General features: G+C 41.2%; 107 protein-coding genes, 1 tRNA gene and 1 riboswitch (1 of these 109 running past the window's edge). Of the genes, 68 read left to right on the top strand and 40 right to left on the bottom strand.

Going from position 1 to position 115343, the window contains the following annotated elements; translation table 11 throughout:
• Positions 1–1218, bottom strand: partial view of a glycerol-3-phosphate 1-O-acyltransferase PlsB gene (gene plsB / locus MTF67_RS15950; RefSeq protein WP_248520071.1) — the start only. The gene continues 1221 nt to the left of window position 1, outside the view; only the first 1218 of its 2439 coding nucleotides appear in the window; it begins with the start codon at positions 1216–1218; the stop codon falls past the left edge of the window.
• Positions 1219–1637: 419 nt separating this feature from the next.
• Between plsB and rpsJ the strand changes: the two genes are divergently transcribed.
• The 12 genes from rpsJ to MTF67_RS15890 all read left to right on the top strand — a co-directional run bounded on the left by rpsJ (position 1638) and on the right by MTF67_RS15890 (position 7535).
• On the top strand, positions 1638–1949 hold the full coding sequence (gene rpsJ / locus MTF67_RS15945; RefSeq protein WP_002957900.1) for a 30S ribosomal protein S10: 312 nt from the start codon (positions 1638–1640) through the stop codon (positions 1947–1949).
• A 27-nt stretch (positions 1950–1976) separates the two neighbouring features.
• Positions 1977–2612, top strand: coding sequence for a 50S ribosomal protein L3 (gene rplC / locus MTF67_RS15940; RefSeq protein WP_006791361.1), 636 nt, complete (start codon positions 1977–1979; stop codon positions 2610–2612).
• Positions 2613–2629: 17 nt separating this feature from the next.
• A complete protein-coding gene (gene rplD, locus MTF67_RS15935) occupies positions 2630–3235 on the top strand; it encodes a 50S ribosomal protein L4 (protein WP_006791360.1) in 606 nt (201 codons plus the stop codon).
• Positions 3232–3534, top strand: coding sequence for a 50S ribosomal protein L23 (gene rplW / locus MTF67_RS15930; protein ID WP_006791359.1), 303 nt, complete (start codon positions 3232–3234; stop codon positions 3532–3534). Before rplD ends, rplW begins: the two co-directional genes overlap by 4 nt.
• Positions 3535–3549: 15 nt before the next feature.
• The gene (gene rplB, locus MTF67_RS15925) at positions 3550–4374 is read left to right on the top strand and encodes a 50S ribosomal protein L2 (protein WP_006791358.1); all 825 of its coding nucleotides are present in this window, start codon (positions 3550–3552) and stop codon (positions 4372–4374) included.
• 15 nt (positions 4375–4389) lie between these two features.
• Positions 4390–4668 (top strand): 30S ribosomal protein S19, encoded by a 279-nt coding sequence (gene rpsS / locus MTF67_RS15920; RefSeq protein ID WP_004588689.1) that lies wholly within the window; start codon positions 4390–4392, stop codon positions 4666–4668.
• 13 nt (positions 4669–4681) lie between these two features.
• On the top strand, positions 4682–5014 hold the full coding sequence (gene rplV / locus MTF67_RS15915; RefSeq protein WP_006791357.1) for a 50S ribosomal protein L22: 333 nt from the start codon (positions 4682–4684) through the stop codon (positions 5012–5014).
• Between the two features lie 11 nt (positions 5015–5025).
• Positions 5026–5727 (top strand): 30S ribosomal protein S3, encoded by a 702-nt coding sequence (rpsC, locus tag MTF67_RS15910; RefSeq protein WP_006791356.1) that lies wholly within the window; start codon positions 5026–5028, stop codon positions 5725–5727.
• 12 nt (positions 5728–5739) lie between these two features.
• The gene (gene rplP, locus MTF67_RS15905) at positions 5740–6153 is read left to right on the top strand and encodes a 50S ribosomal protein L16 (protein ID WP_002957890.1); all 414 of its coding nucleotides are present in this window, start codon (positions 5740–5742) and stop codon (positions 6151–6153) included.
• Positions 6153–6344: a 50S ribosomal protein L29 gene (rpmC, locus tag MTF67_RS15900; protein WP_004588692.1), complete on the top strand. Its 192-nt coding sequence runs from the start codon at positions 6153–6155 to the stop codon at positions 6342–6344. The genes rplP and rpmC overlap by 1 nt, the downstream gene beginning before the upstream one ends.
• Positions 6344–6601, top strand: coding sequence for a 30S ribosomal protein S17 (gene rpsQ, locus MTF67_RS15895; RefSeq protein ID WP_006791355.1), 258 nt, complete (start codon positions 6344–6346; stop codon positions 6599–6601). The genes rpmC and rpsQ overlap by 1 nt, the downstream gene beginning before the upstream one ends.
• 172 nt (positions 6602–6773) lie before the next feature.
• Positions 6774–7535 (top strand): hypothetical protein, encoded by a 762-nt coding sequence (locus MTF67_RS15890; RefSeq protein WP_248520070.1) that lies wholly within the window; start codon positions 6774–6776, stop codon positions 7533–7535.
• Between the two features lie 5 nt (positions 7536–7540).
• Here the strand turns inward: MTF67_RS15890 and MTF67_RS15885 are convergent, their stop codons facing one another.
• On the bottom strand, positions 7541–8086 hold the full coding sequence (locus MTF67_RS15885; RefSeq protein WP_248520069.1) for a helix-turn-helix transcriptional regulator: 546 nt from the start codon (positions 8084–8086) through the stop codon (positions 7541–7543).
• 185 nt (positions 8087–8271) lie between these two features.
• Between MTF67_RS15885 and MTF67_RS15880 the strand changes: the two genes are divergently transcribed.
• A complete protein-coding gene (locus tag MTF67_RS15880) occupies positions 8272–8736 on the top strand; it encodes a hypothetical protein (RefSeq protein ID WP_248520068.1) in 465 nt (154 codons plus the stop codon).
• A 27-nt stretch (positions 8737–8763) separates the two neighbouring features.
• On the opposite strand, the gene MTF67_RS15875 is transcribed toward MTF67_RS15880, so the two are convergent.
• Positions 8764–10380 (bottom strand): endonuclease, encoded by a 1617-nt coding sequence (locus MTF67_RS15875; RefSeq protein ID WP_248520067.1) that lies wholly within the window; start codon positions 10378–10380, stop codon positions 8764–8766.
• A gap of 303 nt (positions 10381–10683) precedes the next feature.
• Between MTF67_RS15875 and MTF67_RS15870 the strand changes: the two genes are divergently transcribed.
• The 4 genes from MTF67_RS15870 to MTF67_RS15855 all read left to right on the top strand — a co-directional run bounded on the left by MTF67_RS15870 (position 10684) and on the right by MTF67_RS15855 (position 15720).
• Complete coding sequence (locus MTF67_RS15870) at positions 10684–12498, top strand: assimilatory sulfite reductase (NADPH) flavoprotein subunit (protein WP_248520066.1); 1815 nt, start codon at positions 10684–10686, stop codon at positions 12496–12498.
• Positions 12499–12558: 60 nt separating this feature from the next.
• Positions 12559–14256, top strand: a complete 1698-nt coding sequence (gene cysI / locus MTF67_RS15865; protein ID WP_248520065.1) for an assimilatory sulfite reductase (NADPH) hemoprotein subunit — start codon at positions 12559–12561, stop codon at positions 14254–14256.
• 42 nt (positions 14257–14298) lie between these two features.
• On the top strand, positions 14299–15039 hold the full coding sequence (locus tag MTF67_RS15860; protein ID WP_006791348.1) for a phosphoadenylyl-sulfate reductase: 741 nt from the start codon (positions 14299–14301) through the stop codon (positions 15037–15039).
• A gap of 138 nt (positions 15040–15177) precedes the next feature.
• Positions 15178–15720: a DUF4124 domain-containing protein gene (locus MTF67_RS15855; protein ID WP_248520064.1), complete on the top strand. Its 543-nt coding sequence runs from the start codon at positions 15178–15180 to the stop codon at positions 15718–15720.
• Positions 15721–15723: 3 nt separating this feature from the next.
• Here the strand turns inward: MTF67_RS15855 and MTF67_RS15850 are convergent, their stop codons facing one another.
• The 4 genes from MTF67_RS15850 to MTF67_RS15835 form a co-directional block, all read right to left on the bottom strand.
• On the bottom strand, positions 15724–15969 hold the full coding sequence (locus MTF67_RS15850) for a hypothetical protein (protein WP_248520063.1): 246 nt from the start codon (positions 15967–15969) through the stop codon (positions 15724–15726).
• Positions 15970–16103: 134 nt separating this feature from the next.
• A complete protein-coding gene (gene acnA / locus MTF67_RS15845; RefSeq protein ID WP_248520062.1) occupies positions 16104–18848 on the bottom strand; it encodes an aconitate hydratase AcnA in 2745 nt (914 codons plus the stop codon).
• 200 nt (positions 18849–19048) lie between these two features.
• Positions 19049–19477: a hypothetical protein gene (locus tag MTF67_RS15840; RefSeq protein WP_248520061.1), complete on the bottom strand. Its 429-nt coding sequence runs from the start codon at positions 19475–19477 to the stop codon at positions 19049–19051.
• A 94-nt stretch (positions 19478–19571) separates the two neighbouring features.
• The gene (locus MTF67_RS15835) at positions 19572–19955 is read right to left on the bottom strand and encodes an RNA-binding S4 domain-containing protein (RefSeq protein WP_010557651.1); all 384 of its coding nucleotides are present in this window, start codon (positions 19953–19955) and stop codon (positions 19572–19574) included.
• A gap of 228 nt (positions 19956–20183) precedes the next feature.
• On the opposite strand from MTF67_RS15835, the gene MTF67_RS15830 reads away from it, so the two are divergent.
• Together MTF67_RS15830 and MTF67_RS15825 are read left to right on the top strand one after the other, a co-directional pair.
• Positions 20184–20471, top strand: coding sequence for a hypothetical protein (locus tag MTF67_RS15830; RefSeq protein WP_006791341.1), 288 nt, complete (start codon positions 20184–20186; stop codon positions 20469–20471).
• Between the two features lie 55 nt (positions 20472–20526).
• Complete coding sequence (locus MTF67_RS15825) at positions 20527–21192, top strand: hypothetical protein (RefSeq protein ID WP_248520060.1); 666 nt, start codon at positions 20527–20529, stop codon at positions 21190–21192.
• 1 nt (position 21193) lies between these two features.
• Here the strand turns inward: MTF67_RS15825 and MTF67_RS15820 are convergent, their stop codons facing one another.
• From MTF67_RS15820 to glnA, 5 genes are all read right to left on the bottom strand, one after another.
• Entirely contained in the window at positions 21194–21652 is a 459-nt protein-coding gene (locus tag MTF67_RS15820) for a cyclic nucleotide-binding domain-containing protein (protein ID WP_006791339.1), read from the bottom strand.
• A 26-nt stretch (positions 21653–21678) separates the two neighbouring features.
• A complete protein-coding gene (ntrC, locus tag MTF67_RS15815) occupies positions 21679–23064 on the bottom strand; it encodes a nitrogen regulation protein NR(I) (RefSeq protein ID WP_008126997.1) in 1386 nt (461 codons plus the stop codon).
• Positions 23065–23078: 14 nt separating this feature from the next.
• Positions 23079–24149 (bottom strand): nitrogen regulation protein NR(II), encoded by a 1071-nt coding sequence (glnL, locus tag MTF67_RS15810; protein ID WP_006791337.1) that lies wholly within the window; start codon positions 24147–24149, stop codon positions 23079–23081.
• Between the two features lie 83 nt (positions 24150–24232).
• On the bottom strand, positions 24233–24754 hold the full coding sequence (locus MTF67_RS15805) for a DUF4124 domain-containing protein (protein WP_348983495.1): 522 nt from the start codon (positions 24752–24754) through the stop codon (positions 24233–24235).
• A 114-nt stretch (positions 24755–24868) separates the two neighbouring features.
• Positions 24869–26275: a glutamate--ammonia ligase gene (gene glnA / locus MTF67_RS15800; protein ID WP_006791335.1), complete on the bottom strand. Its 1407-nt coding sequence runs from the start codon at positions 26273–26275 to the stop codon at positions 24869–24871.
• A 506-nt stretch (positions 26276–26781) separates the two neighbouring features.
• Here glnA and typA point away from each other — a divergent pair.
• Entirely contained in the window at positions 26782–28602 is a 1821-nt protein-coding gene (gene typA, locus MTF67_RS15795; RefSeq protein WP_006791334.1) for a translational GTPase TypA, read from the top strand.
• A 298-nt stretch (positions 28603–28900) separates the two neighbouring features.
• Here typA and MTF67_RS15790 read toward each other — a convergent pair whose 3' ends face one another.
• The 4 genes from MTF67_RS15790 to MTF67_RS15775 form a co-directional block, all read right to left on the bottom strand.
• Positions 28901–29629 carry a CBM9 family sugar-binding protein gene (locus MTF67_RS15790; protein ID WP_248520059.1) on the bottom strand — a complete coding sequence of 243 codons (729 nt, stop codon included), beginning with the start codon at positions 29627–29629 and terminating at the stop codon, positions 28901–28903.
• Positions 29630–29701: 72 nt separating this feature from the next.
• Entirely contained in the window at positions 29702–30127 is a 426-nt protein-coding gene (locus tag MTF67_RS15785; protein WP_039038301.1) for a BLUF domain-containing protein, read from the bottom strand.
• An 88-nt stretch (positions 30128–30215) separates the two neighbouring features.
• A complete protein-coding gene (locus MTF67_RS15780; RefSeq protein ID WP_248520058.1) occupies positions 30216–31304 on the bottom strand; it encodes an MBL fold metallo-hydrolase in 1089 nt (362 codons plus the stop codon).
• A 142-nt stretch (positions 31305–31446) separates the two neighbouring features.
• Complete coding sequence (locus MTF67_RS15775) at positions 31447–32100, bottom strand: DUF2959 domain-containing protein (RefSeq protein WP_006791329.1); 654 nt, start codon at positions 32098–32100, stop codon at positions 31447–31449.
• A gap of 85 nt (positions 32101–32185) precedes the next feature.
• Between MTF67_RS15775 and MTF67_RS15770 the strand changes: the two genes are divergently transcribed.
• On the top strand, positions 32186–33088 hold the full coding sequence (locus MTF67_RS15770) for a virulence factor BrkB family protein (RefSeq protein WP_008127015.1): 903 nt from the start codon (positions 32186–32188) through the stop codon (positions 33086–33088).
• On the top strand, positions 33089–33526 hold the full coding sequence (gene dtd / locus MTF67_RS15765; RefSeq protein WP_248520057.1) for a D-aminoacyl-tRNA deacylase: 438 nt from the start codon (positions 33089–33091) through the stop codon (positions 33524–33526).
• On the opposite strand, the gene MTF67_RS15760 is transcribed toward dtd, so the two are convergent.
• Positions 33510–34235, bottom strand: a complete 726-nt coding sequence (locus tag MTF67_RS15760; RefSeq protein ID WP_248520056.1) for an SAM-dependent methyltransferase — start codon at positions 34233–34235, stop codon at positions 33510–33512. The genes dtd and MTF67_RS15760 overlap by 17 nt on opposite strands.
• Before the next feature lie 171 nt (positions 34236–34406).
• Here MTF67_RS15760 and MTF67_RS15755 point away from each other — a divergent pair, with 171 nt between their 5' ends.
• Positions 34407–35315, top strand: a complete 909-nt coding sequence (locus tag MTF67_RS15755) for a bifunctional GNAT family N-acetyltransferase/hotdog fold thioesterase (protein WP_248520055.1) — start codon at positions 34407–34409, stop codon at positions 35313–35315.
• A gap of 53 nt (positions 35316–35368) precedes the next feature.
• On the opposite strand, the gene MTF67_RS15750 is transcribed toward MTF67_RS15755, so the two are convergent.
• The 5 genes from MTF67_RS15750 to dapA all read right to left on the bottom strand — a co-directional run bounded on the left by MTF67_RS15750 (position 35369) and on the right by dapA (position 40579).
• Positions 35369–36403 (bottom strand): phospholipase A, encoded by a 1035-nt coding sequence (locus MTF67_RS15750; protein ID WP_248520054.1) that lies wholly within the window; start codon positions 36401–36403, stop codon positions 35369–35371.
• 203 nt (positions 36404–36606) lie between these two features.
• Complete coding sequence (locus MTF67_RS15745) at positions 36607–37728, bottom strand: succinylglutamate desuccinylase/aspartoacylase family protein (RefSeq protein WP_248520053.1); 1122 nt, start codon at positions 37726–37728, stop codon at positions 36607–36609.
• Between the two features lie 5 nt (positions 37729–37733).
• Positions 37734–38939, bottom strand: coding sequence for a PLP-dependent decarboxylase (locus MTF67_RS15740; protein ID WP_248520052.1), 1206 nt, complete (start codon positions 38937–38939; stop codon positions 37734–37736).
• The gene (locus MTF67_RS15735) at positions 38939–39679 is read right to left on the bottom strand and encodes a 2,3,4,5-tetrahydropyridine-2,6-dicarboxylate N-succinyltransferase (RefSeq protein ID WP_006791320.1); all 741 of its coding nucleotides are present in this window, start codon (positions 39677–39679) and stop codon (positions 38939–38941) included. Before MTF67_RS15735 ends, MTF67_RS15740 begins: the two co-directional genes overlap by 1 nt.
• A gap of 15 nt (positions 39680–39694) precedes the next feature.
• The gene (gene dapA / locus MTF67_RS15730; RefSeq protein ID WP_203985383.1) at positions 39695–40579 is read right to left on the bottom strand and encodes a 4-hydroxy-tetrahydrodipicolinate synthase; all 885 of its coding nucleotides are present in this window, start codon (positions 40577–40579) and stop codon (positions 39695–39697) included.
• 128 nt (positions 40580–40707) lie between these two features.
• A riboswitch (Lysine riboswitch) is annotated at positions 40708–40904 on the bottom strand.
• A 191-nt stretch (positions 40905–41095) separates the two neighbouring features.
• Between dapA and MTF67_RS15725 the strand changes: the two genes are divergently transcribed.
• The 6 genes from MTF67_RS15725 to MTF67_RS15700 all read left to right on the top strand — a co-directional run bounded on the left by MTF67_RS15725 (position 41096) and on the right by MTF67_RS15700 (position 49622).
• Positions 41096–41800, top strand: coding sequence for a DNA-3-methyladenine glycosylase I (locus MTF67_RS15725; RefSeq protein WP_006791318.1), 705 nt, complete (start codon positions 41096–41098; stop codon positions 41798–41800).
• A 2-nt stretch (positions 41801–41802) separates the two neighbouring features.
• The gene (locus tag MTF67_RS15720; protein WP_248520051.1) at positions 41803–43212 is read left to right on the top strand and encodes a protein adenylyltransferase SelO family protein; all 1410 of its coding nucleotides are present in this window, start codon (positions 41803–41805) and stop codon (positions 43210–43212) included.
• Between the two features lie 389 nt (positions 43213–43601).
• Positions 43602–44657, top strand: coding sequence for an OmpA family protein (locus tag MTF67_RS15715; protein WP_248520050.1), 1056 nt, complete (start codon positions 43602–43604; stop codon positions 44655–44657).
• Between the two features lie 290 nt (positions 44658–44947).
• Entirely contained in the window at positions 44948–47545 is a 2598-nt protein-coding gene (gene acnB, locus MTF67_RS15710) for a bifunctional aconitate hydratase 2/2-methylisocitrate dehydratase (RefSeq protein ID WP_006791315.1), read from the top strand.
• 199 nt (positions 47546–47744) lie between these two features.
• Positions 47745–48377 (top strand): 2OG-Fe dioxygenase family protein, encoded by a 633-nt coding sequence (locus MTF67_RS15705; RefSeq protein ID WP_006791313.1) that lies wholly within the window; start codon positions 47745–47747, stop codon positions 48375–48377.
• Between the two features lie 9 nt (positions 48378–48386).
• Positions 48387–49622 carry a cysteine desulfurase-like protein gene (locus MTF67_RS15700; protein WP_248520049.1) on the top strand — a complete coding sequence of 412 codons (1236 nt, stop codon included), beginning with the start codon at positions 48387–48389 and terminating at the stop codon, positions 49620–49622.
• A gap of 61 nt (positions 49623–49683) precedes the next feature.
• Here the strand turns inward: MTF67_RS15700 and MTF67_RS15695 are convergent, their stop codons facing one another.
• Positions 49684–50388 carry a 2OG-Fe(II) oxygenase gene (locus MTF67_RS15695; protein WP_006791311.1) on the bottom strand — a complete coding sequence of 235 codons (705 nt, stop codon included), beginning with the start codon at positions 50386–50388 and terminating at the stop codon, positions 49684–49686.
• A 33-nt stretch (positions 50389–50421) separates the two neighbouring features.
• Here MTF67_RS15695 and MTF67_RS15690 point away from each other — a divergent pair, with 33 nt between their 5' ends.
• The 7 genes from MTF67_RS15690 to MTF67_RS15660 all read left to right on the top strand — a co-directional run bounded on the left by MTF67_RS15690 (position 50422) and on the right by MTF67_RS15660 (position 61410).
• The gene (locus MTF67_RS15690; protein WP_138740548.1) at positions 50422–50811 is read left to right on the top strand and encodes a thioesterase family protein; all 390 of its coding nucleotides are present in this window, start codon (positions 50422–50424) and stop codon (positions 50809–50811) included.
• Positions 50812–51036: 225 nt separating this feature from the next.
• Positions 51037–52002 carry an aldose epimerase family protein gene (locus MTF67_RS15685; protein WP_248520074.1) on the top strand — a complete coding sequence of 322 codons (966 nt, stop codon included), beginning with the start codon at positions 51037–51039 and terminating at the stop codon, positions 52000–52002.
• 213 nt (positions 52003–52215) lie between these two features.
• Complete coding sequence (locus MTF67_RS15680; RefSeq protein ID WP_039038316.1) at positions 52216–54960, top strand: TonB-dependent receptor; 2745 nt, start codon at positions 52216–52218, stop codon at positions 54958–54960.
• A 193-nt stretch (positions 54961–55153) separates the two neighbouring features.
• Positions 55154–56680, top strand: coding sequence for a tryptophan halogenase family protein (locus MTF67_RS15675; protein WP_006791306.1), 1527 nt, complete (start codon positions 55154–55156; stop codon positions 56678–56680).
• Between the two features lie 12 nt (positions 56681–56692).
• On the top strand, positions 56693–57454 hold the full coding sequence (locus MTF67_RS15670) for a SapC family protein (protein WP_248520048.1): 762 nt from the start codon (positions 56693–56695) through the stop codon (positions 57452–57454).
• A gap of 51 nt (positions 57455–57505) precedes the next feature.
• Positions 57506–58972: an SLC5 family protein gene (locus tag MTF67_RS15665; protein ID WP_006791304.1), complete on the top strand. Its 1467-nt coding sequence runs from the start codon at positions 57506–57508 to the stop codon at positions 58970–58972.
• A 305-nt stretch (positions 58973–59277) separates the two neighbouring features.
• A complete protein-coding gene (locus MTF67_RS15660; protein ID WP_248520047.1) occupies positions 59278–61410 on the top strand; it encodes an alpha-galactosidase in 2133 nt (710 codons plus the stop codon).
• Between the two features lie 61 nt (positions 61411–61471).
• Here the strand turns inward: MTF67_RS15660 and MTF67_RS15655 are convergent, their stop codons facing one another.
• On the bottom strand, positions 61472–62173 hold the full coding sequence (locus tag MTF67_RS15655) for a FadR/GntR family transcriptional regulator (protein WP_006791302.1): 702 nt from the start codon (positions 62171–62173) through the stop codon (positions 61472–61474).
• Positions 62174–62370: 197 nt separating this feature from the next.
• Between MTF67_RS15655 and MTF67_RS15650 the strand changes: the two genes are divergently transcribed.
• Together MTF67_RS15650 and MTF67_RS15645 are read left to right on the top strand one after the other, a co-directional pair.
• On the top strand, positions 62371–63129 hold the full coding sequence (locus tag MTF67_RS15650) for an SDR family NAD(P)-dependent oxidoreductase (RefSeq protein ID WP_010557676.1): 759 nt from the start codon (positions 62371–62373) through the stop codon (positions 63127–63129).
• 3 nt (positions 63130–63132) lie between these two features.
• Positions 63133–64077, top strand: a complete 945-nt coding sequence (locus tag MTF67_RS15645; protein WP_010557677.1) for a 2-dehydro-3-deoxygalactonokinase — start codon at positions 63133–63135, stop codon at positions 64075–64077.
• Positions 64078–64156: 79 nt separating this feature from the next.
• On the opposite strand, the gene glpD is transcribed toward MTF67_RS15645, so the two are convergent.
• The 7 genes from glpD to galE form a co-directional block, all read right to left on the bottom strand.
• Positions 64157–65644: a glycerol-3-phosphate dehydrogenase gene (gene glpD / locus MTF67_RS15640; protein WP_248520046.1), complete on the bottom strand. Its 1488-nt coding sequence runs from the start codon at positions 65642–65644 to the stop codon at positions 64157–64159.
• Between the two features lie 203 nt (positions 65645–65847).
• Positions 65848–67350 carry a glycerol kinase GlpK gene (glpK, locus tag MTF67_RS15635; protein ID WP_248520045.1) on the bottom strand — a complete coding sequence of 501 codons (1503 nt, stop codon included), beginning with the start codon at positions 67348–67350 and terminating at the stop codon, positions 65848–65850.
• 205 nt (positions 67351–67555) lie between these two features.
• Positions 67556–68884: a dienelactone hydrolase family protein gene (locus tag MTF67_RS15630; protein ID WP_248520044.1), complete on the bottom strand. Its 1329-nt coding sequence runs from the start codon at positions 68882–68884 to the stop codon at positions 67556–67558.
• Positions 68885–68911: 27 nt separating this feature from the next.
• The gene (locus tag MTF67_RS15625; protein WP_248520043.1) at positions 68912–69913 is read right to left on the bottom strand and encodes a Gfo/Idh/MocA family oxidoreductase; all 1002 of its coding nucleotides are present in this window, start codon (positions 69911–69913) and stop codon (positions 68912–68914) included.
• Positions 69914–69927: 14 nt separating this feature from the next.
• The gene (gene galK / locus MTF67_RS15620) at positions 69928–71076 is read right to left on the bottom strand and encodes a galactokinase (RefSeq protein ID WP_248520042.1); all 1149 of its coding nucleotides are present in this window, start codon (positions 71074–71076) and stop codon (positions 69928–69930) included.
• Positions 71066–72130, bottom strand: coding sequence for a UDP-glucose--hexose-1-phosphate uridylyltransferase (locus MTF67_RS15615; protein WP_058430005.1), 1065 nt, complete (start codon positions 72128–72130; stop codon positions 71066–71068). The genes galK and MTF67_RS15615 overlap by 11 nt, the downstream gene beginning before the upstream one ends.
• A gap of 1 nt (position 72131) precedes the next feature.
• Complete coding sequence (galE, locus tag MTF67_RS15610) at positions 72132–73145, bottom strand: UDP-glucose 4-epimerase GalE (protein WP_248520041.1); 1014 nt, start codon at positions 73143–73145, stop codon at positions 72132–72134.
• A gap of 251 nt (positions 73146–73396) precedes the next feature.
• Between galE and MTF67_RS15605 the strand changes: the two genes are divergently transcribed.
• Positions 73397–74206 carry an SDR family NAD(P)-dependent oxidoreductase gene (locus MTF67_RS15605; RefSeq protein WP_248520040.1) on the top strand — a complete coding sequence of 270 codons (810 nt, stop codon included), beginning with the start codon at positions 73397–73399 and terminating at the stop codon, positions 74204–74206.
• Positions 74207–74336: 130 nt separating this feature from the next.
• On the opposite strand, the gene MTF67_RS15600 is transcribed toward MTF67_RS15605, so the two are convergent.
• Positions 74337–74579, bottom strand: coding sequence for a YdcH family protein (locus tag MTF67_RS15600; RefSeq protein ID WP_248520039.1), 243 nt, complete (start codon positions 74577–74579; stop codon positions 74337–74339).
• Between the two features lie 243 nt (positions 74580–74822).
• On the opposite strand from MTF67_RS15600, the gene MTF67_RS15595 reads away from it, so the two are divergent.
• The 8 genes from MTF67_RS15595 (at position 74823) to speD (ending at position 82664) form a co-directional block, all read left to right on the top strand.
• Positions 74823–75404, top strand: a complete 582-nt coding sequence (locus tag MTF67_RS15595; RefSeq protein ID WP_010557686.1) for an aminodeoxychorismate/anthranilate synthase component II — start codon at positions 74823–74825, stop codon at positions 75402–75404.
• 46 nt (positions 75405–75450) lie between these two features.
• On the top strand, positions 75451–76614 hold the full coding sequence (locus tag MTF67_RS15590) for an HDOD domain-containing protein (RefSeq protein WP_006791289.1): 1164 nt from the start codon (positions 75451–75453) through the stop codon (positions 76612–76614).
• Positions 76615–76990: 376 nt separating this feature from the next.
• The gene (locus tag MTF67_RS15585; protein ID WP_006791288.1) at positions 76991–78196 is read left to right on the top strand and encodes an aspartate aminotransferase family protein; all 1206 of its coding nucleotides are present in this window, start codon (positions 76991–76993) and stop codon (positions 78194–78196) included.
• An 85-nt stretch (positions 78197–78281) separates the two neighbouring features.
• Positions 78282–79298 carry an arginine N-succinyltransferase gene (astA, locus tag MTF67_RS15580; protein ID WP_010557689.1) on the top strand — a complete coding sequence of 339 codons (1017 nt, stop codon included), beginning with the start codon at positions 78282–78284 and terminating at the stop codon, positions 79296–79298.
• Between the two features lie 15 nt (positions 79299–79313).
• Positions 79314–80783, top strand: a complete 1470-nt coding sequence (astD, locus tag MTF67_RS15575; protein ID WP_039038331.1) for a succinylglutamate-semialdehyde dehydrogenase — start codon at positions 79314–79316, stop codon at positions 80781–80783.
• 129 nt (positions 80784–80912) lie between these two features.
• Positions 80913–81260 (top strand): DUF3802 family protein, encoded by a 348-nt coding sequence (locus MTF67_RS15570; RefSeq protein ID WP_006791285.1) that lies wholly within the window; start codon positions 80913–80915, stop codon positions 81258–81260.
• 89 nt (positions 81261–81349) lie between these two features.
• Entirely contained in the window at positions 81350–81763 is a 414-nt protein-coding gene (locus MTF67_RS15565; RefSeq protein ID WP_006791284.1) for an OsmC family protein, read from the top strand.
• An 88-nt stretch (positions 81764–81851) separates the two neighbouring features.
• Positions 81852–82664 carry an adenosylmethionine decarboxylase gene (gene speD, locus MTF67_RS15560; protein ID WP_006791283.1) on the top strand — a complete coding sequence of 271 codons (813 nt, stop codon included), beginning with the start codon at positions 81852–81854 and terminating at the stop codon, positions 82662–82664.
• Positions 82665–82759: 95 nt separating this feature from the next.
• On the opposite strand, the gene MTF67_RS15555 is transcribed toward speD, so the two are convergent.
• Both MTF67_RS15555 and MTF67_RS15550 read right to left on the bottom strand, forming a co-directional pair.
• Entirely contained in the window at positions 82760–84103 is a 1344-nt protein-coding gene (locus MTF67_RS15555; protein ID WP_248520038.1) for a M24 family metallopeptidase, read from the bottom strand.
• 128 nt (positions 84104–84231) lie between these two features.
• Positions 84232–85515 (bottom strand): aromatic amino acid transport family protein, encoded by a 1284-nt coding sequence (locus MTF67_RS15550; protein ID WP_248520037.1) that lies wholly within the window; start codon positions 85513–85515, stop codon positions 84232–84234.
• 371 nt (positions 85516–85886) lie between these two features.
• Here MTF67_RS15550 and MTF67_RS15545 point away from each other — a divergent pair, with 371 nt between their 5' ends.
• The 6 genes from MTF67_RS15545 to MTF67_RS15520 all read left to right on the top strand — a co-directional run bounded on the left by MTF67_RS15545 (position 85887) and on the right by MTF67_RS15520 (position 90301).
• Positions 85887–86675 (top strand): trypsin-like serine protease, encoded by a 789-nt coding sequence (locus MTF67_RS15545; protein WP_248520036.1) that lies wholly within the window; start codon positions 85887–85889, stop codon positions 86673–86675.
• A 94-nt stretch (positions 86676–86769) separates the two neighbouring features.
• On the top strand, positions 86770–87168 hold the full coding sequence (locus MTF67_RS15540; protein WP_248520035.1) for a hypothetical protein: 399 nt from the start codon (positions 86770–86772) through the stop codon (positions 87166–87168).
• Positions 87169–87273: 105 nt separating this feature from the next.
• The gene (locus MTF67_RS15535) at positions 87274–87636 is read left to right on the top strand and encodes a hypothetical protein (RefSeq protein WP_006791278.1); all 363 of its coding nucleotides are present in this window, start codon (positions 87274–87276) and stop codon (positions 87634–87636) included.
• A 168-nt stretch (positions 87637–87804) separates the two neighbouring features.
• On the top strand, positions 87805–88602 hold the full coding sequence (locus MTF67_RS15530; RefSeq protein WP_006791277.1) for an alpha/beta hydrolase: 798 nt from the start codon (positions 87805–87807) through the stop codon (positions 88600–88602).
• Positions 88603–89381: 779 nt separating this feature from the next.
• Entirely contained in the window at positions 89382–89663 is a 282-nt protein-coding gene (locus tag MTF67_RS15525; protein ID WP_248520034.1) for a hypothetical protein, read from the top strand.
• Between the two features lie 341 nt (positions 89664–90004).
• Positions 90005–90301 carry a hypothetical protein gene (locus tag MTF67_RS15520; protein WP_248520033.1) on the top strand — a complete coding sequence of 99 codons (297 nt, stop codon included), beginning with the start codon at positions 90005–90007 and terminating at the stop codon, positions 90299–90301.
• 103 nt (positions 90302–90404) lie between these two features.
• Here the strand turns inward: MTF67_RS15520 and cysQ are convergent, their stop codons facing one another.
• From cysQ to cysG, 6 genes are read right to left on the bottom strand one after another with little or no spacing between them, the layout of a single operon-like run.
• Entirely contained in the window at positions 90405–91175 is a 771-nt protein-coding gene (gene cysQ, locus MTF67_RS15515; protein WP_248520032.1) for a 3'(2'),5'-bisphosphate nucleotidase CysQ, read from the bottom strand.
• A 5-nt stretch (positions 91176–91180) separates the two neighbouring features.
• The gene (gene cysC, locus MTF67_RS15510; RefSeq protein WP_008127182.1) at positions 91181–91777 is read right to left on the bottom strand and encodes an adenylyl-sulfate kinase; all 597 of its coding nucleotides are present in this window, start codon (positions 91775–91777) and stop codon (positions 91181–91183) included.
• A gap of 33 nt (positions 91778–91810) precedes the next feature.
• Positions 91811–93535, bottom strand: a complete 1725-nt coding sequence (locus MTF67_RS15505) for an SLC13 family permease (RefSeq protein ID WP_248520031.1) — start codon at positions 93533–93535, stop codon at positions 91811–91813.
• A gap of 31 nt (positions 93536–93566) precedes the next feature.
• Entirely contained in the window at positions 93567–94991 is a 1425-nt protein-coding gene (gene cysN / locus MTF67_RS15500; RefSeq protein WP_008127185.1) for a sulfate adenylyltransferase subunit CysN, read from the bottom strand.
• Entirely contained in the window at positions 94991–95890 is a 900-nt protein-coding gene (gene cysD, locus MTF67_RS15495) for a sulfate adenylyltransferase subunit CysD (RefSeq protein ID WP_006791269.1), read from the bottom strand. The genes cysN and cysD overlap by 1 nt, the downstream gene beginning before the upstream one ends.
• A gap of 51 nt (positions 95891–95941) precedes the next feature.
• Positions 95942–97366: a siroheme synthase CysG gene (gene cysG, locus MTF67_RS15490; protein ID WP_248520030.1), complete on the bottom strand. Its 1425-nt coding sequence runs from the start codon at positions 97364–97366 to the stop codon at positions 95942–95944.
• Between the two features lie 277 nt (positions 97367–97643).
• Between cysG and deoC the strand changes: the two genes are divergently transcribed.
• From deoC to MTF67_RS15415, 15 genes are all read left to right on the top strand, one after another.
• Positions 97644–98384: a deoxyribose-phosphate aldolase gene (deoC, locus tag MTF67_RS15485; RefSeq protein WP_248520029.1), complete on the top strand. Its 741-nt coding sequence runs from the start codon at positions 97644–97646 to the stop codon at positions 98382–98384.
• Between the two features lie 10 nt (positions 98385–98394).
• Positions 98395–99243, top strand: a complete 849-nt coding sequence (locus MTF67_RS15480; protein WP_039038343.1) for an SPFH domain-containing protein — start codon at positions 98395–98397, stop codon at positions 99241–99243.
• A 106-nt stretch (positions 99244–99349) separates the two neighbouring features.
• Positions 99350–99426 (top strand) — tRNA-Trp (locus MTF67_RS15475).
• Between the two features lie 132 nt (positions 99427–99558).
• On the top strand, positions 99559–99936 hold the full coding sequence (secE, locus tag MTF67_RS15470) for a preprotein translocase subunit SecE (RefSeq protein WP_006791265.1): 378 nt from the start codon (positions 99559–99561) through the stop codon (positions 99934–99936).
• Positions 99937–99940: 4 nt separating this feature from the next.
• Complete coding sequence (gene nusG / locus MTF67_RS15465) at positions 99941–100498, top strand: transcription termination/antitermination protein NusG (RefSeq protein ID WP_006791264.1); 558 nt, start codon at positions 99941–99943, stop codon at positions 100496–100498.
• Positions 100499–100712: 214 nt separating this feature from the next.
• Positions 100713–101141: a 50S ribosomal protein L11 gene (gene rplK, locus MTF67_RS15460; protein WP_002958879.1), complete on the top strand. Its 429-nt coding sequence runs from the start codon at positions 100713–100715 to the stop codon at positions 101139–101141.
• Between the two features lie 3 nt (positions 101142–101144).
• The gene (gene rplA, locus MTF67_RS15455) at positions 101145–101849 is read left to right on the top strand and encodes a 50S ribosomal protein L1 (RefSeq protein WP_006791263.1); all 705 of its coding nucleotides are present in this window, start codon (positions 101145–101147) and stop codon (positions 101847–101849) included.
• 320 nt (positions 101850–102169) lie between these two features.
• The gene (gene rplJ, locus MTF67_RS15450; RefSeq protein ID WP_006791262.1) at positions 102170–102664 is read left to right on the top strand and encodes a 50S ribosomal protein L10; all 495 of its coding nucleotides are present in this window, start codon (positions 102170–102172) and stop codon (positions 102662–102664) included.
• Between the two features lie 73 nt (positions 102665–102737).
• Positions 102738–103100, top strand: a complete 363-nt coding sequence (rplL, locus tag MTF67_RS15445) for a 50S ribosomal protein L7/L12 (protein WP_006791261.1) — start codon at positions 102738–102740, stop codon at positions 103098–103100.
• 270 nt (positions 103101–103370) lie between these two features.
• Complete coding sequence (rpoB, locus tag MTF67_RS15440; protein ID WP_006791260.1) at positions 103371–107396, top strand: DNA-directed RNA polymerase subunit beta; 4026 nt, start codon at positions 103371–103373, stop codon at positions 107394–107396.
• A gap of 104 nt (positions 107397–107500) precedes the next feature.
• Positions 107501–111676 (top strand): DNA-directed RNA polymerase subunit beta', encoded by a 4176-nt coding sequence (gene rpoC / locus MTF67_RS15435; protein ID WP_006791259.1) that lies wholly within the window; start codon positions 107501–107503, stop codon positions 111674–111676.
• Between the two features lie 194 nt (positions 111677–111870).
• Positions 111871–112245, top strand: coding sequence for a 30S ribosomal protein S12 (rpsL, locus tag MTF67_RS15430; protein ID WP_002958885.1), 375 nt, complete (start codon positions 111871–111873; stop codon positions 112243–112245).
• Between the two features lie 97 nt (positions 112246–112342).
• Positions 112343–112813 carry a 30S ribosomal protein S7 gene (gene rpsG / locus MTF67_RS15425; RefSeq protein WP_004588211.1) on the top strand — a complete coding sequence of 157 codons (471 nt, stop codon included), beginning with the start codon at positions 112343–112345 and terminating at the stop codon, positions 112811–112813.
• 27 nt (positions 112814–112840) lie between these two features.
• Positions 112841–114955, top strand: a complete 2115-nt coding sequence (gene fusA / locus MTF67_RS15420) for an elongation factor G (protein ID WP_006791258.1) — start codon at positions 112841–112843, stop codon at positions 114953–114955.
• Positions 114956–115017: 62 nt separating this feature from the next.
• Positions 115018–115343: GTP-binding protein (locus tag MTF67_RS15415; protein ID WP_235374063.1), on the top strand; the 326-nt coding region annotated here is incomplete at its 3' end.

The raw sequence follows: 115343 nt of genomic DNA, 5'->3' as shown, positions 1-115343 counted from the left end.
TGCAAGCATACCTGTTTTGGGCGGTAACAAACGCCCTGTACGGCTACGCCCGCCTTCTGTGTAAAACTTAACTGAGTAACCTTTAATAAATAACTGACTCAAATATTCTTTAAAAATAGCTGAGTACAGTTTATTGCCTGCAAACGAGCGGCGAATAAAAAATGCACCCGAGCGGCGAAATATGCCACCGGCAGGAAAAAAGTTAAGGTTAACACCTGCGGCTATATGCGGTGGCACCAAACCTAAATGGTAAATAGAGTAAGTAAGAAGCAAGTAGTCCATATGGCTGCGATGACAAGGCATGTAAATAATTTCATGGCCTTTATTAGTTAGTTCATGCAATTGCTCTGTGTGTTTTATGTGTATGCCGTTGTATAGCTTATTCCAAAGCCATGTTAAAAAGCGATCAGCAACGCGTATCATTGCTTCAGAATAGTTTGCGGCTATTTCATCAAGTAGCTTAAGCGCATTTTGACGCGCCTCGGTTTGGCTAATATTTTTAGCTTTTGCTTCATCCTGAATGGCTTTTTTTATTGTTGGTGAAGCAAGAAGAGAGTTAAACAATTGCTCGCGCGATGGCATTTTTGGGCCTGTGGCTGCCAGTTTTTGACGCTTAAAGTGAACCCGGGCAACACGTAGTAATTTTTGTGGTAGCTCATTTACATCAGCTTTTTCATTTACAATAAGTGATAAGTCGAGTGGTTGGCTAAAGCGAATAAAGTTGTCGCGACCAGAAAACAACACAACAAAAAACTTTCTAAACCAGCTTGGTGTAACCGAATGCGTTATTAAAGTACGTAATCCTGGTTTTTCTTTACCTGGATCGCGTCCCCATAAAATAGTTGCAGGTATCACTTGTACATTTTTTTGGCCACTATTTATAAGGTGATCAATTATTTGTTTGCCTTGTGCTAGTGCATTGGTTGGTTTTGCTGTATCGCCAAATAAAGGTGGGGGATTTTTAATACCAATAAATCGCTCTAAATGTTCATCACCTAATATTTGCTCTTCAGTAGGACTAGGTAAGCCGTGTTTTTTACAAGCATGAGCCAGCGCCGCAAGATCAAAACGAGAATTTAAACGCACTATATAAAATGTAGGGTAATCATGATTTAAATCGTACTGTTTAATAGGGTTTTCTGGGAGGACTTTGCTTTTAACAAATAAGCGACTAAATCCAGCAGATAAAACGTTTAAACAATAATTAAAAATACGCATCGACTCACCATATTGAGGGTGTTAAAAAGCAAAATTAGCGTGATAGGATACCATATTATCTAAAAAATCGCTTCTTTACGAAATGAGATTAGTTAATGCAGCTATTGACCCGCATTGAAAAATTTAGTTCCAGTATAGTCACATAATATAAGCTGGCACTTATTTAGACGAATTAATCATTGATACTTTGTTTTGAATTAGTTGTTGCATTTATCACCAATACCTCTATAATACGCAGGCTTTCAAAATTCCCCCGGGAACTTGGAAGGATAAATTAAGCTTGGATTTCAAGCTAATAAACAGGAGTTCCGATTTGGAACTCAACGTAGATATAATCAAACAGCCGACATCTTAATAATTAAGATTGTTTCGGTCGTTTTTTTATGCTCTTTTAAATGCTCTTTATATTGAGGTTAAGAATGTCAAATCAACGCATTCGTATTCGCCTAAAAGCTTTTGACCACCGTTTGATTGACCAATCAACGGCAGAAATCGTGGAAACTGCGAAACGCACTGGCGCACAAGTACGTGGTCCAATCCCACTACCTACACGCTTTGAACGTTTTACTGTACTTACTTCACCGCACGTAAACAAAGATGCGCGTGATCAGTACGAAATCCGCACCCATAAACGTCTGATAGACATCGTAGAACCAACTGACAAGACTGTTGACGCGCTTATGCGTTTAGATCTTGCTGCTGGTGTTGATGTTCAAATCAGCCTGGGTTAATCGGAAGATTAGAGAGGTTTTAGGAAAATGGCATTAGGTCTAGTCGGTCGTAAAGTGGGTATGACACGAATCTTCACTGAAGATGGTGTATCTATCCCTGTGACAGTTATTGAAGCGACACCTAACCGCATTGCTCAGATCAAATCTGACGCAACAGACGGTTATAACGCGCTTCAAGTAACCGCAGGCACTAAAAAAGCAAGTCGTGTAAACAAAGCTTCAGCGGGTCACTTCGCTAAAGCTGGCGTTGAAGCGGGTCGCGGTCTGTGGGAATTCCGCCTTAACGGTGGTGAAGGCGATTTTGAAGTAGGCGCAGAGCTTACTGTTGAGTTATTCAACGAAATCAACAAGGTTGACGTAACCGGTACTTCTAAAGGTAAAGGTTTCCAAGGTGGTGTTAAGCGCTGGAATTTCAGCATGCAAGACGCTACACATGGTAACTCTCTATCTCACCGTGCTCCTGGTTCAATCGGTCAAAACCAATCACCTGGTAAGGTGTTTAAAGGTAAGAAAATGGCCGGTCATATGGGTGCTGAGCGTGTAACGACTCAAAACTTAGAACTAGTTCGCGTTGACGCTGAGCGTAACTTGCTTTTAGTGAAAGGTGCAGTACCTGGATCTATCGGCGGTGACGTTATCGTTAAACCAGCTGTTAAAGCATAAGTCCTGGAGATTTAGTGATGGAATTAGCAATCAAAGACGCTTCTGGCGCTCTTGAAGTTTCTGAAGCTACTTTTGGACGTGAGTTTAACGAAGCATTAGTACACCAAGTAGTTGTTGCTTACGCAGCAGGTGCTCGTCAAGGTACTCGTGCTCAGAAGACACGTTCTGAAGTAAGCGGTGGTGGTAAAAAACCATGGGCTCAAAAAGGTACTGGCCGTGCACGTGCTGGTACAATCCGTAGTCCAATTTGGCGTTCAGGTGGCGTTAGCTTCGCAGCTAAACCACAAGACCACAGCCAAAAAGTAAACCGTAAAATGTACCGTGGTGCGATCAAAAGCATCCTATCTGAACTAGTTCGTCAAGAGCGTTTAATCGTTGTTGAAAGTTTTGGTCTTGAAGCACCAAAAACTAAAGATCTAGTAGCTAAGCTAAAAGAGCTTGAGCTTAAAGATGTACTTATCGTGACTGAAGAAGTAGATGAAAATCTTTTCTTATCAGCACGTAACCTTTATAAGGTTGACACGCGTGATGTAGCTGGTATCGATCCTGTAAGCTTAATTGCTTTCGACAAGGTACTTATTACAGCCGCTGCTGTTAAGCAACTTGAGGAGGCGCTAGCATGATCCGTGAAGAACGTCTTTTAAAAGTGATCCTTGCTCCACACATCTCTGAAAAAAGCACAATTGCTGCTGAAGAAAACAACACAATTGTTTTCAAAGTAGTAAATGACGCAACTAAAGCTGAAATTAAAGCAGCAGTTGAGAAGCTTTTTGAAGTAGAAGTAACGGGTGTTCGCACACTTAACGTTAAGGGTAAAACAAAACGTACTGGCATGCGTTTCGGTCGTCGTAGCGACTGGAAGAAAGCTTACGTTACTCTTAAAGAAGGCAGCGAGCTAGACTTTGTCGGCGGCGCCGAGTAATAAGGGGATAGAATTATGGCACTTCAAAAGTGTAAGCCTACTTCTGCGGGTCGTCGTCACCTAGTTAAAGTGGTTAACTCTGATTTACATAAGGGTAAGCCATACGCACCACTTTTAGAGAAAAACTCTAAATCAGGTGGTCGTAATAACAATGGTCGTATTACGGTTCGTCATATCGGTGGTGGTCATAAACATCATTACCGTTTAATCGATTTTAAACGTACTAAAGATGGCATTCCAGCTACTGTTGAACGTTTAGAATACGATCCAAATCGTAGCGCAAACATCGCTCTTGTATTATATGCAGACGGTGAGCGTCGTTACATTATCGCACCTAAAGGCTTAAAAGCTGGTGATGCAATCCAGTCTGGTGTTGATGCACCAATCAAAGCTGGTAATGCACTACCAATGCGTAATATGCCTGTAGGTTCGACTGTTCACAACGTAGAATTAAAACCAGGTAAAGGTGCACAAATCGCACGTTCTGCTGGTGCTTACGTTCAAATTCTTGCACGTGATGGTCAGTATGTAACATTACGTCTTCGTTCAGGCGAAGTACGTAAAGTTGAAGCTGATTGTCGTGCTACACTTGGTGAAGTTGGCAATGCTGAGCATATGCTTCGTTCACTTGGTAAAGCAGGTGCAAACCGCTGGCGTGGTATTCGTCCGACAGTTCGTGGTGTTGCCATGAACCCGGTTGATCACCCACACGGTGGTGGTGAAGGTCGTACTTCTGGTGGTCGTCATCCTGTGTCTCCATGGGGTAAGCCGACTAAGGGTGCGAAGACGCGTAAGAACAAGCGTACGGATAAATTTATAGTACGTCGTCGTACTAAGTAATATTGAGGAATAGCCATGCCACGCTCTCTCAAGAAGGGTCCTTTTATAGACCTACACTTGCTGAAGAAGGTAGAGAAAGCTTTGGAAAGCGGTGAGAAAAAGCCAATTAAAACTTGGAGCCGTCGTTCAATGATCATACCTAACATGATCGGATTGACCATTGCTGTCCATAATGGTCGCCAGCACGTACCAGTTTTCGTTTCTGACGAAATGATCGGTCACAAACTAGGTGAATTTGCACCAACTCGCACTTACCGCGGCCATGCTGCGGATAAGAAAGCGAAGAAACGTTAAGAGGGGAAGATAAATGCAAGCATTAGCTAAACATAAATTCGCCTCTGGTTCGGCGCAAAAAGCACGTCTAGTTGCAGATCAGATCCGCGGGTTACCTGTCGATCGCGCACTAGAAATCCTGGCGTACAGCCCGAAAAAAGCGGCTGTATTAGTTAAGAAAGTACTTGAGTCTGCTATTGCTAACGCAGAGCATAACGAAGGTGCTGACATTGATGAGCTTCGTGTAACTACGATCTTTGTGGACGATGGTCCTACAATGAAACGTATTATGCCTCGTGCTAAAGGACGCGCAGACCGCATCCTTAAGCGTACAAGCCATATCACTGTTATGGTTTCAGATAGCTAGGAGTATAAGTAATGGGACAAAAAGTTCATCCTACTGGTATTCGCCTAGGTATATCTAAACCTTGGGTTTCTACCTGGTACGCGAGTTCTAAAGATTTCTCTGATCAGCTTTTTGGCGATCACAAAGTTCGTGCATTCCTTACAAAGGAATTAAAAACAGCTTCTGTGTCTAAAATCGTTATTGAGCGTCCAGCAAAATCAATCCGCGTAACAATCCACACGGCTCGTCCGGGTGTTGTTATCGGTAAAAAAGGCGAAGACGTAGAAAAATTACGTCAAGCAGTAACTAAAATCGCTGGTGTACCTGCTCAGATTAATATCTCTGAAGTACGTAAGCCAGAACTTGATGCACAACTAGTAGCAGACGGCATTGCCTCTCAACTAGAGCGTCGTGTTATGTTCCGTCGCGCTATGAAGCGTTCGGTACAAAATGCAATGCGCATCGGTTCAAAAGGGATTAAAGTTGAAGTTAGCGGTCGTCTTGGCGGCGCAGAAATCGCACGTTCAGAATGGTATCGTGAAGGTCGTGTACCTCTACATACTCTTCGTGCTGATATCGACTACGCAACTTCTGAAGCCTTAACCACTTATGGTATCATTGGTGTTAAAGTTTGGATCTTCAAAGGCGAAGTTATTGGTGGTTTACCACTAGTACAAGAGCAAGAGAAGCCAGCTAAACGCGCACCAAAGAAAGCCAAGAAAAGTGCTAAGTAGAGGTAGCGAGTAATGTTACAGCCAAAACGTACAAAATTCCGTAAAATGCACAAAGGCCGCAACCGCGGTTTAGCGCAAAACGGTAACAAAGTAAGCTTCGGTACTTTCGGATTGAAAGCTACTGGCCGTGGCCGCATGACTGCTCGTCAAATCGAAGCAGCTCGTCGTGCTATGACGCGTCACGTGAAACGTCAAGGTAAAATCTGGATCCGTGTCTTCCCTGACAAACCGATTACAGAAAAACCTCTTGAAGTTCGTATGGGTAAAGGTAAAGGTTCTGTTGAATATTGGGTTGCTGAAATTCAGCCTGGTAAAGTACTTTACGAAATGGAAGGTGTTTCTGAAGAGCTTGCTCGTGAAGCATTCGACCTTGCAGCTCGTAAACTGCCATTCAAAACAACTTTCGTAACTCGGACGGTAATGTGATGAAAGCAAGCGAACTAAAAGACAAAAGCGTAGAAGAGCTTAATGCTGAACTTCTAGGACTTCTTCGTGAGCAGTTTAACCTGCGCATGCAAGCAAGCACTGGTCAGTTAGCTCAGACACACACGCTAAGAACAGTACGTCGCGATATCGCGCGTGTAAAAACAATTATTAACCAGAAGGCAGGTCAATAATGAGCGATAAAATTCGTACTCTTCAAGGCCGTGTAGTTAGCGACAAGATGGAAAAATCTTTCACTATCGCAATCGCACGTTACGTGAAGCACCCAATCTATGGGAAATTCATTAAACGTACAACTAAGCTACACGTACATGACGAAAACAACACAGCAAAAGCGGGTGACGTAGTTACTATCCGTGAATGTGCACCAATTTCTAAGAATAAATCTTGGACTTTAGTAGACGTTGTTTCTAGTCCAAAACAAGCTTAATTTTTAATTAAGTTAGTTTTGTAAAAAAGCCCCGGCATTAGCTGGGGCTTTTTGTATTTAGTACTGTAGTAAAGCACCTTATTGATAATTTTTAGACCGACAATGCACCTTTGCAAATGAACTAAACCTGCCCAGTTATACTCATAAAGTAAACTGTTCACAGGGAGTTGATGTGTTGAAAGGTAACTATAAAGCGTGGGGTATATCAATTGGTTTTCATATTGTTGTTATTTATTTGGTTTCGAGGCAAACGATTGAGATAGCACAGCCATACGCAGGCAAAGTGATAAAAGCGTATGTAATGGTGGACCTTACAACATTACCCAGTAATACAAAAAGTAAACAGCCGAATGCTTCATTCCCTGAAAATGATACCGCGCTTGATGCAGGTGAGTTAACACCTAAGCCGATTAAAGGGCATGACTTTAAGGGCGCTCAGCGATTAAAATTAAATTTACCAGAGAATGCCACTGAGACAAGTAAAAGCATTGCCATAAGTACTGATAGAAAAAAGCATAATTTAAATAAAGCCGCGATTGAGCCTATAAAAAATAAGGTTAATTCAAAAGCTCAGCAGCAGCCATTTAAAAAAATTGATCCGTACGCACCAATAACTCCGTTTTCAATGTCCAGTAATGATATTGTATCCTTTGATTTCCCGCAGATAGCAACTTTGCCAAAGAGCAAAAATCACCAACACATAACGGTTCCAATTGAGCATTCTAGTGATTTCAAATCAGCGGTATTGTGGCAAAGCGCAGATGGTAGTCAGCGGGTGGAAATGTACAAAGGTATGTGCTACAAGATTGATTTTAATGGCGTTATGGGTAAAGTAGGCTTACCAACGGGATCGCCAAGGCCATGTAAAGATAACGATCGTATTCTATATAATAAAATAATGGATAAGTGGAATACTAAAAAGCCCATTAAGTAGTGTGTTTAAACTTTATTTAGAGGCTTAATTAATAAATACTTTTTAGAAAAAGCGGCAACGACAACAGATAGCAAAATACAAAGCGTGGAGCCTACAATTAAAAAGCGGTTTTCAATCCGGCTAACTTGCCTCTCACCTAAAATTTGGTAAATAACATCACCTTCAATATATCGCTCGCCTTGGTAGTGCTGACTGACGTTGAACGCTACAAAGTCGCCTAATTTGGCCTGATAAGTAAAGTAAGTCTCTGGGTAGAAAATTTCATAGGTTGCGCATAACCACATTACGAGACCAGTAATAAGCATAATTAAACTTACAAACAGCCTTTTTTTAATCTGTGTGCTTTGTAATGTTTTTGATGGTAAATACTTATCTAAACACGTTTTTCCATAGCAAAGTTCGAGCTTTTCAATTACCTCAGCGGACGGAATAAATTGTCCATTTTCAAGCTTAGATAAGTAAGATTGTTGAATACCAATCTCGCGTGCTGCAAATGCTTGCGTCCATTTTTTATTTGCTCTTAATTGCTTTAGTTCAATTCCTAGCGACAAGTTTCTTCCTTACCTTGTTTAATGCTCATCTATTTATTATCGCTAAAAATGGTGTGTTTAAATAGCCCAATAAGCAATATTCATTACTATGAATTAAAAGAATATTATGAATATTAATAAGTTAAGTTTTAATAGGTGATAAATTGGTTATGCTAGGCAGACTAAATAATAAAGGAGTATAACGAATGAAAATGTACTTTTATAAAGCGGTAATGGGGATTACTTTTGGGTTTTTATCCTCAGCGTGTATTGCAGAGCCAGTATTTGCGATTAAAGCCACTATTTACAAGCTAGAGAGTAAAATAACAATAGATAGCAAAATAGATGAAACATTAAAAAATTTACAACCGATTCACCAACCTCAGTTATTAGCTAACTTAAATAAAAGCGCATTAATAGAAATAGGCGGCGGTGAACAGCTAACAGCACTTGAGGTAAAAACAAATGAACAAGGAAGTTTTTATAATGCGAGCATGAAGCTCAAAGAAAAAGTAGATAGCGATTGGCAGTCTATTACGTCTTTCATGCCTAATATTCCCAATGGGCAAACTGTATATTTTAGCCGCTCATTTACAGACAGCGTATGGGTGATTAAATTAACGGGAAAGCGCTATGAGTCTATTGCACTTGGTCAGGCGAGTTTTAAATAGCCTCAGCCTTGGCTGAGGCTATATTTTCTACCAAATCATTTCTACAAATTCAGGGTAGTCGATAAACGGATTACGGTTACCTTGAAATTCAAATGCTGCTTGGTTTCGATCTATTTCCATTTGGCTAACAGGGTCTGCGTTATGCCAGTTGATTAACATAGCAACAACCCAGCTTTCAAATACCTGCGAACTGGTGCCGTTAAGAACCGCATTACTTGCAGTGGTATTATTTTGCCACGTCCCAATCACATTTTCATAGCGTGTAGCCATGTAAAAATAGGCACGGGCAAAGTCACCTTTAAACTCATCAATGGGTTCAAACACTGTGCCCGTGTAATTAATGGCGCTACTTGCAGAGCCTAACTTACTGCCATTAGTTGATGTAAACGTGGCGCTTGCCACTTCACCAAACGGAAAGTTGCTGCGTTTAGAGTTTACATAGCCATCGGTTGCATAAATATGATGAACATCTGAGTTCATAGGCTCATTAGTACCGCCAAACCAACTTTTAGGGAACGAATGTTCGCGGTTGTAACAACCACCTTCGCCACTGTAATTGCCACATTGATCGCTAACGGCTGTGTATGTGTAGCTATCGTTGCCATTTGGCTTTTCACTGTACATATCTAAAATACTATTATCGTTTTCAAAGTATGTATCGCGAGCCGATGAATCATAAAAGTTCCATATTGCAGAGTACCCCTGCGAACTATGATTATTAATGATGTTATAAAGCTCAGTTTTTAATGCGTAACCGGTTAGGCCTTGTGTTGTAACATAATAACCTGTTGGTGTTGTGGGGGTACCACCAGAGCCACCGCCAAGCGAAAATGAAGTACTTTCAGCGTTGCTGAAGCTTGCGCCACTTGCCAGGGTTGAACCACCACTAGTGAGTGCATAATTACCACTACCAAAACTACAACAGATACCATCACCGTAGCTGTCGTTAATAGTAAAGGTATAGGCGCCATCAGCTAAACACAGTGCTTCGTTATATTGTGTATTGGACGCATAGCCACTACCGCTTGCAACCGTGCTACCTTGGTTATTATTAATAGCCCAGCTTGTTTCGCTACCATAATTATCTGTCGTCAGACTAAAAGAGAGACTATTGCCCGAGCAACTCCCAGAGCTACTGTCGTTACTTGTAGGTAGAAAGTTATCTACATAGACAAGTTCATTGCCATCAAAGCCACTAACATCATAAAAGCGCAGGCCAACATTAATGGTTTTATTGCTACTTGCTGTATAGCTGTGGCTAATTGTTTGCCATTGATTAGTTTGCGTATTATTGGAGTAGCCTTGGTAACCATCTACGAATAAACGGGCTTTAATTTTTCCTTCTGTGTGGTAAACATCAGTTGAAAATGCATAGGTTTTTCCTGCTTCTACCGTTATTTGTTGTAATAAATCGGTGTTAGCCTGAGAGCCCGTGGTTACATTAACTGCTGCTGCACTGTTACCTGTTTTAACAATATTTGTTGAGCGCGATAGGCTAATACCGCTATCTATTGTGCTCCACGCGTCAGGTGTATTGCCTGACCATTGCTCAAAACTGCCATTTTCTACATTTGCCATTACCGGAAGTGTGCCAAGTAATAAGGCTGTTCCGAATAGTTTATTTTTATATGTCCCGTGTGACATGATTGTTCCTATTTTTATAATGAGTGAATAATATACATTACTTTGTTTAGGTTACAAAATTGTTAATTTAAAATTTAATAAAAAGCAATAATCGCTCTTTAATCTGTTTTTTTAGGTGTTTTTTAAAATTAATAACTAAATGGAATATCAAAGCAGATTCTATTCTTTTTTGATAAGTCGATAGCCCGTTATCCTGCACAGTAAGAAAACCTCAGCAAACTTATATCGGCTGAGGAAAAACTCATTTTTAACAATACACGGTGTGTGTTGTGCTTAATTTTCAGGGTTATGGGGAATCGATTCATGTTGTTAGGTCAACTAAATGCTGCGGCAAGCCCGCTATCGCAAGAGCAAGTTCAAAAGCTGCAAGGTTTAGTGGCTGAGCTTAATCCAATACAACAAGCGTGGGTAAGTGGTTACTTAGCAGCTAATGCAAATGCTTCAGCAGTTGGTATGCCTACGGCTGGCACATCAGTAACGGGCGATGCAGCAGTATTAACTATTTTATATGGCTCACAAACGGGTAATGCAAAAGGTGTTGCAACCCAAATGAAAGAGCAAGCTGAATCGCGTGGTTTATCAGCCAAATTAGTGAGTATGTCTGATTACAAACCAACGGCCCTGAAAAAAGAAAAGTTTTTAACCGTTGTTGTATCGACTTACGGTGAAGGTGAACCGCCTGAAGATGGCGAAACGTTGCACGCATTTTTAGCCACTAAAAAGGCCCCTAAACTCGACGGTGTTAAAATAGCTGTCATTGGTCTAGGCGATTCTAGCTATGAGTTTTTCTGCCAAACAGCAAAAGATTTTGAAGAGCGTTTAAATAAGTTAGGCGCTGAGTCAGTTTACCAACGCGCTGATTTAGATGTTGATTACGAAGAAGAAGCTGCAACATGGATTCAAGGCGCACTAGATGCATTTGAACCAGATTTAAAAGCGCAACAGGGTAACGTAGGTGGACAAGCCGCGGTTATGCCTTTTGGTGCACCAACGCCTGCAGCTAGCCAGTACACAAAGCAAAATCCATTTGAAGCCGAATTATTAGCAGTTCAAAAAATTACCGGGCGTGATTCAACAAAAGATGTACGCCATGTAGAAATTTCGCTTGAAGGCTCTGATATCACTTACACACCGGGTGACTCACTGGGTGTATATTTTTTAAATGATGAGGCGTTAGTTGATGAAGCGCTAGAACTTACCCAAATTGATGGTTCTAGTCGCGTTAAAGTTGCGAATGAAGAATTGAGCGTGCGTGATGCGCTTATCGAAAAATTAGAGCTAACGCAGTCATATCCGGGTTTTGTTGAAAAATACGCAACAGCAACAGGCACACCTGAGCTCTTAAAGCTTGTAGAAGATAAAGCTGCAATGCGTGCTTACATTGAGCCACGCCAAATATTTGATGTTATTCGTCAAAATCCAGCAAAACTAGATGCACAAACATTAGTTGATTGCTTACGTAAGCTTCAGGCTCGTTTATATTCTATAGCGTCTAGCCAAAGCGAAGTTGAAGACGAAGTGCATTTAACTGTTGGACTTGTTGAGTTTGATACTTTTGACAGCGAGCACTTAGGTGGTTGTTCTGGTTATTTAGCGCGTCGTGCTGAAGAAGGCTGCAAAGTAAAAGTATTTAGCGAACATAACGACAACTTCCGTTTACCGGCTAACGATGAAACACCTATTATCATGGTGGGTCCGGGTACTGGTATTGCGCCATTCCGCGCATTTTTACAAGAGCGTGACTCGCGAGAAGCACAAGGTAAAAACTGGCTGTTTTTTGGTAACCCACATTTTACTCAAGACTTTTTATACCAAGTAGAAATTCAAGGTTATTTAAAGTCAGGTTTACTTAATAAAGTAGATGTTGCATTTAGCCGTGACCAAGCCGAAAAAATCTATGTACAAGATAAGCTTCGCAAAAACTCAAAAGACATTTTTGAGTGGTTAGAAGCTGGCGCTCACTTTTATGTATGTGGAGACGCAAACCGCATGGCAAAAGATGTACATCAAGCATTGGTTGATATCATTAAAGAAAATACGGGTAAAAATGATGAAGACGCAGAGCAATATTTAAAAGACCTGCGTAGCGCAAACCGCTATCAGAAAGACGTGTATTAATCACGTTTCTTATTTTATTAACAGCTAACAGCCGTCACTGTAACAAATTTAGGATTTAAAATGAGCGAACAAGATAAAAACGTAAAGCTTTCTGATAACGAGCGTTTGAAAAGAGAAAGTAACTTTTTACGAGGCACTATAGAGCAAGACTTAAAAGATGAAATTACCGGTGGTTTTACAGCCGATAACTTCCAACTTATACGTTTTCACGGTATGTATCAGCAAGATGATCGCGATATACGCCCAGAGCGTGCAAAGCAAAAGTTAGAGCCGCTGCATAACGTAATGCTACGTGCGCGTATGCCTGGCGGTATTATTAAGCCAGAGCAGTGGTTAGCAATCGATAAGTTTGCTGATGATAAAACCAGCTACGGCAGCATTCGTTTAACTACGCGTCAAACGTTTCAGTTCCATGGTGTATTAAAGCCAAATATTAAAGGCATGCACCAAATGCTAAATAGCGTGGGCATTGACTCTATTGCTACCGCAGGTGATGTAAACCGTAATGTGCTGTGTACTACTAACCCTGTTGAGTCTGAGCTACACCAAGAAGCGTATGAGTGGGCTGCAAAAATTTCAGAGCATTTATTACCAAAAACAAAAGCGTATGCTGAAATTTGGTTAAACGGCGAAAAAGCAGAAACGACAGAAGAACCTATTTTAGGGTCTAACTATTTACCACGTAAGTTTAAAACCACGGTTACTATTCCGCCTAACAACGAAGTCGATGTGCATGCGAATGACTTGAACTTTGTTGCTATTGCTGAAGACGGTAAGCTTGTCGGCTTTAACGTACTTGTAGGTGGTGGCCTTGCTATGACCCACGGTGATACGGCTACGTATCCGCGTAAAGCTGACGACTTTGGTTTTATTGCCCTAGAAGATACCTTAAAAATTGCTGAGCACGTTGTATCAGTGCAGCGCGATTGGGGTAACCGTTCTAACCGTAAAAATGCAAAAACTAAATACACACTAGATCGTGTTGGGTTTGACGTATTTAAAGCAGAAGTAGAAAAACGTGCCGGTGTAAGCTTTGCACCAAGCCGCCCTTATGAGTTTACTCACCGTGGCGATCGTATCGGTTGGGTAGAAGGCATTGATGGCAAGCACCACCTTACGCTATTTATACAAAGCGGCCGTATTTTAGATTACCCAGATAAGCCACTTAAAACAGGGTGTCGTAAAATTGCAGAAGTGCACCAAGGTGATATGCGTATGACGGCAAACCAAAACTTAATTATTGCCGGTGTACCTGTAGATCAAAAAGCAGTGATTGAAGAAATTGCTCGTAACCATGGTTTGATTGACGACGGTGACACAGAGCAACGTAAAAACTCAATGGCGTGTGTGGCATTACCTACATGCCCGCTTGCAATGGCCGAAGCTGAGCGTTACTTACCAAGCTTAATTGAAAAAACTGAAGCTTTACTCGCTAAACACGGAATACCAGACGATAGCATTATTATGCGCGTTGTAGGTTGTCCTAATGGTTGTGGCCGCGCAATGCTTGCAGAAGCAGGGCTGGTAGGTAAAGGGCCTGGTAAATACAACGTTTACTTAGGCGGTAATTTAGAAGGTACACGCATTCCTAAACTGTACCTTGAAAACGTAGGTGAAGATGTTTACCTAGAGGCGTTTGATAAGCTAATTGGCCAGTGGGCAAGTGAGCGAAACGACGGTGAATGTTTTGGTGACTTTGTAATTCGCAAAGGCATTGTTGCTGAAGTAAAAGTATCAGTAACCGATTTTCACGCATAATTAGATACCAGCGCTTGGCGCTGGTGAGGCTTGGAATTTTCCATGAGTGAATTTAAAAATATATTACAGCTAGATAAACAAAGCCAAGCGGCTATGTTAGCTGATGCTAATGGTGTATTAGCAAATATGAGCGCAGAGCAACGTGTTGCGTGGGCGCTTGAAAATTTACCCGATACCGCGTTTCTATCGTCAAGCTTTGGGATTCAAGCTGCGGTGATGTTGCATTTAATGACAACCCAACGCCCAGACATTCCTGTTGTATTAACAGACACTGGTTATTTGTTCCCTGAGACGTACCAGTTTATTGAGCAAATGAGCGAGCGTTTGTCACTTAATTTAAAAGTGTACAAGGCGCAGCTGAGCCCAGCATGGCAAGAAGCTAAGTTTGGAAAGTTATGGGAGCAAGGTGAGGACGGTATTAAGCAATATAATCAGCTTAATAAAGTTGAGCCAATGACTCGCGCTTTAAAAGAAATTGAAGCGGGTACCTGGTTTAGTGGTTTACGTCGCGATCAATCTTCTACTCGTGCAGATAAGCAGTTTGTAGAAATAAGCCGTGGCACGGTAAAAGTGTACCCGATTATTGAATGGTCAAACCGCGATGTATATCAATACCTAACTAAGCATGACTTACCTTATCACCCATTATGGGAGCAAGGGTATGTGTCAATGGGCGATGTACACACTACGCGCAAACTAGAGCCGGGCATGACTGAAGAAGAAACCCGCTTTTTTGGTTTAAACCGTGAATGCGGTCTTCATATGGATGGTGATGGTATTTAGTACCTTAACGCTTTATTTAACCGCAATTAAACGCAGCTTAGGCTGCGTTTTTTATTATCTAAATTTAGATAATAAAATTGCCAGTGAGTGCTTTATTCACTAATATTATATTAAAGGAACAAACAAAGCAGGAACGCTATGAAATACTTTACCTATTTAGCAATATCAGTGATGGTAATTGCTGTCATATCACTATTTTATTTAAAAAAGCCAGACGGCCAAACTTGGCTTTCAGGTTCAACTATCAGCAAAGAAACCCAGCAAATTAAAGAGCAAATGGTTGCGTTATCAACCAATACGCTAAATCAAGCTGTAAAAGGCATTCACGAGGCTGGCGATAAAGTGACGAGTAGTATTTCAAGCGATAGCTCAACGATTACGTCTTCAAGTACTATTTATAAGTGGCAAGATGAAACAGGTCAATGGCATTATTCAGATAGCCCTAACCCTCATGGTAAAAGCATAGAGTTAACCCTCAACCCTGAGGATATAACCGTGATTGGTGCAGAAGATACTTCTATTTTAAACTTAGAGTCTAGTACTAATGAGATGTCAGCTAATACGCAAACCCCTTCAATATTAAATCCTGAATCGATTAAAAAGCTGTTTGAAGATGCAGAAAACATCGAAAAAAAATTAGAAAAACGTAACAAAGAAATTAATAATTTAAGTGTACTTTAAGCGCTATTCATTAGTATTAGAGTGGGTATAACGTTTTTCAGCTTCCATTAGTAAAATGGTTAAATATATTTTGGTGGGTAGTGACAATAGTATACCCACAGCGATGCAAGCTGCGGATGCAATAATGCCGTTAATACCAAATTGCTCACTAAACCCATTAGATATGATAAGTGTATGGCCTGTAACTATAAGGCATAAGCCAAGTACAATAGATGTTTTAAGTACTCTAATAATAGTGACATGCGACATAATGCCTCCACTGGTTATGGTGCCAGTGTAATAGGCTATGTGTTTTGTATATTGATGCAGCGCAATAATAAGGCAGTTATAAAAAAGGCCTCATGGTTGTAACCATAAGGCCTATGAGTCATTCACTACGCAGCTTAGTTAAGCATGTTACGCAGTACATATTGTAAAATACCGCCATGCTTGTAGTAATCCCACTCTTTAGGAGTATCAATACGTACATCGGCTTTTACGCTTGTTTTTTTGCCTTCGGCATTAGTTGCTATCAGTGTAATCTCGTCGGTTTTATCGTAAAGACCTTGAATATCAAACTCTTCTTGGCCAGTTAAACCATGCGACTCATAGCTTTCACCCTCTTTAAATTGTAATGGCAGTACACCCATCCCAATTAAGTTAGAGCGGTGAATACGTTCATAGCTTTGTGCAAAAACAGCTTTCACGCCTAGCAACAACGAACCTTTTGCAGCCCAATCGCGTGACGAGCCAGTACCATATTCTTTTCCGGCTAAAATAATAAGCGGTGTATCATTTTTTTGATATGCCATAGCCGCATCGTAAATACTTTCTAAGCTATTGTCTGGTTGCGTGCGTGTTACCCCGCCTTCTGTGCCCGGTGCTAACAAGTTTTTAAGTCGTACGTTAGCAAAGGTGCCACGCATCATTACTTCATGGTTACCTCGGCGAGAGCCGTAAGAATTAAACTGTGCTTTTTCTACATTGTGCTCTTGTAGATAAAGACCAGCAGGTGCATCCGCTTTAATCGCGCCTGCAGGAGAGATGTGATCGGTTGTTACCGAGTCTCCTAGCTTGGCTAAACAGCGAGCCTTTTCAATGGTAGGAATACCCGGTGGCTCTACGGTCATGCCATCAAAAAATGGTGCTTTTTTAATATAGGTAGATGCGTCGTTCCAATCATACAACTTGCCGTCAGGTATTTGAATTTTTTGCCAGCGGCTATCACCTTCATAAACATTGGCGTAGCTTGTTGCAAACATTTCTTTGGTAACCGTTTCTTTTACTAAGTCGCTAACCTCTTTCACACTTGGCCAAATGTTTTTAAGGTAAATATCGTTACCGTTTTCATCTTGTGCAAGGGGCTCGTTATAAACATCTATGTCTGTTCTACCTGCAATTGCATAGGCAACAACCAAAGGAGGAGAAGCTAAAAAGTTCATTTTAACATCTTGGTGTATACGCCCTTCAAAATTACGATTGCCCGATAAGATAGAGCTGACTACCAGCTTGTGTTTTTGAATAGCTTGTGAAATTTCATCAGCCAGCGGTCCTGAGTTGCCTATACACGTAGTACAACCGTAACCTACTAAATTAAAACCTAGGCTTTCTAAGTCGTCCATTAACCCCGCTTTCTCTAAGTAGTCGGTAACTACTTTTGAGCCAGGCGCGAGTGATGTTTTAACCCAAGGTTTAACGTTAATACCTAGTTGTTTTGCTTTTTTAGCCACAAGGCCTGCGGCTAAAATAACACTTGGATTAGACGTGTTGGTACAGCTTGTTATAGCTGCAATAACGCATGCACCGTCGTTAAGTTCAAACTCTTGGCCTTTGTAGTTAACTTTTGCCGCCCCCATAAATTGTGCTTCGTTTACAGGTTCATCAGGGTTGGTTGTTGGGCCTTCGCTTTCAATACGCGATTGCTCGTCATCACTTTTATCGCGATGTGCTATACGCTCTTCTTGAAAACCTTTTAGGTGCTGAGAGATTTCCTCGCCGGCTTTGTTAAGCGCTATTCTATCTTGTGGGCGTTTTGGGCCTGCAAGGCTTGGTACAACATCATCGAGCTTCAGTTCTAGTGTGTCGGTATAGCGAGCTTCGTCGCCATCGTTACGCCACAAGCCTTGGTGTTTTGCATAATCTTCAATAAGCTTTAGTTGGTCTTCATCACGGTTGGTAAGACGTAAATAATTAATCGTTTCGTCATCAATTGGAAAAATACCACACGTAGCACCATATTCAGGTGCCATGTTAGCAATGGTTGCTCTATCTGCAAGGGGGAGATCTGCAAGGCCATCGCCATAAAATTCTACAAATTTACCCACCACGCCGTGGTTACGCAAAATTTCAGTTACCGTGAGCACTAAATCAGTTGCTGTTGTGCCTTCTGGTAATCGGCCATTAAGCTTCATGCCAACTACCTGTGGAATCAATAAGCTAATTGGCTGGCCAAGCATTGCAGCTTCAGCCTCAATGCCGCCTACACCCCAGCCAAGTACGCCTAAGCCATTAATCATGGTTGTGTGCGAGTCAGTACCAACCAGTGTATCGGGGTAGGCAAACTTTTTACCATTGCTATCTTCGTTAAAAACAACGCGAGCAAGGTATTCTAAATTAACTTGGTGAACAATGCCGGTTGCGGGTGGTACCACTTTTAAATTATCAAATGCCGTTTGGCCCCAGCGTAAAAATTCGTATCGTTCTTTGTTGCGGTCGTATTCAAGTTTCGCATTTAAATCAAAGGCACCATCATTTCCATAGCCGTCAACTTGTACTGAATGGTCTATTACGAGTTCGGCCGGTGACAGTGGGTTTATTTTTGCAGGATCTCCGCCGAGCTTTTCCATTGCATCTCGCATTGCAGCTAAATCAACAATGGCAGGTACGCCAGTAAAATCTTGCATTACTACTCGTGCAGGGGTAAATGCAACTTCAGATGATGGTTTTGCTTTTGGGTCCCAATTTAATAGCGCATTAATGTCTTGTTCTTTGATGTTTTCGCCGTCTTCGTTGCGCAGCAAATTTTCTAGCAAGACTTTTAAGGAGAAGGGGAGTCGTTTTGCTTTGTCGCCAAGCCCTTTCAGAGAATGAATATTATATTGCTCACCATTAATTGTGAGCTCATGTTGGGTATCGAAACTATTTTTCATTATTTTGCCCCTTCTTAACTAATTAAATTTTTTTAAAAGTAACCTCTGTAATTAAACATTTGCAAAGTGCATACCATGATAAACGAGTATTAAATAGCTGCATTTATGTGCAGCTGTAATAGGAAGTAAGGTATTAAATTATGAGTATAATAAACCATCTATACCAACTAAAAAGCACGTTGTTCAGCTGGCCTATTCAGTTAGTTTAGCCAGCCTTGTTGTTTCCCTTTTATACTTAAATAAATAAGCGCTAAGGCAATAAAAACTACCATAAGTGGCATTACAACCGAGCTGATTCCTAGCAAGGCAACGCTATCAATTATAAAAAAGTTGTAGTATTGCTGTATGATTATCGCGCCGAGCGATAAAGCAAAAGTAGGTGTTGCCAGCGATTTTTTAGCTAGTAAAAAAATGCAGCCTAAAGCACCACCAAAAACGGCAACGGCGAAAGCAATGGTGGCCCATATTGGGGTGTTTGAATATGCAGCTTGTTGATCTAATGGTAGTTTACTGATCATATCTGGGCTTGTCATTATGTGCATAATGAATGCTATAACGCCTAATAAATTCCATATAAGAGCAGCCCAAGCGACAGGTTTAAACCAGTTTTTAGGTGTGTGAGATGACATGTGTAACCTTGTTTTTTATTATTATTAACAAGGTTATTAAAGAGTAAAAAAGCCAACTATACAAGTTGGCTTTTTTATAATGCGATTCGTAAGCTTACCCAAATGAAATAGGACGACGCCCTGTTTTTTCATCTACCTTTGGCTTTTTAGTGCGCTTACGTTTACTTTTTGCTGGTTGGCTTTCAGGTGGTGTAATGTTTTGTTTGGGTTCAACCGGTGTTTGTTCACTTGGCCTTTGTGCTGGGGTTGCATCTTCACTCAGGGAGAGTTGAAAGAGCTCGCCATCAAATTCCAGTACATCACCACTGTATAATTTTTTCCGCTTTATTGTACAAATTTCATGGTTAACACCCACATAGCCTTCGGCGATTAGGTTTTTAGCTTGGCCGCCACCTTCAACTAAATTAAGTACTTTTAATAATTTACAGAGCTCTATCGGCTCTTCTTCTAGTTCGATTTCTATGTATTCTTCGTTCATTGTTACTCTCGGTGGAGGCTTGCATAGGCTGTAGTATAAAGGCATAGGGCCAATTATGCACCAAACCAAATCACTCAAAGTTACGTATTAGTTATTTTTTAAAAAATGACTCACTTTAAAAAAACTGAAGTATTTATTAGTTAAGCTCCGGCGAGCCATGTTTGTAAGTGGCTTACTAATTGCTATAGCTGTGTCGAATTTAGAATACATAGAATCATGGAGTAAAAAATGGGCGTAAGATTAGCAATGAGAAAAGAGCTAATGGGCTTAAATCATTCAGACATGTTAACTGCCGATGACGTTAGGGAACACCTTAGTAAATCAATAAAAAAGCACGACCAAAAACCTGAACGCGGGTTTTCGGTTATTTCAAAATTTAACGATACACACAGCCAGTTACTCAGTGGCAACACTAACAAAAAAAGCGTTTTGGAATTTGAACGTCACCGCTTATTCAAAGAAGTATTATATACGCGTAAAAGTGTAGATGCTTGGTTAGATAACCAAACAAATTAAGTTGCGATAAAGCAATACCTCTAATAGACTACAAGTGTAATCAAATGAGGTGACTATGAAAAAAGGATTTTTAATTTGTGTATTGGCATGTATGTTAGTTGCATGCCAGCAACCCACCGTTTATGTTTTTAGTGAAAACTTGCAAGATGAACAACGTAATCAGCTCGATGCGGCGTTAAAAGCACAAATTCTTCCCTATGAATATGTGACGTTAGAAATCCCATCAGATTTTGGTGAAGCAACGTTGCTTTTATCAAGCGATAAAATTTATTCCAAAGAGACAGAACAACTTGCGTCCATAATGCAAGCGCTCGGGTATGAGCCACACGTTAGTTATACAAGTCGCTCAAACCATTTTTATGGTGATGGCAATATAGGTTTTTATTTAAAAAATACAGCTGAAAATGCTTCTTTTGTAATGCCTAAACAGTTACGAACAACTCAATGCAGTGAAGATAGGTACAATGATTTAATCGTTACCTTTACCAAAGAATACGCTGATTTTACTTTACCCAGTGGTGCAGTTGTGAGGTTGGGTTGGGAGTTTTTATATGGTTACGTTGTCATTTATTACAAAAATTATTCGCAAACTTATAGTCACTCGCAGCCACTTATAAATACTCCCTTTGGCGATAAGCCATCAGATACTTACACGTTTACAGCCCATGTTAATAATCCTAGCTGGCTCGATTGCTCATTGCAGGTTGTTTATATGGACTGAGCTAACCGTGATTTTCTATATAGTCACTGAGCTTAGTTATTCGTTCACTCATACCTTCAATAATACGGTCTTTAATTTTTTCTCGAATGACATTGGGTAACTGAGTGAGTGCTTCGGGAGTGATGGCAAGGACAATGGTGTCGGTTTTAGCGCGAGCACTTGTACTGCGCTCTCTGTTATTTATAAATGCGCCTTCACCTATAAATTCGCCAGGCTCTATTGTGCCCAGTTCAAGTAAGTGATTATGCTTAAATACTAAAAGTGCGCCGCTAAGTACAATATACAATCGTTTATCGTTATCGAACTGTTTAAACAAAAATTGGTGCTGGCCAACTAAATACAATAGGCCATATGATTCTAATAAAATTTGGCGCTCGTTAAGCGTAAATTCCTTAAAAAAATGTAGCCTGTTAATTATTTCCATTTGTTTGAACAATGGAATGTGTTCGATTAATTTCATTCGATATCAAAATTTAATGCACATTGTTAGCTAATATTGCGCTCTTTTAATTTTCGGGTCAATGTATTGCGACCCCAGCCTATTTTTATGGCGGCATCTTGTTTGTGACCCGAACAATTAGCAAGTGCTGTTTTAATTAAGCGTGTTTCTAGTTGTGCCTGTATGTCTGGCCAAATATTTTCTTTACCTTGTTTTAGTTCATTATTAAGCCATTGCTGAAAAGCATCCAGCCAATCACCTTCTTCTTGTATTGGTGTTACTTCAATAATTTCAGGGGGCAAATCTTGCTCTGTAACAAGCTCGCCTGGTGCCATAACCGTTAACCAGCGACAGGTGTTTTCAAGTTGGCGAACATTACCTGGCCAGTTAAATAAACGAAGTTGCTCGGTGGCTTTAGGGCTCAATACTTTGCTTTCTACTTGCAGATCTTTAGCGCTTTTATGTAAAAAGTGTTGCGCTAAGCGTTCTATATCTTCGGTGCGTTCACGTAAAGCAGGTAAACGAAGGCGTACTACATTTAAGCGATGAAATAAATCGTCCCTAAACTTACCTTGTTTAACTAAGTCTTCTAAGTTTTGATGTGTTGCGGCAATAATGCGTACATCAACTTTTATACTTTGATGACCACCAACACGGTAAAACTCTCCGTCGGCAAGTACACGAAGTAAGCGTGTTTGCACATCTAAAGGCATATCGCCAATTTCATCTAAAAATAAAGTGCCGCCATTGGCTTGTTCAAATCGACCTTTTCGCACGGTATCGGCACCGGTGAACGCGCCTTTTTCATGGCCAAACAGCTCAGACTCAACTAATTCTTTAGGTATAGCAGCCATATTAAGTGCAATAAATTGGTTTTCTTTACGCGGGCTGTGATTGTGAAGTGCACTTGCAACGAGCTCTTTACCTGTGCCCGACTCACCATTAATCAAAACACTCATGCTAGATGCTGAAAGTTTACCTATTGCTCTAAAGACCTCTTGCATAGCGGGTGCTTCACCAATGATGTGAGCACTTTTAGGGGGTGTTTGCTTACGTTTGGTTTTTTTTGTGGAATTTGCTCTAAATGCGCTTTCAACAAGTGCAACGGCTTCATTTAAATCGAATGGTTTAGCTAAGTACTCAAATGCCCCTTTTTGAAAGGCGTTCACTGCCGAATCTAGGTCTGAGTGCGCAGTCATTATTATTACTGGCAAGCCAGGGTTTTGTTCTGCGATGAGTTCAAGTAGGGCCATGCCATCCATACCGGGCATTTTCACATCCGATACTAAAACAGTAGGTTGACTAAACTTCAATGCATTAAGTACATCTTGCGCGTTGGCAAAGCTTTCTACATTAAAACCAGAGCGTTCAAGTGCTTTTTCAAGTACAAAACGAATTGATGCATCATCATCTACAAGCCAAACTGTTTTCATGGCAACTCCAAACATTAATCTGCAAAGGGCAGATAGATATTAAATTCAGTATGTCCAGGCCAGCTATCACATTCAATATAGCCATCGTGCTGATCAATGAGCGTCTGTGCAATCGAGAGTCCAAGCCCTGAGCCACCTTCTTTGTTGGTGATCATAGGGTAGAACAAGGTTTCACGTATGCTGTGATCTATGCCTGGTCCGTTATCAGATATTTGGATCAACAAGGCTTTTTTAGGTGCCTTACCTGGACGACGGTGTTGATGATTAATACGCGTTTTTATTTTTATCTCACCACCCTCAGTAAGCGCCTGCTGAGCATTACGAACAATATTTAAAACCACTTGTTGTATTTTACTCTGATCAATAAACACATTAGGGATACTAGGATCGTAATCTTTTTTTAATTCGATATTTGAACAATTATCGAGTGTGCTTAACTTCACTACCGACTCTAACGCTTGGTGTATATTAACGTAAGATTTTTGTGGCAGTTGATTAGGCCCTAAAAGTCTATCTACTAGTTCACGTAATCTGTCTGCTTGCTCAATGATGAGCTCAGCGCATTGATTTCTTTCTTGCTGATCAACCTCATATTGCAATAATTGCGCCGCTCCGCGAATTCCACCTAAAGGATTTTTAATTTCGTGTGCCAAGCCTCTTATTAAGTTACGTGCTGCTTGGTATTGATGCATTTGATTTGAAGCTTGATCGTGCTTTATTTCATCGTCCGTTTGACGACATTCTAATAAAATATACGCAGTACCTTTAAAGTTAATTCGCCTTGAATTAACACTTACTTTGGCATGGCGAGAATCGCTAAAGACTACGTCAGCTCTGTGTTGTTGGCAATCAACGCCATCAATTAATGAAAACTGCGCGATGCGTTTTAAGTCAATTGAATGGTAATTAAAAAGGGTATCAAAGGGCTGTTCGAGTAAGCGTTTAGTGGCAAGCCCAAGTAACTCACTGGTACTGGTATTGGCATAAAAAACGGTAAAATTTTTATCGAGAAGCATAACTGCCGTTGTTTGATTTTGCCATATGGCATCAAGCAATTCGGGGCTAAAATTTTCGTTATTAATCATGTTTGCACCATTTTAGTGCGCAGGTGTTTACAGGCCAGGTTTTATCTTAAATGAGCTGCTGCGCTTAAGTATTAAGTTTCGCTTTAATTGCTATGGACTTTGCCTTTTCTGCGCATATTAAATATACGTGGCTCGCTCACAGCGATAATTTGGCTTTTCTCGTTAAACAGTCTTAGTTGAAGCATATGTTCACCGGCTTCAACATCAGCAATTGCAAATACTGAGTTATTTATTGCAGGGCCGTTTGCTTCTCCATTAACAAGCAATTGAATGGTATAGCCTGCTTTAAAGCTCGGCATTACGCGGCTGGTGACGTATATTGTGCCGGTATTTTCATGAATGGTTTGATTGTGCTCAGGTGACGTAATGGCAATACCAAACCCTGTTTTTTTAGTATGGGATTGGCTGCTGAGAGTCGCTATATCTTTAGCGGGCATAGTTAAGCTCTGGCTAGAGAGTTTTACCTCTGTAGCACCTTTACGCGGTGTATCTGAAAACACTAAAACGCCGTTTTGATCTTTCCAAGCGTAAATTCTTTTTTCACCCGCATAACCATAATTACTTAATCCTAAAGTAATCATTAGCAATAAAATCTTACTATTCACACTGCTACCCTGCAATTTTTATGATTGCTTAACTTTAGTGGAGTTTGATTTAATTTACCATTAAAAAAGCCCGCTAAGCGGGCTTGAGAACACACATTCTTTTACAGTGTCAAATTAACAGCTGTAGTACATTTCGAACTCAACTGGGTGAGTTGTCATGTTAAGTTTTTCAACTTCTTGACCTTTAAGTGCAATGTAAGCATCGATTAGGTCGTCAGTGAAAACACCACCTTGAGTTAAGAACTCGCGGTCAGCACTTAATGCATCTAGTGCTTCACCAAGTGAAGATGCAACTTGTGGAATTTCTGCTGCTTCTTCTGCTGGTAAGTCGTATAAATCTTTATCCATTGCATCGCCAGGGTGGATCTTGTTTTTGATACCGTCAAGGCCAGCCATAAGCATTGCTGAGAAAGCAAGGTATGGGTTAGCTGTTGGATCTGGGAAGCGTACTTCGATACGACGACCTTTCGCAGATGGTACCACTGGAATACGGATTGAAGCAGAACGGTTACGTGCAGAGTATGCAAGCATTACAGGTGCTTCAAAGCCAGGTACTAAACGTTTGTACGAGTTAGTTGATGCGTTAGCAAATGCGTTAATAGCTTTAGCATGCTTGATAATACCGCCAATGTAATAAAGCGCTTCTTCAGAAAGACCGCCGTATTTATCGCCAGCAAACAAGTTAACACCGTCTTTAGCTAAAGACTGGTGACAGTGCATACCAGAACCGTTATCACCAACAATTGGCTTAGGCATGAATGTAGCTGTTTTTCCGTATAAATGAGCCATGTTATGAATAACATATTTCATTTCTTGGATTTCATCTGCTTTTAAAACCATACTGTTAAAACGCGTAGCAATTTCGTTTTGGCCTGCTGTTGCTACTTCGTGGTGATGTGCTTCTACTACTTGACCTAGTTCTTCAAGTACTAAACAGGTAGCTGAACGCCAATCTTGTGAAGAATCAACAGGTGAACAAGGGAAGTAACCGCCTTTAACACCTGGACGGTGACCAGTGTTACCGCCTTCATAATCTTTATCTGAGTTCCATGCTGCTTCTACAGCGTCAACTTTGTACATTGAACCAGACATGTCTGATTTGTATTTAACATCGTCAAAAAGGAAGAACTCTGGCTCTGGGCCAAATAATACAGTATCAGCAATACCTGTAGAGCGCATGTAATCTTCAGCACGTTTAGCAACTGAACGCGGGTCGCGCTCGTAACCTTGAAGTGTAGAAGGCTCTACAACGTCACAACGTACGATTAATGTTGTTTCTTCAGTGAAAGGGTCAAGTTTTACTGATTCAGCAACAGGCATTAAAACCATGTCTGATTCGTTTATGCCTTTCCAACCAGCAATTGAAGAACCGTCGAACATTTTACCGTCTTCGAAAAAATCTTCATCAACTTGGTGATGAGGAATAGATACATGTTGCTCTTTACCCTTTGTATCAGTAAAGCGTAAATCAATGAACTTAACGTCATTTTCTTTAATAAAATCTAAAACCGATTGTGACATGTGTCCTCCAACTATTGGGTTTTATTATTGCTGCATAATTGCTTTGTGATTTATTAAGCTGATTTTGTGCCATTTTTATAACTCTATGTTTATAGGTTAAAAAAACTTAGTTGCTACAATGTGGGGCATAAAATAGCACCACTATGGTGCATTTAAATTCCACTTTGGTGCAGGCTATGTGCACTACAATTTGTTGTTAATTTAATCCCTCGAAATCAGCATAACCTAAATGTAAAAGAGTGCCAAAAATATCGTATAAATACTGAAAACTGCATTTTTGAAAAAATAATGGCAATTTATTTCATATAATTGTCATATATAAAACAGATACTTAGTAAAAGTATTGAGAAAGTTTTGAAAATTGTATTGGATAAACTTTCATCCATGTCATTAATGAGGGATAATATGCGCCCTTTTAAATCCTATGCTTGGACATCTCGTGAAAACGCAGATGAGTGCGTAGATCTTGCAGGATCATTGAGAATTTAATTTCTCTGAGTAAATATATGAGCATCGAACAGTTAAGAAATATAGCGATTATCGCGCACGTTGACCACGGTAAAACAACTCTGGTTGACAAACTACTTGAGCAATCAGGTACATTAGAAACACGCGGCGGTAACGAAGAGCGCGTGATGGACTCAAACGACATTGAGAAAGAACGTGGTATTACCATTTTAGCTAAAAACACAGCTATCTCTTGGAATGACTACCACATCAATATCGTAGATACCCCGGGACACGCCGATTTCGGTGGTGAAGTTGAACGCGTACTTTCGATGGCTGACTCAGTATTATTACTTGTTGATGCTCAAGAAGGTCCAATGCCACAAACGCGTTTCGTAACGCAAAAGGCATTCGCGCAAGGCTTAAAGCCAATCGTCGTTATCAATAAAATTGATAAGCCAGGTGCACGCCCAGATTGGGTTATGGATCAAATCTTTGATTTATTCGATAACCTTGGTGCAACTGATGAACAGTTAGACTTTAAAGTAATCTACGCATCAGCTATCAACGGCTGGGCAACATTAGATTTAGACGAGCCATCAGACAACATGGAACCTATGTTCAAGATGATCGTTGACGAAGTATCACCACCGGATGCAGATCCTGAAGGTGATTTCCAAATGCAAATCTCTCAGCTTGATTACAACTCGTATAAAGGTGTAATTGGTATTGGTCGTATCAAACGTGGTTCTGTTGCGACTAACCAACAAGTTACAGTTATTGGCGCTGACGGCACGACTCGTAACGGTAAAATTGGTTCAGTACAAAGCTACTTAGGCCTTGAGCGTATCGACACTGATAAAGCTTATGCTGGTAACATCGTTACTGTAACAGGTTTAGGCGAGCTTAAGATTTCAGATACGCTTTGTTGTCCTAACAATGTTGAAGCATTACCACCACTAAGTGTTGATGAGCCTACAGTTACAATGACGTTCTCTGTAAATAACTCTCCGTTCTGTGGTAAAGAAGGTAAGTTTGTAACATCACGTAATATTCGTGAGCGTTTAGACAAAGAATTAGTACACAACGTAGCACTTCGTGTTGCAGATACTGATAACCCAGATAGCTTCCGCGTATCAGGTCGTGGCGAATTACACCTAGGTATCTTAATCGAGAACATGCGTCGTGAAGGTTATGAGCTTGCTGTATCTCGTCCAGAAGTAATCTTACGTACTGTTGATGGCGTGTTAGAAGAACCGTATGAAACACTAACTATTGACTGTGAAGAAGAGCACCAAGGTTCTATCATGGAGCAAATTGGTCTTCGTAAGGGTGAACTTACTGACATGGCACCAGATGGTAAAGGCCGTATGCGTATGGACTTTATGATCCCAAGCCGTGGCTTAATCGGTTTCCAAACTGAGTTCATGACATTAACGTCTGGTTCTGGCTTACTTTACCATACGTTCGATCACTACGGTCCGCACAAAGGTGGCGAGCTAGGTGTTCGTAAGAACGGCGTAATGATTGCAAACGCAACAGGTAAAGCACTTACTAACGCATTATTTAACTTACAAGAGCGCGGCCGTTTATTCATCGGTCACGGTGTTGAAGTTTATGAAGGTATGGTTATCGGTATTCATAGCCGTGATAACGACCTTACAGTTAACGCACTTAAAGGTAAGCAACTTACTAACGTTCGTGCATCTGGTACAGATGAAGCACAAACATTGACACCACATCTGAACTATTCACTTGAGCAAGCGCTTGAGTTTATTGCTGATGATGAGTTAGTAGAAGTTACACCTGAGAACATTCGTATTCGTAAGCGTCATTTAACTGAAAATGAGCGTAAACGTGCGGGTCGTGCTCCTAAGTAATAATCTATTAATTTAGAAAAATGATTTCAAAAGCCGCTGTATTGAAAAATACAGCGGCTTTTTTGTTTTTAAAGCAAGAGAAGCTTTCAGTTTTTAGTTATCAATATTGAGCTCTAAAAGCGCAGCGCCTCTCATCCTCTTTGTGAAAAATATGCTTAAAAAATATTTGCACAAAGAGAAGAGAATGAGAAGTAAAAGAGCAAGCGCTAAAATAACTGACAGTTCAAAGCCTCTATTTTGTTGGTTGGTTTTTTGTTGTGTTTCGCTGCGCTTAAGCCAATCTACTCGATAACTTACATCACTTTTTTGGTAGTAAGGTGATTTTGCCAAATACATCTGCGTCTATAAATCCTCGGTTTCTGTCACCGTTAACTGGCTGTACTTCGTGTGATCCCATAAAATGCTCGCGTGTTTCACTGCCATCGTTATCGCAATAGGCGAGCATAAAACCAATAATTTGTTTTTCTGTTAATTTAAGCGGTGTATTTTTTGCGTCTTGCTGATAATCATTCGGGTAGAGTTTTATCGCAACTTCCCAAGTAATGTTATAGGGCGCAGTGGTATTGCGTTTCCAGTTGCTAACTAAGTGGTTGGTATACAAGTGCGCTTTTTTATCAGGGCCGTAATCGGCAGCTTGGTTATCAAGGCCAATATGGTACGCTAAAGCGGTGTGGTTAAATTGGTGAATCCCGCCCGATGCATCGCTATCTATAAATATTTCAAGGGCATCGTCATCCCAATATTTATAGGTAGGGTCTGGGTGTGTATCTATTAAAACATCATCTACAATATCGGCTTGTAGGTATAAGAATTTCTCATCCCACAACAAGCGATAGCGGCCTTTAAAATCGGCATCGTTTGAAGGCAATGTACCATCCATTAAATGTGGCATATCGTGCCAAGCAGCCTTATCCCATGCGCTTTCAGATACGCCGTCAATATTAATAGGGGTTGACGTATATTTAACGTCAGCAGCCATTATTTGGCTGCTGATCACTAAGCTCGTGGCTAACAGTACTTTTTTCATTAATTGTTCCATTAATTAAAGTTGGCTTAGCTTGGCTTAAGTTAACAATAAAAACAATAATACATGTGAATTTTAACTAATAGCACCTGTAATGCTGCCTTTTAACGCTAGCATTAATAAGTGGGCGCTTTCGCCAGACATTTTAAATGGATTAAAATCAACAGAGCCTGAAAATTTCAGATTCAGTGATTGGGTTACTCTAGATTGTGGAACATAACCCATAGACCACTTTTCAAATTCTCTTTCTGGAATTTGGGTATAGTTAAGCATAATTACATTGTGGTGACGTTTGTCGTTTAATATTTGTTGATAGGTATTATTTACTGCGGTTCTGGAGCCTTCAAGGCACTGTAAAAAGTATTCGTTACTAAAGCAAAGCATGCCGGTAACATGTGTTTTTACATTATAGGTACGAGCACTTTGTAAAATACTTTCTATATCTTTTGGGCCAAAGCCGTCTGAAATTTTGCTTGCGTAAATTAGTCGTACTAGAAACATAATAACCCCACATTGCTTAGTTAATTAAAGATAGTTCAGCTAGAGGGTTATTACGAATTATGTTGATGTATTTCAGCTGGTGGGCAATTTAAAATTTAATACTTTCACCTTCATTTAAAATATAAAGCGGCACGGGTGATTTCATTGTTTCATGCATGTGTAATAAACGTAGTAAAGCCGAATGACTACTTCGGTCGCCCATTTTCCATGATGAGTTACCGTACCCCCACGGTATCATGACTTTACAGTTAAGCTCGTGTGCGGCCTTAAGAGCATCTTCTGGGGTTGTATGGACATAACGATACCACTTGGGATTATCTTCGCTGTAGTAAGAGGCTATCGGCATTAAGCACACATCAATATCGCCATACTTTTGCTGAATATCGCTAAAGTGTTTGGAGTAGCCGGTGTCGCCTGCAAAAAATAAGGTGCTGCCATTTTGTTCAAGTAGCCAGCCATTCCATAAGTCTTTATCGTTGTCTTCGTAAATAAAGGGTACTAATACACGGCTGCTAAAGTGATGCGCTGGTAGTGCATGAATGGTTAAATCATCAATTTTAGTTTTTGCATACCACGCCATTTCGCTAATATTAAGTCCTGCGTTTGGAAAGTTATCTGCCATGCCTAATGGTGCTAAGTAGCGAGGTTGATTACCTATTTCTTCTATGTCTGATTTATTAAAATGATCGTAATGAATATGCGAATACATAATGGCATCTAGGTTTTTAAGTTCGCTTTGAGTAAGCCAATCACCAGGTTGTCTATAAAACCCAGAGGCAAGCTTAAATGCTAAATCAACGGGTGAGTCAAACTGCTCTTTTACGGGGTCGAACACTACATGCTGTCCATTTGGTGTTTGGATCATAAAGCCAGCATGTCCTAACCAGCGTATATTAAAGCCAAGGTTTAACCGTGGCTTTAATTGCTCAGCATTAAATGTGCAATTTTCAGCAGTGGTTTCGCATATTACATTCGGGTGTTGTGGGTAGCAGTCAGCCTCACAGGTAACCGGATAGGTTTTATCGCCCGCATAAAGGTTGTGATAACGCCCTTCACGCTCACCTGATTTATGAATTGGCGTTATGCTGTCTTGCCCAGCAATTACATTTACAGTGTTTGCGCTGCAGGCGGCTAAAAAGCTTGAGGTAATAAGTAAGCACAGAGTATGTAATTTCATTTCGACTGTTGTTATTGTTTTAAAGAAGTTTAAGCTTATCAAAAGCTATTTATTAAACAATGTGTTAATCGTAACAAAAAATAATCACAAAAAAGCCCGTTAAAATTAACAGGCTTTTAGAGCTGTTATAAAAATAGCATTATTAGGCTTTGTTCATTTGCTCAATAAACTTATTTGAATCGGCGATTGACTTGTTCATGTCGTTCATCAGTATCTGAATGTCGCGTTTAAGGTTAGTAAATTCACCTTTTATAGCAGCAACTGCCTGTGCATTTAAATTATGCTTTAAGTACAAAACGTTATCTTTTAGTGATGATAGTACTGGTTCCATTTTACTTTCAGCACTGCGCATAGAACGAAGAAGCTGATCAAATTGGCGCTTAGTGGCATTAAGTTTTTTACTGCTTTCTCGTTTTAACGAAGCGCTTTTGTACTGTTCTAATTCATCGCTCCACTCGTCAAACAAGGCTTCAGCAACATCTTCTACTTTATTGATATTGGTAGTAACGTCGTCTGCGGCTTTAAGGCTTGATTCGTAATCGTCATTTAGTTGATTGTAAGCATCTTGGAGCTCACCGCCATCAAAATTAATTAGTGTAGTTAAACGCTCAAGCGCTGACTGAAACTCTTCTTGAGATTCTTCTTGTGACTCTTTGGTTTCTTCTACGCGGTCAATAAGAATGTCACGTTTGTGAACACCTACTTTTTCCATTGCAGAATAGTAAGCTGATTGACACCCAGATAATGCTAACGTTAGGGCAAGTATTGATGCGCTTAACAGTGTTTGTTTTTTCATTTGATTCCCTATTTACGTGTAAGTGCTGTAAATTCCGGTGCTGATTGTTATGATAATCAAAACTCGATAAGCACAAGTCAATTGTATGAATGATAAGCTCTCCCATTACAAACAGCAAGTTAAGTCCTTTATGCGCCAGCAACCCGGTTGGTGGATGCAATATATTAATCGTTGTATAGACGATCAAATTACAGTCAATGCTGGTTACCTTGCTTATGTAACGTTACTTTCATTAATACCGCTTATCGCTGTAGGGGTTGCAATATTTTCAGCGTTTCCGGGGTTTGAATCGACTCGTATGGAAATAGAAAGCTTTTTGTTTACTAACTTTGTACCGACCTCTACGGATGTGATCAGAGAGCATATTAGCTCCTTTGCCGGTAACGCCAATCAAATGACTGCAGTGGGTATAGGTTTTTTAGCCGCTGTTGCCTTACTTTTAATACGTAATGTAGATGCAACACTTAATCGTATTTGGCGTATTAAGAAAAAGCGCCCAATGATGATTTCATTTGCAGTGTATTGGATGGTATTGAGTTTAGGCCCCGTATTACTGGGGGCAAGTATTGGTGTAACTTCATACATTGTGTCGTTAGTATCGTTTGCTGATCAAGGTATTCCAGGGTTTAGTGGATTTTTATTAAAATTACTTCCCTATGGAATTTCGATGATGGGCTTCATCATGCTTTATACCTTAGTGCCAAATACACGCGTATCGTTTAGAGCCGCTGTGCCAGGGGCATTGTTTGCTGCACTTTTATTTGAGCTAACAAAAAAAGGATTTGCACTTTATATTAGCCACTTTCCTTCATATGAGGTTATTTACGGTGCGGTAGCAACAATTCCTATTTTATTTGTGTGGGTGTATTTAGCGTGGGTAGTTGTACTTTTGGGCGCCGAATTTACGGCGTGTATTAGCCCAAATGATATTGAGGATACCCCAGAAATAGAACTGGAAGAAGAACCTAAATCAAAGGATATAAGTTAAATGCAAGGGCTAATACAGCGCGTAAAACACGCAAAGGTAGAAGTTAACAACCAGGTAATTGGGCAAATAGAGCAAGGTATTTTACTTTTGTTAGGTGTTGAAAAGGCAGACGATAAAGGGGCAGCTGATAAGCTTTTACATAAAGTCAGTAATTACCGAATTTTTACCGACGAAAACGATAAAATGAATCTAAGTTTAAAGGACATGGGTGGTGAATTATTAGTTGTTTCGCAATTTACGTTAGCCGCAAATACTAAAAAAGGGATGCGTCCGAGCTTTTCATCGGCAGCGACCCCAAGCCAAGCTAATGCGCTTTACGAGTACTTTGTTGCTCAAGCTAAAGCGCAAGGTATTAGAGTCGCCACCGGTGAATTTGGTGCTGATATGCAAGTGAGTTTATGTAACGATGGACCGGTTACGTTTAACTTATCTGTTTAGGGTGTTGTTTACTAATGACCACTATATGGTTAACGTAACCTGAAATTTTATGAGGGTATACTGTATAACCAAATACATCGAATAATAGCTTTTGGAGCTGTTTTAGCTGTGAGTTATGTTGCGATAAAAAGTTAATAAATAGTTTGCCGGTAGTGTTAAGTGCAGCGTGAATTTTTTCATAAAATGCGTGCTCAAATAAAAATCGTGGCGCATCTATCTGGCAGAATAAATCTAATATAACCCAATCTATATTACGCGCTGAAGTAAGTACCACCTGTGCATCATCGCATAGTAAATTTTCGTTACTGCTTGATGCAAAAAACTGCGAATAACATGCCAATATGCCTGCATTTTTTTCAACTGACGTTATATTTACTTGAGGGTGTTGCTTAAGTAAATAGTTACGAATAGCCCCACCGCCCAATCCAAGTTCAAGCACGCTATTAGGTGGTGGCAGTGTTTGCCATTGCGCTGCTAAATATTGCAAATGAGGAAACAACAGAGTTCGTGGATTATTGACGTCGATAATGGACTGCAATGTATTGTTTATTAATAGCCAGCGTAAATTATCATGCTCGCGAACTTGAATGTGATCGCCATTTACGTTTTGCCAATAAAGTAGCGTTCCTTCATTTTGGCTGTTTTCAATAAAATGACTGTTAATTAGGCCTGTTGAGGCATCAATGTATGTGGTCATGTTATTTAGCATAAACCAGCTTTAGTAAAGCGCAATGGGATCTGTCATTAATTTTTTACGTATTTTAAAGCTTCACCAAAGTCGTATTTGCAGTTTTGTTAAGATGGAGTATGGTATTTGCCATCAACAGGTTGAGGCCTTTTTAAATTTTTACATGCGGCTTTTACAGTAACAGGAGTAAGTATGTTTCAGGTAAGTACCCCACAAAGTAGCGAAGATTGGCAAGCTTATTATCAATTACGCTGGCAGGTTTTACGCGCTCCTTGGGGGGAACCAAGAGGTTCTGAACAAGATGACTTAGAACAAGACGCTGAACACCGCTTTATAAAAAATAAAGAGGGTGACGTATTAGGTGTGGCTCGATTACATTTTAATAACCACGAGCAAGCTCAGGTTCGTTATATGGCTGTGGCTGAAGGTAACCGAAATCAGCATATTGGTAGTCGCCTGTTACACGATTTAGAAAAAATAGCGTGGACACAAAATGCCGATGAACTGGTGTTATTTGCACGTGAGCGGGCGCTTGAGTTTTATAAGCGTCATGGGTACGAATTAAAAGAAAAAGCGCACTTGGCGTATGGTGATGTACAGCACTATAAAATGGTTAAGCAAAAACCGAGTGAGCCGGGTTGGTTCCGCCATCCAAATTGGACTCAAGTACTGCAAAATATCTGGCGAGAATCAATTCCTATTAGTGATGCAATGGGCATTAAAGTAGAAAGTTACACCGATTGGCAATTTACAACCAGCGCTGATTTAGACGCTAATTTAAATTTACATAACACCATGTTTGCTGGTTCTATTTATAGTTTAGCCACATTAACTGGCTGGGGCGCAACGTATTTGGCGCTCAAAGAAGCGGGACTTGAAGGTAGCATAGTTTTAGCCGATGCGAGTATTAAGTACTTGAAACCACTCAATACAGATCCGCGCGGTTGTGTAGATTTACAAGCGTGTAAAGGCAAATTAAGCGATTTAGAAGCCGATGGTAAAACAAGTTATGTGGTACCGGTAATCATTTATGATGGTGACAACGTAGTTGCTGAGTTTGAAGGTGTGTTTGCCGTAAAAAAAATAACGAGTAATTTTTAATTAAAAAAGCCAAGCACTTGATAATTAATGCTTGGCTTTTTTATAAGCTGATTTTACAACAAATCAGTTAATAATATACCCACACCAATACGCTCAACGTCAGCGTTATAATCTATTAGGCTTTCACCGTAGCCGTTAAAGTATTGCGCGTAGCCACGAACGCGGCCCCACAAAGGAAATGACCAATCAAGCTGAAGTGCACCACGATTGTCTGAATTTAAGTTATTACGAGTCATAAAGCTAAATTCATGATCGTGATATCGATATGCACCGCTAAATTCAAAGTACCCCATGTATTTGTAAATATCAGGGTTATCATCCCCTTTTGCATCTAGCAGGTTTTCTTTTTCGTCTTCAGCTATGCGATACCAAGGTTTAAAGCTAAAAACAAAGCCTCGGTTTTCCCATATGAAGTCGGCGTAAATACGGTTCCACGAGCGCGAATTTGGTTGGCTTCGACCATTTGACTGGTGTGAAATACCTAACACAATAGCCATTTCATCGCCCCAAAGTACGTTTTCTGGATCCAGGTAATTTATCCAAAAAATTTCAGGCTCATAGTTGGTTTCACGAAATGGCGATGAAATCTCTGAGTTATAAATTTGCCAATACGATTGCAGCGTAAAACCAAAATACAAGGCTTGGTCTTCGTCAGAAAATTCGTCAAACAAGGGAACCTTGATTGAAAGTTGATATTTTGCTTCTAAGTTATCGAGCGTATCACCGTCTTGTTCATCGGTGAGCTCATCAAAACGGTCGAAAGGACGATCGTTAGGATGCGATACGTATGATAATGGCAATATGTAATTACGTTTGTGGGGTGTGATTACATTACGATTTTTTTTACCAACCTCTTCACGTGCTTGGCGTTTATCGAGTGCGGTCAGTTGTTTGTTTTCTTCCAGTGCAGAACATTTTTTACGAAGCTCATCGAGTGTTTGCTTGCCATCGCCCCCAATCACTTCATTCAAAATACATTGCTTAACGAGTTCTATACTGCTGTCTTGCTCGTTTTTTTGTACTTCTTCTTGCGCAAATGCTGCGGTACTTAGTAAAGCTGAAAGGGTGATCCAGTGGCGCCAGCTCATTGTAATTCCTTGTGAGTATTGGGTAGGTTGTGATTTATTTTATTATAACGCTTTTTACATTAGGTACAGTGAACTTTTACTGAACTGTTTACATTACGTTAAAGGCGGTACTAACAGATCAAAAGAAAAGCGGCCAAAGCCGCTTTATCTAATGTACATTAACTTAGGAGTTTAATGTACTCTCACGCAATGAGAAGGGTGAGCTATAGCTCAAATACGTTTGTAAAAAATTTATACAACTCAGTGCCTTGATTAACGCTTGCTGAGGCAAAGTGCAAAATAGCGATAGCATCGCAATCAAGAGACAGCGTTTGTAATGGTTGTTCACTTAGGTAGCGTTCCATACGTAAAATATGTGCGATGGGCTCGCCTGCTTTAATATGACCACCAAGTGGTGCTATATATTCAACCATGCCGCCAATAGGGGCGTAATAGGCAAAGTAGTCATCTAGGTTACACGCATAGCGAGTTATATTAGCTGGTTTATGCGGTGCATCTACTAATACGTTCTTATGATTTAGGTAGCATAATATGCTCTTTGCATCGTTGAATGCTTCTTTTAAATCTATTTTTTCTTGGCTTCCTAGCTCAACTGTAAAGGCTTCTACCTGCACGTTGAATGATCGCCCTTGCGCGCTAAGTGCATCACTTAAGTGCCACCATGGGCAAAAGCTAGCTTCATCCATAGCGCCATCAAAGTCGCTTGGGATCAGCAGTATATGTTCAATATTAAAATAACGAGCACTGTCGGTTGCATAGGTTGGGCAATATAAATGCTTACTTGAAATAGGGCCTGTGTGTAAATCGAGTACTATGTCGGCTTGGTGCGCAAGCTTTTGCAGGTTAAGCGCAATGCGTTTACCGGTATTGAGTAAATAAGCTGGGCCGTTAAGTTTGGCATCTATTTCATCAAGCAGGGCTTTTTTAAAATTACTTTTTAAAGCTGCATCGTCGTACTGGCTATGCTCGTGTGCAAACTGGGTAACTAAATCACTATTGTAGTGATACATACGGTTCCAGTTAGTGCCCGTAATAGGGTCGAATCGGCCAAGGGTAAACTCCCCTGATTTTTGATTGCAACCAATAGGGTTAGCATATGGTACTAAGGTAATGTCGCCTTTTAAATTGAGCTGTTTTAACTGCTCTAGCAGCTGAAAAATAACCGCGTTACCTTGTACCTCGGCGCCATGCATATTGGCTTGAATATACACGCTTGGCCCGCTGCCATCGCCTTTTAAGCGATACACCGGAATAGTTAGGGGTAAGCCGTTTGCTACTTCCCCTACTACAATGTTTTCTTGGCTAATGGGTGTTGTTATGCTCATGTTTATTACCTTAAGTAGTGACTGGCATCTTCTGCTTGGCGCACACACGTGAGCTCGCCATTTTGTAACACATATTCTGCGGCTAGTTCATGGCATAAAAAGTAGGGCATGCTTTCGGTAAAACCATAGGCGCCACATTGGCTAAACACCAGCCAGTCTTGCTCTTTTAAATCGCTTGGTAGGGGGTGCTCGCCTAAGCAATCAAGGGCAGTACATAATGGGCCATATAGGCTCATCGCTTGTTCTGGCGCCGTTGATTCGCGCAATAACGCCGCAGGAAAATCTTGGCTTGTAACAGCAGGACGCAATAAGTGGTTAATACCACCGGTTAAAATAACTTGCTGTTGGCCGTAGTTTTGTTTGCACTCTATTACGGGGTTAGCATAATGACCGCATTCGCCTACAGCGTAACGACCAAGCTCCATCCAAAGCTCGTCTACACCCGCCTCTTTTTTAATTTTAGCAAGCGCGGCTATAAGGCCATCCCATTCAAGTATTGTCTCGTTTTGTGTATAAGGAATGCCTAAACCGCCGCCTAAATCGAGAATTTTAAGGTTTATATTTAAGTTATTAGCCAAGATGGTCAGCGGTGCAATCATTTGCGACCACAGCTCGCTTAGCTTTTGCGTGCTAAGCATGTTGCCCCACTGAAAAATATGCAGGCCATCAAAATTAAGTGCTGGGTAATCGCCAGTATTGAGCGCTTGCCATTCATCGCAGCCAAGCCCAAACGGAGTTAGGCTGTCGCCGCCTAGTGGGTTTTTTTCACCTTCAGGCCAGCGTAGTTGCACACGCAATAAAACTTGCAGCTGCGTATTTTGCAGCTGCGCTTGTTGGTTTAACCAACGCACTTGATTGAGGCTTTCGGCAACAAAAATACGTACGCCGCGCTCAATAAAGTGTTTAATTTGTTTAGGGCTCTTTGCAGGCCCTGTGTTGAGCACGCGCTGCGAACTAATACCTTGTGCAAGGACTTGTTCAAGTTCACCTTTACTTGCTACGTCAAAGTTAAAGCTTGCACTATCTAAGCTTTGAATAATCTTAGAAAGCGGGTTCGCTTTTACTGCATACCAAAGTTTTACATCGGTTTGCGCAACTAAGTGCGCAAGGTGTGCGTTTAGTTTATCTAGGTCGTAAACAAAAAAAGGTGTATCAAGTTGCTGTGTAAGCGTATTAACAGCGGTTTTGATTGGCGTGCTCAAAAAGCTCATTATCGTAAAACCTCTTCTAGTAATAATGATGCATCGCTTTGTTCGTCGCGGTATTTAACAATTAACGCACACGACATGCTTAAGCCTTGCTCTCGTGCCCATTCGTTAGATGCCGGGCGAGAGCCAGGTATTACAATTGCGTATTCTGGAATTGGCTCGCCTTTATCTAGCTGGCGCTCGTTTACGCAGTCGTACACCGGAATGGTTGCAGATAAGCGCACGCCTGGTGCAAGTACAGCGCCTTTTTTAACGACTACGCCTTCAACAATGACACAACCTGCGCCAATAAACGCATCGTCCTCAACCACAACTGGGCTTGCACCAATTGGCTCAAGTACACCGCCAAGTTGAACGGCTGCGCTCAAATGTACGTTTTTACCTACTTGTGCACACGAGCCCACTAACGCGTGGCTATCAACCATAGTGCCTTCGTCGATGTATGCGCCAATATTTACGTACGCTGGTGGCATAATAATAGTGCCTTTAGCTACGTAGGCACCACGACGAACGCTTGAACCACCTGGTACCATACGCACGCCGTCGTCAGTGCTAAACTCTTGCGGTGCAAGGTTGTGCTTGTCAACAAACCCGCCTGCAAACTCGGTGTTAGTGCCATTTTTAAAGGCTTCTAAAATGCCTTGTTTTACTTCTACGTTAGCTTCCCATTGACCGCTTTCGTTTTGTGATGCTGCGCGTACTGCGCCCGATTCTAAATTATTAAGTAGTTCTAACCAGCTCATTATAAAAACCTGTATTTAATGCCAAGATAAAATGGTGTCGTTTGCAGTGGTAATGCAATCGGTTTGCGTTAACTCAAGATGCGTTAAAGGCGGGCGCAGCAACGGGCTACTTAAGCGGCCTTGTTGGTGCATTAGCACTTTAACGGGAATAGGGTTTGCTACAGCAAATAGGCTATCAATAGCGCGAGTCCACTGAGCAAATAAATTGGGGTGTTGGCCACTTAAGCTGCGTTTTACAAATTCGTGTGTTTGCAAAGGCCACGCGTTTGCCGCAACCGATACTAAGCCTTTTGCACCTGCTTGGGCAAAGTAGGGCATAAGTGCATCGTCGCCACTGTATAGCGCTAAATTAGGCGCGGCTTGTCGGTATGCTTCAAATTGGGTGATGTTGCCACTGGCTTCTTTCAAAGCCCACAGTTTTGGGTGCGCTTTTAAGTTTTCAATGGTTTCGATAGGAATGCTTACACCGCTGCGCCCAGGTACGTTGTATAACATACACGGATGCGCGCTTTCGTTTAATAAGCTTTCGTACCAATGTGTTTGACCTACAGCCCCTGGTTTTGCATAAAGAGGCGAGCCTAATAAGTAGCTGTGAATAGGTAATTGGTTACAGTAGCTAACCCATTCTTTTTGTTGGGCCAAGTTACTACCACCAACAGCAACCATAAGCGGTACACTGGGTTTTAATTGGCACACATGCTCAACAATGCCTTGCTGCTCATTAAGCGTAAGGGCTAAGCCTTCACCTGTGCTACCGAGCAGTAAAATACCGTTGTGTGCTGCTTCTTGTTCGCTAACAAGTGTTGTGAGCGTGTCGTAGTCAACATTACCTTGTTGATCAAACGGCGTAACAAGCGCTGTCCACAGTGCGTAGTCGTCTAAATTGAAATTATTGATCATCTCTTACGAACCTATAAGGTGTTCGAGATATTAAAGGGGCTGTATGATGTGAGCCGCATTAACGTCGTTCGAACAGTATTCGAAGAGCGAATGGGCTTAAAATAATAGGGCGCACGGCCTTATTATTTAAGACCAGAAGCTCTCCACCAAACTAATAAGCTGTTTTAAAACAGCTATTGGTGACAGTCGCTAGGATTCAACCTAGTCGCCCGAAGTAATTGCTTCGCAAAAGCGTTTACCTCTCGGCGGTATTCCCCTGACGTATGCTCACTGGAGTTTGCGCTCCTAACATACGCTACCTGAATAACGCACCTCTTCTAGCCCTTTGTATTTTGTTTAACCGCAAAAGGTTTAACAAAATACAATTTAAATAGGGTAATTGCGGCGATTAAAACATTTTAGCCGTCTAGGTGTCAAGTTGCAGGATAAAGATTAGTTCATCGAAAATGTGGGTGGTTACGTATTGGCTGCTTTTCTCGTAAACTAACCCTATGAGCAGCGAGGTATTTAATAAGTATGGAAAAATTTAGCGATATTTATAAGCGAGCAGTAGAGCGAAAAGGCTCTGAAAAAATGCTTAAGTTATTACTCGCAAAACCCTTATCTAAAAAAGCATTAAGCACGTTAAGTGACGACGATTGGCTTGAAGAATTTACCCGAAAAGTTTTTCAAAGTGGTTTTTACTGGTCGGTAATAAACAGCAAATGGCCGGGCTTTAGAGAGGTTTTTTGGGAATTCAGCGTTGATAAGCTATTAATGATGCCGCCCGATATGCTCGAGCAAAAAGCGAGTGATGAGCGTATTATTCGTAATTATAAAAAAGTGAAAACAATTCCTGAAAATGCCTACATGATCCACGAAATAGCACAGGAATATGGCAGTTTTAGCAAGTTTATTGCCCAGTGGCCAACAGATAATATTATTGGTTTATGGGCGCATTTAAAAAAACACGGTGCCCGATTAGGCGGTAATACAGGCCCTTATGCCTTAAGAGCACTTGGCAAAGACACTTTTTTACTTTCGCGAGATGTAGAGAGTTACCTAAGGGCACATAAAATTATTGATGGTGGGCTGCAAACTAAAAAATCACTCACTGCTGCGCAGGCATTTTTTAACGAAATGCAAAAGCAAAGTGGTTTAAGTATGCAAGAGCTAAGTTTAATTGTGGCCTATGGTGTGGGTGACAATCGCGTAGGTATACGTCAACAGTCAGGAAATTAACCATGAAACTAGTGCCGAGATACACAGACATAGCAGATAATTTCGCAATAGAAGATCAACCATCAAGCGTTGCAGCTCCGCAACTGCTTTTGTGGAACGAAGCGTTAGCAAAGCAGTTTAATATAGGTGTTGAGCCGCAGCTGCGCCCTAGTACCTTTGCAGGCAATGAATCACAGCAAATAAAGTCGGTAGCGCTTGGTTATTCTGGGCACCAGTTTGGTCACTTTTCGCCGCGTTTGGGTGATGGGCGAGCGCATTTGCTTGGTGCTATAAATGACGATAAAAACCAGCTGTGGGACATTCAGTTAAAGGGCTCAGGCGTTACCCCGTATTCTAGAGGTGGCGATGGGCGATGTGCATTAGGCCCTGCTATTCGTGAATACGTAATGAGTGAAGCTATGCACGCATTAGGTATTCCCACTACTCGTTGTTTGGCTGTGGTTGGTACCGGCGAAGCGGTTTACCGTAATCCGCCTCAACCAGGGGCTGTTGTTACTCGCCTAGCAAGCAGCCATATTCGTGTTGGCTCGTTTCAATACTTAGCAACCCAAGGCGATGCTGAGGGATTAAAAAAATTAGCTGATTTAGCAATTAAACGCCATTACCCTGAAATAACGAGTAAAGGCCCTGAGCGGTATATCGCTTTTTTGACAGCAGTCATTAGCAATCAAGTGAACTTGATTATTAATTGGATGCGCGTTGGGTTTGTTCATGGCGTTATGAACACCGATAACACGCTCGTAAGTGGCGAAACTATAGATTATGGCCCGTGTGCAATGATGGATAGCTTTGATTTTGACACCGTATTTAGCTCTATAGACAAGCAAGGCCGCTACTCTTTTGGTAATCAGCCAAATATGGCGAGTTGGAATTGTGCTCGCTTAGCTGAAAGCCTTATCCCATTAATTAGCGATGATGAAGAAAAAGCAGTGTCATTACTTACTCCAGTTATACATCATTTTTCAGAGCAATTTAATACTCAATTTACAGTAATGTGGAGCAAAAAATTAGGCCTGGCTGGTGCAAAAGAGGGCGACAAAGATCTTGTTTCTGAGCTACTAACATTATTGCAAGCACATCATCTTGATTACACCAATACTTTTGATGCACTGACGGAGTTTGTGAATGGCAATGCAACTATTCCAAAAGAATTAATTGAGTGGGCGAATAAGTGGCAAAGCCGAACAAGTAACGATAGCTACAAAACCATGCGAGCAGCCAATCCACGTATAATTCCGCGAAATCATATAATTGAAACAATATTAGCTGAATATAATGAGCTTGGTTCAAGTAAACTGATGAGCCGTTTTGTAAAAGTAGCTAATAAACCGTACCTGTTCAGCGATGATATGGCCGAATTTCAAGAGGTACCGTCAAATGATACCGACTATAAAACTTTTTGTGGTACTTAAGTGTTGTAAAATAAGATAAGTTAATGATTATAAATAACGATATTTTAGCACAGAGATGTTCATTGATTGAGCAAAGCAAATTCCGGTGTTACTATCTAAACATAAAGATAAGTTAGTTTCATTGTGAGCAAGAACAATTGATTGAGTTGTCTTTGTGTCTTCTGCAGATTATCGATTTATATGATCAACTAGTTGGTTTCTAGCTAGGTAAAGTTTTAAATTTCACCTAAACTGATTTGTTGGATATCGTTATATCGCATTGAAAAAAATTATAAACTTTATTTTTCGTTAAGTATTGATTAACAAAAGTTGAGTTAGTCTGTATAAAACTTAGTGAGCTAGTACTTAATTAGCCACAATTTATTAGTTGTTAAAATGGGAAGAAAACAATGAAATTAAAATCACTAACTATTGCAATTGCGTTAGCTGCAACTAGCGTATCTACTTTTGCTGCTGACAAGCAAGAAGGTTTCTACATTGGCGCATTTGGCGACTACTACGATGCGTCTTGGGAAAATATGAGCGCACAGGCTGGTCTTGACGTAAACGAGTCGACTGGCTTTGGTCTTGAAGCGGGTTACCGCTTCAGCGATTTTTGGAGTGCTCGTTTAGAGTATGCAGATCTTGATTTCAATGCATTCGACAAAGCCGCTGGTAACCGTAACAACATCGACGGTAGCCGTTTTGGTATTGATGCGCTTTACCATTTAGATGGCGGTCCTTTCTACGGTTTAGTTGGTATTAAATCAATGGACGTTGTTGATGACAACACGTTCTTAAATGCAGGTGTTGGTTACAGACACTTCATTACTGACAACTTATTCGCTAACGTTGAAACTGCTGTATACCAAGGTATTGATAAAGGTTACACAGATGTTGGCGCTAAATTAGGTATTAACTATTTCTTTGGACAAAACACTATGCCTGCTGAGCCGGTACAGCCTGCGCCAGAGGTTGTTGAAGTTATGGTTGAGCCAGCAGACAGCGACAATGACAACATTTTAGATGCTGATGACAAGTGTCCTAATACACCAATGACAGATGCTGTTGATGGTACTGGTTGTACTCTATATGAAGATAAAGAAGTAACTGTAAGCTTATTAGTTACGTTCCCTAACGACAAAGCTGCTGTATCACAGCGTTACTTAGACGACATCGATCAAGTTGCATCTTTCTTAAAAGATTATCCAGATACAACCGTGCTTTTAGAAGGTCACACTTCATCAGTAGGTAAAGCGACTTACAACAAAATGCTATCTAAAAAGCGTGCTGATTCGGTAGCTAAGCAACTGATAGCTGACGGTATTGCATCTGACCGCATTACTACGGTAGGTTTAGGTGAAGAGCGCCTTAAAAATGAAGCTAACACAGCCGCTGCACACGCAGAAAACCGTCGTGTTGAAGCGCACATCAAAACAATCAAAACAGTAAAAGTTTTACGTTAATAGATTATTTTGATTATAAAACCCAGCTTATGCTGGGTTTTTTTATGGCCGCCATTTATGCTGCCTACCTAAATAATAATGATTATTACTTAACAAGTATTCATGGAAATAGAATTTCCCTTAACTACTATTCATAGTGTTTATAGTCGGTATAATCAGTTGTGTAACTGGATGGATTTTCATCTATCTATAAAAGCTTTATAATTACGCGTTAGAATACTATAAGTATTGGGTAACAAGTGCGCATGAAGCGCTACCGAATACTTTCACGTCACCAAGAGGGCAATATTGTGCTACAAGAATATCGTAAACACGTAGAAGAACGTGCCGCGTTAGGTATCGTACCAGCGCCATTAGATGCTCAGCAAACTGCTGATCTTATTGAATTAATAAAAAACCCACCGGCAGGTGAAGAAGAATTCATTTTAGATTTATTAATCAATCGTGTACCACCAGGTGTTGATGACGCTGCTTACATCAAAGCAGGCTTCCTAGCCGCTGTTGCTAAAGGTGAAGCGACTACTTCTCTTATCTCTAAAGAAAAAGCAGCTGAATTATTAGGAACAATGCTAGGCGGATACAATATCGCGCCAATGATTGACCTACTTGATGACGAATCATTAGCGCCAATCGTAGTAAAAGGCCTTTCAAACACATTACTTATGTTTGATGCTTTCTACGACGTAGAAGAAAAAGCCAAAGCAGGCAATGCGTTTGCTAAGCAAATTATCGAATCTTGGGCTGCAGCTGAATGGTTTACAAATAAGCCAGCAGTAGCTGAAAAAATCTCTGTTACTGTATTTAAAGTAACGGGTGAAACAAACACCGATGACTTATCACCTGCACCAGATGCATGGTCACGTCCTGATATCCCACTTCATGCTTTGGCAATGCTAAAAAATGAGCGTGATGGCATAAACCCAGATAAAGCAGGTGAAGTAGGTCCTATCGTTCAGCTTGAAGAACTAAAAACTAAAGGCTTACCACTTGCTTATGTAGGTGACGTTGTAGGTACTGGTTCTTCTCGTAAGTCAGCTACTAACTCTGTGCTTTGGTTTATGGGTGATGATATCCCATTTGTACCAAATAAACGTGTTGGTGGTGTATGTTTAGGTAACAAAATTGCACCTATCTTCTTTAACACAATGGAAGATTCTGGCGCATTACCAATCGAGTTAAATGTTGACGAGTTCAACATGGGTGATCAAATTGATATTTACCCATACGAAGGTGTTGTTAAACGCCATGGTACTGATGATGTTATCTCTACTTTCGAACTTAAGTCTGACGTAATCCTTGATGAAGTTCGTGCTGGTGGTCGTATTCCACTTATCATTGGTCGTGGTTTAACAGACAAAGCACGTACATCTCTAGGTTTAGGTGCTACCGATGTATTTAAAGTACCAGCAGTGACTGAAGAGTCAGACAAAGGCTTTACACTAGCGCAAAAAATGGTTGGTAAAGCATGTAACGTAGCCGGTATTCGCCCAGGCCAATACTGTGAGCCTAAAATGACTACTGTAGGTTCGCAAGATACTACTGGTCCTATGACACGTGATGAGCTTAAAGACTTAGCATGTTTAGGTTTCTCTGCAGATTTAACAATGCAGTCATTCTGTCATACCTCTGCTTACCCTAAACCAATTGACGTAAACACGCACCACACGCTTCCTGATTTCATCATGAACCGCGGTGGCGTTTCACTTCGTCCAGGTGACGGTGTAATTCACTCGTGGCTAAACCGTATGTTATTACCAGATACTGTAGGTACTGGTGGTGATTCACATACACGTTTCCCATTAGGTATTTCATTCCCAGCGGGTTCTGGTGCAGTAGCATTCGCAGCAGCAACAGGTGTTATGCCACTTGATATGCCTGAGTCTATTTTGGTTCGCTTTAAAGGTGAAATGCAGCCAGGTATCACATTACGTGATCTTGTTCATGCAATCCCTTACTACGGTATCAAAGAAGGCTTATTAACAGTTGAGAAGAAAGGTAAAATCAACGAATTCTCTGGCCGTGTACTAGAAATTGAAGGCGTTGAGCACTTAACTGTTGAGCAAGCGTTTGAGTTATCAGATGCATCAGCAGAACGTTCAGCGGCAGGTTGTACTGTTAAGCTTTCTAAAGAGTCTATCTCTGAGTACCTTGAGTCTAACATTGTTATGCTTAAGTGGATGATTTCTGAAGGTTACGGCGATGTTCGTACAATCGAGCGTCGTATTACTGCAATGCAAGATTGGTTGGCTAACCCAGAACTTATGGAAGCTGACGCGGATGCAGAATACAAGCACGTACTTGAAATCGACCTAGCTGATATTAAAGAGCCGGTACTTTGTGCTCCGAATGACCCAGATGATGCGCGTTTACTATCTGACGTTACAGGCGAGAAAATCGATGAAGTATTTATCGGTTCTTGTATGACTAATATTGGTCACTTCCGTGCCGCAGGTAAATTATTAGATGGCTTTACTGGTCGTATTCCAACACAGCTTTGGGTTGCTCCACCAACGAAGATGGATAAAGACCAACTTACAGACGAAGGTTACTACGGTATCTTTGGTCGTGTTGGTGCACGTATTGAAACTCCAGGGTGTTCACTGTGTATGGGTAACCAAGCACGCGTTGCAGATAAAGCAACAGTTGTTTCTACCTCAACACGTAACTTCCCTAACCGTTTAGGTACAGGCGCAAACGTATTCTTAGCATCAGCAGAACTTGCTGCAGTGGCGGCAATTTTAGGTAAATTACCTACTCCGGCTGAGTACCAGGAATATGCAGCGAAAATCAATGCAACGGCAGCAGATACTTACCGTTACTTGAACTTCCACCGTATGCCTCAGTACACTAAAAAAGCAGACAACGTAATTATTCAGCAAGCTGTTTAATTTATAGAGTTTGAATAAAAAACCCGCTTCGGCGGGTTTTTTATTGTTTAAATATAATTTAGATTATTCATGCTTTAATAGCCTTATACTGAATTAAAATTAAGTATTTTTCACATTTAAGTTGGATAATAAAGCAATAATTCCTCGCTACATGCATTAAAATCTCTTTTAATATTCTCATTATTTTAGGCGAGATTTCATGACTGCATTAAACAACCAGAATTTACTGCAACTTCGTTTTATTAACCAAGCAAATATTGATTTGGTTAAGCCTTCTTTTGATAACCTACCTGCAAATCCATATGCAGATGGCGAATTTCGTAAGCGTCGTTATTCAGTAATTAAATTTCAAGATGGTGAGCTAAAATTGCAAGCTGCCAAAGCATTTGTTCAAGACGATTCGATTAATACGTTTCAAGGTAACGTTGAACGTACTTACGAAAATTTAGAGCAAAGCCTACTTGAATCAGATGGCATGAAAAGTATTGTCAGTGAGTTTTGCCAGCTTACCGGTATTGATGAAGATCGCGATATTGAAATACATCAATTTAGAATGTTAGCCATTGATAGCGATACGCCAGCAGCGCCTGAAGGCGTGCATCAAGATGGTTTTGATCATGTATGTATATGCGGTGTTTCGCACGAAAACTTAGAAGGTGGCGAGTTACTTGTATACGAAAACAAACAAGCTGAGCCATGTTTCAAAATGGAAATTAAAGACGGCATGTTTGCGCTTATAAACGACCGCCAAGTTTGGCACAATGCAACGCCAATGAATAAAGTTGATGCTAGCAAACCAGGTTACCTGGATTGCTTTGTACTTACCTCTTAAGGAATGCTCATGAATATAGCGCAATTACGTGAGCAGTTTCCGGCATTAATGCAAAGCGTTGATGGTAAATCGCCGATATTTTTAGACGGCCCTGGTGGCTCTCAAGTGCCGCAGTCAGTGCTTAATGCAATGTCTGCTTATTTAGGACACTACAATTCAAACCTAGGTGGTGCGTTTTTTTCAAGCGATAAAACTGTTGAGCTAATGGCAAATGCACGCCAATCTGCAGCCGATTTACTCAATGCGCCAAGTGCTCAAAATATTGTGTTTGGCCCAAATATGACAAGCCTTACCTTTAGCTTTAGCCGAGCTATTTCGCGCGACTGGCTAGCCGGTGATGAGATTATTGTTACTAACGCCGATCACTTCTCAAACGTGTCATCATGGCAGCAAGCCGCAGAAGATAAAGGCGTTAAGGTTAATACTGCCTTGATTAATGAAGCCGATTGCAGCCTAGATATGATGCAGTTTGAAAGCTTATTAAACAGCAAGACTAAGTTGGTGGCTGTTACCTATGCTTCAAATACTACAGGCTCAATTAACGATATTGAACGCATTATAGAGCTAGCTCATGCTGTAGGCGCTCTTGTGTATGTTGATGCGGTACATTATGCGCCGCACGAGCTTATTGATGTACAAGCCCTTGATTGCGACTTTTTAGCCTGCTCAGCGTATAAGTTTTTTGGCCCACACTTAGGGATGGTGTACGGTAAAAAAGAGCATCTTGAAGGTTTTACGCCTTACAAAGTAGAGCCTGCTAAAGATGTAGCGCCGGGACGTTGGGAAACAGGTACCCAAAGCTTTGAAGCAATGGCAGGCTTTATTGCCGCTGTTGATTACATTGCTGCAATTAGCGAGCTTGATGATGGCCATACACGCCGTGAAAAGCTAACAGCTGCGTTTGCTAAAACTAAACAGCACGAGATGGCGCTCAGTGAACACTTTTTAACGCGCTTAGTTAATTACCCTCGTATAAAGTTGTACGGTATTGATGACTTTGATCGATTAAACGAACGTACCCCTACGTTTGCTTTAACATTTGAAGGGCTTAAGCCACGCGCCGTTTCAGAGTTTTTAGGCAAACAGCATATATGTGTGTGGGATGGACATTTTTACGCGCAAGGTTTGTGTAAGCAATTAAACGTGCTTGATACAGGCGGTGTAGTACGTATTGGTTGTATGCATTACAACACAGTCGAAGAGCTTGATAAGCTGTTTGATATGTTTGACGAGCTACTTGGTTAAATAGGTCGTCTACTAAATATATAAATAAGCCATAAGTGTTACTTATGGCTTATTTATTGGTTTAGCTTTTAGGTGCACCATATATTTGCTCTGCACGGTTAAATAGCACCCACGAGGTTAAAATATACTTATCGTTTGATACTGGCTTATTACCCCTATGTGTATGCGTAAAGTAGCCAGGCGCTATCACCATGGTGCCTTTTTTAGGGGCTATTTTACGGTTTTGATAATAAAACTCCGTTTCTCCACCTTCCTCGACATCGTTTAAGTAAAACATAAATAAAAGTACACGATGCAGGGCTTCATTGTGTTGTAACTGAGGATACACTTCGCTGTGCCAGTAAGGATAACCCCCTTTATTTACCTCGTATTTCTGCGCTTGGATATTACCTAATCTAAATATTTGCTGCACAAGGACTGGGAGCTGTGGCTTACCCACTTCATCAAAATTTTCTTGAGTTAAATCTACTACTTCCCCCGTTTTTGGATGATAAACCTTTAAGCCAAATGCGCCAATCATCATAAAAATATGTTCTTCAATATAGTTAAAAACATGTTGTGCAGTCGTTTGTTGTATATGTTTTAATTGCTCTGCGTATTCGGGGTGACTATTTAGGTGCAGGTCGTGACTGTCTTTTTTCTTTAAATCAACACCGCCTGAAGTAACCCCTTGTTTTACATGCGGGCTTTGCGTGAACGTATTAATAAAGTTATCGCAAAAATCATCGCTCAATGCGTTTTCATAAACGCGAATAAAGTCCGTCATGGTTTACCTTTGTATAATTATTTTTGGATTAATATGTTTATTGAAAAAGTGATACCGCGCTTTAGCGAAACAGATGCACTCGGACACATCAACAATACCGTACTCCCCGTGTGGTTTGAAGCCGCTCGCGTCCCTATTTTTAAATTTTTTACGCCAGATTTAAACCCACATGACTGGAAACTAATCATTGCCAAAATAGAAGTGTCGTTTGTGGGGGAGTTATTTTATGGCCACGAGATCACGATTAAAACGTCTGTAGATCACATCGGCACAAGCTCTTTTGTACTCAAGCAAGAGGCATTTCAGCATGATAAATGCTGTGCAATTGGAAAGGTTGTAATGGTCAGATATAACTTTGCTGAAAGAGCTAAGCAAGCTTTGAGCACTGAAGAAAAAGCAGCACTTGAGAAGCATATGGCTTAATTTACAAACCGATACTGCAGTGTTACGTACATTTCAACTTAGCCAATTATAAAAAAGGTACTCAGTATTAACGTTAAATAAATAGCGCAATTGTAAATTTTATTAAAAAATTTAACGTTTTTTAATTGAGTTACCAATATGAGTTATATACTATTTATAATATATATAGCTGCCTTATCTAACTAATATAGTTTTCTAGGTAACTTTTGAGGAATGTGCGTGACGATGACAACCATTGATAAACCAATGCAGGTTATACAGCTTAGTGACTCTAAGAATCTAACAGCCGAAATATTGCCATTTGGTGCAATAATTAAAAGCATTAAATTTAAAAACCAAGAAATGACGCTTAGCGTCGACGATCCTCAGTACTATCTTAAAAACCCATTCTATTTAGGCGCTACAGTAGGTCGATACGCTAATCGTATCGCTGAAGGGCGTTTTAACTTATCTGGCTCGCAGTATCAACTGGAAGCAAATAACGGCCCTAATAGCCTACACGGCGGCGTTAAAGGCTTTAATAAAGTACTTTGGCAAGTAACCAAACAAACCGACAATGAGGTTGAGCTTTATTATTGCTCAGTGGATGGCGAAGAGGGTTTTCCTGGAGAGTTAAAAGTATGGCAAACCATTACTGCAGAAAATGGGCAGCTTCTACTTAAGTTTAAAGCGACTTGCAATAAAGAAACTCTCGTTAACTTCACTAACCATTGCTATTTTAATCTTGAGGGCAGTGATACTATTGAGAACCATTTACTTCAGGTAAATGCGACCCACTATTTACCCATTGATGAGCACAGCATCCCATTGGGCGAGCCTGCCCCCGTTGCAAATAGTTGCTTTGATTTCATCAAGCCAAAATTAGTTAAAGATGCATTCACGCAAAGTCACACCCAATTAGATGCAGCTAATGGTTTAGATCACTGCTATGTATTTGAAAACGACGACAGCCTTCATACCATGGCTACTTTAACGTCGCAGCAAACCGGTATTAATTTAACACTCAAAAGCACTCAGCCAGGTATGCAATTATACACAGCTAATTTTGTTAGTGACCCTTTTAAGGCACGACAAGCACTTTGCCTTGAAGCGCAAAATTGGCCTGATGCGCCAAATCGCGAAAATTATCCTAAAGCTAATTTATTGCCTGATGAAGAATATAGTCAGGTTATTATTTACGCGTTTTCGTAAGTAAACTCAATACGTTAACATGATGTTTTATGTTAAAAAAAAGAAAATAAAAAGAAAACCCATAGTAATAAAATAATGCCTACAACTAAGGAAAGGGTTGCACTTTTACTTAGTTTAAAGTATTTATAATATAAATAGTATTTGAAATAATTTTAAAGCTATTCAACCATCACAACGACAAAATGACTACACACAATCAGGAGTTTTTAAAAAATGATAATTAACAATAAGTTATCGTTCAACAAGAAAACCGCGCTTAGTATTGCTATAACAGGCATCTTGGCAAGCGGTAGCGTTGCAGCTCAAGGCGCGGAAGGTGATACACCTAAAGTAAATGAAGATGTTGAAGTTATCGCAGTAACGGGTATACGCAGCAGCTTACGTTCATCAATGTTAGATAAAAAAGCATCTAATGTTGTTACAGACGGAATTAAAGCAGAAGATCTTGGTAAATTCCCTGATTTAAACGTGGCAGAGTCTCTGCAACGTATTACAGGTGTAGCTATCGACCGAAGTGGCGGTGAAGGTCAAGCCGTAACAATTCGTGGTTTTGGTCCACAGTTTAATACGGTTCTTGTAAACGGTCGCCAAATTGCGACTGATAGTGCAGGGCGAGAATTCAATTTTGATGTGTTAGCGGCTGACCAAATTACAGGTGCTGATATTTATAAAAGTAATAGCGCTTTACTTCAGGAAGGCGGTATTGGTGGTACGGTTAACGTAACAACTGCACGTCCTTTTGACTTTGGTGGCTTGCATGTAATTGGTTCAGTTAAAGGCATGTACGAAAGCCTTTCTGAAGAAGTATCTCCGTCGGCATCATTTTTAGTAAGCAATACATTTAACGACGATAAGTTGGGTGTACTTTTTGCTATTACTAATCAGCAGCGTAAACTTCAAAATAACCAAATTTTGACAGCCGGTTGGCGCGGTGGCCAAACAATTTCTAACCCACAAGACGGTGTGTTATTTGATAATGCATACATTCCACGTAACTGGGACCAAGTTGTTGATGAGCAAGACCGTGAGCGTACTAACGCAAGCCTAGTGCTTCAATATGCACCATCGGATGACATTACAGTAACGGTTGATGGTTTAATTTCGAAGTTTGAAGTTGATTCAACAGTTCGCGACCTTGCATCTTGGTTTGAACCAGATCGTGTAGGCAGTGCAACAATTGATGAAGCAACAGGTACACTATTAACGTTTAGCCAAGATGTAGGTTTAGGTGCGCCAAGTGGTAACCCTGCAAGTGACTTTGTATCTCATACACGTAACTCTCGTGATGTAACTAACAAAGCATTTGGTATTAATGTTGATTGGCAAGTAAACGAGTCATTAAAAGCGAAATTTGATGTATCTCGCTCAACAGCTGAAAATGATCGTGCTGGTCGAGATCGTTTTAACGTAGTGGGTATTATTAACAGCTACAGCTTTGATGGCACAGGCAGTGTTCCAACTGTTCAGCATGATGGTTTTGATAATGGCTCTCTTCCAGATCCAAGCCTTGCTCGCCTTCATTACAACGAAATGGGTAACCAGTTTACCAACGAAGACGAAATTACAGAAGCGAAAGCCGATTTTGAATATGTACCAGATAAAGGGCCAGTAGAGCGCATTAACTTTGGGGCTTATCGTCAAGAGCGCGAAAAGTCTAGCTTCCAAATTTTTGGTAGCCAATGTCAGTTTTGTGGTTACGGCACTGAAGCGCCTACTGACGTAATTGATTTTGAAGCATACCAAGCAAATAACTACTTCCCTGGCTTAATTGACACATTCTACACCTACGACGGTGATAAAATGCTTGATTACCTAGCGGATCAGGGTTTCCCTGTTACACCTACACTGCAAAATAACCGTTACACAATTAACGAAGATATCACTAGCTTATACATGGACTTCACTATAGGTTTTGACCTAGCTGATATGCCTGTAACGGTTAACATGGGTGCGCGTTACTCAGAGACAGATATTGATGTGTCTGCAGTTCAAAGTTTTGTAACAGACGTAGTACCTACATCTGATGCAACGTTATTTGCTAACGTATTTGGTCCTGCAACAAACATTACACAAGGTACAAGTTACTCAAACTTATTACCTTCTTTGAATGTGAAGCTTGAGCTTCAAGAAAATATGGTATTACGTTTTGCAGCGTACGACAGTATTACTCGTCCAACAATGTCGCAGTTATCGCCTGCAACAACGTTTAACGAACCTCGTCGTCAAAACTTAACGGCAAGTGGCGGTAACCCAGCACTTAAGCCATTCCAATCTGAAAACTGGGATATTTCTTACGAGTGGTACTACAACGATGCTAACTTATTTAGCTTTGCGGTATTCAGTAAAGAAGTTGACGACTTTATTGTTACGTTAACAGGTGCAGAAACTTACACCATGTCTGACCGTAACGGCCCTGATTTTGCGTGTACTACATGTACAGACCAAACAGATGAAGAACTTGTTGGTAGCTCAGAAGTTTACACTGTAACGCGTCCACAAAATGGTGAGTCAGCAACAGTTACGGGTTACGAAATTGGTGTAACTCATATGTTTGAGAATGGCTTTGGCTTTATTGCTAATGCTACAGTAGTAGATAGCGATATCAGCATTGGTTCTGATACATCACAAACATTTGCACTTGAAGGTTTAGGTGACTCACAAAACTTAGTATTGTTTTATGAGCAAGATAACTGGCAAGCACGTGTTGCGTACAACAACCGTGAAGGCTTTTTACGCTTAGTTGATAATGGCTTCAATGGTGAGCCAGTGAACGTAGAAACTTACGGTCAGTGGGATATCAGTGCAAGCTACGATATTAACGAAAACTTCACTATATTTGCTGAAGGTATCAATATTACTGAGGAAGAGTTAGTACAAACAGGTCGTTTTGCTAACCAGGTTTACTCAGTTGAAGACAATGGTTCACGTTACGCGTTTGGTATTCGCGGATCGTTTTAATTGATAAAGGGGCGATTAATCGCCTCTTTGTTTTCATTGCAGTGCCAAAGGCACTAATACCAATTGGGTTATTTTATCGGTAATGTATATTAGATAACCACATTGATTAAAATGAGACCACGTTAAATACAAATGCCCTAACGGGCATTTGTTGTCTAAAACGTTATCAAAAATACTCAAAGAGTAGTCCATTATGAATAAAGCAGTAAAAACAGTAGCGGTAATTGGTGGTGGCACAGCCGGGTGGCTCAGTGCTGCACTTATTGCGTCGTATCATCAAAGCCAAAATGGAGACGGCTTAAAAGTAATGTTGGTGGAATCATCAGATATTCCAACCATTGGTGTCGGCGAGGGTACGTGGCCCACCATGAAAAACACACTTCAACAAATTGGTTTACGCGAAGTCGATGTATTTAAAACATGTAACGCAACCTTTAAACAAGGTGGAAAATTTGTAAATTGGACGCATGGTAATAATGACTTTTACTATCACCCATTTACAGTGCCACTGGGTTATGGCCGCATTGATTTAGCGCCCTATTTAGATAATGTTGTTGACTATGCACAGCAAACTAATTTTCAACACGATATTTGTGAGGCTAGTTTAGCACCTCGTGGCATTGCGCAAGGTGAATATCAAGGTAATTGCAATTACGCCTATCATTTAGATGCGGGCGCCTTTGCTGAAATGCTTAAACAGCATAGTAAAAGCAAGTTAGGCGTTGAGCATGTTATTGGCACTGTCGATGAAGTAAAACTAGATAATGACGGGGCAATAGATACCCTGACCTTAAAAGATCAAACCCGCACTATAAACGCCGATTTATATGTCGATTGCACTGGCTTTTCTTCATTATTATTAGGTCAAGCGCTTAATATCCCATTTAAAAAAATGGACCATGTGTTATTTAACGACAGTGCACTTGCAATGCAAGTCCCTTACGCAGAGGGCGATGAGTCACTTGCGAGTCATACGATTGCCACTGCACAAAACGCAGGCTGGATTTGGGATATTGGTCTAACGCATCGACGAGGCGTAGGGCATGTATATTCAAGCAAGTTCTTATCAGACGATGAAGCCGAGCAAAACCTACGCAATTATTTAGGTGATGCTGCTGAAGGCCTAACCGCGCGTAAAATTAGTTTTGAATCAGGTTACCGAGAAAAGTTTTGGCATAAAAACTGTGTTGCTGTGGGTATGTCAGCTGGGTTTGTTGAGCCACTGGAAGCAACCGCTATTATGCTTGTTGAAATTTCATCACGCTTTGTTGCAGAACATATGCCAGCAGACACAAAAGTAATGCCGATTGTTGCTAAACGATTCAACGAACAAATGGATTATCGTTGGCAGCGTATTATCGACTTTTTAAAATTGCATTACATGCTGACCAAGCGTCCTGAGCCATATTGGCAGGCACATGTTGACCCAGACACTATACCGCAAAGTCTTAAAGATGATTTACTGTTATGGGAAAGCCGAGGCCCACTTATCCAAGATTTTCATGGGGCGCTTGAGCTTTTTCCAGCAGCGAGCTACCAGTATGTTTTATACGGCATGGGCTTTAAGCCAGATTTTACAAAGCAAGCATATTTGTACTCACAAGATGCACAAGCTAAACAAATAATTGAACGTAACAGCCAGCTTACACAGCAGATGTTGCAAACTTTGCCGCCACACCGTGCTTACATAGAGCAGTGGTTAGCAGCTAACCCAGTTTAAGGATGTGTAATTATGGCCATTAGCGAGCTATTAAATACAAAGCACCAAGCAGTAAAAATTTGCCCAAACGCAGGGCTTGAATACGCTAAAACACAGCATTTGATTAATTTAAGAGCCAGTGAAGTAGCAAAAGCCGCCTGTGATTTACCTGTCTTTTTAGCGCGTAATACACAAAACGGTAGTTATACCATATCGGCTCTAACGAGCTTTAGCGCTCAGCAAAGTTTGTTAGTAAACAATGATCAATGGCTAGCACTTTATACGCCTGTATGTATGCAAACTCAGCCATTATATTTAATGACCCGAGAAGCAAACAGTAGCGAATACTTTGTTGCTATTGACGAGCAAAACACTGCGATCAGTACACACTCCGGTGAAGCATTATTCGATGCAAAGGGCAACCCAAGTTTATACCTAAGCTCGCAGCAAAAGCTGTTAGAAAATGATTTAAAAAATGATTATTTAACTTATCAGTTTACTCAAGAGTTAGTGCGTTTAGGGCTAATAAAAGACATTAATATTGTTTTGCAGTTTAAACAGGGTGAAACCCAAACAGTTCAGGGTTTAAGCACGATTGATGAAGACAAGTTACAAGCTCTAGATAGTACAACAATCGCACAGCTACAAAAGCAAGGGTATTTAAGTGCTATTAACAGCATGCTTATTTCTTTGTTTCAATTAAATGCACTCGTTAAGCTACATAATCAGCGCGAAGATTTAATGGCGCTAGCACAAGTAAAATTAGAGCTTAGTCGCGACACACACGCGCTATAAAGTGCACATTTATATTATTAAGACATTGCGTATAGCACGCAGGAGACACACATGTCAGACAACATTTTGCAGCTGGTGGTTTTTATATTTGTAACCGCCTTAATTGGCGGGCTTACCTATTGGAAGTGCCGTGGACAAAACAGAAATAATGGGGAAAGCCAAACTAAAGAATACTTTTTAGCAGGCGGCGGCTTAACGTGGATGTTTGTCGCAGGTTCAATCACCCTTACTAATTTAAGTACCGACCAACTTGTTGGAATGAATGGTAACCAAATGGCTTTATTGGTTTGGTGGGAATTAGCGGCCATTATTGGCCTGATTATTTTAGCTAAAGTATTTATCCCTGTTTATTACAAATATAACTGCACAACAACCACTGAGTTATTAGAAAAGCGCTACAACAATAAGCATATTCGCGCCGTTATTGGTGGTTTGTTCTTTTTAGGAAATGCATTAATTTATATGCCAGCGGTCATTTATTCCGGTGCGCTATTTATGCAAACCATGTTTAAAGTTGATATTCCATTAATGTATATAGCAACCGCTTTTGCCATTGTAGGCGCTATTTATGCCTTTTTTGGTGGGTTACGCGCAGTTGCTGTGTCAGATACATACAACGGGCTACTGGTGCTAGGTATGGCAATACTTGTCGTGTTCTTAGCGCTTAACGCAATTGATTACGACTTTAGCGGTATTCCACAGGAGCGGTTAACACTAATTGGCGGGCCTGATTCACCTATACCTTGGCCAACCTTATTAACAGGTATGTTATTTATTCAAATGTACTATTGGGGTACTAACCAAACTATTACACAACGTGCTATGGCGGCACCTAATGTTAAAGAGGCGCAAAAAGGTATATTTGCAGCAGCGGGTATTCGTTTTTTAATCGTACCGGCAATTGTTGTACTACCAGGTATTATTTCTTACAAGTTATATGGCGATATTGGTGATGCTGCATACGGCCGTATTGTTGGCGATGTAATGCCAGCATGGTTAACAGGTGTATTTGCGGCAGCAATGGCAGCGGCAGTACTCTCTACTTATAACAGCTTATTAAATTCTGCCACTGCACTTTATGTATGTGATATTCACGAAGCGTACTTTAATAAAGAGCCAAGTGTAGTAAAGCTAAGTGGCTATGTTACGTTATTACTTACCAGTTTAACGCTTGTGCTTGTGCCAATTTATCAGCAAGCCGACAGCATTATTAACTTACTACAACAGTTAAACGGCTTGTTAAGTATGCCTATATTCTCAATTTTTGTAGTGGGCTTATTATTTAAAAATGTGGATGCGCGCGCAGGTATCGCTGCGGTTATTTTAGGTGTTGTTATGTATGGCATGCTGACATTCGAAAATTCACCGCTGCATACAACCATTCATTACATTCACCTAATGCCAATTACACTTATTGTATGTGTAGCCTTTGCGTTAATAGTGAATAAAGTTGTGTTTGGGTTAACCGCACAATGGGCGGGTAAATCACCTGCGATTGATAACGCAGTTAAAGAATAAACGTTAACTAACCGACGTTAATACAATCGGCCAAAGTATAGCTTTGGCCGATTTTTTATTTTAAACAATGTGATTACCACTATAGTTAACCATTAAGTGAAACCTAAGTGGTATATCCAGTGGTTTTATCTCAGTATTTGCGATAGAAAAACTATTAAAACTCAATTTATATGATATATACTATTATTGATGGTCGCTGTCTGATAGATTGTGCCTGAACACTTTAGAGATCGCGTTAACGCCTATCGCTAACATCATCTCGGTATATTAATCACTCACACAATGAATAAGAGGATAGGAAAATCATGGCCAACACTAAATCATTTTATCGATTAGACAGTGTAAACAGCACCGTTATTTTCAACTGTCAAAGTAAAACACCTGCGTTACTTTATTTTGGGAAACGCCTATCAGAGCAAACAACTGAGCTAATGCTTACTCAGCTTGCTACTCGTCAAGAAGTAAAATGTGCCGTAGTTGAAGAAGCACCTATTTCTCTTTCTCCATTATTAGGTGAGGGCTTTACAGGTGCACCTGGGCTTGAGCTTGTAAATGACTCTATTGCTTGGTCTGTAGGACCAAAGTTAAAAGACGTTCGCCAGCCATCATCATCAACGCTTGAGTTTGTAAGTGAAGATACATTACGTGGAATTGAAGTCGTTCATAGTATTACGCTTGATAACAACACTAATGTGTTAAGCGCGCATACGGTATTAACTAATTTAAGTGACTCACCACTCAGCGTTAATTTTTGTGCAGCACCCACATTCCAGCTACCTGATAGCGTGAACAAAATTATAAGTTTTGAAGGGCGTTGGTCAAACGAGTTTCAACGTCAATCTGTCGATTTAGTACTAGGCAGCTTTGTACGTGAAAACCGTAAAGGTAAAACATCGCACGATGTATTCCCTGGTTTATTAGTTCATAGCGAAGGCGCAGGCGAGCAACAAGGCGAGTGCTATGGCTTTCATTTAGGCTGGAGTGGTAACAACAAGCTACGCGCTGAGCTACTACCAGAAGGGCGCCGTTATGTGCAAATGGGTGAGTTATTATTACCGGGCGAGCTAACACTTGCTAAAGGGCAAACGTATCAAAGTCCACGTATTTATGGCTCGTTTTCGAGCGACGGCTTTAGCGCGCTTTCGCGTAATTTTCATCAGTTTGTTAAGGCTAATTTACTTAGCCAAGCACAGCGCGAAAAAACACGCCCGGTGCATTACAACACGTGGGAAGGTATTTATTTTGACCACGATGTAGATACGCTTAAGCAGTTAGCCGATAAAGTAGCACCATTAGGTATTGAGCGTTTTGTTCTGGACGATGGTTGGTTTAAAGGTCGCCGCGGTGATTTTGCAGGCTTAGGTGATTGGACAGTTGATTACGAAATTTACCCAGATGGTTTATCGCCAGTAATCGATCATGTAAATAGCTTAGGTATGGAATTTGGTATTTGGTTTGAACCTGAAATGGTAAACCCAGATAGTGACTTATACCGCGCTCATCCTGATTGGGTATTAGGCTCAGAAAATAACGAGCAACTTAGCTTTAGAAACCAGCTAGTGCTTGATTTAACGCGCACTGAGGTTGTTGAATACCTATACAAAGCGATTGATGACATTTTAGTTGAATACCCAACGATTAAGTATATTAAATGGGATATGAACCGCGATATTAACCATGCGGGTAATTTTGATGGTAAGCCTGCGGTACATCAGCAAACACTGGCGCTGTATCGCTTAATCGATCGCATTAAAGCGGCGCATCCAGGCCTTGAAATAGAAAGCTGTTCGTCAGGTGGTGCACGTGTAGATTATGGTGTGCTTGCACACACAGACCGTGTATGGACGTCAGATTCTAACGATGCGCTTGACCGTCTTGAAATCCAACGTGGTTGTTCGTTCTTCTTCCCATCGTCGGTTATGGGTGCACACGTAGGCCCACGTGATTGTCATATTACAGGGCGTAATGTGAGCATTGAAATGCGTGCTGCGGTATCCATGTTTGGCCATATGGGAATTGAAATGGACCCACGTGAGCTGACCGATCACGAATACAATGCGCTTAAAGCGGCTATTGCGCTGCACAAAGAGCACCGTGAATTTATTCATGCTGCCGATTTGTACCGCCTCGATAGCAACGATTTATCAATTAACTTTGGTTTAATCGACGAGCAAAAATCAAAAGCGTTATTTGCGTATAACAGCGTGCGCGAAACACCGCGTACTGCGCCTAATAAGCTTCGTTTTGTTGGTTTGGATGCAGATACACAGTACACACTTAATTTAGTGTGGCCTGTTAAGTTTGAAGAATACCGCCCTTCGTCTATTGCCGCCGTCAACGGCCAAACCTTTACGGGTGAAGCGTTAATGGAATTTGGCCTACAAATGCCAATTTCATTTCCGCAAACATCACTTATTTTTGAGCTTACTAAAGCTTAAAATATTAAGCAGTAAAAAGGGAGCTAAGTAGCTCCCTTTTTTAATGGTATTTTTTTAGTCATCAATCGAGTTTAGATTCGATGAGCTCTAGCGCTTCTTCTAAAATTGTTTCGACCGCTTTTTTAGCGCGCTCGGGATTCCCAGATTTAATTGTGTCTAAAATATCAGCGTGTTTAGTTACGTCAGCGCCTGGTACACCTTTAATATGATTAGTGTAACGAATACTCACTCTGAGAGCCGTACTAATAAATTCAGTCAGCTGTACAAAAAATCGGTTGTTACTGGCTACTAAAATACTGGTATGGAAGGCGATGTCGGCTTCTAACGGATCGTCTAACCCTTCATCGGCATCAGCCATGCGCGCAAGTGCGTTATCAATTTCTGCAAGCTGCTCTGGCGTAGCGCTTATTGCGGCTAACGCGGCTGCTTGTGGTTCAAGTGCAACACGTACTTGGGTAAATTCTTTTAATAATGATAGTGACGGTTTGCTGCTTAAAATCCAACGAAGCACGTCGGTATCAAACATATTCCAACTGCTTTCTGGTAATACACGAATACCTTGCTTTGGGCGCGATGAGATAAGCCCTTTAGCAGAGAGCATTTTTACTGCCTCGCGCGTTGCACTGCGGCTTACATCGTACTTAACGCATAAATCAGCTTCCGATGGTAACCCTTCGCTTACAGGATACACGCCCCGCACTATTGCAAACCCTAAATCATGGGTTAGTTGGTGAGTTAAGTTTTGGCGAGGTTGAGTTTTCATCGTGCGAATTTCCGAGTTCATTATTGCTTAATTATATATCATATATCATATTAATGTACGTAAGGATATGGTATAAACTTTTAAATCGCTAATTATTTTAACACAGCAATAACAACTTGGTTTGGCTCTTTTTCTCTAAGTAATCGTTTTTAAAGGGTTTAAGTTGAACTGAAAACATGCTGCAAGGAAATTTAATTTTGAACACTCAAGCTCAATATCACAGCCTTTCTGGCAAGGTTATTTTTATCACTGGTGGTGCGTCAGGCATTGGCAGAGCCATGGTTGAGTCGTTTGTTAAACAGCAAGCAAAAGTAGCATTTATTGATATAGATGATGAAGCCGCGCAAGCGCTCATTAGCGATTTACCCGATGCTAATTTATGGTACAGGCAAGTTGATGTCACTGATTCGAACGATTTGCAAAAGTCACTGGTCGATGCGTGTGCTGCCCTTGGTAGCGTAAATGTACTTGTAAATAATGTGGCAAACGACCGTCGTCAAGCCAGTGAAGACGTGACGGTTAAAGATTGGGACCAGTGTTTACAAATTAATTTAAATCCTGCTTTTTTTGCCTCTCAAGTGGCTATGTCGTTTATGCAGCAAGAAGGTGCTGGCAGTATTATTAATTTTAGCTCTATCAATGCCATTATGGGCCAACCGCAAATGGCTGGTTATGTAACCGCCAAAGCGGGTTTAATAGGTATGACCAAAGCACTCGCTCGTGACTATGGTGAGTTTGGTATTCGCGTTAATGCCATATTACCAGGATGGGTTGCAACCGAGCGCCAATTAGCAAGCTGGTTCACCGAAGAAGAGCAAGTAAAATGGATGGAAGCTATGGCGCTTAAAAAATTAGTAACGCCAGACGACGTCGCTAATTTAGCGCTTTTTTTAGCCGCCGATGAAAGCAGTATGATCACCGGGCAAGGCATTAAAATTGACGGTGGGAGACTTTAAAGTTTGACTACTTCAACTTTGTTTATAGCCGTTGACTGGGGCACAAGTCATTTACGTGCTTACTTGTGTAAAGTAGGTGAGGGCAGTGAGTTAACGTTAATTGATCAATGTGACGGTCCTGGTGTTGTAAAAGTAAATCAACATTTTCAACAAACACTCATTCACGCAATTACACCTTGGACAGCGCAATATGGTGTACTACCTATTTATATTGCAGGCCAAATTACGTCAACGATTGGTTGGCATGAAACCCCTTATCTAGAGTGCCCAATTAACCCTGAAGGCTTGCTTGATGCTGCTGTTAGCTTTGAATGTGAAGGGCACACCATTAATGCCTTACCAGGCACAAAATGCACGTTACAAAACACGCTAATTGATGTCATGCGAGGTGAAGAATTACAAATACTGGGTTTTTTAAAACAAAACGAGCAGTATCAAACGGGCAAAATTTTACTGTGTTTACCTGGTACGCATACCAAGTGGGTACTAATTAACAATGGTAAAATAATATGTTTTAAAACCGCTATGACCGGTGAGTTATACGACCTGTTATGTCATCAAAGCGTATTAATTCCTGATGATTGCGCTGAAGGTGAATTTGATTGGCAAGCGTTTGAACAAGGCTGCGATTTAACTTTGGGCAGTGATAGCGGTAACTTAGCGCATGGCATTTTTAGTGTAAGAACACGCCAATTGTCCAAAGAACTAACCCCAGTTCAAGCTAAAGCATACCTATCGGGCGTACTAATAGGCAGTGATGTACGCGCAGCACGTTATGCAAGTGAATGGCAGCTACTCAGCAACACACAGGTTGTGGTTATTGGTACTAAGCAACTTAACACGTGTTTTACCAAGGCGCTTACAAAAATAGGGGTACAGTGTAGTGAGTTTGATATTAAATCGGCAACGCTTAGTGGGTTTAACTATTTATACCAGTCGGCTGAATAGTTAATAATAAAAACCCCTTTATAGCTTGTTAACTATAAAGGGGAAAACGGGAAATAGTGATAATGAAACAGCTTATTAATCAGCGTGTTTCAATATAATTATTTAAAACTGTAATCTGCTCATCGCTAAAACGTAAACCCAGTTTACTGCGACGCCATAAAATGTTGTAAGCATTACCAGCCCACTCTTCTTTTAGTAAGTAATCAACTTCAGCAGCAAATAATCCATGGCCAAAGTCATGTCCTAAATCACTGAGTTGTGTGGCATTACCTAAAATAATTTTTGTACGTGTGCCATACGTACGCACAAAACGCTTCAACGTCACTTCTGGTAGCCAGTTGTATAAAGATTTAAGCTCTTGAGTCAGTGCTTCAACATTATCAAAGTCGCCACCAGGTAATGCGCTGTGTTTAGTCCATGCTTTACCCATTTGCGGATAAAAGTCTTCTAACTTATCAACAGCGGCTTCTGCTAGTTTACGGTAAGTAGTAATTTTCCCACCAAATACGCTTAATAATGGAGTGTGTTTACCCTCACTTGAAAGCTCTAGCTTGTAGTCACGTGTTACGGCTTGCGCATTAATAGATTCGTCATCTAGTAGCGGGCGTACACCCGAAAAAGTATGAACTATGTCTTCGCGTTTAATATGATTTTTAAAGTAGCTGTTAGTAATATCGATTAAGTAATCGATTTCTTCATCACTAATTTTAACATCTTGAGCTGCGCCGTTATGCTCTACATCGGTTGTGCCAACTAACGAATAGTCATCTTCAAATGGAATAACAAATACAATTCTTTGATCTTTATTTTGTAAAATATAGGCTTCTTTCTCGTTGTGAATGCGAGGCACTACAATGTGGCTGCCTTTTACAAGGCGAATATTTTGTGGTGATTTTTCAATTAGCGCTTCATCAAATAATTTTGCAACCCACGGACCTGCTGCATTAACAATGCCTTTAGCTGATACAGTGTATTTACTTTTAGTATTTTGTTGCTCAAGCGTTACCTGCCATTTATTTTGCTCACGTTTAGCGTTTACACATTTGGTTTGTGTAGCAATGGTAGCGCCTTTTTCTTGTGCAGAAAGGGCATTTAAAATAACTAAACGAGAGTCATCAACCCATCCATCTGAGTATTCAAAACCTTTTACAATAGATGGCTCTAGCACGCTATTTTCGCCAAATTTAATACCTCGAGAACCGGCCAGTGTTTCGCGTTTGGCTAGGTTGTCGTACATAAACAAGCCAATGCGGATCATCCATGCAGGGCGTAAATGCGACTGATGCGGTAATCTAAAAGTAAGTGGCCACATAATATGAGGGGCATTTTTAAGCAGCACTTCTCGTTCAGCTAAAGCTTCTTTTACTAATCTAAATTCATAATGCTCAAGGTAACGTAAACCACCGTGGATTAACTTAGAACTATTTGATGATGTCGCACAAGCAAGGTCCGATTGTTCGCACAAAAGTACTTTTAAACCTCTGCCAGCTGCATCAGCTGCTATTCCAGTGCCGTTTACACCACCACCGACGACGAGTAGGTCGTATTCGTTATCTGCTAATTCCACTGTGAGCTAACCTTTTTATTTGTAATATAAATAAGACATATGCCATCATAAAGCGACCGTTAGTGTTTGACAATAGCTAACCGTGCTTTTTGATTTTAAATTTTTTAGCCTGATCTTTTTAAAATCAAACTGCGTAAAACGCGCTTTTAAATAGCGTTTGAGCTGGTTTAGAAGCCGCTAAATTTCATTAGCGGCTGCATACATTATTGTTGTTGGCAATCGTCGCTAGATAGCCTAACTTGCGCTACACAGTGCTGCCATTTTGCGTATAAATCATTACGTTCATCAGCACTCATTGTTGGCTCAAAACGACGGTCACAGGTCCACATTTTAGCGAGTTGCTCAGTTGACTCGTAAATACCTGCTTGCAAGCCGGCTAAATAAGCAACGCCTAACGAGGTGGTTTCGGTGACTGTTGGGCGCTCTACGGTTGCACCTAAAATGTTAGATAAAAAGGTCAGTACCCAGTTATTTTTAACCATACCGCCATCTACGCGTAGTACACTTGGGCGAAGTCCATCACGTTCCATTGCTTTTTGTAAATCTTTGGTTTGATAACCCACCGATTGCAAAGCTGCGGCAACAATAGTGCTGATGCCAGAGTCGCGGGTTAAGCCTAAAATTGCACCACGTGCGTTAGGGTCCCAATAGGGTGCGCCTAAACCTGTAAACGAAGGCACTAAAAATACCCCATGATCAAGTGGTACATCTTTCACTAGCGATTCACTTTCGCCTGCATGACTCAACAGTTTTAAGCCTTCAACAATCCACTGCATAGTGGCACCCGCCATAAAAATGCTGCCTTCAATGGCGTAAGTGGGTTTGCCATTTAATCTATAAGCAACCGTAGTCAGTAAGCGGTTCTTAGATGTAAGGGCTTTTTCGCCCGTATTCAGCATTAAAAAACAGCCCGTACCATAGGTGCTTTTAGCCATACCTTGTTCAAAGCAAGCATGACCAACAAGCGCAGCTTGCTGATCGCCTGCAATACCACATACGCGTATTGGCGCGCCAAAAATATCTTCGCTGGTTGAGCCAAACTCGTCTGCTGAGTCCATCACTTGAGGGAGCATAGATTCAGGAATATCAAATAAGTCGAGTAACTCTTGATCCCATTGCTGTGTATGAATATTAAATAACATGGTGCGCGAGGCATTAGTGGCATCGGTGCGATGCTCTTGTCCACCTGTTAGGTGCCATAATAAATAAGTATCAACGGTACCAAAGGCCAGTTCGCCAGCATCGGCTTGTGCACGTGCGCCCTCTACGTTGTCTAAAATCCAGCGTACTTTAGTGGCAGAAAAATAAGGGTCGAGCAATAAGCCTGTTTTGTCGCTAATAGTTTGGCAAAGTTCGTCAGTGCTTAGGCTTTCGCAATAATCACTGGTACGGCGGTCTTGCCAAACAATGGCGTTATACACTGGCTTACCGGTTTTTTTGTTCCATACCAAGGTCGTTTCACGTTGGTTGGTGATACCAATAGCAATAATTTCATCAGGCTTTACGTCGTTTTTAGATAACACTTCACGGCTTGTGCTAAGCACGGTTTGCCAAATATCGTTTGGGTCATGTTCAACCCAACCATTTTTTGGAAAATGCTGTGAAAATTCTTGTTGTGCTGACCCAAAAACGTCTGCATCTTTTGTAAACAAGATGGCCCGAGAGCTTGTGGTTCCTTGATCAATTGAGAGTATGTATTTTGACATGATATTTGTGTTATTTATCTTATCTTATATATGACTAGATTGCCTTTAACGAAGGTTAATGGCAATGGTTTTTTCTTAAAATAGCCGATTAAAAAACAAACATTTTTATATTGTGTGTTAACTCATTTATATAAAAGGTTTTTTATTTCAGTCTGGTTTTAAGGCGAAGGCGGCTATTAAGTTTTATAGCCGCTTAAATTAAGTATTACTTACCGCGTGGTTTACTTTGTTGCCAATCCATACCTGAAGAGAAGCGGTTATCAAAGCCATACCATTGTGGTAGTGGCTTACCATCAACTATGGCTTGGTCGCCATTTTGAGGTAAATCTAAGTACTTACACTGGCTGCTTATGTCTTTTACATGGCAATCCATCATGGCAAGTACGAAGTGTTTATTTATTTCGTTAATGGTACGCAATGACCACGATGGCTCGTAGTAATGACCTAAATCTAATTCACTACTGCTTTGGGCAATAGCAGGGGCTGGGTGCGGTGCAATATTATGGCGGGCATTTTTATAAGTAAGCATGTACTTGTCGGCACTGCCAGTTTGGTTGTAAAGATTTTTAATGCCTTCAAAACCAGAAATATCATCTAAGTCACCTGCAATATAAAGTGAAGGCACTTTAATGTTTTTCATTGCTTTAGCGTCAAATAAGTTATGTTGTCCACCCCAAGGTGCGATAGCCACCATTGTTTTTATACGAGGGTCTACTTGCGGGTTTTGATATTGCCCGCCTGCACAGCTATTAAGTAGTTGCTGTACTTGTTTAATTTGAGCAGGGTCAGTCATTCCCGTAAACATGGCTGTAGTTTGCTCGTTAAAGGCATAACAACCACCAATTGTATTAACCGCACCAAATCCACCCATAGAGTAGCCAATAACACCTGCGCTAGTTTGATCTACTTGCTCGCTTGCAAAGTTGCTTTGTTCGTTAAAATAATTAATCACAAATTGCTGATCGCGTGAGCGATTAATCAAGGTGCTAAAAAAGCCCGCAAAGGGCGCGTTTTTAAAATCTACATGGGCGTTTGTGGAGTCTGTGTGATCAAGTGCAACAACTATGTAGCCATGCGAGGCTAAGTGCTCGCCAAGGTAGTACATAATTGTGCGGTAGCCGGTATAACCGTGCGAAAGTACTACAACTGGGTAGTTATCGGCGTTACTTATATCAACATCACGCTGTGCATCGGCCTGTAAGGTAAATTGTTTGCCTGAGCGTGTTATATCTGTGTAGCTGGTTAGTGGTTTGTTTGCCTTACTATCTGCTGGATACCACACTTCAACTTTTAAAGGGCGATCTTTTTGGCTTTGCGTTGCGGGATCAAACTGCGCTGGATTAACTAAGTCTAGGGTTTTTACACCTACTTTATAGGTGCCTTTAGTTGCTAATTCAGGGAGCACTTCGCTGGTTATTGGCGGATAAAGTTGCTCAGGCTTATTTGATTCGGCAAATACCGCACCGGTAGTTAAACTGGCCGTGGCTAATAACATTGCTTTTGAAAGCGTTTTTAAACGGTGTGTCGTTGTCATTGTGTATCCTTGTTGCGTGTATTTTTATTAATTTATGTCATGAGATTCGACAGTCGCGCTATATTCAATCTGCCATTGGGCTCTTAGGCTATCCATCATCGTCATAACCCGTAAGCTTGTGCTCAGTGGTAATATAGAGCTTTGTATTTGTTTATTTAGTATGCACTCAGTAACGTGATCAATTTCAAATTTAAAGTTTTCATCATCACTAAATGGGTAGTCAAAATGTTGAATAGCTTGCCCATTAATATGAAGCTCAAGACCTTTTGCACCTACAAACCAAGGTATGCGTATAAAGCCATGTTCACCGGTAATACATGCTTCGGTTGGACCGTTTTGCTCAAGTGCGCTGCTAAGTTGTGCGAACTGACCATTACCATAATCGAGCATGGTAATATTTCGCGCATCTACACCTGTATCTGCCTTATGCACAAATGAGCTGATTTTTTCAGGGGCTTTATTAAAAACCACATCAGCAATCGATAGCGGGTAAATCCCTAAATCAAGCAAAGCGCCACCTGCTGTATTTGGGTTCATTAAGCGGTGGGTGTTGGCAAAGGTGCCGGGTAAACTAAAGTTGGCCTGCACGGTATGTACTTTGCCAATAGCTGCTTGGCTTAGTAGCTGCTCTAATTTTATAATGGCGGGTAAAAAGCGCATCCACACTCCTTCCATTAAAAAACAATCTTTTTGCTCGGCCAGTGCGGTTAAGTTTTTTAATTGCTGTGCATTAACGGTAATAGGTTTTTCACTTAGTACGTGCTTATTATGCATCAAGCATTGGGCGATGCTTTGAAAGTGTTGGTCGTGAGTGTTTGCAATGTAAATGGCATCAATGTTTGGGCATTGCATAAGGGCTTGGTAGCTTTCATAGCCTTTAATTGAATAATGTGTGGCAAACTCGTTTGCGCGCTGCTCACTAGTTGAGGCTGCGCCAATAAGCTGAGCATCAGCGCAATGCGCAATGCTTTTAGCAAAGGTGTGAGCAATATTGCCACACCCAATAATACCCCAGTTAACCTTTGCCATATTGATACCTACTTTTAAAAAGACGTTATTTGTAACCCTGAGCCTGCTGAGCACACATAAATATCTGCGTATAAGTTAAAGCGTTCAAAGTAATGTTTTTCAACGGCGGCTTTAATTAGCGGTACTTCTGCATCGCGGCATAAACACACTATTGCTCCCCCAAAACCACCACCGGTCATGCGCACTGCGCCACGCTCACTCATGGCTTCTTTACAAATTTCTACCAAGCCATCCGTTGCGGGTACCGTTACTTCAAAGTCGTGTTTAAGTGATTGGTGCGATGCAGCCATCAATTCACGAAGTTGCTCCATATCATTGGCTTGCAATGCTGTAGTTGCGGCGATAACGCGGTCGTTTTCGCTAATTACATGGTGCGCACGTTTGTATTCGTTATTGCTAAGTTGTGCTTTAACAGCATCTAGCTTAGCCATAGTTGCTTGGCGAAGTGTTTTAACTCCCATTTTTTCAGCAGCTTGTTCGCAATCAATACGGCGTTGATTGTATTCGCTGTCTACTAATTTACGAGGGTAGTTAGAGTTTACAATAACAATGTTTAAGTCATCAGGCACTTTCACAGACTTAGTTGCCAAATTTTCGCAATCTATTAGTAATGCGTGGCCGTTTTCGCCTTTTGCCGAAATGAGCTGATCCATAATGCCACACTGGCAATGCATAAAGTCGTTTTCAGCTTCTTGCCCTAGTAGTGCAATTTTTTCTTCGCTTAAACCAAGCTGTGCAATATGGTTAAACATACCACCCACAGCCACTTCTAATGCTGCCGATGATGATAAACCACTACCTTGCGGTAAGTTACTATCAATAAGTAAATCAGCACCGCGTAAGGTGTGGCCTGCGCGTTTTAATACGAATGCAACGGCGCGAATATAATTTCCCCATTGCGACTGACCTTCGCTAATCGGTTCGTCAACGTTAAAGCTGTCTTGCTCGCCTGGGTAATTGAGTGACTGCACGGTAATCGTATTATCGTCGCGCTCTTTAAACATCACTTGGGTACGAAACTCTAATGAGCACGGAAATACAAAGCCGTCGTTGTAGTCAGTAAACTCACCGATTAGGTTTACACGTCCTGGTGCAGCTGCAATACCCTGAGCAGGGGCACCGTACAGTGATAAAAAGTGGTGTTGAAATTCATTAAGCTTCATCTGTGTGTCCTGCTGTATTTTTATAGTGTGTAGTGCTTGCTGCTTTTAAAATAGACGCGGCTGTTTCTGCGCTTAAATCGCGCTGACTTTCGCCTAACATTTCGTAGCCAACCATATGTTTTTTAACGGTGGCAGAGCGAAGTAGTGGCGGATAAAAGTGTGCATGTAAGCGCCAGTGTTGCTCATCAGAGCCACGATTTGCTGGAGCATTATGCCACCCCATAGAGTAAGGGAAACTGCAGTTAAATACGTTGTCGTATTTAGTGGTTAATACTTTTAATGCCTGAGCGAGTGAATCGGTTTGTACATCACTAAGCTGACTAAAGTTTTGAATGTTGTCTTTAGTTACAAGCAGTGTTTCAAAAGGCCATGCCGCCCAAAAAGGCACCACAACAAGCCAGTGTTCATTCTCAAATACGACACGGGTTTTATCGACTTGTTCTTTTTTTACATAGTCGGCAAGCATAGCAGTGCCGTGTTTATCAAAATAAGCACGCTGCTGAGTATCTTCGGCTTCTATTTCAGTAGATAGGTGCGAATGCGCCCATACTTGGCCATGCGGATGGGGCTGCGAGCACCCCATGATCTCGCCTTTGTTTTCAAATACCTGAACACACTCGTATTGCTGTGCAAGCTCGGTATAGTTGTCTTTCCACGTTTTTACTACGGCATGCAGGGCATCGTGCTCAAGCTCTGGTAATGTTTTGTTATGTTCTGGCGAAAAGCAAATCACGCGGCATTCGCCGCTTGCTTCATCAGCAATAAATAAATCGCTATCTGACTCTACGCTTTGTGATTGTTCGCTGGCATTGGGCGTTAGTGCGCCAAAGTCATTTTTAAAAACATGGGTGTATTTGTAGTCTGGGTTGCTGTCGCCATTTGCTCGTGTATTGCTTGGGCAAAGCGGGCAGCTTTCGTCATGCTTTGGCAATACTGTTTCGTTAACGGCTTCGGTTGCGCCTAACCATGGGCGGTTATTACGATGCGGTGAAACTAATACCCAGCGCCCCGTTAGCGGGTTTTTACGTCTGTGAGTACTTTCTAATAAAGCCATATTAACTCTCCAACCCACTTGGGTAATTAGTTTGCCAGCGCCATGTATCGGTGGTCATGTCGCTCAGTGTTAGTTCTGCGTGCCAGTTAAGGGTAGTTTGCGCTTTTGTGGCATCAGCGTAATTGCAGGCAATATCGCCTGCACGGCGCGGTGCACTTTTATACGGAATAGCTTTGCCTGCTGATGCGCTAAATGCGTTGATCATATCAAGCACTGAATAGCCTTGGCCTGTGCCTAAGTTGTATGCATGAAAGGCGGTATCTGATTTATGTTGCATAAATGCCGCTACATGGCCTTTAGCTAAATCTAAAACGTGAATGTAATCGCGCACGCCAGTACCATCTTCGGTGTCGTAGTCGTCACCAAAAATATTAACGACCTCACGTTTACCTACCGCAGTTTGAGCAATAAATGGCATTAAATTATTTGGAATACCATTTGGGCTTTCGCCCAATAAACCACTTGGGTGTGCGCCTACTGGGTTAAAGTAACGCAGTGCTATGCACATAAAGTTGCTGTTGGCATTACATACATCTTGCATGGCTTGTTCTACCATGACTTTAGTCCAACCATAAGGATTGGTTGCGCGTATTGGGTGCTTTTCATCAATAGGCAGGTAGTCTGGCTCGCCATAAACAGTGGCCGATGAGCTGAAAATTATATGATTAACACCTTCATCTTGCATGTTTTGTAGCATGCTTAATGTGCCCGATACATTGTTTTGGTAGTAACGCAGTGGTTGCTCGGTCGATTCACCTACTGCTTTTAATGCTGCAAAATGAAATACAGCCTCAGCCTGAGTGTGCTTAAGCGCAAGTTTAAACTGCTGCTCGTCTTGAATATCACCTAAAATAAATTCAAAACGTGTACCTGTAATTTTTTCGAGTTGATCAAGTACACGAGGGCTCGCATTAGATAAGTTATCGTAAATTACAGGTGTAATGCCTGCTTCATGTAATGCAATACATGTGTGGCTACCTATGTAACCCATGCCGCCAGTCACTAAAACTTTCATGTGTTTTCTCGAAAATATATTTATATGATAAATACTACTATTAAGGAAGTTTAAAAACAATAGTTATGAATTGTTCAAAATTCAAATAAATGATTAAAAAACATTCACTGCTATCGCCGTCACTTTATTAATATTTTCTATAAACTGATTCAACAACGGTCTAATTATCATTCAAAGATGGCAATGCTATTATTTCACAATCGTAATTCGTTAAATGTGTAAGCGCTGTATTACATAACATGGAGCTAGGTATGAACAAAAAAATTTTAATCACAGGTGCAACAGACGGCATTGGGTTTGAAACAGCTAAAATGCTGCTAGCGCAAGGTCATACCGTTCTTCTTCACGGGCGTAATGCTCAAAAGCTCAATAAAGTACACACTTTACTCAACAACGATTATCCGCAAGCAAGCACACAAACTTACGTGGCCGATTTGAGTGAAATGGCGCAGGTGCGTAATCTGGCTAAACAAATTACAGCCGACCATGAACACTTAGATGTACTTATTAATAATGCAGGTGTGTTTAAGCTCGACAACCCTGAAACTGCAGATGGTCTTGATGCACGATTTGCAGTAAACACATTAGCGCCTTATTTATTAACAACTTTACTATTACCGCTTTTTGATACCCAAGGGCGAATTGTTAACGTGTCGTCAGCGGCGCAAGCAACAGTCAACCTAGATGCACTGATTGGGCAAAGCTTTTTGTCAGATAACGCAGCATACGCACAAAGCAAATTGGCAATTACAATGTGGTCGCGTCATATGGGTTTAAAACTTAAGGGTAATGGTCCATTGGTGGTATCGGTTAACCCTAAGTCACTACTAGGCAGCAAAATGGTTAAAGACGCATACGGCCTTAATGGTGGCGATTTAAAGTTAGGTGCTGATATATTTTGCCGCGCTGCACTAAGCGATGAGTTTAGTAATTCAACAGGGCTTTACTTTGATAATGACGCTGAGTGCTTTTCAGCCCCTCATGCAGATGCATTGAATGACGCTAAAAATCAACAGCTAATAGATGCACTCGATTTAAAGTTATTACAGCTAGCAATATAGCTAACGCAATTTGAGCGTTGGTTATAGAGTGTATTACCTAGTTATACACCGTATAAAGTTTCATTGAAGACAAACAAAGAGTTCACCACTTTAAAATGGCGAACTCTTTTTTGTTTTTGGAATTTTATATTTATTGTGCGTTTATTAAACGCTGATACAACCAATCTTTTAATTCAGAACGGTCGTGTTTTAGCTGGTGCATTTGCTCATCGCTAATAGGCGCACCGTCCAATTCTAATATTCTTATTTCTTTATCTAGTTTATTGTACTGCTCGGCTTTTTCTGCAAAGTTAGCATCACTTTTGTTCAACGTATTTATCGTGTTTATGTGCTCAGGAAAGTCGTTTGTTAATGAATGGTCTTCGCCTAACATAGTCGCTCCTTAGTAAAAAATAAGCTTACACAAAATAAGCTGTCACTTAATGAGCTTGGGTTTAAATAAGGGGAATTCAACCACTCGCATCAAAAATTTAATAGGGTAAGTAAGTGTTACGTCATGCTAAAGAGGGAATTACTATTTATCTAGCTGCAAATCACTGACACTCATAACGGCTTGGGTTAGAATGCAACACGCCTAAATACTCCCGATAACTATCTTTATTGAGTACTTAATTACATGCTTTTAATGATCGATAACTACGATTCGTTTACCTATAACTTAGTGCAGTACTTTCAGCGATTGGATCAAGACGTATTAGTAAAACGTAATGACGAGTTGAGCATTGCGCAAATTAAACAACTTAATCCGGAGCATATAGTTATCTCTCCGGGTCCTTGCTCACCGAATGAAGCTGGTATATCGTTAAGTGTAGTTGAACACCTAAAAGGCCAATTCCCTATATTAGGGATTTGCTTGGGACATCAAACGATTGCCCAAGCTTTAGGCGGGGATGTAGTGCGCGCTAAAAAAGTAATGCATGGTAAAACATCTCCCATAACGCACACCAATAAAGGTGTTTTTAAAGGATTAGCTAATCCGTTAACGGTTTGTCGTTACCACTCGCTGGTGGTTAAAGCGCAGTCGTTGCCCAACGAACTTGAAATAACAGCGTGGACACAAACACCGCAAGGTGAGTTTGACGAAATAATGGGCATGCAACACAAAGAGTTAGCAATTGAAGGGGTGCAGTTTCACCCGGAAGCTATTTTAACCGAGCAGGGATTAACGCTGCTTGATAACTTTTTAACTCGCTTCTAGTCTAATAACACTGAACGTATTCAATACTTACTATTTAACGAGCACTATGACTGAACTTGCACAACAACAGCGTACAGCAAAAATACTTGATCAACGGGCACACGATTTGCTGTTGGGTCATAGTTTTGCGCATCAGCAAATTGGGTTTATTCATACCTTAGATATTGATTACGGCGAGCCTATGAAGCAGCGTACCTTGTTGCAGGTTGAAGTGTCAGCGCAACAAAAGCGTAAGCAAACAAGTACCGCTCATCATAAGTACCGTGCACAAGCCAGCGAACAGCTTCATAAAGTAATTGAAACAGCTATATTTAAACAGCTCGAAGATATGGACGCAGTGATTCAAACAACAATAGGGATTGAAGACAGCGTTGCCACTATTTTAGATATATTAGCTGTAAAGTCGGCCTCAGTTGGCCGTTTAGAGCCGTTAGTAAACGATTTAAGCTGGCTAGGGCGCGAATTGGTCACGTTGGTTAACCTCCCGTATTACCGAAACCAGCGTAGTAAAAAAAATACCGCGGTAAAAGTAGACAGCCCCGCACTTGCTCTGCGTTACATAGGGCTTGATAACTTACAGTTAGTGATTCCCACATTTGCAGTTCGCCATTGGATGCCCCATAGTACCGAGCCTTTTTCGTTACTAAAACGTAGGCTAAGAGACAGCGCAATGGCCAACGCCATTGCCGCGCAAAAAATTGCAGAAATAAACGACGTAAACGAGATACACGCATTTACCTTGGGTATGTTATTAGATGTAGGGCGTATTACGCTGGTACGTTTGTACTTAAAAACCTTTGAGCAGGTTTGGCAACGAAAAGTACAAATAGCACGCCAAGAAAACCAAAAAGACCTCCACACAGCATTATTAGAGCTAAAGCCCGACCCTTTATTTTTAACTACACTGCTGTGCAATAAGTCAATTCAGGTTAGTGCGCGAGTCATCGACAAAATGGCCTTTAAATATTTGCCATTTAAAGGCGTGATGGAACAGCTACAAAATGGCGTAAATAAAGGCGATAGTGCCTTACCGTTAACGCAGGTCATGTTAAAAGCGCGGTGTTACTCCCAGTACTTAATTTTAAAAGAACACCAACTAATTGAGCCCGACGAAACGGCAGCGTGGTTTTCGTATTTTCAGTTCACTAAAACGGAACTAAAAACCCTTCAAACAAGCAATTTTACCAATCTTGCTATTCAAATTGACTAAAAAATTAAATTTTTTGTTAATTTTTTTACGACTATTCATTCATTCCCACTGATTCATCCGTAAAGTTATTTAGTGGTAAAAGCCTATGTAGGTCACTACTGATGCGGTTAGTTGATAAAAAATAAGTGTGTTTAGGTATGCAAATAGTTATTCACTATCTATGAAATAATATCTTAAGCCCTTTATTTTCAAGGGTTACATGAAAGTTTTTAACGAGACAGCTACCACTAATTCTGAAATAATGGGCGTCTGAAAATTGAACCACAAAGCAATTTTTTGTACCCAACAGACACCTGAACGTACTCAAAAGCTTGGTTAATATTTTAATCAAACACTTATTTATGCTTTGTGTAGATCACAATTAAGAGGAAATAAAATGACAGTCAATCGCGAATTATTTGATCACGTAATGGTTCCTAACTACGCACCTTCAAGCGTAATTCCTGTTCGAGGCGAAGGCTCTCGCGTATGGGATCAACAAGGCAAAGAGTTTATCGACTTTGCTGGTGGTATTGCTGTTAACTGTCTTGGCCACTGTCACCCTGCTTTAGTAGGTGCATTAAAAGAACAGGGCGAAAAAATTTGGCATTTATCAAATGTTATGACTAATGAGCCGGCGCTTCGCCTAGCTAAAAAAATGGTTGATGCCACTTTTGGTGAAAAAGTTTACTTTGCTAACTCTGGCGCAGAAGCAAACGAAGCCGCACTTAAATTAGCGCGTCGTTTTGCACTTGATAAGTTTGGCCCAGAAAAATCACAAATCATCGCATTCAACAAAGGTTTCCACGGTCGCACATTCTTTACTGTAACTGTTGGTGGCCAAGCGGCATACTCAGATGGTTTTGGTCCTAAGCCGGGTGACATCGTACATTGTGATTACAACGATCTAGCCGCGTTTGAAGCGCTAATTAGCGACCAAACATGTGCCGTAATGATGGAACCACTGCAAGGCGAGGGCGGTATTGTTTCACCAACTGACGAGTTTGCTCAGCAAGTTCGCGATTTATGTACTAAACACAATGCGCTACTTATTTTTGATGAAGTACAAACAGGTGTTGGCCGTACAGGTGACTTGTACGCATACCAAGGTTTAAATGTAGTACCTGATATTTTAACTTCAGCAAAAGCATTAGGCGGCGGTTTCCCAATTGGCGCAATGTTGACTACAACAGATATTGCACAGCATCTAAAAGTAGGTACTCATGGTTCTACTTACGGCGGTAACCCGCTTGCATGTGCTGTTGCCGAAGCCGCATTTGATACTGTTAACACACCCGACGTACTTGCTGGTGTAAAAGAAAAAGCAGCTTTATTTAACGAACTTCTTGCAGCGGTAAACGAAAAATACAACGTATTTAGCGAAATTCGCGGTAAAGGTTTATTAATTGGTGCTGTTGTGAATGAGCAATATAAAGGCCGCGCTAAAGAGTTTTTAGTAGCCGGTACTGAACAAGGTCTAATGTCATTAGTGGCAGGTGCTGACGTTGTTCGTTTTACACCGTCTCTTGTTATCCCAGAAGCGGATATTCGCGAAGGTATGGCACGTTTTGAAAAAGCAGTTGCAAGCGTAGTAAACGCATAAGCTGTTTTAGCCAATCTACCGAGGGCAAGCATTGTTTGCCCTACGAATTTTATTTACCGTTATTTATAAGGGAGCAAGCGGACTCATGATGATCCTTCGCCCAATCCAGCAAAATGATTATTCAGCATTACTGACAATCGCCCACGAATCGGGCCATGGTTTTACATCTTTGCCTTTAAACGAAGAGCTATTACAAAAGAAGATTGACCATTCAGTAAGCTCATTTGCTAAACAAACGTCACAACCCGGTGACGAAGGCTACTTGTTTGTTCTTGAAGATAGCGAAACAGGTGAAGTAGTAGGTACCTCGGCAATAGAAGCTGCTGTGGGCCTAGATGATGCGTTTTATCATTACCATTTAAGTAAAGTAATTCATTCTTCGCGTACACTAGACGTTTACAAAGCGGTTGATATTTTAACGCTATGTAACGACTACACTGGCGCAACTGAGCTGTGCACCTTGTTTTTGAAAGACGGCTATCGCAAAAACTGTAACGGCAAACTGCTGTCTAAAGCACGCTTTATGTTTATTAAACAACACCAAGCACGCTTTGCCGAAACCGTTATTGCAGAAATGCGCGGTGTGTCTGATGAAAACGGCAATAGCCCGTTTTGGAAGTGGTTAGAAGAGCACTTTTTCTCAATGGACTTCCCAACAGCAGATTACTTAACGGGTATTGGCCAAAAAGTATTTATTGCTGAACTGATGCCTAAGTACCCAATTTACGTCAATTTATTGAGTAAAGATGCGCAAGCGGTAATCGGTCAAGTTCACAACAATACTCGTCCAGCGATTGAATTATTAAAAAGCGAAGGCTTCACGTTTAACGGCTACGTTGATATTTTTGACGCAGGTCCAACAGTTGAAGCAAAAGTAGATAATATTGCTACAGTACGTAACTCACACGACTTTATTGTTGAAATTGGTGAGCAAACGGGCGACACCATGGTGTTATTAGCAAACGACAAGCTCGAAAACTTTAGAGCGACCGTTGCATCAATGAGTTTCGACGAACGCGCTAAAACCGTTGTGTTATCACAACAAGTAGCCGACGCCCTGCAATTACAAACGGGCGATACTGTTAGCGCAACCCCAGTTTAATTTAGGAGAAAGTATATGACTCATCCTGCACAATTTATTAATGGTCAATGGTCACAAGGCCAAGGCTCAGAATTTAACTCAGTAAACCCAGCAAATAACGATGTTATTTGGCAAGCATCATCAGCCACTGCAGAGCAAGTTGATGCAGCTGTTGGCGCTGCGCGTGAAGCGTTTTACGCATGGGCTGATAAAAGCTTTACTGAGCGTTTAGAAATAGTAAAAGCATTCGCAGCACAATTAAAAGAAAACAGTGAAGAGCTTGCAATCACCATTGCACAAGAAACAGGTAAGCCACTATGGGAAACACGCACTGAAGCGGGTGCGATGGTTGGTAAAATTGCCATTTCAGAAAAAGCATTTTTAGAGCGCACGGGCGATGTTGAAAATGCAATGCCATTGGGCCGCGCGATGATTCGCCACAAGCCACACGGTGTTGTAGCAGTATTTGGCCCGTATAATTTTCCGGGCCACTTACCAAACGGCCATATTGTGCCAGCGTTACTAGCGGGTAATACGGTTGTATTTAAACCGTCTGAACTAACACCAAAAGTGGCTGAGCTTACCCTTAAATTGTGGGAAAAAGCGGGTTTACCAGCAGGCGTTATTAACCTTGTACAAGGTGAAGTTGAAACGGGCAAAGCCCTTGCTGCTCATAAAGGCATTGATGGCTTGTTCTTTACCGGTTCATCGCGCACAGGTCATATTTTACATGAACAGTTTGCAGGCCAGCCGGGTAAAATTTTAGCCCTCGAAATGGGTGGTAATAACCCGCTTATTATTACTGACGTTGAAGATACTAAAGCCGTTGTACACGATATTGTGCAATCAGCATTTATTTCAAGCGGTCAGCGTTGTACCTGTGCTCGTAAGTTATTTTTACCAACAGGTAGTAAAGGCGATGCAATATTAGAGCGCCTAATTACTGCAACTAAAGCCATTAAAGTAGGCAACTACGACGATGAAGATCAGCCATTTATGGGCTCTATGATCTCATCAGCGGCAGCAGCCGGTATGGTTAAAGCACAAAGCGAGCTTGTTGAGCTTGGCGGTAAGGTCCTTGTAGAACTAGAGCACACAGCAAATACAGGCTTTGTAACACCAGGTATTATTGAATGTTCAGCAATTGGCGACTTCCCAGACGAAGAGCATTTTGGCCCACTTTTAAAAGTGTTCCGCTTTGACGACTTTGACAGCGCAATTGATAAAGCAAACGACACAAGCTTTGGTTTATCTGCCGGTTTACTTAGCGATAATGAAGCCGATTACGACCACTTTTTACGTCGTATTCGTGCCGGTATTGTTAACTGGAACCGCCCAATTACGGGTGCGTCTAGCGCTGCACCATTTGGTGGTATTGGCGCATCAGGCAATCACAGAGCAAGCGCGTACTACGCAGCTGACTACTGTGCATACCCTGTAGCTTCAGTAGAGCTTGAAAAAGTAGCCATGCCAGCAACATTAAGTCCAGGCTTAAAAATAGATTAAGTTAATAATACTTAATTAGTATAAAAGCAGCTTCGGCTGCTTTTTTTGTATGCTTAAATCACAAAGCTAGCAATCAACCGCGCTTTCTGCTTAAATCAGCGTAAGTAATATTATTAGGTGGTAAATATCATGGTTTTAGATAGGCAAGGGTACGATGATTTAATCATGTATCTAACTCAAAATTTAGCATTGTTTGAGAAGCCAGGTGTGATAAAACCAGGCGCTCCAACGGTAATGGAACTCATAGAAGATGTTATTGCCGAAAACGTCATGCTAATTTGTGAACAGCACACAAACCTTAACACAGAGCAACGCAGCTTAATTGTGCGTGAGGTTGATGGCATTGTTTACGATTTACAAGAAGTGCTTAGCAGCATTACGTCACAGCCAGTTACGGTTGAACAACATGAGTTTATTGACGAATTTGCAAGCTTAATTAAAAACCTCTTCGACAGCGCTGTTTCGCAGCAGTATTAATCCCCAATTTATAGCGCCGCGTATCGCATTTCGTTTGCAACTGCGGCCAACTTGCTTACAATCAAGAAAAATATTTTTGAGATAAAAACATGCAAGCAAATGTAAAATGGGTTGATGGCGACACATTCGTAGGTCGTTCTAATTCTAATCACAACGTTGTATTTGATACCGGTAGCGACAGTGCTGCACCTAGCCCAATGGAAATGGTATTGATGTCGGTTGGCTGTTGTTCATCGGTTGATGTTGTGGGTATTTTAAAAAAAGCCAAACAAGACTTTTCAGACGTTCAAGTACAATTAAGTGCCGAACGCGCCGAAACTGCTCCTCGCGTATTTACTAAAATCAATTTACATTTTGTTGTTACAGGCAAAAATGTGTCTGAAAAGCACCTTGCACGCGCTGTTTCTTTGTCTGCTGAAAAGTATTGCTCAGTAGCATTAATGCTTGATAAAACAGTAGAAATTACTCATAGCCATGAAGTTGTGCAAGAACAGGTAAAATAACGCTTTTTCCATAAGGAAAATTCGTATAAAATCCGCGAACTTTTCATTCTGCAGGTGCAGATTTCACTAATTTATAGGTTGGTTTATTATGAACAAACCCTTCGATAAACTTAAACTTCATGGCTTTAACAATTTAACCAAAAGTTTAAGCTTTAGTATTTACGATATTTGCTACGCAAAAACCGAGCAACAACGTAAAGAATATATTGAATATATCGATGAGCAGTACAGTGCAGATAGACTAACCGACATTTTAGGTGAAGTTGTTGATATTATTGGTGCCAATATTTTAAATGTTGCACGCCAAGATTATGAACCACAGGGCGCCAGTGTAACTATTTTGGTTTCGGAAGAGCCTGTAGAAGAGCAGCAAAATTACGATGCTGACGAAGCACCAGGCCCACTACCTGACTCAGTGGTTGCGCACCTAGATAAAAGCCATATTTGTGTACACACATACCCAGAAGCTCACCCTGATGATGGTATTTGTACATTCCGTGCTGATATTGAAGTATCTACGTGTGGTATTATTTCGCCGCTTAAAGCATTAAACTTTTTAATTCATAGTTTAGAGTCTGACGTGGTAACAATTGACTACCGTGTACGTGGTTTTACTCGCGACGTAAACGGCGTTAAGCACTACATTGACCACGCGATTAACTCAATTCAAAACTTCATGACAGACGATACCAAAGAAGCGTACCAAATGATGGACGTAAACGTGTATCAAGAAAACCTGTTCCATACCAAAATGATGTTAAAAGAAACCGACCTGAACACATACTTGTTTGGTCTTTCTACAACTGATTTATCGGATGATGAAGAAGAAGAAATTCGCTCTAAGCTAAACCGTGAAATGCAAGAAATATTCTATGGTCGTAACCTGCCAGAAACAGAATAATAGTCACGTTAGTTAAATAAAAACGGCGCTCATTGAGCGCCGTTTTTGTATGCGTTAATAAATATACCTATAAATCACTTACATCAGAGTTTAGGTTATTTAATAAGTAACAACTCGGTTTGTCGGCCGTTTAAGTACCACACGCCGGTTTTATCAAAAATAGCGTCTTCTTCTAGCATTATGCGTATTTCTTTATTCCATGGTTTTATAAACACGGCATTGTTAAGCTCAATAGAGTAAGCGGTATTTAAATGCAGAGGGTAGTCGCCATCGCCGGGTACACCCTGTTGTGAATCCCACATACCCAGTGTGGTACCCGCAGCATGACCATGATAGCCAAGCGGGTGCGTATAAATAGTGGGTTTTAAACCTTGGGCAATGGCTTTTTCGCGAGCGGCTTTTAATACCTGATTACCCGTTTTACCTTCGCTAAATTCAGCGGTAAAAATGTCTTGGAGTTTATTGCCTTTTTTAAGCGCATCAACAAGGTAAGCGGGCGCATTGGTTTCGCCAGGCTTTAAAACATAGGCATGTTGTTGGGTGTCGGTATTTAAGCGTAAGTACGTAATACCAAAATCGACATGCAGTAAGTCACCCGCTTGAATAACGTTATCGGCGTAACCATTCGTAAAGCTGTCTTCGTGATCGAACGATTTGCTGTCGGCGCGTTGTATTGCAATACTTGGGTGAAACCATGTTTGCAGTTTTAGCTCTTTTACGCGCTCTCTAAACCACCACACTAAATCGTCGCTGGTTGTTTTGCCCACAGTTATTACTTTGCTTGAAAAACCCTCTGCAATAATAGTGTGCGCAATAGCAACAATGTGTTTATACATGTCTATTTCTTGGGGAATACGCTGCTCTAACCAAGCAACTGCCAGCGGCTCAGCCGATATTATTTTATTTTTATAAGCGCTAGGTAAGTTGGCCATTAAGGTATTGTAATCGCCTAACACTAAGCCGTCGGCATGACCCCAATCGGTAGACGTATTGAGTGCAATGTTATCTGGATTATAGCGTTCAATAATATCGTTCAGTGCTTGCCACTGGTTTGGCTGCGCCTTTTTGTCCCAGCCTTTTGTAAATACATTACCTATTTTATAGGGCGCAATAGCGTAAGCATCCACATTGCCTTGTTCATTTAAGGCAAAGAGCAAAATGGTGGTACGCCTTGCCGATAACCAGGTTGCTGGCAGCATTGTTTTTAATATGGGATCTTCGTTGTATTCGCGGCTAATAAGCAGCCACATATCGATGTTGTGTTGCTTCATTAAGCTGGGCATTAATGTGTTTACTCTAAGCTCGGTTATATTATCTATAAACGCAGCGCGTTCTTTCATCGATAAAATAGCAGGCACGCCATCGGCCTTAGTTAAGGGACTTAAAATAAGCGTAGTAAGTAAGCTCACGCAAAGTAGGAGGTGTTTTGTAAGGTGCATAATTGTTTTATTTTTAGGCTAGTTAATTTATAACATGCCTTAATGGCAGCCATAAAAAAACATTTTGAGATAAACAGCACACAAAAAAGCCCAGCTAACTCGCTGGGCTTTAGCATGAATAGGGGGGGTTATTTAATCATGCTGTAAATAAGTGCAAATACCGCAAGCGCACCTACCGCTAACACAAACAAGGTACTTAAGCGGTTACGATACTTATGCAGAGCCGGTACTTTATAAACTGCAATCATAGGCATGATAAATAATATCATTGCAATAATAGGGCCCGACAGCTGATCCATCATATCGAGTATGCTTGGGTTTTTAACTGCACAAAACCAAATTGCAAAAAACATAATAACTACACCAATTTTATCTACCGTTTTAGCACCAAGCTGTGTTTGCTTAGTCACCAAGCCTGTAAAGCTTTCGCGGGCTCCTAAAAAGTGACCTAAAAACGACGACGTAATGGCAATAAAAGCAACTAAAGGCCCAAGCGTCGCAATAAACGAGTTATGGGTAATGTTAGCAAGGTACGATAAAACCGAGACGTTATCGGCTTTTGCTTGTGCCATCTGCTCACCTGTTAGCGACAGCACGCACGAAAATACAAACAGCAATACAAACACAATTAACAGTAAGCTTGTGCGCTTTAAAATGGCTTCTGATTTGCGTGTAGCAAGGTCGTCATAGTGTTCGCGTTGTACATGCACAAAGCTTGAAATAGCCGCTGCATGGCTAAACGAAAACACAATAATAGGAATAGATAACCACAGCGTTTTACCAAAGTTACCCACTTCAGGCAGGCTCATGTCGGGCATTTGCCAGCTAGGTATTAAATACAAGGATAAAAAAAACAAAATACCCACAAGCGGATACACCAAAATAGAAAACGCGCGCAGCATTAGGCGCTCGCCACCCATCATTAGGCTTATCATACCGGCTACCAAAACACCCGAAAGCACTACGCGAGGCGGCGACTCCATGCCCAGCTGATTTACCATAAAGCTGTCTACCGTGTTGGTTAAGCCTACACCGTAAATAAGCAAAATAGGGAATATAGATAAAAAGTATAACAATGAGATTAATCGCCCTGCATTAACGCCAAAGTGTTCTTCAACTACATCGGTAAAATCGGCATGCTTATTTTGAGACGATAATACAAAGCGTGCTAAACCACGGTGGGCTAAAAAGGTCATCGGAAACGCTAAACACGCCATAATAATCAGCGGCCAAAAACCGCCAATACCAATGTTAATAGGTAAAAATAAAATACCCGCACCAACGGCGGTACCAAAAAGGCTTAAGGTCCACTGCGTATCGTGCAGGTTCCATTTAGATTTTGCGTTTGAATTTGCACTTGAATGCGCGTGTGTTGATGCATTTGAATGCGTTGCATCTAAAGGTGTTGTCATGTGTGTGTGCCGTCCATTATTTATAATAATAACCGCGCCGAAGGATATAGTTTTTGGCCCACTTTTTCATGTTTTTAGCGCCCTAGAGCCGCAATTAACTGCGTTAAAATAGCCCCCAAGTGTCATGAATACGAAACAGCGGTGTAAAAGTAAACAAAGCCAGCACAAGGTGTTTAAAAATGTAGTAATGACACGTTTTACTATTCTCTACACGGTAAAGTAACTCGCTAAAATATAATATTTATAATTGGCAAACACTTACACGGTTTGTTATTAATAGGTGTTCATAAAATAAGGATGTTTTCATACAAAAATGGTGAAAGTGTTCTTTTGTTAAATTGTTACCTACTCAATTTATACTGTGGAGTGATATGAAACTTTTCATTTTTATAGCATTAGCCTTTTACTGCATCGGTTCCTATGCAGTGGTCATGAGACATGATGTTCCAATAGACAGTTATCGTGTTGAAAAAATACCAGAATATATTGTCGATATGCCACAGGAAGGCCATGGAGTCCTTATTGCTGAAAAATGGGTAGTCACAGTAGCGCATACTATCTTTCACGACTATGCAGGGTCTAAGCTAAACGTCGGTTCGAAACAATATGAAATTGAAAAAGTATATATCCATCCGGAATATGTAAAACCTAGCAACAATATACTTAGTGGCGACTTAGCGCCGCTTATGCAAGTTTTGGAATCAAGTAGTGATATTGCTTTAATAAAACTATCCACCCCTGTTTTAGACATTAAGCCAATTTCAATTTATTCAAAATCTGACGAAAAAGGCAAAGTCATAACTGTATTCGGTAAAGGTGCTATGGGAAATGGATTATCAGGTGAAAATTTAGATACTAAATATTTATATCAGCCAAATAAATTTCAAAATGTTGTAGAAAGCGCACATGGCAAATGGCTGACATTCAAATTTGACTCACCGCACAACGCGCTCCCTCTAGAAGGGATGCATGGTTCTGGAGATAGCGGGGGCGCCTCTATTATTTATCAAAGCGGTGAGCCCTCCCTAGTGGGATTGTCTAGTTGGCAATTTGCAACTGGAGATATTTCGGCATTTAAAGGCGGTTTATATGGTACAACTGCTTATCAAACTAGAATATCTAGTTACTACAATTGGATTACAGATATTGTGGGCAGCTAACAAACAAAAAATAATAAATAATAGGGTTGTGCCTCTCTCTATGACTTACATCTATAACCCATAACAAGAAACACCCTAACTAAGGAATAAACCGATGATAAAGTATTTATTAATTTTATTGTTTTTAACGCCTATCCAAGCATTTGCAGGAAAGTATGCAAATCAAGCTAATGAGAATCCATTCCATAATGGGGAGTTAAACGCAAAATATGAAGGAGAGGCAACAGCTTTAGGGGGAACAGTATTAGAACATATTACAGTAAACAACAATAACTTGTACTTGTTGGATTTAAAAACTTCATCTATCAACAATATTTGGGTAACGAGTTTTGTAAAAGCTCAAGGTAAAGAGGTAGTTGAGGTGGGTGATAATGTTATTTTTAAAGGTTATATTTCTACTGCCTCTAGTCTAGATGAAACTGAAGAGCTAGAAAATTCTATTCAATCTAAGACACTATTAATGGCGATATATGCTTTGAACAAAGGCAAGTAAAGCAAAATTGAAAGGCTTTCTGTGGCTTTAATATAAGTATCTGAAACCTTATCTAGCTTACATTTTACATCGGCATGTGAATGACTACGTATTAACAGGCAATATATGGCAGACCAAGAAATAAGACAATTCATTGAGGATATACAATCTAAGTTTCCAGATGTCATACCGTTAATGGATAAACACGAAGAATGTGAATTCGCTTTTCTTATGGAAGAGTTCGCGAATTTAACAACGTTTGCATTCAACGAAAATAAAAACGCCGACGCCCTAAAGTATTTGTCATATATGAATCTAAAACTAGAGACTGCAAGCCCTGCCGAGTTTGAATACATAGATACCTATTATGTTGAGCACTTGTTTTGGAAAGCGACTCCCATCGGAATTGAAATGGGCTGGCCACTCGTTCCCGACAAGTTAAAAAAGCTGTACTTAAATTTTCATGGGCGAGCGCCTCAAATACGTTGAGTATTGGTAAAGGTTATTCTTATTTGTTTTTATTTAAAAATTAAAACCTGTTCCGAAAAGTTGTTAAGTGGAGCTATTGTTCTGAACTTGATGAGAGATTTTTATTAAACTCCGTTATACTTCTTACAATTGAATATGCCAAATGAAGTAAATAGGCCGCTAACAGCAATGAGCACAGACATTCTTTTTCATACTATTTTTCCGCACGAAACCAGTCAAACATGGGTTGTATTTGTCCATGGCGCTGGGGGAAGTTCGGCAATTTGGTTTCGTCAGCTCAAAGCTTATAAAAAAGAATACAATGTATTGTTGCTAGATCTTCGTGGTCACGGTAAATCAAATAACTTAGTACAAAATTTTGTTGATAATAATTATTCGTTTAATAACGTCTCTAAAGATATTATTGATGTGTTAGACCATAACAATATCACCAGCGCACACTTTGTTGGTATTTCATTGGGCACAATACTCATTCGCAATATTGCAGAAATTGCGCCGCAATATGTTTCTAGCATGGTGCTAGGTGGCGCGGTAACTCGCTTTAATACTCGCAGTAATACTTTGGTTTATTTAGGTAATACCTTTAAGCACTTCTTGCCGTATATGTGGCTATACCGTTTATTTGCTTTTATTATGATGCCCAAAAAGCGCCATAAAGAATCTCGGCTTTTGTTTGTTCGTGAAGCAAAACGTTTGTGCCAAAAGGAGTTTATAAAATGGTTTAAATTAGCCATGGATGTAAACCCCTTAATGCAGTATTTCAAAGAAAAAGACATCGATATTCCCATTCTTTACATTATGGGTAAAGAAGATCATATGTTCCTTGGCCCTGTTAAAGAAATGGTTAAACGCCATAAAAATAGCGTACTGCAAACTATTCACCATTGCGGCCATGTTTGTAATGTGGAACGCCCAGACTTATTTAATCAACACTCGCTTGCTTTTATCGCCCAGCAAAACCGTTAAGGGTTGTCGCTTTTAAAAAGCGTTCAATTAATGGCAAGTCTCAAAAATTTATAACAACCATTACTTGTTGATTGGAAGCGGTCATTCTTTTGTCTCTCTCCTTAAGTTAAAAGCACTGCCTTGTTTCACGCCACACCCTTTTACACATAGTAAAATACCTAGATTAAATATAATTTTATAATTGGCAATCACTTACACAGTTTGTTACTAATAGATGTTCACAAAATAAGAACACGCTCATGTTAACTATAAGGGTGTAATTTGAGCAAGTTACTAGAATACAGGGAAGTGTGTGAGAACATGCTTAGTTTTAATATTATTACTTCTTAGTGGGTGCTCTCCAATTTGGGAGGAGCAACCTTATAAAGTGTATTACATTGACGGTACCAAAAGGTTAGGTTATAGCCTTGGTCGGGGCACATATATTGGGCGACTCAATGAACCAATAAATATTAAGTCTAACGAACAATATATTTCGGTTTATGCTTGTCCGCATAAAATTTGTGCTTTTTACTATATTGATAAAACCAAAGATAACAAGTTTGCTGAGCACAATGAGTTTGTTTATGGGCCATACACAAAAGCTCAATTTGCGGCGATAGCCAAAAAGTTAGGGTTACCGACTACGAATTCCAGCGTTAAGACTGCAATTTAATAAAGACTAAAACGTTACTTATATTTTCACCGGCTACAATAGCGCCAAATCAGTTAACTAAAACGCATTTAAAGTTTATAAGTACAGAACTTAAATAAAAACAAAGGCAGTAAAGAGAGTTAGCATGGATAAAAAGAAGGTGATTGTTATATTTTTCGGCATAATATGGTTTGTGTTTGGAGCCGCTTTTTTTATAGGTTTTGAGTCATTAAAAAAGCTGTTGTTATGCGTGTTTGTATTTTCTTTTTGTTATAGATATATATATGCATTTATTTTAAAAAGGAGTCTTTATGCACCATATACCGGTGAGGAAATCCCTCCTACTGAAGATAATTTAGTAAAGCGGCTTTTTATGCTGATTATAGCTATCGGTGCGTGTAGCTATTTTACTTTCTTTATTTCTTAAAAAGCATATTCGCGCAGTAGCTCTTTATATTATTAGGTGTCAGCAGGATGAAAAATAAAGATAACGGATATCCTTATCTCAATATAGATCGACTTACGTATATTTATAAATGTGTTAAGTGCAAAGCTCATATTAAAAAAGGCATAGCAACCTGTTATAGGTGTGGCTATGAGTTCACATCTAACGATATTGATAAAATGATTACAGAGTATAAAGAAAACTATTCAAAAAACTGGCATGTTAAGATTTATTTTGTGCTATTTGTTGGAGGGATAGTGCTTTTACTATTGAATATAAATTGAATGTTTTTCTTTCGAGATGAAACAAAAGGAATTTAATAAATGGCACTTTTTTCTATTTCAGTAGGCGTTACATTTTTTGCAGTTGCTATTATTTGGGTTGGGTTTAGCGCTATGTTCGGCCAAATGGAAAATTCAGGTTTTGCATATAGCTTCATATTGTGTATGTTCCCTGCGTTTATTGGCTTGGTTTTAATAGTGCCTAGTACACTTTACCGAACTGTTTTTGTATTTGCCCAAAAGCCTGAGCAAACCCTGAAGGAAAAGGTTATTTTATCGCTTGGTTTGTTGATAACTTTGCTATGCTTTAGTGCGCTTATTAAGTTAGCTTTTACATAACAAATAACTTAAGCGTTACTAAGTATTTTACTTTATGCTCCCTGAGTAACTCTTATAGTAAAAGCTATCACTTATCTTGCTGACAACTGATAGCTCTTAACTTTTATTCTTCTATCGCACTTACAATAAAATACGGATTCAAATACTCATCTTTAGTATTGTAAGTTAGCGGACTGCCATCAAGTTTAGTCACTTTAGCACCGGCTATTTCGGCGATTGCATGGCCAGCTCCGGTATCCCATTCACAGGTTGGGCCTAAGCGCGGGTAAATATCGGCGCTGCCTTCGGCAACTAAACACAGTTTTAGTGAGCTGCCTTTTGAGACCATTTCTACGTCGTCAAAGCGTTTTACAAATTCGGCTAAATCGGGTGATGGGTGTGAGCGGCTGCCTACAACACGTATTAACCCTTTGTTAGGCTTAGTGGTTACTTTAAGTTCTATACGCTCATCGCCCGTGTCTTTAAACGCGCCAATGGCATCGCTTGCAAGGTACGATACGCCAAGTGCAGGGGCATCAACAACCGCGAGTACCGGTTTTCCGTTTTCTATTAGGGCAATGTTTACGGTAAATTCGCCGTTCTTTTTAATGAACTCTTTGGTACCGTCGATTGGATCGACTAACCAGTAGCTTTTCCACGTTTGGCGAATAGCCCAGCTTATGTCGGCATTTTCTTCACTAAGGATGGGGATGTCGGGCGTAAGCTGAAGTAGCCCCGCTACAATGACCTTATGAGCTGCTAAGTCGGCGTCGGTTACTGGGCTTTCATCGGCTTTGTATTCAACGTTAAAGTCCTTTTCGTAAATCCCCATAATGGATTTGCCTGCGGTGCGGGCAAGGATGAGGGTTTCTTCTAGCAGTTCGGTTTGGTTCATTGGGGTTAACCTATTATATGCGTTTGTTTTAGATACGTTATCAGTTGGGCAACCGATTGGTCTAGGGTGTTTTTACTTGTATCTAAAATTATTTCAGGCTTTGTGGGTACTTCGTAGTTTGAGTCGATGCCAGTAAAGTGTTTTATCTCCCCTGCGCGTGCTTTTTTGTATAGCCCTTTTGGATCGCGGCTTTCGCATACATCAAGCGGAGTATCTATAAATACTTCAATAAACTCTCCGTCGTCTACTAAATTGCGCACCATGTCCCGTTCAGCTCTAAAAGGCGATATAAACGCAGTAAGTACTAACAATCCTGCGTCGGTCATTAGTTTTGCGGTTTCGCCTACACGGCGAATGTTTTCTATGCGATCTTCATCGCTAAAGCCCAGGTCTTTACATAAACCGTGGCGTACGTTGTCGCCATCAAGCAGGTAAGTGTGTACGCCTTGCTGATTAAGCGCCGCTTCGAGTGCGTTGGCTACGGTGCTTTTACCCGAGCCTGAAAAACCGGTAAACCATAAAATAGCTGGCTTATGTTTTTTTTGCTCGCTACGTTGTGCTTTAGTGGTTGCGTAGTTATGCCAAACTATATTTTCATCCATAGTGATGTGTCTCTTATGCTGTTTGCGCCAGTATTAAAAAGGAAATACCAGCGGGATCAGGGTTAATACCGTGATTGAATAAATAATAGAAAGGGGCAAGCCCATAACAATGTAATCTTTTAAGCGATAATTACCTGCGCTATACACCATTAAATTTGTTTGATACCCAAATGGCGAAATAAAACTTGCCGATGCGCCAAAAGCAACCGCCATAATAAAAGGGAGCGGGTCTACATTAAAGCCAACAGCCAATGAGTAAGCAACCGGAAATGAAAGTGCCGCTGCCGCATTATTTGTAATAAGTTCGGTAAATAATACGGTCATTAAAAATATGGCTATAAATGCGCCGTAAGGACCAAAGTCGCCAAGTACCATAAATAGCGCACTCGATATTTGCCCAGCAAGCCCCGTGCCTATCATTAATTTTGCAAGCCCAATAGCGCTACCTACTACAACAAGTAACTCAAGCGGAAATCGGCGTTTTATTTCGTTTAGCTTTATGGTGCCGCTGAGCATTAAGCCAATAAGTAATACCAATAAGCCTTTTACTAACGGCACTACCCCAAAAATACTTAAACCCAATACACCCGCAAAGCTGAGTAATACAATATTAGATTGTTTGGGCGCAAGGTGGGTTTGTAAATCAAGGCCTGAAATATATACAAACTCACGCTTTAAATTAGGTAGGCTGTAAAAGTTTTTGCCGGGTGCCAAAATAAGTGAATCGCCTGCTTGTAATTGTACTTGGCCAAGGCCGCCTTGAAGGCGGTCGTGCCCACGGCGAATAGCAATAACAGCAGCGTGAAACTGCTCGCGAAAACGTATTTCTTTTACGGTTTTGCCTATAAATTTAGACGACTGACTTACGACCACTTCAACTAAGTGTTCTATGTCTTTTTCGTGGTTATCGTGTACTACTTTTAAACCATCAAAGCGGGTTAATAGGGGGACTGATTTAATGTCGCCTACAAATAATAAAATGTCGTTTTGTTGAATAATTTGCTGAGGCGTCACTGCGCATATGCGTTCGTTATCACGAATTATCTCAGCTAGGAACAAGTCTTTTAAATCGCGTAGGCCGTTTTCTTCTACTGTGCGACCTATTAATTTTGAGCCTGTTTGTACTTTACCTTCAAGGTAAAAAGGAACAACTTCCTGATCGCTTTTGCCGTTATCAGGCAAGTATTTAAGCATTACCAAAATAGTAATAAGGCCAATACTAAGCGCGCCTAAACCCACTAAGGTAAAGTCGAAAAAGCCCAGTGGCTGCATACCTGCATCTACCGCAAAGCCGTTAACAATGAGGTTTGTTGAAGTACCTATGAGTGTAATGGTGCCACCTAAAATAGCAGTGTACGACAGCGGTAATAATAGCTTTGAGGGTGAATGGTTTGGGTTATCTTTTATTGCACTAATAAGCGAGGCAACAACCGCCGTATTATTAGTAAACGACGATAAAAATGCAGTAGAAATCCCCAGTTTTGTTACCGACTTAACTAAGCTACCTTTAGATAACGACATGGATAGCTTTTGAATTAACGTGGTTTTTTCGATTGCAATCGACACTAGTACGAGCAGTACTAAGGTAATAAGTGACGGATTGGCGTAGTTAACTAGCATGTTTTCAAGGTCAATTAGCCCGGCTAAGTAGCTGGTGCCAATAGCGCTTACAAATAACCATGCTGGATTAATGCGGGTGCCAAAAAGGCACCCGACTAAGGTAAGCATTATGCCTGTTAAAACTAGCTGCTCTACCATGCTTTATTATTCCTAACAGACATTAATAAACTTACAGTTTCGAAATATCAAGCGCTTGCCAATGCGGGAAGTGCTTGCGTACTAAGCTATTAAACTCAACTTCAAACTCACTGAAATCGCTTTTGCTTTTTTCGCTTTGTAGTACGTGTTCAATCATACCGGCTGCAACCGTTAAGTTAGACAAACGGTCAATTAGAATGAAAGAGCCTGTTTCGTGGTTATTGTGGTACTCGTCGGCCAAAATAGTTTCGGTTAGTTCAAGCGTTACAATAGCAATTTCGTTTAGCTGTAATGAATCGGCAGAGCCGTGTTCAAGCGTGTTTACATCAATAGTGTGGTCAATCTTTTTAACCACAGCAGATGTGTTTTTGCTGCCCAGTTTTAGGTTGTAGTTTTTACCTAGCACTAATGGCGATTCGTGCATCCATACAATTTTAGCCTGAAGCTGATTAGTAACAGCGGCGGTTGAACTTGCCGGTACGATTACGTCGCCGCGGCTAATGTCTATTTCACTGTTTAGCGTAATAGTAATTGCTTGGCCTGCTTCTGCTGTGTCTAAGTTGCCATTAAAAGTGACAATTTCTTTAATGCTTGATGTTTTACCCGACGGTAATACTTTTACAGCGTCGCCTACTTGTAGCTTGCCCGATGCTAATGTGCCCTGAAAACCACGAAAGTTTAAGTTAGGGCGTATTACATATTGCACGGGTAAACGTGCTTCAAAACCGGTATCGGTTTGTGCCGCTGGCGAGTCTTCTAAAAGCTCAAGCAGTGGTTTGTCGGTGTAATACGGTGTATGCGCAGAGCGCGTTACTACGTTGTCGCCTTTAAGTGCCGACATAGGCACAAACTTGATGTTTGTTACATTTAGTTGCTCAGCAAATTTAAGGTAATCGGCTTTGATTTTTTCATAAACGGTTTCGTCAAAATCAACGATATCCATTTTATTAATGGCTACAACAAACTGCTTAATACCTAGCGAGTCACAAATAAAGCTATGGCGCTTGGTTTGTACTTGCACGCCGTAACGCGCATCAACCAAAATAATGGCAACGTCGCTAGTTGATGCACCCGTTACCATGTTGCGTGTATATTGCTCGTGCCCTGGTGTGTCGGCAATAATAAATTTACGCTTAGCCGTTGAAAAATATCGGTACGCTACGTCAATGGTAATACCTTGTTCGCGTTCAGCTTGTAGGCCATCTACTAGTAATGCAAGGTCAAGATCTTCACCTGCGTTACCTACTTTTTCGTTGTCTTTGTGAAGCGCTGCTAGCTGATCTTCATAAATTTGGTGGCTGTCGTGTAATAGGCGGCCAATCAGTGTTGATTTACCATCGTCTACGCTGCCACAGGTAAGCATACGTAATAAGCTTTTGTCTTGTTGGCGTGCTAGGTAGGCGTCTATGCCTATTTCTTTTACTTCGTTAAATGTATCGTTATTTTGGCTAGACATTAGAAATACCCCTCACGTTTTTTCTTCTCCATTGAGCCTGCTGAGTCATGGTCAATAACGCGGCCTTCGCGTTCTGATGATGTAGATAGCAGCATTTCTTCAATAATTTCGGTTAGTGTACTGGCTGTAGATTCAACGGCGCCGGTTAGTGGGTAACAGCCTAATGTACGAAAACGGACCGATTTCATTTGTGGTACTTCGCCTTCTTCAAGTGGCATACGTTCGTCATCAACCATGATAAGTGTGCCGTCACGTTCAACTACAGGGCGCTCTTTAGCTAGGTAAAGTGGAACCATTTCGATGTTTTCTTGATAAATGTATTGCCAAATATCAAGCTCAGTCCAGTTAGATAACGGGAATACACGAATGCTTTCGCCTGGGTTTACTTGGCTGTTATAAGTATTCCAAAGCTCTGGACGTTGGTTTTTTGGATCCCAACGATGGTGTTTGTCGCGGAACGAGTACACACGTTCTTTTGCACGTGATTTTTCTTCGTCGCGGCGAGCGCCACCAAAGGCTGCATCAAAACCGTATTTGTTAAGAGCTTGCTTTAACCCTTGGGTTTTCATTATATCGGTATGCTTACCAGAGCCATGAGTAAAGGGGCCAACGCCCATTGCTAAGCCTTCTGGGTTTTTGTGTACCAGTAGGTCAAAGTCGTACTCTTTTGCTATGCGGTCGCGAAATTCAATCATTTCACGAAACTTCCAGTCGGTGTCTACGTGTAATAACGGAAACGGAATTTTTGCAGGGTAAAACGCTTTACGCGCTAAGTGCAGAAGCACCGACGAGTCTTTACCAATTGAGTAAAGCATTACTGGGTTCTCAAACTCAGCGGCGACTTCGCGCATGATTTTGATACTTTCAGCTTCAAGTTGCTGAAGATGAGTTAAAGCCATTGTTAGTCGTCCTACTAAAATGATTAAAAGTTATAAAATTAAATTTGGTTACTAATTTGCTATATCGGTTAACGGTTGCGCATAGCTACTTGTTTGGTTGTTTTGCCCAAACCACGCAAGCTGCGAGTGTAGGGCAGCTACTTCACCAATAATAAGTAATGCTGGCGATACAATGCTGTTGCGTTCAATTAAATCGGCAAGCTCGCCTAATTGGCCTGTTACTACACGTTGATTTTTGCGCGTGCCATTTTCGATCACGGCAACTGGCGTGTCGGCTTTACGGCCATGCTGTAATAGTTCTGCTTGAATGTGCGGTGACTTAATTACGCCCATGTATATAGCAAGTGTTTGGTTAGGTTTAGCCAGTGATTGCCAATCAAGTTCTTGGCCGTCTTTTTTACAATGCCCTGTTACAAACTGAATAGCTTGGGCATGATCGCGATGCGTAAGCGGAATACCTGCATACGCACTACACCCTGCTGCAGCTGTAATACCCGGTACTATTTGGTAATTTACCTTGTTGGCAGCCAATACTTGTACTTCTTCACCGCCTCGGCCATAAATAAAGGGGTCACCGCCTTTAATTCGGCATACTTTTTTACCTTGTTTAGCTAGGTCAACCAACATTTGGTTAGTATCTTCTTGAACAACACTATGGTCGCCTAAGCGTTTACCAACACAAATTAGGTCTGCATCACGACGAACAAGCTCCATAATTTCGTCAGATACTAAATAGTCGTAAACAACGACATCAGCCTGTTGCATAAGTTGCAGCGCTTTAAGGGTTAAAAGTTCTGGGTCGCCAGGGCCTGCCCCTACCACATAAACTTCGCCCTCGGGCTCGGCTTTAGCGTCTAGCATTTGTTCAAGTTGTTGCTCAGCACCTTGGGTGTCGCCGGTTTGTACTTTACTCACAACTGATGAGTCGAACACGCCTTCCCAAAATTGGCGGCGGTCAGAAAAGTGCTTAAAGCGCTGTTTTACTTTATCTCTAAAGCCACCCACCAGTGTGGCAAGTGGGCCAATGTGTTGTGGTATTAATGTCTCTAACTTTTCGCGTAGACGGCGCGCAAGTACAGGGGCTGTTCCCGCACTCGAAATAGCAATTGTAATAGGGTTTCGGTCAACAATAGAAGGAAATATAAACGTACATTTAGGTTGATCATCAACCACGTTTACAAACACATTGCGAGCATTGGCAAGCTCAAACACCGTGTTGTTAACTTCGTCTCGATCGGTTGCTGCAATAACTAGCATTTTTCCGTCTAGATGTGACTCGTCAAAGTAAGCGTCTATTAGGGTCACTTCGTTGTGTTGTGCGTGTTCTTTCAATTCGTCACAAAACCAAGGCGCCACTAAGGTTACTGCAGCACGGGCTTTTAAAAACGCGCGACACTTGCGTAATGCGACCTCTCCACCGCCAACAACCAATACAGGTTTGTTGTCGAGTTTGGTAAAGATAGGTAAATATTGCACGTTGGTAACACCCCTAAACAATTTTATAAAACGCTTTAATCTGTTGCGCAGAATATAGCGGCTATGTGTAAGTAAAAAATAATTAAAACCAAGTTGATATAACCAAAAGTTATATTGGGTAGCGGTTTTAAGCCTAAGACTGAGTTAACAAGGGATTGCGACTAGTTACAAGTAAAATAATAAGCTTAGAGTGTTTGGTTATGAGCTATAGCGAGTTTTTTTTAATTTGTTAATATGAGGCATATTAATTTTACCCAAGCAGGGCAAGGGAGTCCGTATGACAAAACAACAAGACGCATTACTCGCAGTAGAGCTTATGGATTTAACTAGCTTAAACACAAGCGACACTACAAAAGACATTCAAGCTCTGATCAATAGTATTAGGCCTGCACTAGGCACGCCAGCTGCGGTGTGTGTGTATAGCGATTTTGTAGACGATGCAAAAATAGCGCTTGCTGCACGAGAGCTTAGCCACGTAAAAGTAGCAACGGTGACTAACTTTCCAACGGGTGACGCCCTGCTGAGCGATGTGATAAACGAAACTCTCATAGCTATTGAACGTGGTGCAGATGAAATCGACCTTGTTATCCCCTATAAAAAATTAACGGCAGGGGATACGCAAGCCACGCATAAGTACGTAAGTGAAAGTAAAAAAGCGTGCGGCACTAAAGCTCAGCTAAAAGTAATTATAGAAAGCGGCGAGCTAAAAACAGAGGCATTGATTGCTCAAGCGACCGAACTGGCTATTAAAGGCGGCGCTGACTTTGTAAAAACGAGTACAGGGAAAGTCGCTATAAATGCGACGATTGAGTCAACTAAGGTAATGTTAACAACCATTAAAAATTCAGGTAAACGTGTTGGCTTTAAAGCTGCCGGCGGTGTTAAAACGGTGGCTGATGCCAGTGAATATTTAGCACTAGCCCGTTCAATAATGAGCGATGACTACCTTCAAGCCACCACATTTAGGTTTGGTGCTTCAAGCCTATTAAGCGATGTATATAAAGTATTAGAGAAATAAAGGACAAATAATGAGAGCAAGAAATTCAGGGATGCAAAGTTTGGTTAATAATTTAGTTAAAGGTGCTTTTGTTGTTGGCGTAATTGGGTTTGGATTAACCGCGTGCACTAACCCAAGTACGCCAGCAGGTGAAGAGGGCTATGTTTACGAAAAACCACGAGTATTTGGTGAAGGTGGTTACCAAGGCACCATGATAGGGCCTGCTAATTATGGTATGTCGTTACTGCGTAATGAAGTGGTAAACATAGATATGCGGCCTAATACGTATACCGAAACATTTAGAATATTAGCTAATGATGATTTAAACATAAAATTTGATTTTCATGCTGTGATTGCCATTCAAAGTGGTTCAGTGCAAACCGTTGTTGAACAATACGGAGCAGAGAACTGGTACAAACGTTTTGTGCGTGAAACGTTCAGAACTTACGTAAGAGATACTGTGCAGAAATACGACAGTGGTGAACTTAAAACAAACCGCGAAAAAATAGCCCAAGAGGTCACCCAACGTTTGCAAAACTATTTATCAACCACCCCCTTTAAGCTTGCCAATGTGGTTGTAGGTAATATTAACTACCCCGATATTGTTGCTAATGCGGTAGAGAAAAAACTAGCTGCGCAGCAGTTACTTGCTGAAAAAGAAACACAAAAAGAAATTGCGCGTAAAGATGCAGAAATACGTGTTGAAGAAGCAAAAGGCATAGCGCAGGCACAAAAAATTATTAACGCCACGCTTACAGCTAATTATTTACAACATGAAGCCATAAATGCGCAAATAAAAATGGCCGAGTCGCCAAACCATACAACGGTTTATATTCCTGTGGGTAATAATGGCGTGCCACTTGTTAAAGGGGCGAATTAAGCCTTTTTAATATTAAGTACTTAATTGTTTATAGAGATTTTGCATTGCGGGTATCTTTTAGGCTTGTGTAAATGATTTGCGTAAGTATAATAGGCATCCACTTTGCAGGGGCGTAGTTCCAATTGGTAGAACAGCGGTCTCCAAAACCGACGGTTGGGAGTTCGAATCTCTCCGCCCCTGCCAATTTACTCATTAATATGAGTAAGTCTGGGGTTAAAAATCGGTTTAAATAAGTCTGTTTTTAAGTTTAGATTTTAATGGATTAACCCTGCCGGCGTGTAGGGTTGTTGTGTCTGTAGTTAAGGTAATAATATTATGAGCACGAATGTAGAAACACCATCAAGCGGGATGGAGTCAGTGAAGTGGTTAGTAGCAATCGCGCTACTTGCAGGCGCAGTTGTTGGTAACCATATGTATGCAGATCAGTCTGTATTACTACGTGCTATCGGCGTTGTTGTTGCAATAGCGGCCGGATTAGCCATTGCCTCACAAACTTTTAAGGGACGTACCTTCCTTGCTTTTGCTAAAGAAGCGCGAATTGAAGTACGCAAAGTTATTTGGCCTACGCGTCAAGAAACTACCCACACGACATTAATTGTAATGGTTGCAACCGTGATTATGGCACTTATCCTTTGGGGATTAGATGGCATTTTATTCCGCGCTGTTGGCTTTTTAACTGGATTGGAGATCTGATCCCATGTCGGATGAGAACAAAGAAATTAAATTACGTTGGTACGTAGTACAAGCATTTTCTGGTTATGAAAAGCGTGTAGCTCAAACGTTAACTGAACACATTAAAATCGAAGGTCTTGAAGAGAGCTTTGGTGAAATATTAGTACCAACTGAAGAAGTGGTTGAGATGCGCGCAGGTCAAAAGCGTAAATCTGAGCGTAAATTCTTTCCAGGGTACGTACTAGTACAAATGGATATGAATGACGCTAGCTGGCACTTAGTAAATAGCACAGAGCGTGTAATGGGCTTCATTGGCGGTACATCTGACCGTCCAGCGCCAATTAGCTCTAAAGAAGCTGATCGTATTCTTAACCGTTTACAAGAAAATGCTGAAGCACCTAAGCCAGCTACATTATTCGAACCAGGTGAAGTAGTACGCGTAACTGACGGTCCATTTGCAGACTTCAGTGGTGTAGTTGAAGAAGTTGACTACGAAAAAAGCCGCGTAAAAGTATCTGTACTTATTTTTGGTCGTTCTACACCAGTTGAGCTTGAATTTGGTCAAGTTGAGCAAGATAAGTAATTGATTAAAAAAGCTTCACTGCTGAAATTTTAAATTTTGGCACGAAGCTTGAAAAAGGCCGCTGATTATCTTATAATCAGCGGCCTTTTTGTATAAAGGTAAAAATTTATTTTTACAGTACAAAAAGTACGAAACCAATTTTTAAACTGGGAAGCCGTTAGAGTACGCGTCCTCGCGCGCACAAGGCTAAGACCCACCAAATGAGGTATTTATAATGGCTAAAAAAGTTGAAGCTCTAATCAAGCTACAAGTTGCCGCTGGTATGGCTAATCCTAGTCCTCCAGTAGGTCCTGCACTAGGTCAACACGGTGTAAACATCATGGAATTCTGTAAAGCGTTTAACGCACGTACAGAGTCTATCGAAAAAGGCGCTCCAGTTCCTGTAGTGATCTCTGTTTACGGTGACCGTTCATTTACGTTCGACATGAAAACGCCACCTGCTGCTTACTTACTTAAGAAAGCTGCTGGTATCAAGTCAGGCTCAGGCCGTCCTAACACTGACAAAGTAGGCACAGTAACTCGTGCTCAACTTGAAGAGATTGTTGAGACAAAACGAACTGACCTTACAGCTGCCGATATGGACGCAGCGGTTCGCACTATCGCAGGTTCTGCGCGTGCGATGGGCTTGAACGTAGAGGACTAAGAAATGGCTAAATTAACTAAACGTATGCGTACTATCCGCGAAAAAGTGGAAGTAACTAAAGATTACGAAATCAATGAAGCAGTTGCTCTTTTAAAAGAGTTAGCGACAGCTAAATTCGTAGAAAGTGTTGACGTTGCTGTTAACCTTGGTATCGATGCTCGTAAATCTGATCAAAACGTTCGTGGTGCAACTGTACTACCTAACGGTACTGGTCGTGACGTTCGCGTTGCAGTATTCACACAAGGTGCTAACGCAGAAGCTGCGAAAGAAGCCGGTGCTGAATTAGTAGGTATGGAAGATCTTGCTGAGCTAGTTAAAAAAGGCGAGATGGATTTTGACGTTGTTGTTGCATCTCCAGACGCTATGCGTGTTGTTGGTCAACTAGGTCAAATCTTAGGTCCACGTGGTCTAATGCCAAACCCTAAAACTGGTACTGTAACACCTAACGTTGCAGAAGCAGTTAAAAATGCTAAAGCTGGTCAAGTGCGTTACCGCAATGACAAAAACGGTATCATCCATACTACTATTGGTAAGGTTGATTTCACAGCTGAGCAACTTCAACAAAACCTTGAAGCTCTAATTGTTGCACTTAAGAAGGCTAAACCTTCTCAAGCTAAAGGTGTTTACTTGAAAAAAGTAACTATCTCTACAACAATGGGCGCAGGTGTTTCTGTTGACCAAGCTACTTTAAACACAGTAGTTGCTTAATTTAGTGTTTACATGGCACGAAATTTGTACTATAATTTCGCGCCATTTTGTTGATTAATTTATTAATTAGCAAAATAAAGAATTCGGGTTGAAGTCCATAATTTCGGTGCGCCTCTGGCAAAGCGATAAATTGGGCTTCCGTCCAAGACCGTAGGCGGCTTAGGCCTTAATTTTACCTACGTAGACGGTGTAGACCCCAGATAGATTTTTCCTAATCCTTCTGGCTCTCGCCGTAAAAAGCATCTCTACCTTTTTGGTAGGGAAGAGTAGAACAGGGGAAACCGATTGTCGGTAACCCCATTAAACCAGGAGTAACACCCATGGCTTTAAATCTTCAAGGCAAAAAAGCAATAGTTGCTGAAGTCAACGAAGCAGCCAATGGTGCTCTATCTGCAGTTGTTGCAGATTCTCGTGGTGTAACAGTTGGCGCAATCACTGCCCTTCGTAAAGAAGCTCGTGAAGCTGGTGTATGGATGAAAGTTGTTCGTAACACTTTAGCAAAACGTGCTCTTGAAGGAACAGATTTTGAGTGTCTTTCTGATTCATTTGTTGGTCCAAGCTTAATCGCTTTCTCATCAGAGCACCCAGGTGCTGCTGCGCGTATCTTTTCAGATTTCGCGAAAAAGAATGAGAAATTCGAAGTTAAAACGGCCGCTTTTGAAGGTAACGTAGTAGATGCAGCTATGCTTGCAACTCTACCTACATACGACGAAGCTGTTGCACGCTTAATGAGTGCTATGAAAGAAGCGTCTGCTGGCAAATTGTGTAAAACAATTGAAGCAGTACGTGTACAGAAAGAAGAGCAAGCTGCTTAATTTTAAGTTGTTTAATCCTTTCGGTGTAAAATTTATTTGGACCTAGAGTCCGTTAATTATTAGGAAATTTGTAATGTCTGTATCTAAAGACCAAATCCTTGACGCAATTGCTGAAATGTCAGTAATGGACGTTGTTGCTCTTGTTGAAGCAATGGAAGAAAAATTCGGCGTAACTGCTGCAGCTGCAATGGTAGCTGGTCCAGCTGCTGAAGCTGCTGAAGAGAAAACAGAATTTGACGTAATCCTTACTGGCGCTGGCGCTAACAAGGTTGCTGCAATCAAAGCTGTTCGTAGCGCTACAGGCCTTGGCCTTAAAGAAGCTAAAGCTCTTGTTGAAGCTGCTCCTACACCTGTTAAAGAAGGTGTATCTAAAGAAGAAGCTGAAGCACTTGCAAAAGATCTTACTGAAGCTGGTGCTGAAGTTGAGGTTAAGTAATTTAGCTTACGCTAAGTTCGCTGCCTGAGAAATCAGGCAAGGGCTGGTGATTATTTAATCACCGGCCTTTTTGCGCTATGGAGTGATGCACTCTTATAGCGCAAATAAAATCTAATTATTTCTTTACTTTCAACGCTTTATAGTTTGCTAGTGTTGAAAAGGGATTTAATTAGAACAACAATAAAATGTTGTAAATCTTGGCATAGCTGCCAGTTAAGTCTGTTCTTACAAGAACAGGTCGGGTCAAAGATCAGCAAGCTGAGGAACCCCATGGCTTACTCTTATTCTGAAAAGAAACGTATCCGTAAGGATTTTGGTAAACGTCCACAAGTTTTGGATATACCTTTTTTACTGTCTACACAGTTAGAATCGTTTAAAAAATTCTTAGTGCCGGACGCTGATGGCGATCATGGTTTGGAAGCTGCCTTCCGTTCTGTGTTCCCTATAAAAAGCTACTCGGGAAATTCTGAGCTTCAATACGTAAGTTACCGTATTGGTGAGCCAGTTTTCGATGTAAAAGAATGTCAAATTCGCGGTGTGACTTATTCTGCTCCACTTCGCGTGAAACTGCGTCTTGTTGTTATGGACAAAGAAGCTCCAGGCACAGTTAAAGACATTAAAGAGCAAGAAGTTTACATGGGCGAAATTCCGCTCATGACCGATACCGGTACCTTTGTAATCAATGGTACAGAGCGTGTTATCGTTTCTCAGCTACACCGTAGCCCTGGTGTATTCTTTGATAACGACCGCGGTAAAACTCATTCATCAGGTAAAGTATTATATAACGCACGCGTTATTCCTTACCGTGGTTCATGGTTAGACTTCGAATTTGATGCAAAAGATAACTTATATGTACGTATTGACCGCCGTCGTAAATTACCGGCGTCTATCATCTTACGTGCACTTGAGTACTCTAGTGAAGAAATCCTAGATATCTTCTTCGATACTACTGCGTTTGAAGTAGCTGACGGTAAAGTTCTAATGGAACTTGTACCTTCACGTTTACGTGGTGAAACTGCCGCTTTTGATATCAAAGGCGAAGACGGTGAAGTACTTGTTGAAAGCGGTCGTCGTGTTACGGCTCGTCACATCAAGAGTATCGAGAAAAAAGGCATTACTCAGTTAGAAGTACCTCATGAGTACATCATTGGCCGTATTATTTCTAAAAACTACGTTGATGAATCAACGGGTGAAGTTATTGCAAACGCGAATGATGAATTAACTCTTGAGCTTATGGCTGAATTAGTTAAAGCCGGTCACACTACCATTGATACGTTGTACATCAATGAAGTGGACAGCGGTGCTTACATGTCAAATACATTGAACATTGACTCTTCAAGCAACCGTTTAGAAGCACTAGTAGAAATTTATCGCATGATGCGCCCAGGCGAGCCACCGACGAAAGACGCGGCTGAAGCCTTATTCCAAAACTTGTTCTTCTCTGAAGAACGTTACGACCTATCAACTGTTGGTCGTATGAAGTTTAATAGCCGTGTTGGTTACGATTCTGACACAGGCCCAGGCACATTAAGCAAAGAAGACATCGTGTCTGTTATGAAAGTATTAATTGCTATTCGTAACGGTCAAGGCGATGTTGATGATATCGACCACTTAGGCAACCGTCGTATACGTAGTGTTGGCGAAATGGCTGAGAACCAGTTCCGTGTTGGTCTAGTACGTGTAGAACGTGCTGTACGTGAGCGCTTAAGCTTAGGTGACCTTGACGCGATAATGCCACAAGATCTTATTAACGCTAAGCCTATTTCGGCAGCGGTTAAAGAGTTCTTCGGCTCGTCTCAGTTATCACAGTTTATGGACCAAAATAACCCGCTATCAGAAGTAACGCATAAGCGTCGTATTTCTGCATTAGGTCCGGGCGGTCTAACACGTGAGCGCGCTGGCTTTGAAGTACGTGACGTTCACGTAACTCACTACGGTCGCGTATGTCCAATCGAGACACCTGAGGGTCCAAACATCGGTCTAATTAACTCATTGTCTACGTACGCACGTACAAATGACTACGGTTTCTTAGAAACACCTTACCGCAAAGTGGTAGACGGTGTAGTAACTGATGAAGTTGATTACTTATCAGCCATTGAAGAAGGTCAGTTTGTTATCGCACAGGCGAACTCAAACTTAACTGAAACCAATGAGTTTGTAGATGAACTTATTCCATGTCGTCACAAAGGTGAATCAACCTTTATGGGTCGCATGGACCAGCAATATATGGATGTATCACCACAACAGGTGATCTCTGTAGCAGCAGCACTTATCCCGTTCCTAGAACACGATGATGCTAACCGCGCATTGATGGGTTCAAACATGCAACGTCAAGCAGTACCAACATTGAAAGCGGATAAGCCGTTAGTAGGTACAGGTATTGAGTTAACACTAGCGAAAGATTCTGGTGTAACGATTGTTGCAAAACGTGGTGGTGAAGTGATGTATGCCGACGCAAGTCGCATCGTTGTAAACGTACATGAAGAAGAACGCATCCCTGGCGAAGCGGGTATCGACATCTACAACTTAACCAAGTACACACGTTCTAACCAAAATACATGTATTAACCAAAAACCAACGTGCATGGTTGGTGAACCGGTTACTCGTGGTGACGTGTTAGCAGATGGTCCTTCGACTGACTTAGGTGACTTAGCCCTTGGTCAAAACCTTCGCGTGGCATTCATGCCATGGAACGGTTATAACTTCGAGGATTCAATCTTACTATCAGAGCGCGTAGTTGAAGAAGATCGTTTAACGACTATCCACATTCAAGAACTACAGTGTGTTGCCCGTGATACTAAATTAGGTCCAGAAGAGATCACTGCAGATATCCCTAACGTGGGTGAGTCTGCACTAGGCAAGCTTGATGAATCAGGCGTTGTTTATATTGGTGCTGAAGTTAAAGGCGGCGATATTCTAGTAGGTAAAGTGACTCCGAAAGGCGAAACACAGCTTACACCTGAAGAGAAGCTACTGCGTGCTATCTTCGGCGAAAAAGCATCTGACGTTAAAGACAGCTCTTTACGTGTACCAAACTCTGTAACTGGTACAGTAATTGACGTGCAAGTTTTCACCCGTGACGGTGTTGAAAAAGATAAGCGTGCGTTAGAGGTTGAAGACATGCAGCTTCGCGAAGCGAAGAAAGACTTCAACGAAGAGTTCCGTATTCTTGAAGCTGGCGTTTTAGAACGCGCTCGTAAGCTACTTGTAGCTGCAGGCTTTGATGAAAACAACTTAGTGTCATTAAATGCTGAAAAACTATTAACTCAAAGCCTTGCAGAAGAAGATAAGCAAGCTGAACTTGAGCAACTAGCTGCACAGTACGATGAACTTAAAGCTGAATACGATAAGAAGTTTGAAAACAAACGTCGTAAAATTACTCAAGGTGATGACTTAGCACCAGGCGTACTTAAAATTGTTAAAGTATACCTAGCTGTTAAACGTCGTATCCAACCGGGTGATAAAATGGCGGGTCGTCACGGTAACAAAGGTGTTATCTCGACTATCGTACCAGTAGAAGATATGCCATACGATGATAAAGGTCGTACGGTAGATATCGTACTAAATCCACTAGGTGTACCATCGCGTATGAACATCGGTCAGATCCTTGAAACACATATGGGTCTTGCTGCACGTGGTATCGGTGAACGTTTAGAAGAAATGATGAAAGAGCAACGTGAGCTTCATGAGCTACGTGAATTCATCAAGCAAGCTTACGAAATTGGTGAATCTCGCCAAGTTGTAGACATTGCAAGTTTCTCTGATGACGAAATTCGTCGCCTAGCTGAAAACTTAAAAGGTGGTTTACCAATCGCTACTCCTGCATTTGATGGCGCTAAAGAAGACGAAATCAAAGACATGCTAGAGCTTGGTGGATACCCTAGAAGTGGTCAGGTTACACTTTATGATGGCCGTACTGGCGATCAGTTTGAACGTCAAGTAACTGTTGGTTACATGTACATGCTTAAACTTAACCACTTGGTTGATGATAAGATGCACGCACGTTCTACTGGTTCTTACAGCCTTGTTACTCAGCAGCCGCTGGGTGGTAAAGCACAGTTCGGTGGCCAGCGTTTTGGTGAGATGGAAGTATGGGCACTTGAAGCTTACGGTGCTGCTTACACTCTACAAGAAATGCTAACAGTGAAATCGGATGACGTGAATGGTCGTACTAAGATGTATAAAAACATCGTTGATGGTAACCACAAGATGGAACCAGGTATGCCAGAATCGTTCAACGTATTGTTGAAAGAAATCCGCTCACTGGGTATCAACATCGAGTTGGAAGAAAATTAAGCCAATTAGATGCTGCAGTTGACGCTGCAGCATTTGTTACGGCTGAATAGAATGTAGGGACGAGATTACCCGTCCTCGAGATTAACTCCGACAGGAGAGCTAAGGTGAAAGACTTACTTAAGTTTCTGAAGCAACAAAATAAGACCGAAGAATTCGATGCAATTCGCATTGGTCTTGCTTCACCAGACATGGTTCGTTCATGGTCATACGGTGAAGTAAAGAAACCTGAGACTATTAACTACCGTACTTTCAAGCCTGAGCGCGATGGCTTATTCTGTGCCCGTATTTTCGGCCCAGTGAAAGATTATGAGTGTTTATGTGGTAAATATAAACGCCTTAAACACCGTGGTGTGATCTGTGAGAAGTGTGGCGTTGAAGTTACACTGACCAAAGTGCGTCGTGATCGTATGGGTCATATTGACCTTGCGAGCCCAGTAGCACATATATGGTTTTTAAAATCATTACCGTCACGTATCGGCTTAATGCTAGATATGACGCTTCGTGATATTGAACGTGTTCTTTACTTCGAATCATTCGTAGTAACTGAGCCAGGTATGACAACGCTTGAGCGTGGTCAGTTACTAGGTGAAGAAGAGTACCTAGATGCATTAGAAGAGCACGGTGATGAGTTTGAAGCGAAGATGGGTGCTGAAGCAGTTTTAGACTTGCTTCGTGAACTTGATCTTGGCCAATTAATTGCTGAGATGCGTGAAGAGTTACCAACAATTAACTCTGAAACTAAGCGTAAAAAAATCACTAAACGTCTTAAGTTAATGGAATCATTCCACCAATCAGGTAATAACCCTGAGTGGATGATCATGACAGTACTTCCAGTATTGCCACCTGATCTACGTCCATTAGTACCACTAGACGGTGGTCGTTTTGCGACATCTGATCTAAATGACCTTTACCGTCGTGTTATTAACCGTAACAACCGTCTAAAGCGTCTATTAGATTTAGCAGCACCAGACATTATCGTACGAAACGAAAAACGTATGTTACAAGAAGCGGTAGATGCGCTACTTGACAACGGTCGTCGTGGTCGTGCTATTACAGGTTCTAACAAGCGTCCGCTTAAATCTCTTGCTGATATGATCAAGGGTAAGCAAGGTCGTTTCCGTCAGAACTTACTTGGTAAGCGTGTAGATTACTCAGGCCGTTCTGTAATCACAGTAGGTCCTACACTTAAGCTTCACCAATGTGGTCTTCCTAAGAAGATGGCACTTGAGCTATTCAAACCGTTTATCTACGGCAAACTAGAGCGTCGCGGCATGGCTACGACAATCAAAGCTGCTAAGAAAATGGTAGAGCGTGAAGTAGCGGAAGTATGGGATGTATTAGACGAAGTAATTCGTGAACATCCGGTATTACTAAACCGTGCACCAACACTTCACCGTTTGGGTATCCAAGCGTTTGAGCCTGTGCTTATCGAAGGTAAAGCGATTCATTTGCATCCATTAGTATGTGCGGCTTACAACGCCGATTTCGATGGTGACCAAATGGCGGTACACGTACCGTTAACAATCGAAGCACAGCTTGAAGCACGTGCATTGATGATGTCAACAAACAACATTCTATCTCCTGCGAATGGTGAGCCAATCATCGTTCCTTCACAGGATGTTGTATTGGGTCTTTACTACATGACCCGTGATTGCATCAACGCAAAAGGCGAAGGCGCAATATTTAAAGATCCTAAAGAAGCAGAAAAAGCATACCGTAGCGGTAATGCAGACCTTCACGCTATTGTGAAAGTACGTATTAGCCAGTCAGTTGCTAACGAGCACGGTGTAGTAGAAGATACTACAACGGTTATCGAAACAACGGTAGGTCGTGCAATTCTGTCTCTAATTTTACCAACTGGTATGCCGTTTGAGTCAATCAACCAGCCACTAGGTAAAAAGCAGATTTCTAGCTTGTTGAATGAGTGTTACCGTCGCTTAGGCCTTAAAGACACCGTTGTGTTTGCTGACCAAGTTATGTACACCGGTTTCCATTACGCAATGAAGTCTGGTGTTTCTATCGGTATCGATGACTTAGTTATCCCACCGGTTAAAGCGCAGATCATTGAATCAGCAGAAGCTGAAGTAACTGAAATCAACCAACAATTCCAATCAGGTCTTGTAACGGCTGGTGAGAAGTACAACAAAGTTATCGATATCTGGTCACGTGTAAATGAAAACTTATCACGTGAGATGATGGCTAACTTGTCGAAAGACACAGTAACCAACGCGAAAGGTGAAGAAGTAGAGCAACCGTCATTTAACTCAGTGTTTATGATGGCCGACTCAGGTGCTCGTGGTAGTGCCGCTCAGATCCGTCAGCTAGCAGGTATGCGTGGTCTAATGGCACGTCCAGATGGTTCAATCATCGAGACACCAATCACGGCTAACTTCCGTGAAGGTCTAAACGTACTTCAGTACTTCATCTCAACTCACGGTGCGCGTAAAGGTCTAGCCGATACAGCACTGAAAACAGCGAACTCGGGTTACTTAACGCGTCGTCTAGTAGACGTAGCACAAGATTTGGTAATCAACGAAGACGACTGTGGCACAGAAGATGGCTTAACAATGAAACCGCTTATTGAAGGTGGTGATGTTGTAGAAGCGCTTCGCGAACGTGTACTAGGTCGTGTTGTAGCTGAAGATGTTGTTATTCCAGGTACTAATACTGTACTTGTAGAACGTAATATCATGCTTGATGAAAAACTGTGTGACCTTTTAGAAGAGCACTCTGTTGATGAAGTACGCGTACGCTCAGTTATCACATGTGATAATGACTTTGGTGTATGTGCTAACTGTTATGGTCGTGACCTTGCACGTGGTCATATCATCAACGCAGGTGAATCAGTAGGTGTTATCGCGGCACAGTCAATTGGTGAGCCGGGTACACAGCTTACGATGCGTACATTCCACATCGGTGGTGCGGCATCTCGAGCGTCAGCTGAAAATAATGTACAAGTTAAAACTAACGGTACATTAAAACTTCACAATGCTAAGTATGTATTAAATACAGACGGTAAGATTGTTATTACGTCACGTTCAACGGAAATCACTATCATCGATAGTCATGGCCGTGAAAAAGAGCGTTATAAAGTACCTTATGGTGCAGTATTAACAGTTCAAGACAATGCAGAAGTTCAAGGTAACGACATTGTTGCTACTTGGGACCCGCATAGTCACCCAATCGTTCTTGAGCACAAATCAAAAGTATCGTTTAGCGATATCGATGACTCGAATACAGAGACACAAACCGATGAACTAACTGGTTTGACTCGTATCGTAGTTAAAGACCTTGCTAAAGCGAATGCTAAAGAGCCTAAACTTATCATCGAAAGTGATGAGCGTGGTCTGCAAGAAACACGTCTTCCTTCATTCACAACGATTGAAGTAACAGACGGTGCGACTGCAAACCCAGGTGACGTGTTAGCACGTATCCCGCAAGAAGGCTCTAAAACTCGTGATATCACGGGTGGTCTACCACGCGTAGCCGACTTATTTGAAGCGCGTAAGCCAAAAGATCCAGCTATCTTAGCTGAAATCACCGGTACTATTAGCTTCGGTAAAGAGACTAAAGGTAAGAAGCGTTTAGTTATAACTCCAGCTGAAGGTGATCATTACGAAGAAATGATTCCTAAGTGGCGTCAACTTAACGTGTTTGAAGGTGAACAAGTGTCTAAAGGTGAGGTAATTGCCGATGGTCCTGAATCACCACATGACATCTTACGCCTTCGTGGTGTTACTCATGTTGCTAACTACATTGTTAACGAAGTGCAAGAGGTTTACCGTTTGCAAGGCGTTAAGATCAATGACAAGCACATTGAAACAATTATCCGTCAAATGTTACGTAAATGTACCATTTTACACGGTGGTGATACTGACTTCTTAGCTGGTGAACAAATCGAAGTGGCGCGCGTTAATATCGCAAACCGTGACCTTGAAAAACAAGGTAAGATCCCAGCGAAGTTTGAAATCCAGTTAATGGGTATTACTAAAGCATCACTAGCGACAGAATCTTTCATCTCTGCAGCGTCTTTCCAAGAAACAACACGTGTTCTTACAGATGCAGCAGTGAATGGTAAGAGCGATGAGCTTCGCGGTCTGAAAGAAAACGTAATTGTGGGTCGTTTGATCCCAGCCGGTACCGGTTTTGCGTATCATCAAGATCGTATGGCTCGCCGTAAACAAAGCAAAGAAGTAGTAGAAGAGCAAACAGTAAGCGCTGAAGAGGCAACTCAAGCACTAACTGATGCACTAAATGCTGATTTGTCTGGAAATCAATAAACTGTTCTTAATCAATAGATTAAGAGATCGTAAGGCAGTTAAGTGCTGTCTTACGGTTAGTTTAGGTTGACAGGTTAAACTTTGCTCATTAAAATTCCGCCACCCATTTACTTGTGTGCTTATCGTAGGCAGGTAATAAAGGGCGGATTTTTTTATTTTTTTCAGTAGTAATTTTAATTTCAGGAGCTATTTAAATGGCAACTATTAACCAGCTAGTGCGTAAGCCACGCCGTAGCAAGGTTACGAAAAGTAACTCAGCTGCACTAAAAGCGTGTCCGCAAAAGCGCGGTGTATGTACTCGTGTATATACAACTACACCTAAGAAACCAAACTCAGCGTTACGTAAAGTAGCTCGTGTACGTTTAACTAACGGTTTCGAAGTAACATCTTACATCGGTGGTGAAGGTCATAACCTTCAAGAGCACAGTGTAATCCTAATCCGTGGTGGTCGTGTTAAAGATTTACCAGGTGTGCGTTTTCACACTGTACGTGGTGCACTTGACTGTGCAGGCGTTAGCGACCGTCGTCAAGCTCGTTCTAAATACGGTGCAAAACGCCCTAAAGGGTAATTGTATTCCGTTAGTAAGGCCAAGCACTAAATATTATTAATTATTGTTTTGGGTGATTGACTCGAAAGAGCAAACCTGAATAAACCGGAGATACAAAATGCCTAGAAGACGCGTAATAGGTCAACGTAAAATTCTTCCAGATCCTAAGTTCGGATCGGAACTTCTTGCTAAATTCGTTAACATCGTAATGTTAGACGGCAAGAAATCTACTGCTGAAAAAATTGTTTATGGTGCGCTAGACGTGGCTGCTGAGAAATCAGGCAAGTCGCACCTAGAAATCTTTGAATCTGCACTTGATAACATCCGTCCACAGGTAGAGGTTAAATCTCGCCGTGTTGGTGGTTCAACTTATCAAGTACCAGTTGAAGTACGTCCAGTTCGTCGCAACGCATTAGGTATGCGTTGGTTAGTAGACGCTGCACGTAAGCGTGGCGAAAAATCTATGGGCTTACGTTTAGCTCAAGAAATCGTTGACGCTGCTGATAATAAAGGCACTGCGGTTAAGAAACGTGAAGACGTTCACCGTATGGCTGAAGCGAATAAAGCATTCGCTCATTACCGTTGGTAATCTGTCCTTAACCTTTAAGAGGATCATATGGCACGTACAACTCCACTTGAGCGCTACCGTAATATCGGCATAGTAGCTCACGTAGATGCAGGCAAAACCACCACAACAGAACGTGTTCTGTTCTACACAGGTCTTTCTCATAAGATCGGTGAAGTACATGATGGCGCTGCAACTATGGACTGGATGGAGCAGGAACAAGAGCGTGGTATCACAATCACTTCTGCTGCAACAACGTGTTTTTGGAAAGGGATGGACGCTCAATTCGACGCCCATCGTATCAATATTATTGATACTCCAGGACACGTAGATTTCACTATCGAAGTAGAGCGTTCTTTACGCGTACTTGATGGTGCGGTAGTTGTGCTTTGTGCTTCTTCTGGTGTACAGCCGCAAACTGAAACAGTTTGGCGTCAAGCGAACAAATACGAAGTTCCAAGAATGATCTTCGTAAATAAAATGGATCGCACGGGCGCTGACTTTTTAGCTGTTGTTAGCCAGGTGAAATCTCGTCTTGGAGCAACGCCTGTTCCAATTCAGTTGCCAGTAGGCGCTGAGGACGACTTTAAAGGTGTTATTGACCTTATAAAAATGAAAGTGATTAACTGGAACGAAGCGGACCAGGGTATGACTTTCACATATGAGGCAATACCGGCAGACCTTCTTGAGTCAGCTGAAGAATGGCGCTCTCATTTAGTTGAAAGCGCTGCTGAAGCCTCAGAAGAACTAATGGACAAATACTTAGAAGGTGAAGAGTTAAGTGAAGCAGAAATTAAAAATGCTTTACGTCAACGCACATTAGCCAATGAGATTGTTCCAGTAACTTGTGGAAGCGCATTTAAAAACAAAGGTGTTCAAGCGGTGCTTGACGGCGTTGTAGAATACATGCCTTCACCAGAACAAGTTAAACAAATCCAAGGTATCTTAGAAGATGGTACCGAAGAGGAACGTCCAGCTGATGATAAAGCGCCGTTTGCTGCACTTGCATTTAAAATTGCAACAGACCCGTTTGTTGGCACTTTAACCTTTTTCCGTGTTTACTCTGGTACTGTTAAACAGGGTGACGCGGTATACAACCCAGTTAAAAGTAAGCGTGAGCGACTTGGCCGTATCGTACAGATGCATTCAAACTCTCGTGAAGAGATCAAAGAAGTCTACGCAGGCGACATCGCGGCGGCTATTGGTCTTAAAGACGTTACAACAGGTGAGACACTGTGTGCTCCGAATTCAATTATTACGCTTGAGCGTATGGAATTCCCAGAACCAGTTATCTCTGTTGCGGTTGAGCCTCGCACAATCGCTGACCAGGACAAGATGGGTATCGCGCTAGGTAAACTAGCTGCCGAAGATCCGTCTTTCCGCGTACAAACTGACGAAGAATCAGGCCAGACAATTATTTCTGGTATGGGTGAGCTTCACCTAGATATTATCGTCGACCGTATGAAACGTGAATTCAGTGTTGAATGTAACGTTGGTAAGCCGCAGGTTTCATATCGTGAAGCTATTCGTTCAACTGTAGAAGTTGAAGGAAAGTTCATTCGTCAATCAGGTGGTCGTGGTCAATATGGTCACGTTTGGTTGAAGCTTGAACCGATGGATATTTCGGATGATGATTCTCCAATTTACGAATTCGTTAACGAAACCGTAGGTGGATCAGTTCCTAAAGAATACATCCCAGCGGTAGACAAAGGTATCCAAGAGCAAATGTCTCAAGGTGTACTGGCAGGCTATCCTTTACTTGGCGTTAAAGCGACTTTATATGATGGTTCGTTCCATGATGTAGATTCGAATGAAATGGCATTTAAAATTGCAGGTTCATTAGCTATGAGAGACGGTGCGCTTAAAGCAAACCCAGTTCTTTTAGAACCACTAATGAAGGTTGAGGTAATCACTCCTGACTCAAACATGGGTGATGTAGTTGGCGACTTAAACCGTCGTCGCGGCATGATCGAGGGCATGGAAGATGCACTTGGTGGGCTTAAGCAAATAAATGCGCAGGTTCCACTGTCTGAAATGTTCGGTTATGCGACTGCTTTACGTTCTGCAACTCAGGGTCGTGCTTCTTACTCTATGGAGTTTTTGAAGTACGCTGAAGCCTCAAAGCAGGTTGCAGATACAATAATTTCAGCTCGCGCTGTAATATGATTTTAGCTTGTCTGGCTCAATAGTGAGTCAGGCTTTAATTTCTTAATTAGGAATTTTTTAAGATGGCAAAAGAAAAGTTTGAACGCGTAAAACCGCACGTAAACGTTGGTACAATCGGCCACGTTGACCACGGTAAAACTACACTAACTGCAGCAATCACTAACGTACTTGCAAAAGTATACGGCGGTGTTGCTAAAGATTTCGCATCAATCGATAACGCTCCAGAAGAGCGCGAGCGTGGTATCACTATCTCAACTTCACACGTTGAGTACGACACACCAACTCGTCACTACGCACACGTAGATTGTCCTGGTCACGCCGATTATGTTAAAAACATGATCACTGGTGCTGCACAAATGGACGGCGCTATCTTAGTAGTAGCTGCGAC

The sequence above is a fragment of the Pseudoalteromonas sp. 2CM32C genome (assembly GCF_023161925.1).
Lineage (GTDB): Bacteria > Pseudomonadota > Gammaproteobacteria > Enterobacterales > Alteromonadaceae > Pseudoalteromonas > Pseudoalteromonas marina.
Note: the sequence above shows the minus strand (reverse complement) of the source record. Positions and strands in the feature narration are given on the sequence as shown.

Excerpts from the sequence above, each read along its gene's own strand:
- acnA (WP_248520062.1), bottom strand. The coding sequence starts at position 18,848 with ATGAAAAATAGTTTCGATACCCAACATGAGCTCACAATTAATGGTGAG.
- galK (WP_248520042.1), bottom strand. The coding sequence starts at position 71,076 with ATGAAGCTTAATGAATTTCAACACCACTTTTTATCACTGTACGGTGCC.
- MTF67_RS15680 (WP_039038316.1), top strand. The coding sequence starts at position 52,216 with ATGATAATTAACAATAAGTTATCGTTCAACAAGAAAACCGCGCTTAGT.
- cysI (WP_248520065.1), top strand. The coding sequence starts at position 12,559 with ATGAGCGAACAAGATAAAAACGTAAAGCTTTCTGATAACGAGCGTTTG.
- cysQ (WP_248520032.1), bottom strand. The coding sequence starts at position 91,175 with ATGAACCAAACCGAACTGCTAGAAGAAACCCTCATCCTTGCCCGCACC.
- MTF67_RS15725 (WP_006791318.1), top strand. The coding sequence starts at position 41,096 with ATGGAAAAATTTAGCGATATTTATAAGCGAGCAGTAGAGCGAAAAGGC.
- MTF67_RS15585 (WP_006791288.1), top strand. The coding sequence starts at position 76,991 with ATGACAGTCAATCGCGAATTATTTGATCACGTAATGGTTCCTAACTAC.
- MTF67_RS15535 (WP_006791278.1), top strand. The coding sequence starts at position 87,274 with ATGGCAGACCAAGAAATAAGACAATTCATTGAGGATATACAATCTAAG.
- MTF67_RS15605 (WP_248520040.1), top strand. The coding sequence starts at position 73,397 with ATGAACAAAAAAATTTTAATCACAGGTGCAACAGACGGCATTGGGTTT.
- speD (WP_006791283.1), top strand. The coding sequence starts at position 81,852 with ATGAACAAACCCTTCGATAAACTTAAACTTCATGGCTTTAACAATTTA.
- rpsQ (WP_006791355.1), top strand. The coding sequence starts at position 6,344 with ATGAGCGATAAAATTCGTACTCTTCAAGGCCGTGTAGTTAGCGACAAG.
- MTF67_RS15675 (WP_006791306.1), top strand. The coding sequence starts at position 55,154 with ATGAATAAAGCAGTAAAAACAGTAGCGGTAATTGGTGGTGGCACAGCC.
- MTF67_RS15700 (WP_248520049.1), top strand. The coding sequence starts at position 48,387 with ATGAATATAGCGCAATTACGTGAGCAGTTTCCGGCATTAATGCAAAGC.
- rplJ (WP_006791262.1), top strand. The coding sequence starts at position 102,170 with ATGGCTTTAAATCTTCAAGGCAAAAAAGCAATAGTTGCTGAAGTCAAC.
- astA (WP_010557689.1), top strand. The coding sequence starts at position 78,282 with ATGATGATCCTTCGCCCAATCCAGCAAAATGATTATTCAGCATTACTG.
- MTF67_RS15670 (WP_248520048.1), top strand. The coding sequence starts at position 56,693 with ATGGCCATTAGCGAGCTATTAAATACAAAGCACCAAGCAGTAAAAATT.
- MTF67_RS15685 (WP_248520074.1), top strand. The coding sequence starts at position 51,037 with ATGACAACCATTGATAAACCAATGCAGGTTATACAGCTTAGTGACTCT.
- rplL (WP_006791261.1), top strand. The coding sequence starts at position 102,738 with ATGTCTGTATCTAAAGACCAAATCCTTGACGCAATTGCTGAAATGTCA.
- cysC (WP_008127182.1), bottom strand. The coding sequence starts at position 91,777 with ATGGATGAAAATATAGTTTGGCATAACTACGCAACCACTAAAGCACAA.
- MTF67_RS15790 (WP_248520059.1), bottom strand. The coding sequence starts at position 29,629 with ATGAAAAAAGTACTGTTAGCCACGAGCTTAGTGATCAGCAGCCAAATA.
- cysN (WP_008127185.1), bottom strand. The coding sequence starts at position 94,991 with ATGTCTAGCCAAAATAACGATACATTTAACGAAGTAAAAGAAATAGGC.
- rplP (WP_002957890.1), top strand. The coding sequence starts at position 5,740 with ATGTTACAGCCAAAACGTACAAAATTCCGTAAAATGCACAAAGGCCGC.
- MTF67_RS15830 (WP_006791341.1), top strand. The coding sequence starts at position 20,184 with ATGGGCGTAAGATTAGCAATGAGAAAAGAGCTAATGGGCTTAAATCAT.
- cysD (WP_006791269.1), bottom strand. The coding sequence starts at position 95,890 with ATGGCTTTAACTCATCTTCAGCAACTTGAAGCTGAAAGTATCAAAATC.
- rpsJ (WP_002957900.1), top strand. The coding sequence starts at position 1,638 with ATGTCAAATCAACGCATTCGTATTCGCCTAAAAGCTTTTGACCACCGT.
- secE (WP_006791265.1), top strand. The coding sequence starts at position 99,559 with ATGAGCACGAATGTAGAAACACCATCAAGCGGGATGGAGTCAGTGAAG.
- ntrC (WP_008126997.1), bottom strand. The coding sequence starts at position 23,064 with ATGAAAACAGTTTGGCTTGTAGATGATGATGCATCAATTCGTTTTGTA.
- MTF67_RS15520 (WP_248520033.1), top strand. The coding sequence starts at position 90,005 with ATGGCACTTTTTTCTATTTCAGTAGGCGTTACATTTTTTGCAGTTGCT.
- MTF67_RS15525 (WP_248520034.1), top strand. The coding sequence starts at position 89,382 with ATGGATAAAAAGAAGGTGATTGTTATATTTTTCGGCATAATATGGTTT.
- MTF67_RS15840 (WP_248520061.1), bottom strand. The coding sequence starts at position 19,477 with ATGTCATCTCACACACCTAAAAACTGGTTTAAACCTGTCGCTTGGGCT.
- nusG (WP_006791264.1), top strand. The coding sequence starts at position 99,941 with ATGTCGGATGAGAACAAAGAAATTAAATTACGTTGGTACGTAGTACAA.
- MTF67_RS15860 (WP_006791348.1), top strand. The coding sequence starts at position 14,299 with ATGAGTGAATTTAAAAATATATTACAGCTAGATAAACAAAGCCAAGCG.
- MTF67_RS15755 (WP_248520055.1), top strand. The coding sequence starts at position 34,407 with ATGTTTCAGGTAAGTACCCCACAAAGTAGCGAAGATTGGCAAGCTTAT.
- rplV (WP_006791357.1), top strand. The coding sequence starts at position 4,682 with ATGCAAGCATTAGCTAAACATAAATTCGCCTCTGGTTCGGCGCAAAAA.
- MTF67_RS15555 (WP_248520038.1), bottom strand. The coding sequence starts at position 84,103 with ATGCACCTTACAAAACACCTCCTACTTTGCGTGAGCTTACTTACTACG.
- MTF67_RS15870 (WP_248520066.1), top strand. The coding sequence starts at position 10,684 with ATGTTGTTAGGTCAACTAAATGCTGCGGCAAGCCCGCTATCGCAAGAG.
- MTF67_RS15590 (WP_006791289.1), top strand. The coding sequence starts at position 75,451 with ATGACTGAACTTGCACAACAACAGCGTACAGCAAAAATACTTGATCAA.
- rplW (WP_006791359.1), top strand. The coding sequence starts at position 3,232 with ATGATCCGTGAAGAACGTCTTTTAAAAGTGATCCTTGCTCCACACATC.
- MTF67_RS15785 (WP_039038301.1), bottom strand. The coding sequence starts at position 30,127 with ATGTTTCTAGTACGACTAATTTACGCAAGCAAAATTTCAGACGGCTTT.
- MTF67_RS15780 (WP_248520058.1), bottom strand. The coding sequence starts at position 31,304 with ATGAAATTACATACTCTGTGCTTACTTATTACCTCAAGCTTTTTAGCC.
- rpsS (WP_004588689.1), top strand. The coding sequence starts at position 4,390 with ATGCCACGCTCTCTCAAGAAGGGTCCTTTTATAGACCTACACTTGCTG.
- rpsL (WP_002958885.1), top strand. The coding sequence starts at position 111,871 with ATGGCAACTATTAACCAGCTAGTGCGTAAGCCACGCCGTAGCAAGGTT.
- typA (WP_006791334.1), top strand. The coding sequence starts at position 26,782 with ATGAGCATCGAACAGTTAAGAAATATAGCGATTATCGCGCACGTTGAC.
- MTF67_RS15665 (WP_006791304.1), top strand. The coding sequence starts at position 57,506 with ATGTCAGACAACATTTTGCAGCTGGTGGTTTTTATATTTGTAACCGCC.
- rplA (WP_006791263.1), top strand. The coding sequence starts at position 101,145 with ATGGCTAAATTAACTAAACGTATGCGTACTATCCGCGAAAAAGTGGAA.
- MTF67_RS15855 (WP_248520064.1), top strand. The coding sequence starts at position 15,178 with ATGAAATACTTTACCTATTTAGCAATATCAGTGATGGTAATTGCTGTC.
- MTF67_RS15550 (WP_248520037.1), bottom strand. The coding sequence starts at position 85,515 with ATGACAACACCTTTAGATGCAACGCATTCAAATGCATCAACACACGCG.
- MTF67_RS15705 (WP_006791313.1), top strand. The coding sequence starts at position 47,745 with ATGACTGCATTAAACAACCAGAATTTACTGCAACTTCGTTTTATTAAC.
- MTF67_RS15850 (WP_248520063.1), bottom strand. The coding sequence starts at position 15,969 with ATGTCGCATGTCACTATTATTAGAGTACTTAAAACATCTATTGTACTT.
- MTF67_RS15835 (WP_010557651.1), bottom strand. The coding sequence starts at position 19,955 with ATGAACGAAGAATACATAGAAATCGAACTAGAAGAAGAGCCGATAGAG.
- glpK (WP_248520045.1), bottom strand. The coding sequence starts at position 67,350 with ATGTCAAAATACATACTCTCAATTGATCAAGGAACCACAAGCTCTCGG.
- MTF67_RS15630 (WP_248520044.1), bottom strand. The coding sequence starts at position 68,884 with ATGACAACGACACACCGTTTAAAAACGCTTTCAAAAGCAATGTTATTA.
- astD (WP_039038331.1), top strand. The coding sequence starts at position 79,314 with ATGACTCATCCTGCACAATTTATTAATGGTCAATGGTCACAAGGCCAA.
- MTF67_RS15760 (WP_248520056.1), bottom strand. The coding sequence starts at position 34,235 with ATGCTAAATAACATGACCACATACATTGATGCCTCAACAGGCCTAATT.
- MTF67_RS15655 (WP_006791302.1), bottom strand. The coding sequence starts at position 62,173 with ATGAAAACTCAACCTCGCCAAAACTTAACTCACCAACTAACCCATGAT.
- rplC (WP_006791361.1), top strand. The coding sequence starts at position 1,977 with ATGGCATTAGGTCTAGTCGGTCGTAAAGTGGGTATGACACGAATCTTC.
- MTF67_RS15745 (WP_248520053.1), bottom strand. The coding sequence starts at position 37,728 with ATGAGCATAACAACACCCATTAGCCAAGAAAACATTGTAGTAGGGGAA.
- dtd (WP_248520057.1), top strand. The coding sequence starts at position 33,089 with ATGCAAGGGCTAATACAGCGCGTAAAACACGCAAAGGTAGAAGTTAAC.
- rpsC (WP_006791356.1), top strand. The coding sequence starts at position 5,026 with ATGGGACAAAAAGTTCATCCTACTGGTATTCGCCTAGGTATATCTAAA.
- MTF67_RS15695 (WP_006791311.1), bottom strand. The coding sequence starts at position 50,388 with ATGACGGACTTTATTCGCGTTTATGAAAACGCATTGAGCGATGATTTT.
- MTF67_RS15545 (WP_248520036.1), top strand. The coding sequence starts at position 85,887 with ATGAAACTTTTCATTTTTATAGCATTAGCCTTTTACTGCATCGGTTCC.
- MTF67_RS15480 (WP_039038343.1), top strand. The coding sequence starts at position 98,395 with ATGAGAGCAAGAAATTCAGGGATGCAAAGTTTGGTTAATAATTTAGTT.
- MTF67_RS15740 (WP_248520052.1), bottom strand. The coding sequence starts at position 38,939 with ATGAGCTTTTTGAGCACGCCAATCAAAACCGCTGTTAATACGCTTACA.
- MTF67_RS15775 (WP_006791329.1), bottom strand. The coding sequence starts at position 32,100 with ATGAAAAAACAAACACTGTTAAGCGCATCAATACTTGCCCTAACGTTA.
- MTF67_RS15720 (WP_248520051.1), top strand. The coding sequence starts at position 41,803 with ATGAAACTAGTGCCGAGATACACAGACATAGCAGATAATTTCGCAATA.
- MTF67_RS15625 (WP_248520043.1), bottom strand. The coding sequence starts at position 69,913 with ATGGCAAAGGTTAACTGGGGTATTATTGGGTGTGGCAATATTGCTCAC.
- rpoB (WP_006791260.1), top strand. The coding sequence starts at position 103,371 with ATGGCTTACTCTTATTCTGAAAAGAAACGTATCCGTAAGGATTTTGGT.
- MTF67_RS15880 (WP_248520068.1), top strand. The coding sequence starts at position 8,272 with ATGAAAATGTACTTTTATAAAGCGGTAATGGGGATTACTTTTGGGTTT.
- rplB (WP_006791358.1), top strand. The coding sequence starts at position 3,550 with ATGGCACTTCAAAAGTGTAAGCCTACTTCTGCGGGTCGTCGTCACCTA.
- MTF67_RS15690 (WP_138740548.1), top strand. The coding sequence starts at position 50,422 with ATGTTTATTGAAAAAGTGATACCGCGCTTTAGCGAAACAGATGCACTC.
- MTF67_RS15595 (WP_010557686.1), top strand. The coding sequence starts at position 74,823 with ATGCTTTTAATGATCGATAACTACGATTCGTTTACCTATAACTTAGTG.
- MTF67_RS15770 (WP_008127015.1), top strand. The coding sequence starts at position 32,186 with ATGAATGATAAGCTCTCCCATTACAAACAGCAAGTTAAGTCCTTTATG.
- MTF67_RS15660 (WP_248520047.1), top strand. The coding sequence starts at position 59,278 with ATGGCCAACACTAAATCATTTTATCGATTAGACAGTGTAAACAGCACC.
- MTF67_RS15565 (WP_006791284.1), top strand. The coding sequence starts at position 81,350 with ATGCAAGCAAATGTAAAATGGGTTGATGGCGACACATTCGTAGGTCGT.
- deoC (WP_248520029.1), top strand. The coding sequence starts at position 97,644 with ATGACAAAACAACAAGACGCATTACTCGCAGTAGAGCTTATGGATTTA.
- rplD (WP_006791360.1), top strand. The coding sequence starts at position 2,630 with ATGGAATTAGCAATCAAAGACGCTTCTGGCGCTCTTGAAGTTTCTGAA.
- MTF67_RS15615 (WP_058430005.1), bottom strand. The coding sequence starts at position 72,130 with ATGGCTTTATTAGAAAGTACTCACAGACGTAAAAACCCGCTAACGGGG.
- MTF67_RS15820 (WP_006791339.1), bottom strand. The coding sequence starts at position 21,652 with ATGAAATTAATCGAACACATTCCATTGTTCAAACAAATGGAAATAATT.
- rplK (WP_002958879.1), top strand. The coding sequence starts at position 100,713 with ATGGCTAAAAAAGTTGAAGCTCTAATCAAGCTACAAGTTGCCGCTGGT.
- galE (WP_248520041.1), bottom strand. The coding sequence starts at position 73,145 with ATGAAAGTTTTAGTGACTGGCGGCATGGGTTACATAGGTAGCCACACA.
- MTF67_RS15540 (WP_248520035.1), top strand. The coding sequence starts at position 86,770 with ATGATAAAGTATTTATTAATTTTATTGTTTTTAACGCCTATCCAAGCA.
- MTF67_RS15735 (WP_006791320.1), bottom strand. The coding sequence starts at position 39,679 with ATGAGCTGGTTAGAACTACTTAATAATTTAGAATCGGGCGCAGTACGC.
- rpsG (WP_004588211.1), top strand. The coding sequence starts at position 112,343 with ATGCCTAGAAGACGCGTAATAGGTCAACGTAAAATTCTTCCAGATCCT.
- MTF67_RS15600 (WP_248520039.1), bottom strand. The coding sequence starts at position 74,579 with ATGTTAGGCGAAGACCATTCATTAACAAACGACTTTCCTGAGCACATA.
- MTF67_RS15825 (WP_248520060.1), top strand. The coding sequence starts at position 20,527 with ATGAAAAAAGGATTTTTAATTTGTGTATTGGCATGTATGTTAGTTGCA.
- MTF67_RS15875 (WP_248520067.1), bottom strand. The coding sequence starts at position 10,380 with ATGTCACACGGGACATATAAAAATAAACTATTCGGAACAGCCTTATTA.
- dapA (WP_203985383.1), bottom strand. The coding sequence starts at position 40,579 with ATGATCAATAATTTCAATTTAGACGACTACGCACTGTGGACAGCGCTT.
- MTF67_RS15715 (WP_248520050.1), top strand. The coding sequence starts at position 43,602 with ATGAAATTAAAATCACTAACTATTGCAATTGCGTTAGCTGCAACTAGC.
- glnA (WP_006791335.1), bottom strand. The coding sequence starts at position 26,275 with ATGTCACAATCGGTTTTAGATTTTATTAAAGAAAATGACGTTAAGTTC.
- glnL (WP_006791337.1), bottom strand. The coding sequence starts at position 24,149 with ATGATTAATAACGAAAATTTTAGCCCCGAATTGCTTGATGCCATATGG.
- fusA (WP_006791258.1), top strand. The coding sequence starts at position 112,841 with ATGGCACGTACAACTCCACTTGAGCGCTACCGTAATATCGGCATAGTA.
- MTF67_RS15530 (WP_006791277.1), top strand. The coding sequence starts at position 87,805 with ATGAGCACAGACATTCTTTTTCATACTATTTTTCCGCACGAAACCAGT.
- MTF67_RS15570 (WP_006791285.1), top strand. The coding sequence starts at position 80,913 with ATGGTTTTAGATAGGCAAGGGTACGATGATTTAATCATGTATCTAACT.
- MTF67_RS15505 (WP_248520031.1), bottom strand. The coding sequence starts at position 93,535 with ATGGTAGAGCAGCTAGTTTTAACAGGCATAATGCTTACCTTAGTCGGG.
- MTF67_RS15750 (WP_248520054.1), bottom strand. The coding sequence starts at position 36,403 with ATGAGCTGGCGCCACTGGATCACCCTTTCAGCTTTACTAAGTACCGCA.
- rpmC (WP_004588692.1), top strand. The coding sequence starts at position 6,153 with ATGAAAGCAAGCGAACTAAAAGACAAAAGCGTAGAAGAGCTTAATGCT.